The 115343-nt window shown below is 68.5% G+C and carries 98 protein-coding genes, 3 tRNA genes and 1 pseudogene (2 of these 102 only partly in view); 64 read left to right on the forward strand and 38 right to left on the reverse strand.

What is annotated here, in order from left to right; genetic code table 11:
* Both gatA and RHCRD62_RS22715 read left to right on the forward strand, forming a co-directional pair.
* Positions 1-401, forward strand: the 3' end of a protein-coding gene (gene gatA, locus RHCRD62_RS22710; protein WP_050067037.1) for an Asp-tRNA(Asn)/Glu-tRNA(Gln) amidotransferase subunit GatA. It extends 1075 nt beyond the left edge of the window; 401 of the gene's 1476 nt are visible here — the last part of the coding sequence; its start codon lies off the left edge, out of view; it ends in the stop codon at positions 399-401.
* Between the two features lie 136 nt (positions 402-537).
* Positions 538-1986 carry a flavin-containing monooxygenase gene (locus RHCRD62_RS22715; protein WP_367379656.1) on the forward strand — a complete coding sequence of 483 codons (1449 nt, stop codon included), beginning with the start codon at positions 538-540 and terminating at the stop codon, positions 1984-1986.
* Here RHCRD62_RS22715 and RHCRD62_RS22720 read toward each other — a convergent pair.
* From RHCRD62_RS22720 to RHCRD62_RS26520, 5 genes are all read right to left on the reverse strand, one after another.
* The gene (locus tag RHCRD62_RS22720) at positions 1961-2275 is read right to left on the reverse strand and encodes a hypothetical protein (RefSeq protein WP_050067039.1); all 315 of its coding nucleotides are present in this window, start codon (positions 2273-2275) and stop codon (positions 1961-1963) included. The two genes, RHCRD62_RS22715 and RHCRD62_RS22720, sit on opposite strands and share 26 nt — an antisense overlap.
* 9 nt (positions 2276-2284) lie before the next feature.
* On the reverse strand, positions 2285-2824 hold the full coding sequence (locus tag RHCRD62_RS22725) for a mycothiol transferase (RefSeq protein ID WP_050067040.1): 540 nt from the start codon (positions 2822-2824) through the stop codon (positions 2285-2287).
* Entirely contained in the window at positions 2821-4980 is a 2160-nt protein-coding gene (locus RHCRD62_RS22730) for a molybdopterin-dependent oxidoreductase (RefSeq protein WP_050067041.1), read from the reverse strand. Before RHCRD62_RS22730 ends, RHCRD62_RS22725 begins: the two co-directional genes overlap by 4 nt.
* 97 nt (positions 4981-5077) lie before the next feature.
* Complete coding sequence (locus RHCRD62_RS22735) at positions 5078-6214, reverse strand: NAD(P)/FAD-dependent oxidoreductase (protein WP_050067042.1); 1137 nt, start codon at positions 6212-6214, stop codon at positions 5078-5080.
* Between the two features lie 164 nt (positions 6215-6378).
* Positions 6379-6531 carry a hypothetical protein gene (locus RHCRD62_RS26520; protein WP_253277463.1) on the reverse strand — a complete coding sequence of 51 codons (153 nt, stop codon included), beginning with the start codon at positions 6529-6531 and terminating at the stop codon, positions 6379-6381.
* Here RHCRD62_RS26520 and RHCRD62_RS26525 point away from each other — a divergent pair.
* The 4 genes and pseudogenes from RHCRD62_RS26525 to RHCRD62_RS22750 all read left to right on the forward strand — a co-directional run.
* Positions 6485-6781 (forward strand): annotated as a pseudogene (locus tag RHCRD62_RS26525) (succinate dehydrogenase); the annotation flags it as partial. The gene RHCRD62_RS26520 and the pseudogene RHCRD62_RS26525 overlap by 47 nt on opposite strands.
* Before the next feature lie 175 nt (positions 6782-6956).
* On the forward strand, positions 6957-7133 hold the full coding sequence (locus tag RHCRD62_RS26530) for a succinate dehydrogenase/fumarate reductase transmembrane subunit (protein ID WP_253277464.1): 177 nt from the start codon (positions 6957-6959) through the stop codon (positions 7131-7133).
* Complete coding sequence (locus RHCRD62_RS22745; protein ID WP_050067043.1) at positions 7130-9082, forward strand: fumarate reductase/succinate dehydrogenase flavoprotein subunit; 1953 nt, start codon at positions 7130-7132, stop codon at positions 9080-9082. Before RHCRD62_RS26530 ends, RHCRD62_RS22745 begins: the two co-directional genes overlap by 4 nt.
* Positions 9079-9828: a succinate dehydrogenase/fumarate reductase iron-sulfur subunit gene (locus tag RHCRD62_RS22750; protein ID WP_050067044.1), complete on the forward strand. Its 750-nt coding sequence runs from the start codon at positions 9079-9081 to the stop codon at positions 9826-9828. Before RHCRD62_RS22745 ends, RHCRD62_RS22750 begins: the two co-directional genes overlap by 4 nt.
* A gap of 15 nt (positions 9829-9843) precedes the next feature.
* On the opposite strand, the gene RHCRD62_RS22755 is transcribed toward RHCRD62_RS22750, so the two are convergent.
* From RHCRD62_RS22755 to RHCRD62_RS22765, 3 genes are all read right to left on the reverse strand, one after another.
* Positions 9844-11286: an anion permease gene (locus RHCRD62_RS22755; protein WP_050067045.1), complete on the reverse strand. Its 1443-nt coding sequence runs from the start codon at positions 11284-11286 to the stop codon at positions 9844-9846.
* Positions 11287-11372: 86 nt separating this feature from the next.
* Complete coding sequence (locus RHCRD62_RS22760; protein WP_084734442.1) at positions 11373-12758, reverse strand: alpha/beta-hydrolase family protein; 1386 nt, start codon at positions 12756-12758, stop codon at positions 11373-11375.
* The gene (locus RHCRD62_RS22765) at positions 12755-13405 is read right to left on the reverse strand and encodes a hypothetical protein (RefSeq protein ID WP_050067046.1); all 651 of its coding nucleotides are present in this window, start codon (positions 13403-13405) and stop codon (positions 12755-12757) included. Before RHCRD62_RS22765 ends, RHCRD62_RS22760 begins: the two co-directional genes overlap by 4 nt.
* A 190-nt stretch (positions 13406-13595) precedes the next feature.
* On the opposite strand from RHCRD62_RS22765, the gene RHCRD62_RS22770 reads away from it, so the two are divergent.
* The 5 genes from RHCRD62_RS22770 (at position 13596) to RHCRD62_RS22790 (ending at position 19590) form a co-directional block, all read left to right on the forward strand.
* Positions 13596-14834, forward strand: coding sequence for a sensor histidine kinase (locus RHCRD62_RS22770; RefSeq protein ID WP_050067047.1), 1239 nt, complete (start codon positions 13596-13598; stop codon positions 14832-14834).
* Positions 14835-14843: 9 nt separating this feature from the next.
* Positions 14844-15506 carry a response regulator gene (locus RHCRD62_RS22775; protein ID WP_050067048.1) on the forward strand — a complete coding sequence of 221 codons (663 nt, stop codon included), beginning with the start codon at positions 14844-14846 and terminating at the stop codon, positions 15504-15506.
* Between the two features lie 91 nt (positions 15507-15597).
* On the forward strand, positions 15598-16629 hold the full coding sequence (locus tag RHCRD62_RS22780; RefSeq protein WP_050067232.1) for a 6-phosphofructokinase: 1032 nt from the start codon (positions 15598-15600) through the stop codon (positions 16627-16629).
* 124 nt (positions 16630-16753) lie between these two features.
* Positions 16754-18265 carry an Asp-tRNA(Asn)/Glu-tRNA(Gln) amidotransferase subunit GatB gene (gene gatB, locus RHCRD62_RS22785; protein WP_050067049.1) on the forward strand — a complete coding sequence of 504 codons (1512 nt, stop codon included), beginning with the start codon at positions 16754-16756 and terminating at the stop codon, positions 18263-18265.
* A 107-nt stretch (positions 18266-18372) separates the two neighbouring features.
* Positions 18373-19590 (forward strand): cation:proton antiporter, encoded by a 1218-nt coding sequence (locus tag RHCRD62_RS22790; RefSeq protein WP_050067050.1) that lies wholly within the window; start codon positions 18373-18375, stop codon positions 19588-19590.
* A gap of 4 nt (positions 19591-19594) precedes the next feature.
* Here RHCRD62_RS22790 and RHCRD62_RS22795 read toward each other — a convergent pair whose 3' ends face one another.
* Entirely contained in the window at positions 19595-20731 is a 1137-nt protein-coding gene (locus tag RHCRD62_RS22795; protein ID WP_050067051.1) for a PQQ-dependent sugar dehydrogenase, read from the reverse strand.
* 76 nt (positions 20732-20807) lie between these two features.
* Between RHCRD62_RS22795 and RHCRD62_RS22800 the strand changes: the two genes are divergently transcribed.
* Both RHCRD62_RS22800 and RHCRD62_RS22805 read left to right on the forward strand, forming a co-directional pair.
* Positions 20808-21608 carry a DoxX family protein gene (locus tag RHCRD62_RS22800; protein WP_050067233.1) on the forward strand — a complete coding sequence of 267 codons (801 nt, stop codon included), beginning with the start codon at positions 20808-20810 and terminating at the stop codon, positions 21606-21608.
* A 76-nt stretch (positions 21609-21684) separates the two neighbouring features.
* A complete protein-coding gene (locus RHCRD62_RS22805; protein ID WP_084734452.1) occupies positions 21685-22413 on the forward strand; it encodes a GntR family transcriptional regulator in 729 nt (242 codons plus the stop codon).
* A 49-nt stretch (positions 22414-22462) separates the two neighbouring features.
* On the opposite strand, the gene RHCRD62_RS22810 is transcribed toward RHCRD62_RS22805, so the two are convergent.
* Positions 22463-23998: an amino acid permease gene (locus RHCRD62_RS22810; protein WP_050067053.1), complete on the reverse strand. Its 1536-nt coding sequence runs from the start codon at positions 23996-23998 to the stop codon at positions 22463-22465.
* Positions 23999-24341: 343 nt separating this feature from the next.
* On the opposite strand from RHCRD62_RS22810, the gene RHCRD62_RS22815 reads away from it, so the two are divergent.
* Complete coding sequence (locus tag RHCRD62_RS22815; RefSeq protein WP_253277446.1) at positions 24342-25385, forward strand: Glu/Leu/Phe/Val dehydrogenase dimerization domain-containing protein; 1044 nt, start codon at positions 24342-24344, stop codon at positions 25383-25385.
* A gap of 51 nt (positions 25386-25436) precedes the next feature.
* Here the strand turns inward: RHCRD62_RS22815 and ilvD are convergent, their stop codons facing one another.
* Positions 25437-27278, reverse strand: coding sequence for a dihydroxy-acid dehydratase (gene ilvD / locus RHCRD62_RS22820; protein ID WP_050067055.1), 1842 nt, complete (start codon positions 27276-27278; stop codon positions 25437-25439).
* 183 nt (positions 27279-27461) lie between these two features.
* Positions 27462-27965, reverse strand: coding sequence for a PH domain-containing protein (locus tag RHCRD62_RS22825; protein ID WP_050067056.1), 504 nt, complete (start codon positions 27963-27965; stop codon positions 27462-27464).
* Positions 27966-28249: 284 nt separating this feature from the next.
* On the opposite strand from RHCRD62_RS22825, the gene RHCRD62_RS22830 reads away from it, so the two are divergent.
* The 6 genes from RHCRD62_RS22830 to RHCRD62_RS22855 all read left to right on the forward strand — a co-directional run bounded on the left by RHCRD62_RS22830 (position 28250) and on the right by RHCRD62_RS22855 (position 36486).
* Entirely contained in the window at positions 28250-30196 is a 1947-nt protein-coding gene (locus RHCRD62_RS22830; RefSeq protein ID WP_050067057.1) for an acetolactate synthase large subunit, read from the forward strand.
* Positions 30193-30696 (forward strand): acetolactate synthase small subunit, encoded by a 504-nt coding sequence (ilvN, locus tag RHCRD62_RS22835; protein ID WP_050067058.1) that lies wholly within the window; start codon positions 30193-30195, stop codon positions 30694-30696. Before RHCRD62_RS22830 ends, ilvN begins: the two co-directional genes overlap by 4 nt.
* Before the next feature lie 64 nt (positions 30697-30760).
* The gene (gene ilvC / locus RHCRD62_RS22840) at positions 30761-31762 is read left to right on the forward strand and encodes a ketol-acid reductoisomerase (RefSeq protein ID WP_171018717.1); all 1002 of its coding nucleotides are present in this window, start codon (positions 30761-30763) and stop codon (positions 31760-31762) included.
* A 149-nt stretch (positions 31763-31911) separates the two neighbouring features.
* Entirely contained in the window at positions 31912-33600 is a 1689-nt protein-coding gene (locus RHCRD62_RS22845; protein ID WP_253277447.1) for a SulP family inorganic anion transporter, read from the forward strand.
* Positions 33601-33758: 158 nt separating this feature from the next.
* Positions 33759-35351: a phosphoglycerate dehydrogenase gene (gene serA / locus RHCRD62_RS22850; protein ID WP_050067060.1), complete on the forward strand. Its 1593-nt coding sequence runs from the start codon at positions 33759-33761 to the stop codon at positions 35349-35351.
* A gap of 121 nt (positions 35352-35472) precedes the next feature.
* Positions 35473-36486, forward strand: a complete 1014-nt coding sequence (locus tag RHCRD62_RS22855) for a 3-isopropylmalate dehydrogenase (RefSeq protein ID WP_050067235.1) — start codon at positions 35473-35475, stop codon at positions 36484-36486.
* A gap of 69 nt (positions 36487-36555) precedes the next feature.
* On the opposite strand, the gene RHCRD62_RS22860 is transcribed toward RHCRD62_RS22855, so the two are convergent.
* From RHCRD62_RS22860 to RHCRD62_RS22870, 3 genes are all read right to left on the reverse strand, one after another.
* Positions 36556-37818 (reverse strand): hypothetical protein, encoded by a 1263-nt coding sequence (locus RHCRD62_RS22860; RefSeq protein ID WP_050067061.1) that lies wholly within the window; start codon positions 37816-37818, stop codon positions 36556-36558.
* Between the two features lie 53 nt (positions 37819-37871).
* The gene (locus RHCRD62_RS22865; RefSeq protein ID WP_084734444.1) at positions 37872-39233 is read right to left on the reverse strand and encodes a lipase family protein; all 1362 of its coding nucleotides are present in this window, start codon (positions 39231-39233) and stop codon (positions 37872-37874) included.
* A gap of 107 nt (positions 39234-39340) precedes the next feature.
* On the reverse strand, positions 39341-40558 hold the full coding sequence (locus tag RHCRD62_RS22870; RefSeq protein WP_050067063.1) for an MFS transporter: 1218 nt from the start codon (positions 40556-40558) through the stop codon (positions 39341-39343).
* A 75-nt stretch (positions 40559-40633) separates the two neighbouring features.
* Here RHCRD62_RS22870 and RHCRD62_RS22875 point away from each other — a divergent pair, with 75 nt between their 5' ends.
* From RHCRD62_RS22875 to RHCRD62_RS22895, 5 genes are all read left to right on the forward strand, one after another.
* Entirely contained in the window at positions 40634-41407 is a 774-nt protein-coding gene (locus tag RHCRD62_RS22875; RefSeq protein WP_050067236.1) for a fumarylacetoacetate hydrolase family protein, read from the forward strand.
* A 74-nt stretch (positions 41408-41481) separates the two neighbouring features.
* Positions 41482-42957 (forward strand): glutamate--tRNA ligase, encoded by a 1476-nt coding sequence (gltX, locus tag RHCRD62_RS22880; RefSeq protein ID WP_050067064.1) that lies wholly within the window; start codon positions 41482-41484, stop codon positions 42955-42957.
* 141 nt (positions 42958-43098) lie between these two features.
* Positions 43099-43170 (forward strand) — tRNA-Gln (locus RHCRD62_RS22885).
* Positions 43171-43224: 54 nt separating this feature from the next.
* A tRNA-Glu gene (locus tag RHCRD62_RS22890) sits at positions 43225-43300 on the forward strand.
* Between the two features lie 68 nt (positions 43301-43368).
* Positions 43369-43441, forward strand: a tRNA-Glu gene (locus RHCRD62_RS22895).
* A gap of 65 nt (positions 43442-43506) precedes the next feature.
* Here RHCRD62_RS22895 and RHCRD62_RS26115 read toward each other — a convergent pair.
* The 3 genes from RHCRD62_RS26115 to RHCRD62_RS22905 form a co-directional block, all read right to left on the reverse strand.
* Complete coding sequence (locus tag RHCRD62_RS26115) at positions 43507-43674, reverse strand: DUF5302 domain-containing protein (RefSeq protein WP_253277448.1); 168 nt, start codon at positions 43672-43674, stop codon at positions 43507-43509.
* A 109-nt stretch (positions 43675-43783) separates the two neighbouring features.
* On the reverse strand, positions 43784-44281 hold the full coding sequence (locus RHCRD62_RS22900; protein ID WP_050067065.1) for a pyridoxamine 5'-phosphate oxidase family protein: 498 nt from the start codon (positions 44279-44281) through the stop codon (positions 43784-43786).
* A gap of 89 nt (positions 44282-44370) precedes the next feature.
* The gene (locus RHCRD62_RS22905) at positions 44371-45090 is read right to left on the reverse strand and encodes an IclR family transcriptional regulator (protein ID WP_050067066.1); all 720 of its coding nucleotides are present in this window, start codon (positions 45088-45090) and stop codon (positions 44371-44373) included.
* A gap of 171 nt (positions 45091-45261) precedes the next feature.
* On the opposite strand from RHCRD62_RS22905, the gene leuC reads away from it, so the two are divergent.
* The 3 genes from leuC to RHCRD62_RS22920 all read left to right on the forward strand — a co-directional run bounded on the left by leuC (position 45262) and on the right by RHCRD62_RS22920 (position 48214).
* On the forward strand, positions 45262-46695 hold the full coding sequence (leuC, locus tag RHCRD62_RS22910) for a 3-isopropylmalate dehydratase large subunit (protein WP_050067067.1): 1434 nt from the start codon (positions 45262-45264) through the stop codon (positions 46693-46695).
* Between the two features lie 27 nt (positions 46696-46722).
* The gene (gene leuD, locus RHCRD62_RS22915; protein ID WP_050067068.1) at positions 46723-47337 is read left to right on the forward strand and encodes a 3-isopropylmalate dehydratase small subunit; all 615 of its coding nucleotides are present in this window, start codon (positions 46723-46725) and stop codon (positions 47335-47337) included.
* A gap of 154 nt (positions 47338-47491) precedes the next feature.
* The gene (locus tag RHCRD62_RS22920) at positions 47492-48214 is read left to right on the forward strand and encodes an HU family DNA-binding protein (protein ID WP_050067069.1); all 723 of its coding nucleotides are present in this window, start codon (positions 47492-47494) and stop codon (positions 48212-48214) included.
* A gap of 91 nt (positions 48215-48305) precedes the next feature.
* Here RHCRD62_RS22920 and RHCRD62_RS22925 read toward each other — a convergent pair whose 3' ends face one another.
* The 3 genes from RHCRD62_RS22925 to cofC form a co-directional block, all read right to left on the reverse strand.
* Positions 48306-49250, reverse strand: a complete 945-nt coding sequence (locus RHCRD62_RS22925; protein ID WP_050067070.1) for an NUDIX hydrolase — start codon at positions 49248-49250, stop codon at positions 48306-48308.
* A 24-nt stretch (positions 49251-49274) separates the two neighbouring features.
* The gene (locus RHCRD62_RS22930) at positions 49275-51386 is read right to left on the reverse strand and encodes an RNA degradosome polyphosphate kinase (protein ID WP_253277460.1); all 2112 of its coding nucleotides are present in this window, start codon (positions 51384-51386) and stop codon (positions 49275-49277) included.
* A gap of 162 nt (positions 51387-51548) precedes the next feature.
* Positions 51549-52211, reverse strand: coding sequence for a 2-phospho-L-lactate guanylyltransferase (gene cofC / locus RHCRD62_RS22935; RefSeq protein WP_050067071.1), 663 nt, complete (start codon positions 52209-52211; stop codon positions 51549-51551).
* Between the two features lie 114 nt (positions 52212-52325).
* On the opposite strand from cofC, the gene RHCRD62_RS22940 reads away from it, so the two are divergent.
* Positions 52326-53324 (forward strand): NAD(P)H-dependent glycerol-3-phosphate dehydrogenase, encoded by a 999-nt coding sequence (locus RHCRD62_RS22940; protein ID WP_050067072.1) that lies wholly within the window; start codon positions 52326-52328, stop codon positions 53322-53324.
* Between the two features lie 52 nt (positions 53325-53376).
* Entirely contained in the window at positions 53377-54483 is a 1107-nt protein-coding gene (locus RHCRD62_RS22945; protein WP_050067073.1) for a D-alanine--D-alanine ligase family protein, read from the forward strand.
* Between the two features lie 42 nt (positions 54484-54525).
* On the opposite strand, the gene RHCRD62_RS22950 is transcribed toward RHCRD62_RS22945, so the two are convergent.
* The gene (locus RHCRD62_RS22950) at positions 54526-55137 is read right to left on the reverse strand and encodes a DUF3515 domain-containing protein (protein ID WP_050067238.1); all 612 of its coding nucleotides are present in this window, start codon (positions 55135-55137) and stop codon (positions 54526-54528) included.
* 50 nt (positions 55138-55187) lie between these two features.
* Positions 55188-55421 carry an Lrp/AsnC ligand binding domain-containing protein gene (locus RHCRD62_RS22955; RefSeq protein ID WP_050067074.1) on the reverse strand — a complete coding sequence of 78 codons (234 nt, stop codon included), beginning with the start codon at positions 55419-55421 and terminating at the stop codon, positions 55188-55190.
* A 203-nt stretch (positions 55422-55624) separates the two neighbouring features.
* Between RHCRD62_RS22955 and RHCRD62_RS22960 the strand changes: the two genes are divergently transcribed.
* A complete protein-coding gene (locus RHCRD62_RS22960; RefSeq protein ID WP_050067075.1) occupies positions 55625-56548 on the forward strand; it encodes a thiamine-phosphate kinase in 924 nt (307 codons plus the stop codon).
* A gap of 66 nt (positions 56549-56614) precedes the next feature.
* Entirely contained in the window at positions 56615-57310 is a 696-nt protein-coding gene (locus RHCRD62_RS22965) for a uracil-DNA glycosylase (protein ID WP_050067076.1), read from the forward strand.
* Between the two features lie 80 nt (positions 57311-57390).
* Here RHCRD62_RS22965 and RHCRD62_RS22970 read toward each other — a convergent pair whose 3' ends face one another.
* Both RHCRD62_RS22970 and rpmB read right to left on the reverse strand, forming a co-directional pair.
* Entirely contained in the window at positions 57391-58188 is a 798-nt protein-coding gene (locus tag RHCRD62_RS22970; RefSeq protein ID WP_050067077.1) for an enoyl-CoA hydratase/isomerase family protein, read from the reverse strand.
* Between the two features lie 82 nt (positions 58189-58270).
* On the reverse strand, positions 58271-58462 hold the full coding sequence (gene rpmB, locus RHCRD62_RS25630; RefSeq protein ID WP_007536895.1) for a 50S ribosomal protein L28: 192 nt from the start codon (positions 58460-58462) through the stop codon (positions 58271-58273).
* Positions 58463-58676: 214 nt separating this feature from the next.
* Here rpmB and RHCRD62_RS22975 point away from each other — a divergent pair, with 214 nt between their 5' ends.
* The 5 genes from RHCRD62_RS22975 (at position 58677) to coaD (ending at position 67432) form a co-directional block, all read left to right on the forward strand.
* A complete protein-coding gene (locus RHCRD62_RS22975) occupies positions 58677-60329 on the forward strand; it encodes a DAK2 domain-containing protein (protein WP_050067078.1) in 1653 nt (550 codons plus the stop codon).
* Positions 60330-60405: 76 nt separating this feature from the next.
* The gene (gene recG, locus RHCRD62_RS22980) at positions 60406-62736 is read left to right on the forward strand and encodes an ATP-dependent DNA helicase RecG (protein WP_050067079.1); all 2331 of its coding nucleotides are present in this window, start codon (positions 60406-60408) and stop codon (positions 62734-62736) included.
* Positions 62737-62887: 151 nt separating this feature from the next.
* Positions 62888-66301, forward strand: a complete 3414-nt coding sequence (locus RHCRD62_RS22985; protein ID WP_050067080.1) for a pyruvate carboxylase — start codon at positions 62888-62890, stop codon at positions 66299-66301.
* Positions 66302-66380: 79 nt separating this feature from the next.
* Positions 66381-66944: a 16S rRNA (guanine(966)-N(2))-methyltransferase RsmD gene (gene rsmD, locus RHCRD62_RS22990; RefSeq protein ID WP_050067081.1), complete on the forward strand. Its 564-nt coding sequence runs from the start codon at positions 66381-66383 to the stop codon at positions 66942-66944.
* Positions 66941-67432, forward strand: a complete 492-nt coding sequence (coaD, locus tag RHCRD62_RS22995; RefSeq protein ID WP_050067082.1) for a pantetheine-phosphate adenylyltransferase — start codon at positions 66941-66943, stop codon at positions 67430-67432. The genes rsmD and coaD overlap by 4 nt, the downstream gene beginning before the upstream one ends.
* A 7-nt stretch (positions 67433-67439) precedes the next feature.
* On the opposite strand, the gene RHCRD62_RS23000 is transcribed toward coaD, so the two are convergent.
* Complete coding sequence (locus RHCRD62_RS23000) at positions 67440-68408, reverse strand: glycoside hydrolase family 43 protein (protein WP_172671124.1); 969 nt, start codon at positions 68406-68408, stop codon at positions 67440-67442.
* Positions 68409-68583: 175 nt separating this feature from the next.
* On the opposite strand from RHCRD62_RS23000, the gene RHCRD62_RS23005 reads away from it, so the two are divergent.
* Positions 68584-69348, forward strand: coding sequence for a DivIVA domain-containing protein (locus tag RHCRD62_RS23005; RefSeq protein WP_050067083.1), 765 nt, complete (start codon positions 68584-68586; stop codon positions 69346-69348).
* A gap of 36 nt (positions 69349-69384) precedes the next feature.
* Here the strand turns inward: RHCRD62_RS23005 and RHCRD62_RS23010 are convergent, their stop codons facing one another.
* Positions 69385-72165, reverse strand: a complete 2781-nt coding sequence (locus RHCRD62_RS23010) for a cation-translocating P-type ATPase (protein ID WP_050067084.1) — start codon at positions 72163-72165, stop codon at positions 69385-69387.
* 60 nt (positions 72166-72225) lie between these two features.
* A complete protein-coding gene (ppk2, locus tag RHCRD62_RS23015) occupies positions 72226-73029 on the reverse strand; it encodes a polyphosphate kinase 2 (RefSeq protein ID WP_050067240.1) in 804 nt (267 codons plus the stop codon).
* Positions 73030-73313: 284 nt separating this feature from the next.
* Here ppk2 and RHCRD62_RS23020 point away from each other — a divergent pair, with 284 nt between their 5' ends.
* From RHCRD62_RS23020 to mutM, 4 genes are read left to right on the forward strand one after another with little or no spacing between them, the layout of a single operon-like run.
* Entirely contained in the window at positions 73314-73910 is a 597-nt protein-coding gene (locus RHCRD62_RS23020; protein ID WP_050067085.1) for a YceD family protein, read from the forward strand.
* Between the two features lie 2 nt (positions 73911-73912).
* Complete coding sequence (gene rpmF, locus RHCRD62_RS23025) at positions 73913-74095, forward strand: 50S ribosomal protein L32 (RefSeq protein WP_043809451.1); 183 nt, start codon at positions 73913-73915, stop codon at positions 74093-74095.
* A 5-nt stretch (positions 74096-74100) separates the two neighbouring features.
* Positions 74101-74889: a ribonuclease III gene (rnc, locus tag RHCRD62_RS23030; protein ID WP_050067086.1), complete on the forward strand. Its 789-nt coding sequence runs from the start codon at positions 74101-74103 to the stop codon at positions 74887-74889.
* A 6-nt stretch (positions 74890-74895) separates the two neighbouring features.
* Complete coding sequence (gene mutM, locus RHCRD62_RS23035; RefSeq protein WP_050067087.1) at positions 74896-75759, forward strand: bifunctional DNA-formamidopyrimidine glycosylase/DNA-(apurinic or apyrimidinic site) lyase; 864 nt, start codon at positions 74896-74898, stop codon at positions 75757-75759.
* On the opposite strand, the gene RHCRD62_RS23040 is transcribed toward mutM, so the two are convergent.
* Positions 75698-77170 (reverse strand): MocR-like pyridoxine biosynthesis transcription factor PdxR, encoded by a 1473-nt coding sequence (locus RHCRD62_RS23040; protein ID WP_050067088.1) that lies wholly within the window; start codon positions 77168-77170, stop codon positions 75698-75700. The genes mutM and RHCRD62_RS23040 overlap by 62 nt on opposite strands.
* A gap of 79 nt (positions 77171-77249) precedes the next feature.
* On the opposite strand from RHCRD62_RS23040, the gene RHCRD62_RS23045 reads away from it, so the two are divergent.
* The 13 genes from RHCRD62_RS23045 to RHCRD62_RS23105 all read left to right on the forward strand — a co-directional run bounded on the left by RHCRD62_RS23045 (position 77250) and on the right by RHCRD62_RS23105 (position 90330).
* Positions 77250-77939 (forward strand): pyridoxamine 5'-phosphate oxidase family protein, encoded by a 690-nt coding sequence (locus tag RHCRD62_RS23045; protein WP_050067241.1) that lies wholly within the window; start codon positions 77250-77252, stop codon positions 77937-77939.
* A gap of 197 nt (positions 77940-78136) precedes the next feature.
* The gene (gene kdpF, locus RHCRD62_RS23050) at positions 78137-78235 is read left to right on the forward strand and encodes a K(+)-transporting ATPase subunit F (RefSeq protein ID WP_050067089.1); all 99 of its coding nucleotides are present in this window, start codon (positions 78137-78139) and stop codon (positions 78233-78235) included.
* A gap of 3 nt (positions 78236-78238) precedes the next feature.
* Complete coding sequence (gene kdpA / locus RHCRD62_RS23055; RefSeq protein WP_050067090.1) at positions 78239-79939, forward strand: potassium-transporting ATPase subunit KdpA; 1701 nt, start codon at positions 78239-78241, stop codon at positions 79937-79939.
* Positions 79936-82047 (forward strand): potassium-transporting ATPase subunit KdpB, encoded by a 2112-nt coding sequence (gene kdpB / locus RHCRD62_RS23060; RefSeq protein WP_050067091.1) that lies wholly within the window; start codon positions 79936-79938, stop codon positions 82045-82047. The genes kdpA and kdpB overlap by 4 nt, the downstream gene beginning before the upstream one ends.
* 7 nt (positions 82048-82054) lie before the next feature.
* Positions 82055-82699, forward strand: coding sequence for a potassium-transporting ATPase subunit C (locus RHCRD62_RS23065; RefSeq protein WP_050067092.1), 645 nt, complete (start codon positions 82055-82057; stop codon positions 82697-82699).
* A gap of 7 nt (positions 82700-82706) precedes the next feature.
* Positions 82707-85253, forward strand: a complete 2547-nt coding sequence (locus tag RHCRD62_RS23070) for a sensor histidine kinase (protein ID WP_253277449.1) — start codon at positions 82707-82709, stop codon at positions 85251-85253.
* Positions 85250-85930 (forward strand): response regulator, encoded by a 681-nt coding sequence (locus RHCRD62_RS23075; protein WP_050067094.1) that lies wholly within the window; start codon positions 85250-85252, stop codon positions 85928-85930. Before RHCRD62_RS23070 ends, RHCRD62_RS23075 begins: the two co-directional genes overlap by 4 nt.
* A 48-nt stretch (positions 85931-85978) precedes the next feature.
* On the forward strand, positions 85979-86422 hold the full coding sequence (locus RHCRD62_RS23080; RefSeq protein WP_050067095.1) for an OsmC family protein: 444 nt from the start codon (positions 85979-85981) through the stop codon (positions 86420-86422).
* A gap of 13 nt (positions 86423-86435) precedes the next feature.
* Complete coding sequence (locus RHCRD62_RS23085) at positions 86436-87677, forward strand: SMP-30/gluconolactonase/LRE family protein (protein WP_253277450.1); 1242 nt, start codon at positions 86436-86438, stop codon at positions 87675-87677.
* Positions 87678-87687: 10 nt separating this feature from the next.
* Positions 87688-87966, forward strand: a complete 279-nt coding sequence (locus RHCRD62_RS23090; protein ID WP_050067097.1) for an acylphosphatase — start codon at positions 87688-87690, stop codon at positions 87964-87966.
* A gap of 199 nt (positions 87967-88165) precedes the next feature.
* On the forward strand, positions 88166-88666 hold the full coding sequence (locus tag RHCRD62_RS23095) for a hypothetical protein (RefSeq protein WP_172671129.1): 501 nt from the start codon (positions 88166-88168) through the stop codon (positions 88664-88666).
* A gap of 1 nt (position 88667) precedes the next feature.
* Positions 88668-89834 carry a glutathionylspermidine synthase family protein gene (locus RHCRD62_RS23100; protein WP_050067098.1) on the forward strand — a complete coding sequence of 389 codons (1167 nt, stop codon included), beginning with the start codon at positions 88668-88670 and terminating at the stop codon, positions 89832-89834.
* A 40-nt stretch (positions 89835-89874) separates the two neighbouring features.
* Positions 89875-90330: a DUF350 domain-containing protein gene (locus RHCRD62_RS23105; RefSeq protein ID WP_050067099.1), complete on the forward strand. Its 456-nt coding sequence runs from the start codon at positions 89875-89877 to the stop codon at positions 90328-90330.
* 10 nt (positions 90331-90340) lie between these two features.
* Here the strand turns inward: RHCRD62_RS23105 and RHCRD62_RS23110 are convergent, their stop codons facing one another.
* The gene (locus RHCRD62_RS23110) at positions 90341-91924 is read right to left on the reverse strand and encodes an APC family permease (protein ID WP_050067100.1); all 1584 of its coding nucleotides are present in this window, start codon (positions 91922-91924) and stop codon (positions 90341-90343) included.
* Between the two features lie 131 nt (positions 91925-92055).
* Between RHCRD62_RS23110 and RHCRD62_RS23115 the strand changes: the two genes are divergently transcribed.
* Both RHCRD62_RS23115 and smc read left to right on the forward strand, forming a co-directional pair.
* Positions 92056-92835, forward strand: coding sequence for a VOC family protein (locus RHCRD62_RS23115; RefSeq protein WP_050067101.1), 780 nt, complete (start codon positions 92056-92058; stop codon positions 92833-92835).
* A gap of 53 nt (positions 92836-92888) precedes the next feature.
* Positions 92889-96503: a chromosome segregation protein SMC gene (gene smc, locus RHCRD62_RS23120; RefSeq protein ID WP_050067102.1), complete on the forward strand. Its 3615-nt coding sequence runs from the start codon at positions 92889-92891 to the stop codon at positions 96501-96503.
* A gap of 96 nt (positions 96504-96599) precedes the next feature.
* Here smc and RHCRD62_RS23125 read toward each other — a convergent pair whose 3' ends face one another.
* The 6 genes from RHCRD62_RS23125 to RHCRD62_RS23150 are packed head-to-tail and all read right to left on the reverse strand — an operon-like array spanning position 96600 to position 104471.
* A complete protein-coding gene (locus RHCRD62_RS23125; RefSeq protein WP_050067103.1) occupies positions 96600-97376 on the reverse strand; it encodes an SDR family NAD(P)-dependent oxidoreductase in 777 nt (258 codons plus the stop codon).
* Positions 97377-97427: 51 nt separating this feature from the next.
* Entirely contained in the window at positions 97428-99176 is a 1749-nt protein-coding gene (locus RHCRD62_RS23130) for an N-acyl-D-amino-acid deacylase family protein (RefSeq protein WP_050067104.1), read from the reverse strand.
* 47 nt (positions 99177-99223) lie between these two features.
* On the reverse strand, positions 99224-100885 hold the full coding sequence (locus RHCRD62_RS23135) for a steroid-24-oyl-CoA synthetase (protein ID WP_050067105.1): 1662 nt from the start codon (positions 100883-100885) through the stop codon (positions 99224-99226).
* Between the two features lie 27 nt (positions 100886-100912).
* Positions 100913-101953 (reverse strand): NAD(P)-dependent alcohol dehydrogenase, encoded by a 1041-nt coding sequence (locus tag RHCRD62_RS23140; protein ID WP_050067243.1) that lies wholly within the window; start codon positions 101951-101953, stop codon positions 100913-100915.
* Positions 101953-103092: a serine hydrolase domain-containing protein gene (locus tag RHCRD62_RS23145; RefSeq protein WP_050067106.1), complete on the reverse strand. Its 1140-nt coding sequence runs from the start codon at positions 103090-103092 to the stop codon at positions 101953-101955. The genes RHCRD62_RS23140 and RHCRD62_RS23145 overlap by 1 nt, the downstream gene beginning before the upstream one ends.
* Before the next feature lie 11 nt (positions 103093-103103).
* The gene (locus RHCRD62_RS23150; RefSeq protein WP_050067107.1) at positions 103104-104471 is read right to left on the reverse strand and encodes a flavin-containing monooxygenase; all 1368 of its coding nucleotides are present in this window, start codon (positions 104469-104471) and stop codon (positions 103104-103106) included.
* 187 nt (positions 104472-104658) lie between these two features.
* On the opposite strand from RHCRD62_RS23150, the gene RHCRD62_RS23155 reads away from it, so the two are divergent.
* The 7 genes from RHCRD62_RS23155 to RHCRD62_RS23185 all read left to right on the forward strand — a co-directional run bounded on the left by RHCRD62_RS23155 (position 104659) and on the right by RHCRD62_RS23185 (position 114073).
* Positions 104659-105294: a TetR/AcrR family transcriptional regulator gene (locus tag RHCRD62_RS23155; protein ID WP_050067108.1), complete on the forward strand. Its 636-nt coding sequence runs from the start codon at positions 104659-104661 to the stop codon at positions 105292-105294.
* Positions 105295-105346: 52 nt separating this feature from the next.
* Complete coding sequence (gene ftsY / locus RHCRD62_RS23160) at positions 105347-106801, forward strand: signal recognition particle-docking protein FtsY (protein WP_050067109.1); 1455 nt, start codon at positions 105347-105349, stop codon at positions 106799-106801.
* Positions 106802-107009: 208 nt separating this feature from the next.
* Positions 107010-108383, forward strand: coding sequence for an ammonium transporter (locus tag RHCRD62_RS23165; protein WP_050067110.1), 1374 nt, complete (start codon positions 107010-107012; stop codon positions 108381-108383).
* Between the two features lie 5 nt (positions 108384-108388).
* Positions 108389-108727: a P-II family nitrogen regulator gene (locus RHCRD62_RS23170; RefSeq protein ID WP_050067111.1), complete on the forward strand. Its 339-nt coding sequence runs from the start codon at positions 108389-108391 to the stop codon at positions 108725-108727.
* Positions 108717-111251, forward strand: coding sequence for a [protein-PII] uridylyltransferase (locus tag RHCRD62_RS23175; RefSeq protein ID WP_050067112.1), 2535 nt, complete (start codon positions 108717-108719; stop codon positions 111249-111251). The genes RHCRD62_RS23170 and RHCRD62_RS23175 overlap by 11 nt, the downstream gene beginning before the upstream one ends.
* 137 nt (positions 111252-111388) lie before the next feature.
* Positions 111389-112975 (forward strand): signal recognition particle protein, encoded by a 1587-nt coding sequence (ffh, locus tag RHCRD62_RS23180; RefSeq protein ID WP_050067113.1) that lies wholly within the window; start codon positions 111389-111391, stop codon positions 112973-112975.
* 3 nt (positions 112976-112978) lie between these two features.
* Positions 112979-114073 carry an amidohydrolase family protein gene (locus RHCRD62_RS23185; protein ID WP_050067114.1) on the forward strand — a complete coding sequence of 365 codons (1095 nt, stop codon included), beginning with the start codon at positions 112979-112981 and terminating at the stop codon, positions 114071-114073.
* 16 nt (positions 114074-114089) lie between these two features.
* On the opposite strand, the gene RHCRD62_RS23190 is transcribed toward RHCRD62_RS23185, so the two are convergent.
* Both RHCRD62_RS23190 and RHCRD62_RS23195 read right to left on the reverse strand, forming a co-directional pair.
* Positions 114090-114845 (reverse strand): DUF5995 family protein, encoded by a 756-nt coding sequence (locus RHCRD62_RS23190; protein WP_050067115.1) that lies wholly within the window; start codon positions 114843-114845, stop codon positions 114090-114092.
* 67 nt (positions 114846-114912) lie between these two features.
* Positions 114913-115343, reverse strand: the 3' portion of a protein-coding gene (locus RHCRD62_RS23195) for an NADase-type glycan-binding domain-containing protein (RefSeq protein ID WP_050067116.1). Its footprint extends 346 nt past the window's final position; 431 of the gene's 777 nt are visible here — the last part of the coding sequence; the start codon falls outside the window, past its right edge — the gene reads right to left on this strand; it ends in the stop codon at positions 114913-114915.

The following is a 115343-nucleotide window of genomic DNA, read 5'->3' on the forward strand; positions in this document are numbered from 1 at the left end:
TCGGCAAGGAAGTCAAGCGCCGCATCATGATCGGCACCTACGCGCTGTCGTCCGGCTACTACGACGCCTACTACGGTTCGGCGCTCAAGGTCCGCACGCTCATCGCCCGCGACTTCGACGCCGCATACGAGAAGGTCGACGTCCTGATCTCGCCGACCAGCCCGTTCACACCGTGGAAGCTGGGGGAGAAGGTCGACGACCCGCTGGCGATGTACCTGTCCGACCTGTGCACCCTGCCCACCAACCTGGCCGGCCACTGCGCGATGTCGGTGCCGTCCGGGCTGTCCGCGGACGACGGACTGCCCGTGGGCCTGCAGATCATGGCGCCCGCACTCGCGGACGAGCGGCTGTACCGCGTCGCCGCGGCCTACGAGGTGGCACGCGGGCCGATCACCCGCTGACGTGACGCCGTTCAGCCCGGGAACCGCAGATGCGGGTTCCGGGCTGTTCGCGTTTTCGGACCGGAGCGCCGCACGCGGGGGCTAGGCTCCCGACACGAGGACGGCGTGAGGGGGCACGGGTATGGGTCAGCCGTCGGTGACGATCGTAGGCGCGGGATTCGGGGGGATCGCCCAGGCGATCGCGTTGCGGCGAGCCGGATTCCGGAATGTCACGATCCTCGAGCGCGGTGACGACGTCGGTGGCGTGTGGCGGGCGAACACCTATCCCGGGGCCGCCTGCGACGTCCCCTCGCCGCTGTACTCGCTGTCCACCGACCCCAACCCGGACTGGCCACGGCGCTACTCGGAGCAACCCGACATCCTGGCCTACCTTCGCCGCGTGGCGGACACCCGGGGACTCCGTGAGTCGATCCGGTTCGGTGTCGACGTCGCCACCGCCGAATTCGACGACGGCGCCAACCGGTGGGTTCTGACCACGAAGGCGGGCGAGGTGATCGAGACCGACGTCCTGGTCACTGCGGTCGGTCAATTGTCGCAGCCGGCGGTGCCGGACATCGAGGGGCGGCACACCTTCCGCGGACCCGCATTCCACTCGGCCGAGTGGGATCACGACGTCGATCTCGCGGGTAAGCGCGTCGCGGTGATAGGAACCGGCGCGAGCGCGATCCAGTTCGTACCTGCAATCGCGCCGGTGGTCGAGCAGTTGACCGTCTTCCAGCGGTCGGCGGCATGGGTGGTGTCCAAGCCGGACAGCGTGTTCGGGCCGCGTCGGCGTGCATTGTTCCGGGCGGTACCTGCGACGCTCGGCGCCGAGCGGTTGGGCACCTGGGGCTACTTCGAACTCATCACGTTCACGCTGAGAATGCGGAAGATGGGTGCTCTCACCCGTTTTCTCGCGAGACGTCACCTCAGGAAACAGGTCGCCGATCCGGGTCTGCGTGACGCGTTGACCCCGGACTACGAGCCGTGGTGTAAACGGTTGCTGTTCTCGGACGACTACTACCCGGCACTCGCTCGGGACAACACGTCACTGGTCACCGCGTCGATCGATCGCATCGAGCCGGACGGCGTCCGGACGGCGGACGGCACGTTGCACCCGGCCGATGTCGTTGTTTACGGAACAGGTTTCGCGGCAACCGATTTCCTCGCACCGATGGAGGTGCGGGGCCGCGCCGGGCGTTCGCTCGCCGAGGCGTGGGTGAAGGGTGCGCGGGCCTACCTCGGCATCAGCACCGTCGGATTCCCCAACCTCTTCATGATGTACGGGCCGAACACGAACCTCGGGTCGGGGTCCATCGTGTACATGCTCGAATCCCAGGCCCGCCACATCACCGGGCTGGTGTCCTGGCTGGCGGAGAACCCCGGGCACGCGGTCGAGGTCGATCCCGCGGTGGAGGACCGGTTCAACGCCCGAATCCAGAAGGAACTCGACCGTTCCGTGTGGAGCAGGTGTTCGAGCTGGTACCGCAACTCGTCGGGGATTGTCACCACGAACTGGCCGGGGAACGTCAGCACGTACCGCCGCCGCACGCGCGGCGTCGACCGCGCCGACTATCGGCTCAGTGCTCCCAGCGGTCCACGGTGAACGAGGAGGCGGCGAGCTCGGTGAGGGCGCTGTCCACCTGCTCGCGGGTCAGCACATACCGCGCCGGGTAGTCGATCGCCTGTTCCCCGACGGTCAGATCGATTGTCTCGTCCTCGTTCTCGTGGTCGGTGACGGCGTTGACGACGCGGTCCGGGCGGGTCGCGGTGACCACGAACCGGTCGGGTCCACCCCCGACCAGCACCTCCCACTCGCCGATCGTGATTGCGACGACGGTGTTCGTGACGCCGTCGAGGCCGGTGACCGCGCGCGCGACATCGTCGGGTTCCATCCGGCGATGCTAACCAGCTTCAGGCCCGGTCTCGAACAGTCCCCGCACGTACGAGGCCTGGCCGAGATGCTGCAGGCAGTCGCCGATCACGCTGACGAGGCGGACGGACACCGTCACTGGTGGGTCCCACCGACGGTCGACGACGCGGTCGAGTTCGCCGACGGTGAGCTCGTCGATGTATTCGAGCGTCGCCAGGTGGACGTCTCCGTGATAGGCGGCGAGCAACTGCACGTCCGCGTGAACGGCTGCGACGTCTGCGCTGCTGTGCCCGTATCCGATGTCGGCGGCAGGAAACGGGAGCGCGAACCGTTCCCGCCAGCCTCGCGAGGTCCACGCCTGCTCCATGTCCGCGGCATCGCTCACGTGGTCGTCCTGCACTCGCGTCAGATGCCAGACCAGCCAGGCGATCGAGTTCGCCTGCGGGCCGGGACGGTACTCGGACATCTGCGGTGTCAGTCCGTCCGTGACCGCGACGACCAGTTCCCGGATCCTTTCGAAGTGATCCCGGAGGATGTCGCGGGCAGCCCCCGGATCCACGGGCGTGCTCATGGTGCAGTCACTGCGGTGACGTTCACCATCGTGGCATTCACTGCGGCATTGCCGGTGAAGGTGTCCGTCACCTTCGGGTCGTGCAGCAGGTTGACGTTCGCGCCGGGGTGGGCGGCCGCGGTGGACCAACCGACGCCCTTCTCGTCGTGGCCCCAGCCGTGCGGGATGGCGACGGTGCCGACGCGGATCTCGTCACTGACCTCGACGGGTACCTCGATGTGGCCGACCCGGGAGGTCACCGTCACCGGCTGCCCGTCCACCAGCGTGCGGGCCGCGGCGTCGTCGGGGTGCATCAACACGGTGCACCGATCACGGCCCTTGACCATCGTCGGAACGTTGTGCAACCACGAATTGTTCGACCGCAGGTGCCTGCGTCCGATCAGTCGGAGGTCGAATTCCGTTCCCTCCGAGACGGTCTCGTCTGCGCCGAGCAGGCGGTGGGCCTCGGTCACGAACTCGTCGGGTGCCAGGTGGAGACGTCGATCGCTCGTTGCGATGAGCGAACGCAGCCGCGGCTGGAGCGGACCGAGGTCGACACCGCCGGGGGTACGACGGATCTTGTTCAACGTCAGCCCTTTCCGTCCCCGGCGCAGCACGCCGTGCGGTCCCGTCAGGACGCCGAGGGCGCCCAGTCGCAGCGGGCTGATCCGATCGATCACGCTGCGGAGCGGGCGGGTGAGCAGTGAGCGGAACGGGACGGGGACGACCTCGAGTGCGAGGCGGGCGAGGATCTGCCAGTCCTCGAGCGAATCGGGCTGCGGCTCGATCACCCGGTCGTTGAAGCGCGCGTTGTTCCGGACCGAGAAGACCGGGAAGAGGAAGTCGAACTCCTCTCGCTCGAGGTGCGAGATCGGCGGCAGTACGACGTCCGCGTGCCGGGACGTTTCGGTGAGGTACATGTCGACCGCGACGAAGAAGTCGAGGCTCTCGAGGGCCTCGTCGAGGCGTCCACCCTGGGGGGTCGACAGCACCGGATTGCCCGCGTAGGTCACGAGCGCGCGGACCGGACCGGGCGAGCCTGGTCCGTCACCGAGGATCTCGTCGGCGAGGCCGACGACCGGCAGTTCCGTGCGGAACGACTTGTGCTCGCCGCGGCGGTTCGTCCAGCGTCCGTAACCCGAGCCGAGCAGGCGAACGAGTCGCGCCGCGTCGATCGGCGGCGTCGCGTACATCTGCCCGCCGGGTCGGTCGAGGTTGCCGGTGACCGCGTTGAGCGTGTTGACCAGCCAGTGTGTGAGGGTGCCGGTCACCTGGTGACATACCCCGATGCGGGCGTACGCGACCGCCGACCGGGCGGCTGTGTGGTCGCGCGCGAGGCGCCGGATCGTGTCGGGATCGACGCCTGCCCGCGGGGCCATGTCCTCCGGGGTGCACGGCGTCACCAGGTCGACGAGTTCCTGCCAGCCGGAGACCGGGACGGTCGCCTGCGGGGGAGTGCGGTCGTCGGTCACGATCGTGTGCAGCATCCCGAGCAGCAGGAACGGGTCGCCGCCCGGCCTGATCGCGACGTGTTCGTCGGCGATACGTGCCGTTTCGGTGCGCCGCGGATCGACGACCACGACGGTGCCGCCGCGGCGCCGGATCGCGCGAATGCGGCCACGGGCGTCGGGCATCGTCGTCACCGACCCGTTGGACACCGCCGGGTTCGCACCGAGGATCAGGAGCCGGTCGGTGCGGTCGACGTCCGCGATCGGCATGAGCACGTTCGAGCCGTACATCTTCCACGCCGCGAACTCCTGCGGGAACTGGTCGATCGAGGAGGCGGAGTAGAACTGCTTGGTGAGCAGCGCGACGCGCAGCGCGATGCCGTAGATCACCGACGAACTGTGGGCGGCCGGGTTACCGAGGTACATCGCGACCGCGTCGCGGCCGTGCCTGCGCTGGATCGCCCGGAGACGCTCGCCGATCAACGCGAACGCCTCGTCCCAGCCGATCTCCTCGAATCCGTCCCCGACCCGGCGTAGCGGACGGCGCAGCCGGTCCGGGTCGCTGTGCAGGTCGGCGAGTGCGGTGGCCTTCGGACAGATGTAGCCGTGCGAGAGCACGTCGTCGGGATTGCCCTCTATCCGGGTGACCTTGTCGTTGTCGACGGACACGAGGATCCCGCAGTGCGCCTCGCAGAGCGTGCACTGACGAGCGACGGTACGTGTGGACATGAGCGGGCCTCCTCCACGGTTGTGTCCGGAAGGTAGCACCGGCGAGCCACGCCGGTGGCGAATCCGGCGGGCCGGTCGAGAGGCGCGGCGATGCACCTCAGGATCCGAACCAGCGCCGCGTGCGGTCGGCTGCGAACTCGGACTTCTCCCTGGCGAATTCGAGGGACGGGCCGAGGAACGGGGCCACCGGGGTCGGGCCGGACAGGAAATCTGCCTCCACCTTCCCGACGAGTCCGCCGCCGAACTCGATGTGGCACGTGCCCTGTCCTCGGTACCGGTCCCGCTGCGGCTGCTCGTGCAGTCGGGCGATGATGCCCGCCGCGACGGTCCGCGCGGCGTTCTCGGCGAACGTGCCGGCCCGCGGGACCGGCGCGTCCGCGCAGTCGCCCACCGCATACACCCCCGGGAATGGGGTCGCGAGGGTGGCCGCATCGACGTGGATCCAGCCGTCCGCACCCCCTTCGGTCAGCCCGGAGGCCTGCACGACATCCGGCACCCGGTGGTGGGGGACACCGATGAACAGGTCGTAGGCGAGATCACCGTCGTGCGTCGACGCCGTGTGTCCGGCCGGGTCCAGAGTGTGCACACCGGTTCCGGGCGTGTACTCGATGTCGCGGTCGGCGAGCGCGCCGAGGATCGCGGTGTTGGTTTCGGCGGACACAGGGACGGGAGAGGGCATCGGGGTGAGTAGACGCATCCGGGTCGCCGCGCGCAGATCGCGCCGGACCAGCTCCTCGTGGAGCAGCAGTGCGCCTTCGTACGGCGCCGGTGGGCATTTGAACGGGACGCTGAGGATCGAGAGCAGGATGGTGCCGCCGGTGAAGGCGTCGAGCCGCTCGCGCAGCCGGTGGACTCCCGCGAGCGAGTAGAACTCGTGGCCGTCCTCGACGAATCCGGGTGTCGCGTCGCAGTCGTACTCGGCGCCGAGAGCGACAACGAGAGTGTCCGGGGTGTACTCGGCGGCGTCGGTCGTCACGCGGCGGGTTGCCGGGGCGATCGAGGTGACCGATTCGCGCCGAAACTCCACTGCGGGCAGGTCGAGGGAGTCGTACGGAATCCGGACGTCGTCGACCGAGCGGCCGCGGAACAGCACGTCGATCTTCGAGAACCCGAACACGAATCCCTCGGCACGGTCGACGAGGGTCACCCGGACCTCGTCCGGAACCGACTCGGACAGGCATGCGGCCAGCTCCAGGCCACCGAACCCGGCTCCGAGGATGAGCACGGAGTGCATCACCCGAGTATCCCCCCGATGGCCGACGATGCCCAGGGCCCGCCGGACCGGCGCCCGGGCGCGCCGCCCTGCACGGGGTCGGGCCCGGCGTTAGTCTGGCCGCACCCGACCGGCAATCCCAGTGGCCGCCGTGTGGCGTCGCGGCCACCGACGTGCGTGGAAGGTCAGCCGATGAGTGCAGTCTCCGACACCGCCGTTCCCGCGCCGTCTCCGCCGCGCCCCGCGACCACGATTCGCCCGTCACCCTCCAACGTCACCTGCAAGGTGGTCATGGCGCTGACCGGGTTGCTCTTCGCCCTGTTCGTGCTCGCGCACATGATCGGCAACCTGAAGGTGTTCACCGGAGCCGAGCACTTCAACGACTACGCGCACTGGCTGCGCACGGTCCTCGAACCGCTGCTGCCGTACGAGGGTCTGCTGTGGATCCTGCGGGTGGTGCTGCTGATCGCAGTCGTCGGGCACGTGTGGTGCGCGGTGCTGTTGACGGCCAGGGCACGCCGCGCCCGTGGCCCGTTCCGTCGAAAAGGGCTGGGGTGGAGATCGTTCACCGCCCGGACCATGCCCGTCACCGGGATTGTGCTGCTCGCGTTCATCGTGTTCCACATCCTCGACCTGACCACGGGAACCCCCCCCGATCGGCAGCGCGGAGTACGAAGCGTCCACCAGGACGGCGAGTTTCGCGTACGAGAACCTCGTCGCCAGCTTCGAGAGACCGGCTGCGGCCGCGGTCTACATCGTCGCGATGCTCGCGCTCGGAGCGCACCTGGCGCACGGGTTGTGGAGCGTGGTCAACGATCTCGGTGCCACAGGGCAACGTGTGCGTCAGGTCTGCCTCGTCCTGTCGGGCGCCATCGCGCTGGTGATCATGGTGGCCAACATCGCGATTCCGGTCGCGGTCCAGATCGGGGTCGTGTCATGACGGAACCGGGACTCGATTCGCTGCGCGCCCTCGGTGACGCCGTGGACGGCCGAGTACCCGAAGGGGATCCGGCTACCGCATGGGCGCGACGCAAGCTCGACTACAAGCTGGTCAGCCCCCTCAACCGGCGCAAGTTCACGATCATCGTCGTTGGGACGGGGTTAGCGGGCGCCGCGTGCGCAGCCGCGCTCGGCGAACTCGGCTTCCATGTCGAGTCGTTCACCTTCCACGACGCGCCCCGTCGAGCACACAGTGTCGCCGCGCAGGGCGGGATCAACGCCGCCAGGGCCCGGAAGGTCGACAACGACAGCCTCGGTCGCTTCGTGAAGGACACCGTCAAGGGCGGCGACTTCCGTGGCCGCGAGGCGGACTGCTTCCGGCTCGCGGAGGAGTCGGTGCGGGTGATCGATCACATGAACGCGATCGGCGCCCCGTTCGCGAGAGAGTACGGCGGTACCCTCGCCACCCGCTCCTTCGGCGGGGTCCAGGTCTCCCGCACCTACTACACCCGGGGCCAGACCGGGCAGCAGTTGCAACTCGCCTCGACGCAGGCGCTGCAACGGCAGATCGCCGCGGGCACGGTCACTCTGCACACCCGGCACGAGATGCTCGACCTGATCGTCGACGACGGACGCGCGCAGGGCATCATCGCCCGCGACCTCGTCACCGGCCGGATCACGGCAACGACCGGGCACGCTGTCGTCCTCGCGACCGGGGGATACGGGACGGTGTTCCACAAGTCGACGCTGGCGCGGAACTCGAACGCGACGGCGTCGTGGCGGGCACATCGGCGGGGCGCGCTGATGGCGTCGCCGTCGTTCGTCCAGTTCCATCCGACCGCGCTTCCCGTGAACTCACAGTGGCAGTCGAAGACGACTCTGATGAGCGAGTCGCTGCGCAACGACGGCCGGATCTGGGTGCCCGCGAAGGCCGGTGACGACCGCGACCCCAACACGATTCCGGACGCCGAACGCGACTACTACCTCGAACGCAAGTATCCCGCGTTCGGGAACCTGTCCCCGCGCGACGTCTCGTCGCGGGCCGCCCGTGAACAGATCGAGGCGGGCCACGGAGTCGGGCCGCTCCGCAACAGTGTCTACCTGGACTTCCGAGACGCACTCGCGCGACTGGGACGCCCGACGATCGAAGAGCGGTACGGCAACCTCTTCTCGATGTACCGGGACGCGACCGGCGAGGACCCGTATGTCGTACCCATGCGGATCGCCCCGGGCGCTCACTTCACGATGGGGGGTCTGTGGAGCGACTTCGACCAGATGACGTCGATTCCCGGTCTGTTCGTCGGGGGAGAAGCGGGTTGGGGCTACCACGGCGCGAATCGACTGGGTGCGAACTCACTGCTGTCGGCCTGCGTCGACGGATGGTTCACGCTGCCGTACTCGATTCCGAACTATCTCGCGCCACTGCTCGGCACGGACGTGCTGCCCCTGGACGCACCAGCGGTCCGTGCGACCGCGCAGCAGGTGCGGGACCGTGTCGACGGTCTGCTCGCGGTCGATGGAACGCACGGGCCGGAGTGGTTTCACCGTGAACTCGGGGAGGTCATGTACGCCGGCTGCGGCGTCACGCGGACATCGGAGTCGTTGGCCACCGCGATCCGCAGGATCCGGGAACTCCGCGAGCAGTTCCACGGCGATCTGCGAGTGACTGGCGGCGGCGCCGAATTCAACCAGGAACTGGAGCACGCGGGACGCGTCGCCGACTTCCTCGAACTCGGGGAACTGATGTGCGTGGACGCACTGGACCGGGACGAGTCGTGCGGAGCGCACTTCCGGGCCGAGCATCAGACGGAGGGCGGCGAGGCTCTCCGCAACGACTCCGACTGGTGCTTCGTGTCCGCCTGGGAGACACCCGAATCGGGTCCCCACATACGGCATCACGAGCCGTTGGACTTCCGCGCCGTGCCCCTGCAGACGAGGAGTTACGTATGAGGATCACCGTGGAGGTGTGGCGTCAGTCGGGACCGGACGAGCGCGGGCGCTTCGAGGTGCACGAGGTGGACGACGCGGCGCCCGAGATGTCGCTGCTCGAACTGCTCGACCACCTCAACGAGCACCTCACCGAATCCGGTTCGGCACCGATCGCTTTCGACTCCGACTGCCGCGAGGGGATTTGCGGGGCCTGCGGGATCACGGTCGACGACCGTCCACACGGGCCACGCGCAAACACCCCGACGTGCAGGCAGCACCTGAGGTCCTTCCGCGACGGCGCCCGGATCCGATTGGAACCATTGCGGTCCGGTGCCTTTCCCGTGGTGCGTGATCTCGTGGTGGATCGCTCGGCTCTCGACCGGGTCCTCGAAGCCGGAGCGTACGTCTCGGTGAACGCCGGTACGGCGCCGGATGCCGACGCCCTTCCGGTCTCCCACCAGTCCGCGGAGGAGGCCCTCGACTACGCGGCGTGCATCGGGTGCGGAGCGTGCGTCGCTGCGTGCCCGAACGGAGCGGCGCACCTTTTCGCCGGATCGAAGTTGACCCACCTGTCGTTGCTCGCGCAGGGCGCCGTGGAGCGGGGACGCCGCGGTCGGGCCATGACGGATGCGCTCGAAGCGGATTTCGGGCCGTGCTCCACGTACGGCGAATGCGCGTCGGTCTGCCCCGCCGAGATTCCGCTCACCGCGATCGCCGCAGTGAACAAGGAGTCGATGCGGTTCTCGTTGCGGCGTAAGCAGAACTGAGACTGAGAGACCGGATCACCACACGCCGATCAGCTTCATCCAGAGCCCGCCGACAACGGTCCAGATCAGGATGAGCACGATGCTCATCACGAAACCGATGCGGAACCATTCCGACGTCCTGATGTAGCCGGAACCGTAGATCACGCCGGCGGGCCCCGACGAGTAGTGCGCGAGACCGCCGAAAAGACTGCCGATGAAGCCGAACACCAACGCAGAGAACAGTGGTGGTGCACCGGTGGCGACCGCGGCCCCGAGGAACACCGCGTACATCGCGACGATCTGCGCCGTGTTCGAGGCGAAGAGATAGTGCGCGTAGAAGTAGACCAGGGTCAGGATCGCGAACGCCCACACCCACGGCAGTCCGTCGACGCTGCCCGCCACCTCGTCGCCGATCCAGGCGATGACACCGAGCTTCTCGAGCTGTGCCGCCATGCCGACCAGGACTGCGAAGAACACCAGGGTCTGCCAGGCGCCGGTGTCGTGGACCAGGTTGTTCCAGGTGAGCACCTTGGTGACCAGCAGGATCGCGATTCCGAGGAATGCGGTGGTCGTGGCGCTGACGTTCAACTGGTCGCCGAGACACCAGAGGACGAGCAGGAGCGCGAACGTGGCACCCATGATCCACTCCGAGCGGCTGATCGGGCCGGCCGCACGGAGCTCGTCGCGCGCCTGCTGTGGCGCCTGGGGTGTCTTCATCATCGTCGGCGGATAGACCTTCGACATCACCCACGGGATCGCGGCGAGACTCACCAGACCGGGAACGACGGCCGCGGCGGCCCACTGCGCCCACGAGATCTCGATTCCGAGCTTGCCCGCGGCCTCCACCGCGAGCGGGTTGCCCGCCATCGCGGTGACGAACATCGCGGAGGTCACGACGTTGACCTGCAGGGCGGTCAGCAGCAGGTAGGCACCGAGTCGCTTGCGGGACTCGTCCGGTTCGGGTCTCGAGTCCTCGAGTTCGCTGAGCGACTTGATGATCGGGTAGACGACACCACCGGCGCGGGCGGTGTTCGAGGGGGTCGCGGGCGAGAGAATCAGATCGGTGATGGCCATGCCGTACGCCAGGCCGAGGCTTGACCGTCCAAGCCGGGTGACGAACAGCAGCGCGATCCGCTTGCCGAGCCCGGTGACCAGGAAACCTTCGGCGATGAAGAACGACGCGACGATCAACCAGACCGTGGTGCTGCTGAAACCGGACAACGCCTCGGTCGGTGTCTCCGCCTGGGTGATCATCGCGATCGCCAGACCTACGATCGCCACCGCGCCGGTCGGCAGCGGCAGCAGGATCAGCGCGACGATGGTGCCGACGAAGATGCCGAGCATGTGCATGCCGTTCGGCTCGACACCGTCCGGGACGGGCAGGAAGTAGATGATCAAGCCGATGACGATCGGTAGGACCGCCCGGTACGACCGCTGCACCAACGACGGTTGCGCTTTGGTGGTGGTCCTGTCCGTCATCGCGATCCTCGCTTCGACGTGTCGAGTGCACGGCTGCATCGATTGTCGCCCGTACCGCCGCGGAATTCAGCGTGAGTGCGGCGAGGTCAGCAGTCCGGGAGGGCGGTGCCCTGGTCGGTGCCGTACCGATGCCCGTGACCGGGTGCGGAATCGAGGGACGTCAGCAGATCGACGCTCGTCTGCACGAAGCTCACCAGGGGCAGCCAGGGCGGAGTCGGAGCGTCCGGACGGGTGCCGTCCAGGCGAGGCGGTACCACCAGCAGGCGCGGCGACCAGTGCACCACCGGATCGGATGCGTTGGCCAGCACCGTGACTCCCGGAGCGGGAGCCCGCCCGGACGGAGGTCCGGCTAGCAGTACGCCGCACGGAGCGATCGGGCCCGCTGCTGCGGCCGCCGCGGCGCCGATCGCACCGAGGCTCTGCCCGTACACGTACAGATTCGGACGCGATCCGACGGGAAGCTCCGACAGGCGCTGCGACACAGCGGAATACAGCGCGCGGACCGAGCTCTCGACGCTCCCGCGGTCGAGAACGAAAGCGGCCCAACTCGGAGCAGACGAATACTGCAGCGCGACCTCGGCCACGTCACCGCCGAACCGCCTCTCGAATCCCGCCAGCGCGTTCGCGTCGATCCATCCGGATCCCGTGGGTACCGCGATCACCAGGTTGGATCGGGCGAACCCGCCCGCGCGCTCCAGTTCGCGCACCGCGAGCCCAACCCGCGACTCGAGATCCGGCGCGCTGTCGAGTCCGACGTAGGTGCGCACCGTCGACTCCGACGCGGGGGCGGTGACGAAGCGCCTGCCCTGGCCGCCGAGCGTTGACCACGGTGTCAGCGAGTCGGTGCTTCCCGAGAGCGACGGGGACTGTGGGAGCGGCAGTGTCAGTCCCGCTGCGGCGTTCGCCGTGTGCACGGCCCCGGCGACGCGGGCGGTCGGGCCGACCCAGAACGCGGTCACCAGCGCGGCAGCGAGGATGCCGGCCGTGACGCGCCGTGCCCTGCTACTCGGGCGCACCCTGCGTAGTGCTGCTCGGAGCAGCCTACGCAGGGCTGAGGCGATCCCCACCAGCACGACCGCGACCGCGGCGGCGCCGACCACGACGGCCGTCCAGTGCGCCGCGCCCGTCGCCGGTACGCCCATGGCTGCGCGAATCCCGTTCTGCCAGTGCTGCGCCAGTAGCAACGCTGCCGCGATCGCCACGGCACCCGACCACGCGACGACGGCCCGGATCCGCGGCCCGAGTTCGACGGTTCGGGTGAGCTTCCCGGTTGCCCTGTGCCACAGCGTGGCCGCCGCCCAGCCGCCCGCGACGAGGACGCCGGTCAGGACGGCTTGGACCACCGCGCTGCGGGGGAGCAGTGACGGCGCGAGCGACGCCATCGCCGCGGCCCCGACACAGACGGTGGTCGCGACTCGTGGTGCCGTCGCGATCCCGGCAAGCGTCCGTGGACGGGTGAGCACCGCGGTCATGCCGGCACCACCTGCGTGACGACTTCCTCGCTGCGATCACGACCGGAGTTGCGGCCACGCTGCGCCACGACAGCAGCGGCGAGGAGAAGGATGCCGGCCCCTGCTGCCGCGTACGCGGCAACCGGTTCGGGGCGCGGCGCAGCGTACTGCTGACGCCACGAATTGGTGTCGACGGCTGCAGCGGCAGTCGACGCGACCACGCCGCACGAGGCCCGGGTGACATCGTCCGGACGAGTGGCACAGGCCGCGTGAAGTCGTTCGTCGAGCTGAAGGTCCAGGGCTCGGCGCGCCCACGGACCCAGCCGCTCCCCGGATCGGTCCGCATAGCGGAGCAGGTCGTAGCCGAGGTCGTGACCCTGGCAGGCCGTGTCGAATTCCCGTGGCAGCGGGACGGGGGAGGAGCAGTCCCCGTTCGGCTTGACCAGCATTCCGTCCCGCAGAACGGGTCTGTAGCCCGTCACCTCCGCGAAGTCGGTCGGAAGGGTGGCAGCCGCGGCCGCGGGGCCGCCGGACGTCAAGGCTGAGATGGTCGTCGCGGCCGGACCCGTTTCGGCGGGTCCCGCCGCCTGTGCAGGCTGCGCAGCGAGACCGGTGGCGAGGGTGATCGCGCACCCCGCCGTGAGCACTGTCCACGTTGGTTTCCCCATGTCTCATGACGCTAGAAATCGCAGGTACCAGCGAACATCACCCCGCAGTGCCGTTCCGGGTGCGCGCCGGGGAGGGAGGGCAGCTGCGTTCTCACACTGCAGAGGCAGGCTGATCTCACCCTGAGGTATGAGGACAATCGGTGTCGCGCTTCCTACTGTTCTTCGTGTGGGCAGAACGAGAACAGGCAGCATGGGAAGAGCGATCGGCGACGGCACGACGGGTGTCGCGGCGGCGGTCCGGCCCCGAGTCGCCCGCCTGAGCGGAAGTCAGTGGGCGGACATCGTCGTCGTGTTCGTGACCGCGGTGCTGTTCACCATCGCGTGGCCGACACTGCAAGTGACACATCACGTTCCTGCCGGAGTCCAACCGGTGATCGCAGGCATCGCCGCGTTGCCACTGATCCTGATTCGCGCGAATCCCGCTCTGGGGTGGGCGATCTCCGCAGCAGGCGCCCTCGTGATCCCGATCGTGTACGAGCGCACCGACGACTACGACTTTCCGTGGCAGGTCGTGCACGTGATGGTGCTGATGGCCATGCTGCTCGCGGTCAGCATGCGGTCACCGCTGCCCGTCGTCGCCGTCGCCTGGGTGTCGACCGCGTTGCTGTTCCTCGCGAACGCGCCGGGGCAGGACGGCCGCGGGTGGGCGTTCGGGCTGACCGCGCTGGTCGCGTTCGGGCTGCTCATCCGCTGGCTGGTGCTCTCGCGGCGGCAACTCGCGCAGCAGGAGGAGGTGGCGGAGGTCGAGCGGGCACGCCGCGCGATCCTCGAGGAACGGGCCCGGATCGCCCGCGACCTGCACGATGTCGTCGCACACCACATGTCGCTCGTGGTGGTTCAGGCGCAGAGTGCGCCCTACCGGCTCGGCGGCCTCAGCGACGAGGCGAAGGCGGAGTTCGACTCCATCGGGGCCACAGCGCGGGAGGCGCTCAACGAGATCCGCGGGATGCTCGGCGTGCTGCGCAGCGACGGGCACCTCCCGGAGCACGCGCCGATGCCCGGCCTCGGCCGGATCGACGAGTTGGTCGAGGGCAGCAGGCGGGCAGGGATGACCGTGACCGTCGAACGCGGCCCCCTCGCCGCGCTGCCGGAGACCGCGGAGCTCGCGCTGTACCGGATCGCACAGGAGTCGCTGTCGAACGCCGCGCGCCACGCTCCCGGCGCTGCCGTTCACCTGCGTCTGTCCGGCGATGCCGCGGTGACCGAGCTCCGGGTTGCCAACGATGCGGGCGGTTCCGTTGCCGTCGCTGCGGGGGCCACGCCGGATGTGGTCAGCGGACACGGGATCATCGGGATGCGGGACCGCGCGCTCTCCGTCGGTGGCACGCTCACCGCCGGGCCGCGTCCGGGCGGCGGATTCGAGGTGTGCGCCCGGATACCGTCCGTGCCCGGCGCCATGGTGGCGGAGCCTGTCGTCGGCTCGGCCTAGGCTGGCCGGGTGGCGATCACGGTCTTCATTGCGGACGATCAGGCGATGGTGCGGCAGGGCTTCGGTGCCCTGCTGTCTGCCCAGACCGACATCAGCGTTGTCGGGGACGCCCCGAACGGAAGGATCGCGGTCGACGAGGTGCTGCGGCTGCGTCCCGACGTCGTGCTGATGGACGTCCGGATGCCGGAACTGAACGGACTCGACGCCGCCGACCGAATCCTGTCCGCGTCCCTCGACCCGCCGGTGCGGGTACTGATGCTGACGACCTTCGACATCGACGACTACGTCTACGAGGCACTCCGGGTCGGAGCGAGCGGGTTCCTGCTCAAGGACGCGCCCGCGGAGGAACTCGTCCGAGCGGTCCGGGTCGTCGCCGCCGGGGAGGCGTTGCTCGCGCCGTCGGTCACGAGGCGGCTGATCGCCGACGTGACGAGCCGCCGCGCCGCGCGTCGGGTCGAGCCCGCGCAACTCGCGGCACTCACTCCGCGCGAACGCGAGGTGCTGGAACTCATCGCGCGGGGGCTGTCCAACACGGAGATCGCGGAATCCCTCTTCGTCGCCGAGCAAACCGTGAAGACCCACGTCGGCAAGGTGCTGTCCAAACTGCACCTGCGTGACCGCGCGCAGGCAGTCGTCCTCGCCTACGAGACCGGGGTCGTGACGCCCGGCTGAGCCGCAGTGCCGCGTCCTGAGATGCCGGGGTCCCGATCCGGGTGCACTATGGTGACCGACCCAACCAGAGCCGGTCCGGACAGGGGTGTCGATGACGCGAGTCGGGATTCTCACCAGCGGCGGCGACTGCCCGGGACTGAACGCCGTCATCCGAGGCGCAGTCCTGAAGGGCACCACCGTCCACGACCAGGAGTTCGTCGGATTCCGTGACGGCTGGCGCGGTCTGGTGGAGGGCGACATCATGGAGCTCGACCGCCCCACCGTCCGTGGCCTCTCCCACGAGGGCGGAACTATCCTGGGCACCAGCAGATTCGGGCCGTACCAGGGTCCGAACGGCGGAGCGGAGAACATCGCCCGCACGATGCAGCGGCTCGGTGTCGACGCCGTGATCGCCATCGGCGGGGAGGGGACGGCCGCGGCGTCGCAGCGGCTGTACGACGAGGGCATCCACATCGTCGGCGTCCCCAAGACCATCGACAACGACCTCGACCAGACCGACTACACCTTCGGGTTCGACACCGCCGTCGAGATCGCGACGGAGGCGATCGACCGGCTCCGCACCACCGGCAACTCCCACAAGCGGTGCATGGTGCTCGAGGTGATGGGCCGAGGCGCCGGGTGGATCGCGCTGCACTCCGGCACCGCGGGCGGTGCCCACGCGATTCTCATTCCCGAGCATCCCGAGAGCATCGAACAGATTTGCACGTGGGTGAACAGCGTCCGGGATCGCGGCAGGTCTCCGATGGTCGTCGTCGCCGAGGGATTCACCCTGCCGAACATGTCGGAGGCCCACTCGACGAAGGGGCTCGACGGGTTCGCCCGACCGCGTCTCGGCGGTATCGGGGAGGTCCTCGCGCCGATGATCGAGGAGCGGACGGGCATCGAAACCCGCGCGACGGTGCTTGGACACATCCAGCGCGGCGGCGTCCCCACCGCCTTCGACCGGGTCCTCGCGACCCGCCTGGGGATGGCGGTCACCGACCTCGTCGCCGCGCAGGAATGGGGAGAGATGGTCGCGCTGCACGGCACCGACATCGTCTCCGTGCACTTCGACGAGGCACTCGCCGACCACAAGACCGTCCCGCTCGAACGCTACGAGGAGATGCGGGTCATCTTCGGCTGAGCCGAACAGGAGTTACCGCGGCTGAGCCGAACAGGAGTTACCGCGGCTGAGCCGAACAGGAGTTACCGCGGCTGAGCGTGATGCGAGTCGTGCCTCACGGACGGGGGCGAATAAACTCGGCTGCATGACCGCCGCCATGTCAGATGACCTGCTCGCCTACGACGACGTGCTCGAGAAGTTCGAGCCCGTGATGGGCATGGAGGTGCACGTCGAGCTGCACACCGCGACCAAGATGTTCTGCGGCTGCCCGACGACGTTCGGTGCCGAGCCGAACACCCAGGTCTGCCCGGTGTGCCTGGGCCTGCCCGGCTCGATGCCGGTCGTCAACGCGGCCGCCGTGGAGTCGGCGATCCGTATCGGCCTCGCGCTGAACTGCTCGATCACCCCGTGGGGCCGGTTCGCGCGGAAGAACTACTTCTACCCGGACCAGCCGAAGAACTACCAGATCTCCCAGTACGACGAGCCGATCGCCACCGACGGCTACCTCGACGTCGTTCTCGACGACGGCACCACCTGGCGGGTCGAGATCGAGCGCGCCCACATGGAAGAGGACACCGGCAAGTCCCTGCACGTCGGCGGCGCGACCGGACGTATCCACGGAGCCAGCCACTCGCTGCTCGACTACAACCGGGCCGGGGTGCCGCTCGTCGAGATCGTGACGAAGACGATCGAGGGCGCGGGTGAACGCGCCCCCGAGGTCGCGCGTGCCTATGTGACCGCACTCCGTGACCTGCTCAAGGCGCTGGACGTGTCCGACGTCCGCATGGATCAGGGCTCGATGCGCTGTGACGCGAACATCTCGCTGATGCCGATCGGTGCGAAAGAGTTCGGCACCCGCACCGAAACCAAGAACGTCAACTCCCTCAAGTCCGTCGAGGTGGCAGTCCGCTACGAGATGCGACGCCAGGCGGCCGTCCTCGTCGCGGGTGGCGAAGTCATCCAGGAGACCAGGCACTTCCAGGAGGCCGACGGCACCACCTCCGCCGGCAGGCGCAAGGAGACGGCCGAGGACTACCGCTACTTCCCCGAACCGGATCTCGAGCCGGTCGCTCCCGACGCCGAGTGGGTGGAGCAGCTGCGCGGCACCCTCCCCGAACTGCCGTGGCTGCGTCGCGCGCGCATCCAGGCCGAGTGGGGCGTGTCCGACGAGGTGATGCGCGACCTCGTCAACGCGGGCGCACTCGACCTCGTCATCGCGACCACCGAGGCTGGCGCACCGGCCGACGCGGCCCGGTCCTGGTGGGTGTCGTACCTCGCGCAGCAGGCCAACACCCGTGGTGTCGAGCTCGCCGATCTGCCGATCACGCCGGCGCAGGTCGCTCAGGTCGTCGCGCTGATCGACAGCGGCAAGCTCAACAACAAGGTGGCACGTCAGGTCGTCGACCACGTTCTCGCGGGTGAGGGTGATCCGCAGCAGGTCGTCGCCGCGCATCCCGAACTGGTCGTGGTCCGCGACGACACGCTGATCAAGGCCGCGGTCGACGAGGCGCTGGCCGCCAATCCCGATGTGGCGGAGAAGATCCGCAGCGGCAAGGTCGCGGCCGCGGGCGCGATCGTCGGTGCCGTGATGAAGGCCACCAAGGGCCAGGCCGATCCGGCTCGCGTCAAGGAACTCGTCATCGAAGCCTGCGCGTAGTCTCCGCGTCCCCGCCGAGCGCGCGGTGACCGGTGTGGCCGCACGGCCGACACCCCGGAATCTGCGCACTCGGCGGGCATCGGCTGCCCGGCCGCGATAATCGGGGCATGCCTTCGGTCGGAGCCTCCCTCTTCTGGATAGCCCTGTGCGCGGTCGTCGCGCCGATCGTCGCGGGGCTGGTTCCGCGCAAGCTGGTCCCCGAGGTCGTACTGCTGCTCATCGGAGGCATGCTGATCGGCCCGCACATGCTCGGCCTCGCCGTCGACGGCCCCGAGATCGGGCTGCTCAGCGAACTGGGCCTCGGGATGCTCTTCCTGCTCGCGGGCTACGAGATCGACACCGACGAACTCACCGGGCGTGGTGGGCGTCGTGCGTTGGTGACGTGGTGCACCTGCCTGGCACTGGCTTTCCTGCTGATCGGGTTGCTCGGCCTGACCGGGGCGATCAGTGGGGAGGTCGCTGTCGCGATCGCACTGACGTCGACCGCGTTGGGCACCCTGCTCCCGATCCTCAAGGACAGCGGGGTCGTGAACACCCGGATCGGCCGGACGGTGCTCAACCACGGTGCGTTCGGCGAACTCGGCCCCGTCATCGCGATGGCGGTGCTACTCGGATCGCGCGGAACCGTCGGGTCGCTGATCGTGCTCGTGGTGTTCGCCGCCGCAGCGGTCGTCGTCGGGCTCATCCCGGACCGGGTGCGCCGGGCGGAGTCGCGGCTGGCGTCGATCATCCGGCTCGGCTCGGAGACCACAGCGCAGACGACGGTGCGGCTCACCATCCTGCTACTGGTCTCGCTGGGCGCGTTGGCGGCCATCTTCGAGGTCGACGGCATCCTCGCAGCCTTCGCGGCCGGGTTCATCCTCCGGCGTGCCGTTCCCGCAGGCGACGAGAAGCTCGAGGCCAAGCTCGAGGGCCTGGCATTCGGCCTGCTGATCCCGATCTTCTTCGTCACCTCGGGGATGGCGATCGACGTGTCGGCCGTCGTTGCGAAACCCGGTGTGCTGGTGGCATTCCTCCTGATGATCCTGATCGTGCGCGGACTCCCGGTCTTCGTCGCCGAGCGTTTCGACCGCGGACCGGACGGGACGGACGAGCCGCCGACACTGCGTCAACGCGGGCAGGTGGCGTTGTACTCCGCGACCGGTCTCCCGCTGATCGTCGCCGTCACCGGGGTGGCCGTCGCGGCAGGAGAGATGTCGCCCGCGAACGCGTCGATCCTGGTGGCGGCGGGCGCGATCACCGTCCTCGTCCTGCCGCTGGCCGCGTCCCTGCTCGGGGGGCGAGCGCCCGCCCAGGAGACGCCCGCCCCCGCCGACCAGCTCTGACGCGTCAGTCGAATCCTCCGCCGCCCTGCGGCGCCGGGATCCGGACGACGCGGTCGTCGGTGGGGCCGGGTCGGTCACCGGACTTGTTCACCGTGGACACCCAGACCTGTCCTCCCGCACCCAGATCGGCTCCGCCGAGCATGCCGTAGGTGTCCTGCGCGATGAGTCCGGGTGCGGCCTGCGCGGCGCCGGTGCGCGGGTCGATCGGCAGGACGGCGAGCGCCCGGCCTCCGGTGAGCGACACCGCGACACCACCGTCCACGGCCGTGCAGCCCGCGACGCCCGGCCGATCCGGCCACGTCCACACGGGTGTGCCCGTGGCCCCGACCGACGAGACGCGCTGCAGCCGGTCCTCGAGGACCGTGCGGTCGGTGACCCACACGCCGCCGCCCACCGGGTCGAGGCAGACGTCGCCGGCGGTGCCGATCCCGGACAGCACCACCTGAGGCGGCGGCTGCGACGGCGACGGTGTGAGGGCGGTGACCCGCAGGACCTTCCCGGCCAGGGATCCTGGATCTGCTGCCGCTGCGGGGTTTCCCGCGTCGCCCGTGACGACGGTCAGTTCGCTCGGCGTGGTGAAGATCAGGGCACCCGCGTTCCCGCTCGACCCCCGCGGGATACCCGTCAGGACGTCCTTCGGGGTGTCGCCGGGTGCGATGCGAATCACCCTGTTGTCGGAGGCGGTGGTGACGTACGCGTAGAGCAGGTTGTCCTCGGTGTAGGTGGGGGACAGTGCGACGCCGAGCAGGCCGCCGTCACCCGACCCGTCCACGTCGACGCGCGCGATCTCCTGGACCGGCATCCCCGGCGCGACCTGGAGTATCCGTCCGGTGCGTCGCTCGGTGACGAGTGCGGCCTGCCCCCCGGGCAGGACCGTCAGTCCGCCGGTGACGTCGAGGCACGTTGCGACGACGGCGGGGTCGGGATCGACGCACGGCACGACCTCCGGCGGAGCGCCGGTCGCGTCGGGTGTCGTCGTCGGTGCGTCCGGTTGGCGTGGCTCGACCTCGCCCGCCGAGAAGGTGGGGACGGGGGTGAAGGGGGTGGACGCGCTGTCGTCGAACCGGGCGCAGCCCGGCAGCACGGTCAGGGCGAGTGTGGACAGCACCGCGGTGCGGTACGCCGCACGATTGATCGCCATGTCCGAACCGTACGACAACCGACTCACCGCGCGCCGAACCGGTGGTCGGTGGCCTACCCGACCTACGCTGGGTTGCGTGACCGACAACCCGCGACAGAACCCGGCAGCCGAGGGCTTCGCCCGCTCGGTGCCCAGCACCGGCACCGCGCAGTCGGGCCGGATTCCCACCACCGACGACGATCTCGACTTCCTGCCGACCGAGCAGATCCCGACCTACAGCGCATCCGATTCGGCGACGTCCGTTCCGCATCCGACGGAGGAGTTGCGGACGGCCGATTCGTTCGACCGAGACCTCGCGGCCACGTTGGCCGCGTCGACCGCGCCTCCTGCCGTGGTCGCGCCCACCGCGCCGCCCAAGACACCGCGCGGCACCCTCGACCTCGGGTTGCTCGTCCTGCGAGTGGCGGTCGGTGCCGTTGCGCTGGCGCACGGACTGCAGAAGCTGCTGGGGATCTGGGGTGGCCCGGGACTCGACGGCTTCGAGTCTTTCCTCGTCGATGCGGGTTTCCAACAGGCCGCCATCCTGGCGTACGCGGGCGCGATCGGCGAGGTCGCGGCGGGTGTCCTGCTGATTGTCGGATTGTTCACACCGTTCGCCGCAGCGGGTCTTCTCGCGGTCCTGATCAACGCCTGGTGTGTGCAGCAGGCAGCCGACCCCGGTCTGCAATGGTTTGCACCGGACGGCCCCGAGTTGGAGCTGTTGCTCGCGGCGGTGCTCGTCGCGATCGCGCTGACGGGCCCGGGACGTATCTCGGTGGAGGGCAGGCGCCGGTGGGCCACGAGGCCGCACATCGGCTCGTTCGTCGTGCTGCTGTTGGGTGTCGCGGGGGGCGTGTGCCTGTGGATCTTCCTCAACGGAGCGAATCCGCTCGCGTGACGTGAGGGCCGCGTTGACGCGGAGTCGCCGACCTCGACATAATGGCCGTACAAATCGGTGCGACGTGGAGGCGGGCTTGGACGTTCGAGAACCCGCCTATCAGGCGCTCGCGAATCGGCTCCGCGGCGAGATCGCGGACGGCCTCTATCGGGACGGCGTGCGGTTGCCGACGGAAGCGGAACTGGCCGTCACACACGGCGTCAGCCGTCAGACCGTGCGCCGCGCGTTCCACGACCTGGTCTCCGAGGGCATCGTGCACCGCGTGCCGGGACGCGGCACCTTCGCCAGCGAGACCACCGGACGCTATCTACGGCAGCTGGGTTCCATCGAAGACCTGATGAACCTGTCGACCGACACGACGATGGAGATCGTGTCGCCGATGCGACGCCAGGTCGACATCGAGGCGGCGAGCCGACTCCGGCTGGACACCGATCTGCTCTATGCGGTGTCGTTCCGGCGCCTGCACGACGGGGTTCCGTTCGTGTACACGACGGTGTACTTGCCGGAGGTCGTCGGCAAGGCGGTCGTCGCCGCCCCGGAACTCGCGGCTGGCGCGTCGAGCACGTACACGATGATCGGACTGATCGAGCCGCATCTGGCGATGCCCATCGTGCAGGCGGACCAGTCGATCACGGTGTCCTCGGCGCCCGATGCCGCCGCATCCGCCGTCGGCTGCGAGCCGGGGCATCCGATGCTGCGGGTGGATCGCCTCTACTCCAACGAGATCGACGAGCCGACGGAGCTCGCGATCAGCTACTTCCTACCCGAGCACTACACCTATCGGGTGACCCTGAGACGACGGTGACCGTGGCCGCACCACATGGGGGTGCGGCCACGGCCGGTTAGGTCGCCCGTCAGACGGGCAGGTTCGCCGGTATCGACCCCGGCTCCGGTGCGGCCTCCACGGGTGCGGCGAGCCGTCGACCGAGCACCGACCTGCGATACCCGTAGGCGAAGTACACCGCGACGCCGAGGGCCATCCACACCACGAACCGGATCCAGGTCTCCACCGACAGATTCAGCATCAACCATCCGCAGGCGAGGACCGCGAGGATCGGAACCAGCGGAACCATCGGCACCCTGAACCCGCGGGGCAGGTCCGGACGCGTGCGGCGCAGGATGACGACTCCGATGCAGACGAGGACGAACGCGAAGAGCGTGCCGATGTTGACCATCTCCTCGAGTGTGCCCATCGGGAAGAGTGCCGCGAGCACCGCGACGACGCCGCCGACGAGGAGCGTGATCCGGACCGGGGTGCCGCGGCGCCCGGTCTTGGCGAGGCCGCGGGGCATCAGGCCGTCGCGGGACATCGCGAACAACACCCGGGTCTGGCCGAGCATCATGACCATCACGACGGTGGTCAGCCCGGCGAGGCCACCGAAGCTGATCGCCATTTTCGCCCAGGTGATCCCGTGCGCCTCGAAGGCCGTGGCGAGGGTGGCGCTGCCGTCTCCGACGAGCGGGCTGCCGGTCCTCAGGTCGGTGTACTTCACCATGCCGGTGAGGACAACGGTGACCGCGACGTACAGGACGGTCACGATTGCGAGGGAGCCGAGAATGCCTCGGGGCAGGGACTTCTGCGGATTCTTCGTCTCTTCGGCGGTGGTCGCGACCACGTCGAATCCGATGAAGGCGAAGAACACGAGAGATGCCGCGGCCAGCAGTCCATACCATCCGTACGTGCTGCCGCCTGCGCCCGTGAAGAACGACAGCAGTGACTGGTGCATTCCTGCGGCGGTGTCACCTGCCTGTTCCACCGGAGGCACGAACGGGGAGTAGTTGTCGGTGTCGATGTAGAAGAACCCGACCACGATGACGAGCAGAACCACCAGAATCTTGATGGCCGTGACGATCGCCGACACCCGGGAGGACACCTTGGTTCCGACGGCGAGGACGACGGTCAGCACGCCCACGATCACGAGTGCGCCCCAGTCCAGGTTCAGTGGTCCGATGTGCGCGACGGTGGACCCGGCGCCGAACACGTTGCCCAGGTAGAGGGACCACCCCTTCGCGACCACCGCTGACGCGAGGGCGAACTCGAGAATCAGGTCCCACCCGATGATCCAGGCGACGAACTCGCCGAACGTCGCGTACGAGAAGGTGTAGGCGCTGCCCGCGACGGGCACCGTGGAGGCGAACTCGGCGTAGCACAGGGCTGCCAGCGCACAGGCGCAGGCAGCCAGCACGAATGCCAGTGAAATGGACGGTCCGGCAACGTTTCCCGCGGTCCGTGCGGTGAGGGTGAAGATGCCGGCACCGATCACCACCGCGACACCGAACACCGTCAGATCGCGGGTGGTGAGCTCTCTTCGGAGCCGGGTGTCGGGTTCGTCGGTGTCCGAGATGGATTGCTCGACGGATTTGGTACGCCAGATTCCGGATCCGGGCATGGATGCGCTCCTCGATGTGCTCCGTGACCTCGTGGGCCGCGCAGGCTGGGCGGTTGCGATGTGATGTGGGTCTCACCGCGTCACGAGGGAAGCATCGCGCCGGGCGGCAGCGCAACAGTGCGTTCGGCAGGTGCGCGTGGTGCTCACGCAATGGTGTGTCAGGTGCCGCCGGCTGCTCATCATGCTCAGGAAAACTGCTCGGTACGTGTCTCTGTGGCTACGTCTGTTGACAATCATGTGACGTGGATTACAGTTCGCGGTGCGGAAATCCCCGCGCCCCAATCGCTCCACGACCGCGCCCCACAAGGGTGGCGTCGCCGTGATGCGCAGTGAAGGAGTATCAGTGAGCGCCCTCGACACATTCGGCGAACAGAACTTCGAACAGCTTTCGGTTCGGCGCCTCGACGGCGGATTCGCCAGCATCGTCGCCGTCCACGACACCACTCTCGGGCCGGCTCTCGGCGGTGTCCGCATTCGCAAGTGCGCCACCGACGACCTCGCGGCAGCGGACGCGTTGCGACTCGCTCGTGCCATGACCTTCAAGGCCGCGCTCGCGGGGCTGCCGCTGGGTGGTGGCAAGTCGGTGATCAATGCCGATCCCCGCGACGACAAGACCGTGGAGATGCTCGAGGCGCACGGTCGGCACGTCGCGGCGTTCGACGGCCGCTACATTCCCGGCGCGGACATGGGCACCGGCCCCGCCGACCTCGAAGTGATCGGTAGGCATGCGCCCCGCGTCTCCAGTGACGGCCGGGACCCGTCGCCCTACACGGCCCGCGGGGTGGTCATGTCGATGGAGACGGTGGCGAACCGGTTGGGCAGCAACGGCATCGGTCACCGAGGTCTCGACGGACTTCGGGTTGCGGTGCAGGGTATCGGCAACGTGGGCCGGGGCATCGTCGAACTGCTCACCGCCCGCGGCGCGCAGGTGCTCGTCGCCGATCCGGATCCGGAGCGGGTCGCGTCGGCGGTCGCGGACCACGGTGCGACGGCAACGGCGCTCGACACCGTGCTCCTCTCGGACGTCGACGTCGTGTGCCCGGCCGGTCCCGGACTCGTGGTCACCGAGGAGGTCGCGGGTCGACTGCGTGCGAGCGCGGTGGTCGGCGCCGCGAACAACATGTTCGCCGGGCCGGGCGTCGGCGCGACTCTCGCAGCCCGCGGTGTCGCGTACGTCCCCGACTTCGTGTCCAACGCCGGAGGATTGATCTCGTGCGCCGCTGAGATCAACGATGAGGCCGACTTCGTGGACCGGGTCGACCGGATCGGTGTCGTCGTCGACGAGATCCTGCACCACGCGGCGGTGACCCGGTCCGATCCGGAGTCGGCCGCGATGGCTCTGGCGCATCGTCGGATCGACGCAGCGCGCCAGGATGTGTCGGGGTAGACGCGGTGGTGCCCGTGCGGACGGCGCTTCGTCCGCACGGGCACCAGCAGGTCACGGCACCTGGCGGACGGCACCCTTGTCGGCGGACGTCGCGAGTGCGGCGTAGGCACGCAGCGCGGTCGTGACGGTGCGCTGACGGTCGACGGGCTGCCACGGCCGCTCGGACGCCTCCATCTTGGCGCGGCGCTCGGCCAGGACGTCGTCGTCGACGAGGACCTCGAGCGTGCGGGTCGCGACGTCGATGCGAATCTGGTCGCCGTCTTCGACGAGGCCGATCACGCCACCGGACGCGGCCTCGGGGGAGATGTGGCCGATCGACAGACCCGACGTTCCGCCGGAGAAGCGGCCGTCGGTGATGAGCGCGCACTCCTTGCCGAGACCGGCGCCCTTGAGGAACGCGGTGGGGTGCAGCATCTCCTGCATGCCCGGTCCGCCCTTCGGTCCCTCGTAGCGCACGACGATGACGTCGCCCGGCTTGATCTGCTTCTGCAGGATCACCGAGACGGCGGCCTCCTGCGACTCGACGACGACGGCCGGGCCCTGGAACGAGAAGAGTTCCTCGTCGATGCCGGCGGTCTTGAGGATCGCGCCGTCGACGGCGATGTTGCCGCGCAGCACGCACAGGCCGCCCTCGACGGTGTACGCGTGCTCGATGTCGCGGATGCATCCGCCCTCGGCGTCGGTGTCGAGTGCGGACCATCGGTTGTTCGTCGAGAACGGCTCCGTGGTGCGGACCCCACCGGGTGCGGCATGGAAGAGTTCGAGTGCTTCGTCGGACGCCTTGCCGGAGCGGATGTCCCACGTGTCGAGCCACTCGTCGAACGACTTCGTGTGAACGGTGGAGACCTCGGTCTCGAGCAAGTTGGCGCGGCGCAGCTCACCGAGCAGCGCGGGAATGCCGCCGGCCCGGTGCACGTCCTCCATGTGGTAGTCCGAGTTCGGAGAGACCTTCGACAGGCACGGCACCCGGCGGCTGATCTCGTCGATCGTGGTCAGGTCGAAGTCGACCTCGCCCTCCTGCGCCGCGGCAAGCGTGTGCAGGACGGTGTTGGTGGACCCACCCATCGCGACGTCGAGTGCCATCGCGTTGCGGAACGCCTTGGGGGTGGCGATGTTCCGCGGTAGGACCGACTCGTCCTCGTCGCGGTAGTAGCGCAGCGCGGCCTCGACGACGGTGGTGCCGGCACGGCTGAACAGTGCGCGGCGGGCCTCGTGGGTGGCCAGCGTGGAGCCGTTGCCGGGCAGTGCGAGTCCGAGTGCCTCGGTGAGGCAGTTCATCGAGTTCGCGGTGAACATGCCCGAGCAGGAACCGCACGTGGGGCACGCGCTGCGCTCGACCTCGTCCAGGCCCTCCTCGGACACGGAGTCGTTGGCGGACGCGGAGATCGCGGTGATGAGGTCGGTCGGGGCCTGTGCGACGCCACCGACGACGACGGCCTTGCCCGCCTCCATCGGACCACCCGAGACGAACACGGTCGGGATGTTCAGGCGCATCGCGGCATTGAGCATTCCGGGGGTGATCTTGTCGCAGTTGGAGATGCAGACCAGTGCGTCGGCGGTGTGCGCGTTGACCATGTATTCGACGGAGTCGGCGATGATCTCGCGGCTCGGCAGTGAGTAGAGCATGCCGCCGTGGCCCATCGCGATGCCGTCGTCCACGGCGATGGTGTGGAACTCGCGGGGAACGCCGCCCGCTGCGCGAACGGCCTCGGCGACGATGTCACCGACGTCCTTGAGATGGACGTGGCCGGGCACGAACTGGGTGTACGAGTTCGCAATCGCGACAATCGGCTTGCCGAAGTCGGAGTCCGTCATGCCGGTGGCTCGCCACAGGGAGCGGGCTCCGGCGGCATTGCGTCCGACGGTGGTGGTGCGTGACCTCAGCGGGGGCATGGGCGTCCTTCACTCCTCGGGGCGCGTCCGCCGGTGGGCTGACAGGCGGGCGCACTGTGCATCGGGTGGACCCGGCGCGCGGGGGCTGATTCGGGCGGTCAGGCCGGGGCGGTGCCCCGCTCGTCGGCAGTGCCGACGGACTGCCCGACCGGCGTCGGGGATTGCCTCAACGGTACTCGCGTGTTATTCGCCGCCCTGATCCGAGTCGGTCGGACGTTCCGCTGTGGCGTCCTGCTCGGCTCGTTCCTGCTCGCGACGCTCTCGCTCGATCCTCTCGGCGACCGCGTAGGGGTCGGTGACACGCCCGCCGCTCGCCGCCGCAATCAGCGGGAGCTTCTCGAAGGTGACGACGGGCAGGGACTTCTCGCCGCCGGCGACCAGCTCCGCGCGCGCCCAGCCGGCCCGCTTGGGGAAGCGGAAGCCCTTGACCTCGTCCCACGTGATCACTTCGCTGGTGAACATCCGGCGCACGTGCAGCCCCTGGGTGTCGACGACCGTGCGGACGCGCAGCATCCAGTACGCGACCCCGATCGGGACGATCCACAGCACCGACACCCACGGCGGGCTGGCGAAGATCACGAAGCTCAGGCCGAAGGCCAGGAGCAGGACGCCGAGTAGGCCGAGGCTCGAGATCTGGATGGTTTGCCGAGTCGCCTCGGCGGTGTGGGAGGATGACTGTGGTGGCACGGGCTGCGATGGGGACGACACCTCACCATCCTCGCATTGCAGCCGGCGCTCTCACATTCTGGGACAGTGACTCACCAAAGTTGACTGTTCACCCTTGACGCGCCTACCTTCTAACGCGTGAAGCAGAATGAGTTCCTCGTAATCGGCCGGCGCGTCGTCGCCTGAGTCGATTTCGAAGTCAACTCGCAAAGCACGACGCGCCACCCTCGCACAGCAGACATTGCTGGCGGGGGTTTTTTGTTGCCCGGACACAGCTCGACTCGTCAACACCAGAGGAATCACCAGTGAGCGCACCAACCGCACGGCCGCAGCCCACGCCGCGCAAGGCCGGGGCCCAGCCCGGTCCCACGGCCGCCACCCCCCAGTCCGGAGCGCGACGCCAGGTCGCCCCCGAGCGGGTCACCGGCGCCCAGTCCGTGGTCCGCGCCCTCGAGGAGCTCGAGGTTGACACGGTCTTCGGCATTCCGGGCGGCGCGGTTCTCCCCGTCTACGACCCGCTCTTCGACTCGACGAAGGTGCGTCACGTCCTCGTCCGTCACGAGCAGGGTGCAGGTCACGCCGCCACCGGGTACGCCCAGGCGACCGGCAAGGTCGGCGTCTGCATGGCAACGTCCGGACCTGGCGCCACGAACCTGGTGACCCCCCTCGCGGACGCCCAGATGGACTCGGTTCCCGTCGTCGCGATCACCGGCCAGGTCGGCCGCGGACTGATCGGCACCGATGCCTTCCAGGAAGCCGACATCTCCGGCATCACCATGCCGATCACCAAGCACAACTTCCTCATCACCGACGGCATCGACATCCCGCGGATCATGGCGGAAGCGTTCTACCTGGCGTCCTCAGGTCGCCCGGGCGCTGTCCTCGTCGACATCCCGAAGGACGTCCTGCAGGCGCAGACCACGTTCTCGTGGCCGCCGGAGATGCGACTGCCCGGCTACCGGCCGGTGTCCAAGCCGCACGGCAAGCAGGTCCGCGAGGCGGCCCGGCTGATCGCCGAGTCCACGTCACCCGTGTTCTACGTCGGTGGCGGCGTCATCAAGGCCGAGGCGTCGGCCGAGCTGCTCGAGCTCGCCGAGCTGACCGGAATCCCGGTGGTCACCACGCTGATGGCCCGCGGCGCGTTCCCCGACAGCCACCAGCTGCACTGCGGCATGCCCGGTATGCACGGCGCCGTCGCGGCCGTCGCGGCGCTGCAGAAGTCCGACCTGCTCATCACGCTCGGTGCGCGCTTCGACGACCGGGTCACCGGTCAGCTCGACTCGTTCGCGCCCGACGCCAAGGTGATCCACGCCGACATCGACCCCGCCGAGATCGGCAAGAACCGGTACGCAGACGTGCCGATCGTCGGTGACTGCCGTGAGGTGATCGTCGAGCTGATCGAGGCGATCCGCGCCGACAAGGCCACCGGCACCACGATGGACCTGACCGCGTGGTGGGAGTACCTGAACGGACTGCGCACCACGTACCCGTTGGCGTACAGCAAGCCGTCCGATGGCGCGCTCTCGCCCGAGTTCGTCATCGAGGCGGTCGGCCGGCTCGCCGGACCCGACGCCGTGTACTGCGCCGGCGTCGGCCAGCACCAGATGTGGGCCGCGCAGTTCGTGAAGTACGAGAAGCCGCGCACGTGGCTCAACTCGGGTGGCCTCGGCACCATGGGCTACGCGGTTCCCGCCGCGATGGGCGCAAAGATGGGCGCGCCGGAGAAGGAAGTCTGGGCCATCGACGGTGACGGCTGCTTCCAGATGACCAACCAGGAGCTCGCGACCTGCGCGGTCGAGGGCGTTCCGATCAAGGTCGCGCTCATCAACAACGGCAACCTCGGCATGGTGCGGCAGTGGCAGACGCTCTTCTACGAGGAGCGGTACTCCAACACCAACCTCGGCACCCACGGAACTGTCCGCATCCCGGACTTCGTGAAGCTCGGTGAGGCGCTCGGCTGCCACGCCATCCGCGTGGAGCGGGAAGAGGACGTGGAGGCCGCGATCCGCGAGGCGCAGTCCATCAACGACCGTCCCGTCGTCATCGACTTCATCGTGGGCGCCGACGCCCAGGTGTGGCCGATGGTCGCCGCAGGCACCAGCAACGACGAGATCCAGGCGGCGCGGGGCTTCCGGCCGCTGTTCGACGACGACGAGGCTGCGTCGGAGCCTGCCGTCATCCACGAGGCGATGGAACGCGAGCAGAACGCCGCCGGCGACGGGGCTGCACAGAATTCGGAGGACACCAAGTGAGCACGAGCCACACCCTCAGCGTTCTCGTCGAGGACAAGCCGGGCGTGCTGGCGCGTGTCGCCGCACTGTTCTCCCGGCGCGGATTCAACATCGAGTCCCTCGCGGTCGGAGGAACCGAGCTTCCCGAGATCTCGCGCATGACGATCGTCGTCACAGTCGACGAGTTCCCGCTCGAGCAGGTGACCAAGCAGCTCAACAAGCTCGTGAACGTCATCAAGATCGTCGAGCAGGAGGGTGAGGCGTCGGTGGCGCGCGAACTCGTGCTCATCAAGGTGCGCGCCGACGCCAGCGTGCGCACCCAGGTCATCGAGACGGTGAATCTGTTCCGCGCCAAGGTGATCGACGTCTCGCCCGAGTCGCTCACGGTCGAGGCGACCGGTACCCGGTCCAAGCTCGATGCACTGCTGCGCATGCTCGACCCGTACGGTATCCGGGAGATCGTGCAGTCCGGCGTCGTGGCGGTCGGACGTGGGCCGAAGTCGATCACGGCCACCCGCTAGCTAAGTTCTACTCATCACGCACGGCTTTTATTCAAGAGGAGAGGTAATACCAGTGGCAGTCGAGATGTTCTACGACGACGATGCCGATCTGTCGATCATCCAGGGCCGCAAGGTTGCTGTGATCGGTTACGGCAGCCAGGGCCACGCGCACTCGCTGAGCCTGCGCGATTCCGGTGTCGATGTCCGCATCGGCCTGAAGGAGGGCTCGAAGTCGCGGGCCAAGGCAGAGGAGCAGGGCCTGACGGTCGGCACCCCCGCCGAGGTCGCCGAGTGGGCCGACGTCATCATGGTGCTCGCCCCCGACACCGCGCAGGCGTCCATCTACACCAACGACATCGAGCCGAACCTCGTGGAGGGCAACGCGCTCTTCTTCGGCCACGGTCTCAACATCCACTTCGGTCTGATCAAGCCTCCGGCGAACGTCACCGTCGGCATGGTCGCCCCGAAGGGCCCCGGCCACCTGGTGCGTCGCCAGTTCGTCGACGGCAAGGGCGTTCCGGCTCTGATCGCCGTTCACCAGGACCCGAAGGGCGAGGGCCAGGCCCTGGCGCTGTCCTACGCGAAGGGCATCGGCGGTACCCGCGCCGGCGTCATCAAGACGGACTTCAAGGAAGAGACCGAGACCGACCTGTTCGGTGAGCAGGCCGTGCTCTGCGGTGGCACCGAGGAGCTCGTCAAGACCGGCTTCGACGTCCTCGTCGAGGCGGGCTACGCGCCCGAGATGGCCTACTTCGAGTGCCTCCACGAGCTCAAGCTGATCGTCGACCTCATGTACGAGGGCGGCATCGCACGCATGAACTACTCGGTCTCCGACACCGCCGAGTTCGGTGGCTACCTCTCCGGCCCGCGCGTCATCGACGCAGGCACGAAGGACCGGATGAAGGACATCCTCAAGGACATCCAGGACGGCACGTTCGTCAAGCGTCTCGTCGCGAACGTCGAGAACGGCAACACCGAGCTCGAGGGCCTGCGCAAGGAGAACGCCGAGCACGGCATCGAGGTCACCGGCAAGAAGCTGCGCGACCTGATGAGCTGGGTCGATCGCCCCATCACCGAAACTGCGTAAGCAGCTCCGCTGCCCGTGAGTGATCGTCACCCCTGAGTTGGGTGAAAGTCACTCACGGGCGCGCAGCGCATGTCGATACCCGATGTTCTCCCGGACGGTGCACACTGTCCGGAAGAACGTCGGGTTTCGTGCTTTCAGGCAGGTGATCGGTGACACGTGAGTCGTTGACGAAGTCGTGGCTTCCGGGGGTCGAGGTCGCCCGGACCTACCAGCGGTCCTGGCTGCGGACCGACATCACGGCGGGCATCGCGCTCACCGCGTTGCTGATCCCCGCCGGAATGGGATACGCGCAGGCGGCCGGCCTCCCGCCGGAGACGGGTCTGTACGCGACCATCGTCCCGCTCCTCGTGTACGCCCTCGCCGGGCCGTCGAAGATCCTCGTGCTCGGCCCCGACTCGTCGCTCGCGCCGATCATCGGTGCCGCGGTACTCCCGCTCGCGGCAGGTGACCCCGAGCGTGCGGTCGCACTCGCTGGCCTTCTGGCGATCCTGATGGGCGCCATCCTGGTCCTCGGCGGCATCCTTCGGCTCGGCTTCGTCACGGACCTGCTGTCCAAGCCGATTCGGCTGGGCTACCTGAACGGCATCGCACTCGTCGTGGTCGTCAGCCAGATCCCGAAACTGCTGGGCTTCTCGGTGGACGGGGTGAACCTGATCGACGAGATGCGGGCAACGGTGTCCGCAATCGTGGGAGGGGAGATCGACCCCAGTGCCGCGGCGATCGGCATTGGCGGCATCGCGGTGATCGTGGCGTTCAAGCTCTTCCACAGCCGGATTCCCGGTGTGCTGGTCGCCGTGTTCGGCGCTATAGCCGTCGCCTATTTCCTCGGCCTCGACGACGACATCCCGATGGTCGGCGCCCTTCCGCAGGGTCTTCCCGCGCCCGCGCTCGGAGGATTGCAGTGGTCGGACGTCGCCGAGTTGATCGGTCCTGCGGCGGGTATCGCGCTGGTGGCGTTCGCCGACACCGGCGTGCTGTCACGGACGTTCGCCGCCCGACGCGGAGAATCCGTCGACGGCAGCCAGGAGATGCGCGCGATCGGTACCGCCAACGTCGCCAGCGGCCTCCTCGGCGGGTTCCCGATGTCGGCTAGTTCGTCCCGGACACCGGTGGCGGAGCAGAACGGGGCGAAGACCCAGCTGACCGGTGTGGTGGGTGCCCTGCTGATCGTGGTGTTCATCCTGGTCGCACCCGGCCTCACCGGATACCTTCCGGAGGCGGCCCTCGCCGCTGTCGTGATCGTCGCGGCGACCTCGCTGGTCGACATCCGCAGCATCGTGGACATGTGGTCGATGAGCCGGGTCGAGACGGTGTTGGCGATCGCGGCGTTCCTCGGGGTCGCAATGGTCGGCGTCCTGGAAGGGATCGTCGTCGCCATTGCACTTTCGTTCGTCGCCGTCGTGGTCCACGCGTGGCGTCCGTACCGCACCGAACTGGTGGAGGTGCCCGGGATCGACGGGTACCACGACATCAAACGCAATCCGACCGGACATCGGATTCCCGGGCTCGTGATCGTCCGGTTCGACGCGCAGCTGTTCTTCGCGAACGGCGCCATCTTCGACGACTATGCGCGCCGTGTCGTCGCGCGCTCTCCCGACCCCGTGCGGTGGGTGATCATCGCGGCGGAGCCGATGACGGGGGTGGACACGACGGCGATGGACGAGCTCGTCGAACTCGATCAGTACCTGTCCGGCAACGGGATCGAGCTGGTCTTCGCGGAGATGAAGGATCCGGTCAAGGACAAGTTGCAGAGGCTCGGGCTGGGGGAGAGGTTCGGATCCGACCACTTCTATCCGACCCTCGAGACCGCGGTCGAGGCGTTCGAGAATCGGCGTTGACCCCTTCCGGTGGCGTCCACCATGTGGTATTACCCACCCGCGGGGTGATCCCGCGGGGGTGGGACCACTAAGCTGTCCGCGTCACGAAATTCGTGGGCGCGTCCCGCGACCACCGTTCGTGGACGATCCGCCCAGACACCTAGCAGGGGAGTTCGCTCGTGAGCCAGAATGGCCGTCCCGTCGTACTGATCGCCGACAAGCTCGCACAATCGACCGTCGATGCTCTCGGTGACGGTGTCGAGGTGCGCTGGGTGGACGGTCCGGACCGTCCCGCGCTGCTGGCCGCCGTGCCCGAAGCCGACGCCCTGCTCGTGCGGTCCGCCACCACCGTCGACGCCGAGGTCCTCGCCGCCGCGTCGAAGCTGAAGATCGTCGGTCGCGCAGGCGTCGGCCTGGACAACGTCGACATCCCCGCCGCAACCGAGCGCGGCGTCATGGTCGTCAACGCACCGACCTCGAACATCCACTCGGCCGCCGAGCACGCCGTGTCGCTGCTGCTCTCGACCGCGCGCCAGATCCCGGCCGCCGACCGCACGCTGCGTGAGAAGACGTGGAAGCGCTCGAGCTTCAACGGCACCGAGATCCTCGGCAAGACCGTCGGCGTCGTCGGCCTCGGCCGGATCGGCCAGCTGTTCGCGCAGCGCCTCGCGGCGTTCGAGACGAACCTCATCGCGTACGACCCCTACCTGCCCGCCGCCCGCGCCGCGCAGCTCGGCATCGAGCTCGTCGACATCGACGAGCTCGTCGAGCGCGCCGACTTCATCTCGGTGCACCTGCCGAAGACGAAGGAGACCGCAGGCCTGATCAACGCCGAGCGCCTGGCGAAGGCCAAGGACGGCGTCATCATCGTCAACGCCGCTCGCGGTGGTCTCATCGACGAGGATGCGCTCTACGACGCGCTCGTCGGTGGCAAGGTCCGTGCCGCAGGCCTCGACGTGTTCAACACCGAGCCCTGCACCGACTCGAAGCTGTTCGACCTCGACAACGTCGTCGTCACCCCGCACCTCGGCGCATCCACCTCGGAGGCTCAGGACCGCGCGGGCACCGACGTCGCGAAGAGCGTGCTGCTCGCGCTGGCAGGCGAGTTCGTTCCGGACGCCGTCAACGTCTCCGGTGGCCCGGTCGGCGAAGAGGTCGCGCCGTGGCTCGAGCTCGTCCGCAAGCTCGGTCTGCTCGCGGGCACCCTGTCGCCCGAGGCCGTCCAGAACGTCCAGGTCGTCGTCACCGGTGAGCTGTCCGCCGAGAACGTCGAGATCCTCGGCCTCGCCGCACTGCGCGGCCTGTTCTCCGCGAGCAGCGACGAGGCCGTCACCTTCGTCAACGCACCGCAGCTCGCCGAGCAGCGCGGCGTCAGCGTCGAGGTCGAGAAGCACAGCGAGGCGCAGTCGCACCGCAGCGCCGTCGAGGTGCGCGCCGTCGCTGCCGACGGCACCGTCACCGCGGTCGCCGGCGCCCTGACCGGACTGCAGCAGATCGAGAAGATCGTCAACGTCAACAGCCGCAGCTTCGACCTGCGCGCCGAGGGCCACAACATCGTCGTGCACTACGCGGACCGCCCGGGCGTGCTCGGCACGCTCGGCACCGTCCTCGGCAACGCCGGCATCGACATCCAGGCCGCGGCGCTGAGCCAGGACGCCGAGGGCGAGGGCGCCACCGTTATCCTGCGCGTCGACCGCGTTGTCGGCGACGCCGAGGTCGCGCAGATCGTCGAGCAGCTCGACGCCCGCGTCGCGCAGGTCGACCTGTCCTGATCGGTCATCGAAGATCGGCTGTGGCCGCGTCCGTTCGCGAATCGTCGAAACGGACGCGGCCACAGCCGGATTCACCGGTCCTCACGGGTGGCCGGTTCAACGAGGAAGAGAGTGTGTGTTCATGAAGCTTGCGGTCATCCCCGGTGACGGCATCGGTGTCGAGGTCACCGCGGAAGCGTTGAAGGTGCTGCGGAAGCTCGTTCCGGACCTCGAGACCACCGAGTACGACCTCGGTGCCAAGCGCTACAACGAGACCGGTGAGCTGCTGCCGGAGGCAGAGCTTGCGGAGATCCGCGGGCACGACGCGATCCTGCTCGGTGCGATCGGCGATCCCCGACTGGTTGGTCCCGGCATCCTCGAGCGGGGTCTGCTGCTGAACATGCGCTTCCTGCTCGACCACCACGTGAACCTGCGTCCCGCACGCACCTACCCGGGTTCGAGCTCGCCGCTCGCAGCCAACCCGGACATGGACTTCGTCGTCGTCCGTGAGGGGACCGAGGGGCCGTACACCGGCAACGGTGGCTCCATCCGGGTCGGGACCCCCCACGAGGTCGCGACCGAGGTCTCGGTCAACACCTGGTTCGGTGCCGAGCGTGTCGTGCGGTACGCCTTCGAGCTCGCACAGAGCCGCCGCAAGCATCTGACGCTGATCCACAAGACGAACGTGCTCTCCAACGCGGGCCGGATCTGGACCCGCGCGGTCGAGACGGTCGGCGCCGAGTACCCCGACGTCGAGACGGCCTACTGCCACATCGACGCCGCGACCATCTACATGGTCACCGATCCGGGCCGGTTCGACGTGATCGTCACCGACAACCTGTTCGGCGACATCATCACCGACCTTGCGGGCGCGGTGACCGGAGGCATCGGTCTCGCAGCGTCCGGCAACATCGACGCTTCGGGCACCAACCCGTCGATGTTCGAGCCGGTGCACGGTTCGGCGCCCGACATCGCGGGCAAGGGGATCGCCGACCCGACGGCCGCGATCCTGTCCGCCGCTCTGCTGCTGCGTCACCTCGGCCGCGAGGACGACGCCGCGCGCGTCGAGCGGGCAGTCGAGGCCGACCTGGCCGTACGCGGCGACGGGCCGATCGTCACCACCGAGGTCGGCGACCGGATCGCTGCCGCGGTCTGACCGGTATCTCGCAGAACCCGACAGGGCCCGAGCGGATGGATTCCGCTCGGGTCCTGTGTCATTCGTAGGTCAGTTGACCGTGACGGTCGTTGCCGTGGCCACGTCGCCGAGAAGCTGGGGGATGCGCGCGGTGGCGCGCTGTGACTCGAACTGGCGCTCGTAGGGAACCTCGAGCGCGGTTTTCAGCGTCGGCCAGTCGTTTTCGGCCATGTCCCGGTAGCGCGGTAGCAGCTCACCCTCGACGTAGGTCCACCGGTCCTCGAAGATCGACCAGTCCCAGGCGGGAAGTGGAGTGGTGAGCGTGGCGGCGCGCCCGTCGGGCAGGGTGCCGGTCACGGTGATCGGATCGTGTTCCCGCAGGGCGGGCACCCCGGCGATGGACGGGGAACCGACCATCGTCATGACATACGTCAGTGCGCCGCCGAGTCCGTCACGGTAGGCGCGGGTGTCGTCCCACAGCTGCCCGACGACCGTGAACTGCTCGCGGCGCAGTAGTGCCGCATTGCCTGTGGCGACGCGGTCCGGGTCGCCCGACGCGACGTCGTGCCAGGCGGCGAGGATGTCGTCCGGGATCAGGCCCGCGTCGTGGAACTCCTCGATGGCGGGCAGGCCCTCGCGGCTGTACGCGTAGTGCATCGGCATCAGGTCGTCGAAGATCGCCTTCTGCATGATGACGACGCGCCGGATGAACCAGTCGAGGTCTGCGGTGGTGAGGTCGCCCGCACGTTCCGCAAGAGTGCGCAGCCCCTCCGGGAGTTGCGCGATTCCCCCCTCCCCGAAGGCGGATTCGACGGTTCCGAGCACCGACTGCGCAGTCTGTTGCAGGCCGGGCAGTCCGTACACGGTGTTCGCGAGCTCCATGTCCGCGATGCCGCCACCGAAGTCGCCGCCGACCATGCCGCCCATTCCCGCCCACTGCAGTTCCCGGCGGTCCAGTTGGAAGTTCTCGTAGTACCGGTACGACCGGATCATGTTGTCGCGGTTGGCGCTGAACCCGGCGCTCGGATCCCACGCCGCGAGATCGATGCCCGCCTCGGTGGTTGCCTGCACGAGGCGGTACTGGAACAGCAGTGCCGCGTAGTCGGTGGCGGGTCGGCGGGAGCTGCGCGCACTGTCGACGAGGGCTTCGAGCGCCGCGAGATCCGTTGGCAGGGACGCGTTGACGCCGCCGGGTGCCTGATCGGCCAGTCGATTGGTCAGCGGAAGGTTGAGCACTGCGTCGAGAGCGGCCGCGTGCGCGACCGGAACGGCAACGACTGTTGCGGATAGAAGTGCCGCGGGAAGGACAGCGGCGGCGAGACGGGCTGCGAACCACTTGGGAGACAGGGTCATCGTGCTCTTTTCGGGTTGGTGCGGCGACCGGGATTCCGGTGGCCGGCGAGGTTTCAGTTCCCGCCCAGTTCGGTCAGCAGCCAGTCGACGGTGTGCATCCCGTACAGCTCGGTCAGCCAGCGGTAGGGCTGGGTGACCATGACGACGTCCGCGCAGTCGAGCGGCTGGTAGGTGATGTCGGTTCCCATCGCGCGGTATCGCTCGACGAGCGCGACCGTGTCCGCCACGGGGACGACCATGAGGAACGAGTCGTTCGCCCGACAGTTGCTCACGAGCACCTTGGAGGTGGGCGCGCCACCGCGACCGAGGTCGTTGTCCGCGAACACGGCTTGGAACTCGGGGATGTCCGCCGGCCTGACGCCCGAGGTGAACAGCGCCTGCAACGGCAGGAACGGCGTTGTGAAGTAGGCGACCTGGCAGCTCCCGCGGAAATGGTCGGCGAGGGCGCGTCCGGCCGGGGTGAGCTTCTCGTCGATACGCATCTCCGGGTATTGCGCCTCGAGGCCGAGGAGGGTGGCGAAGGCGAAGCCGGCTCCGAGCCCGTCCGCGGAGTTGTCGACGAAGCTGCGCTGGTCGGGAACCATCGCCTCGAGAACCGTCGCGCGCAGGTCGATCTCGGGTGCGTAGTCCGGTTGGTACTCGGCGGCGAATCCGGCCCCGACGCCGCCGCCCGCGATCCCGAAGGCGCCGACCGGGCTGTCACGTCGCACGCCCGGCGCCCCGACGTCGAAGGCGGCGCGGACGCCGTTGAGCACCGCCATTCCCGCGTACCGTCCCGCGAAGATTCCGTGCGGTGCGGGATCGGCATCGTTGCCGACATCGGTGATCACCGTTGCCGCGCCTGCGCTCCACATCTGGGTGAGCGGTCCGATGGCGGACCACCCCGACGGCTCGATCGGCACCCCTCCGGTCCACTGGCTGGACGGGTGACATCCGGCGCCCACCGAGTCGTTCGCCTCCTGGTAGGCGATCACGGGCCGCGTTGCGTCGCCTCGGTCGTCCTCGGGAACCATCATGACGGCGGTGCCGATGTCGAGACCGCCGTGGACGTTCTCCGTGACGTACATGAGCTTCCATGCGTCGATCCGCCCCGGCACGACACCGGCGAACTGGAGCTCGAAGGGTTCGGCTCGCAGCAGGGTTCCGGGCTTCTCGTCTCCGCGCAGCGGAGGTTCGTCGAAGAACTGGTCGGTGCCGGTCAGCCCGTCCCAGATTTCCTGTGGGGTCGCGAACCTCCCGTCCCTGAAGGCGCCCTCTGCGAACTCGGTGAGTACCTCGTCGGGTGCCGGAACGTCGATCGGCACCGCCGTGTCGGGGATTGGGGCGGCAACGGCGGCGCCGATCGGGGTACAGGCGACGAGCGTGCACGCGACGACGGCGAGGCGCCGCACATGCCAGCGGCCGGAGGTCGGCACCGGGGTGACTCCGTTCGGGGAGAGCGTGGTTCGCGAATCCGCGTCGTCCCGTCGGGCCGCTCGGGTACCGCGTCGAGGACGCGCAAGTTAACCACAACTCGCATCGGTCACAGGCTCGTTTCGGTACCCGACTTCCCTCGGAGTCGCTGCGGCACCAGGGGAACCGCGAAGGCAGGCGCGACCGCAGCAATCGCGAACGCCCCGGCGAATCCGACGGTGGTGATCACGGCGCCGAAGGCGGGTCCGACTGCCGCTGCCGCCACGAACTGGCAGGTGTTCTGGACGCCGAGCGCGCGCCCACCCCAGTAGGGTCCGGCGATCTCCGCAACAGAGGTGAACGCGAGGCCGTTGGGGGAGACGGTGGTCACCGACGCGATCACCAGCATTACCACCGCCAGCGGCGAACCGGTCGCCGCGACGACACCGAGGGCGAGCATCGAGCCCACGACGGCGACGGCAACGATGCGCAGCGGCTGCAGACGGCTGCCGACGCGATCGGACCAGATCCCGACGGCAACGCGACTCGCCGCGCCGAGGAACTGTGCGGCGGTGATGACCAGTCCGGCTGCGGCTTCGGCCCAGCCGACGTCGGTGACGAGCCACACCAGCGCGTACGTCCACACCACGTATTGCGGAACGACGAGCAGTACCGACGCGGCGTGGATGCGCGGCAGGACCGACGACTGCTGGTACGGGTTGGCGAGCAGTCCCTGCGCTTCGGCCTCGATCCGGTCGGGACGGGGCGGATCGGCGATCCCGGCGGCGCACGCGACGGCCGCGATCGCGCAGATCGCTGCGGGAAAGGCGAGCGCCCACCCGATTCCGTGGTCGCGGGCCAACAGTGGCATGGTCATGGCGGCGATCGCGACACCGAGTGGCAGCGACATCTGCCTGATCCCCATCGCGAGACCGCGCTGGTGCGGGGGAAACCAGCCGACGACGACGCGGCCGCTCGCGGCGTTGGCGGACGCGGCGCAGGCGCCGCCGATCGCGAGGAACACCGCCAGCGCGACAGTGGACGACGTCGCCGCTGCGGCGACGACGGCAACCGAGGCGAGGGCGAGGCCGGATGTCAGGACGATGCGCTCCCCGTACCGGTCTGCGATTGCGCCCCAGGCGACCAGAGCGAACACGACGCCGAACACCGGCGCGGAGGCCAGTGTTCCGGCCTGCGTGAGGCTCATGCCGTGCTGCTCGTGCAGCGTCGGGATGAGGAACGCGGTGCCGTTGACCAGGACGGCTTGGGCGGCCTGGGCGAACACGCCGAGCGCGAGGATCGTCCAGCGCCGGGTGGTGCTGACGGTGAACGACACGGTGCTGGTCATGCTGCAACGGTAGGCCCGACGTCCCAGCTAGTGAAAACAAGTTCCCAATATATGGGCGAGCGTTACGATCTCGACATGCGTCTAGGTCGAATCGCAAGCCCGGATGGGGTCGCCTTCGTGTCGATCGAGGGGGAGGGGGATGCGCGCACCGCGCGGGAGATCGCGGAGCACCCCTTCGGCAACCCGACATTCACCGGCAGGAGCTGGCCGCTCGCGGACGTGCGACTGCTCGCGCCGATCCTGGCGAGCAAGGTGATCTGCGTCGGCAAGAACTACGCCGCGCACGCGGCCGAGATGGGCGGAGAGGCCCCCGCCGAGCCGGTCATCTTCCTCAAGCCGAACACCTCGATCGTCGGGCCGGGCGCTCCGATCGTGCTTCCCTCCACTTCGAACGAGGTTCACTTCGAGGGCGAACTCGCCGTGGTCATCGGCAGGCCCTGCAAGGACGTGCCCGCGTCGAAGGCGCTCGACGTCGTGCTCGGCTACACCGTCGCCAACGACGTCTCCGCCCGTGACCATCAGCGTCAGGACGGGCAGTGGACCCGGGCCAAGGGGCACGACACCTTCTGCCCTCTCGGCCCCTGGATCGAGACCTCGCTCGACGCGTCCGACGTCGAGATCACCACCGAGGTCGGCGGTGAGGTCAAGCAGCGGAGTCGCACTTCCCTTCTGCTGCACGACATTCCGAAGATCATCGAATGGGTGTCCGCGGTGATGACCCTCCTGCCCGGAGACGTGATCCTCACGGGTACGCCGGAGGGTGTCGGTCCGATCGTCGCCGGCGACACCGTCAACGTCACGGTCGAGGGCATCGGAACCCTGAGCAACCCGGTCGTCGCGAAAGGCTGATTCGAACGCGGTCGCACGGCATGGGAGGACTAATCTGGGGTTGACCCCCTGACGACCCTCGACCCAAGTGAGCCATGACCACCAGCGAAGTGCGCGTTCGTTTCTGCCCGTCTCCGACCGGAACCCCGCACGTCGGGCTCGTCCGCACCGCCCTGTTCAACTGGGCGTACGCGCGGCACCACGGCGGCAAGTTCGTCTTCCGCATCGAGGACACCGATGCCGCCCGCGACTCGGAAGAGTCGTACCAGGCGATCCTCGACGCCTTGCGGTGGCTCGGCCTGACCTGGGACGAGGGTCCCGAGGTCGGCGGGCCGTATGAGCCCTACCGGCAGTCCCAGCGGCGTGACCTCCACCTGGACGTCGTCGCGAAACTGCTCGAGGCGGGCGAGGCCTACGAGTCGTTCTCGACGCCCGAGGAGGTCGAGGAGCGGCACAAGGCGGCCGGCCGCGACCCCAAGCTGGGGTACGACAACTTCGACCGCGACCTGACGCCGGAGCAGCGGCAGTCGTACCTCGACGAGGGCCGCAAGCCCGTCGTGCGGCTGCGTATGCCCGACCACGACCTGACCTGGGTCGATCTGGTGCGCGGGGAGACGACGTTCAAGGCGGGCACCGTCCCGGACTTCGCGTTGACCCGCGGCAACGGCATTCCGCTGTACACCCTCGTCAATCCGGTCGACGACGCGTTGATGAAGATCACACACGTGCTGCGTGGCGAGGACCTGCTGTCGTCGACGCCGCGTCAGCTCGCGCTGTACGAGGCGCTGCAGCGGGTTGGTGTGGCCGATTTCACCCCACAGTTCGGCCACCTGCCGTTCGTGATGGGCCAGGGCAACAAGAAGCTGTCCAAGCGTGACCCCGAGTCGAACCTGTTCATCCACCGCGACCGCGGGTTCATTCCCGAGGGATTGCTCAACTACCTGGCACTTCTGGGGTGGAGCATCGCCGACGACCACGACGTGTTCTCGCTCGACGAGATGGTCGCCGCGTTCGACATCGCCAAGGTGAACTCGAACCCGGCCCGGTTCGACCAGAAGAAGGCCGACGCGATCAACGCAGAGCACATCCGGCTGCTGACTCCGGAGGACTTCGCAGGCCGCCTACGGGAGTTCCTGACCACACACGGCCACCCGGTCGACGCCCTCGACGCGGATGCCTTCGCGGTGGCGGCGGACCTGGTGCAGACCCGGATCGTGGTGCTCTCGGATGCATGGGACCTGCTCAAGTTCCTGTTCGTCTCCGACGACGAGTTCGCGATCGACCCGGCGGCCGCGGCCAAGAATCTCGGTGCCGACGCGGCGCCGGTGCTTGACGCTGCCGTCGCGGCGCTCGACGGGCTGGTCGCCTGGGCGACCGCCGACCTGGAGGACGCACTCAAGGCGGCACTGATCGACGGCCTCGAGCTGAAGCCGCGCAAGGCATTCGCTCCGGTGCGGGTCGCGGTGACCGGATCGCACATCAGCCCTCCGCTGTACGAGTCGATGGAACTGCTCGGCCGTGACAAGACGATGGCCCGGCTGCGCGCCGGGCGGGCGGCCATCGCGGACTGAGCGCACCGGTCGGCTGGTCAGGAGCGCGTGTACGGCCTCCTGACCAGCCGATTTGGAGGTTCGCGGGTGGGCTTTGCTATTGTTCTCCTCGGTTCGAACGACGGCCTCCGCTTCACCGCGAGGGACGTCGAGACAAGCCATTGGGGTATGGTGTAATTGGCAACACAGCTGATTCTGGTTCAGCCATTCTAGGTTCGAGTCCTGGTACCCCAGCGGAAATCCGGTGAAGATCAGCCGGATCGCCATGCAGTACACGGCACGTTCCCTGGCCCCGTCGTCTAGCGGCCTAGGACGCCGCCCTCTCAAGGCGGTAGCGCGGGTTCGAATCCCGTCGGGGCTACCACGGAGAGCGTGCCGATTCTGTGATCGGGAAGATCGACTTTCGGGTCGACGAACGTCCGATCACGTCCTGGCCCCGTCGTCTAGCGGCCTAGGACGCCGCCCTCTCAAGGCGGTAGCGCGGGTTCGAATCCCGTCGGGGCTACAACGAGAAAGACCCTCCGGTGCGTACCGGAGGGTCTTCTGCGTTGCGGAAGCCGTGGATGTCGGTCAGCCGCTCTTGCGCCGGAATTCGCGCTTGTGATCGGACGGACCGTGTGACTGGTGGATCTTGGAGTCCCCGGCGGGCGCGTTGCCGTGTCTCGAATGCTGATGGCTCTTGCGTTCGAGTGCTTCCCGGAACTGTTCCTTGATGTGTTCGCTCTCGGATTCGGTCACGATGCGTTCCTCCTCGATTGGTCGAGTCCGGTTCGGTGGTCGCATCGTGACCGTACCCTCGTCCGCGCCGTGCGTCGCGGGTATTTCCGGTGTGTCAGGTGTCGCCGAGCTACAGGTACTGGGCGGTGCTGCCGCTGACGGGCATCTCCGGAAGCCCCAGCTTCCGGTGGTCCCACGACCGCACCCGGTCGGCCTTCACCCGGACCGCGACCCGCTTGTTCGCCATCATCGCGATCGCCGGGTCGGCCTCCTTCGTGTAGGGCCCCGTGTAGCGCTCCCACACGCTGACGCAGACGGCCCAGAGGGCGTCGTGGTCGTCGATGATCTCGGCAGTGCCCTCGAACGACACTCCGCGGAGTGTGTCGTAGGTGTTGCCGTCCTCGATCATGACCGTGATGCGGTTGTCGCGTCGCAGGTTGAGAACCTTCTGGGACTTGGCCTTCGTCTCGAACCAGAGTTCTCCGTCGACGATCGCGTACCACATGGCGATCAGGTGCGGAGTGCCGCTCGGCCCGATCGTCGCCATGGTGGCGACACGGCTCTGATGCATGAACTCGGAGATCTCGGTGTCCGTCATCGTGATCTGCGAGCGTTGTTTGGTGCCCACTGCGGCGCCCTGCCTTTCGGGTGTACTGGAACGTGTTCCTCCCAGCACTGTGCCACGCGCGAGGGCGCCCCGGGCGGGTCGCGGAAGATTCAGAGCCGCTTGTGCAACGCTTCCGCGGCATGGAGCAGGTCCGACGCCCATCGGGCACCGGGCCGGCGGCCCATTCGGTCGATCGGTCCGGACACCGAGATCGCCGCGACGACGGCGCCGGTGCGGTCGCGGACCGGCGCGGCCACGCTCGCGACACCCTGCTCACGTTCGGCGGCGCTCTGCGCCCAGCCGCGCTTGCGGACCTCGACGAGCACCCGCTCGCTGAACAGCGCGTCGGGCAGGACCGAACGCTGGACCTGATTGTCGGCCCACGCCAGGAGGACCTTGGCGCCGGAGCCTGCGGTCATGGGTAGTCGCGCGCCGACGAGGACGGTGTCGCGCAGTCCGGTCGGGGGCTCCATCGACGCGATGCACACTCGCTGCAGACCTTCACGGCGATACAGCTGCACACTCTCGCCGGTGATCTCGCGAAGGCGGGGCAGCACCATCGCCGCGGCTTCGAGGAGATTGTCGTTGGCTGTGGGTGCCAGGTCCGCGAGTCCGGGTCCGGTGCGCCACAGGCCGTCGGCATCGCGGCTGAGGAGGCGATGGACCTCGAGGCCGACGGCGAGGCGGTGTGCGGTGGCTCGCGGCAGTCCGGTTCTGGCGCAGAGCTCTCCAAGGCTGCAGGGCGCATCGGCGACGGCGTGCAGCACCGACATGGCCTTGTCGAGTACCCCGATCCCGCTGGTGACCGCCTGAGCGCTATGCTTTCTCATAGATCGGATACTAACGTCTCGCATTGTGGGATGGAAATTCGAGGTGTGGACACGATGCGGGGGATGATGGACATCGGATCTCGCCGGACCAGCCCGTAGTCCGCGAGGTACGTGCCGCTCGCGCGGCAGCAAACCTGTGCCGCTCCCGGGTGAGCGACGAATCACGAAGAGGTGGAGAACATGGCCAGCAGAGGGCGCACACTGGCGGAGAAGGTGTGGGATCAGCACGTCGTCGTGCGAGGCGAAGGTGAAGGGGCCGCACGTGAGCCCGACCTGATCTACATCGACCTGCACCTGGTGCACGAGGTGACCAGTCCGCAGGCGTTCGATGGACTTCGCCTGGCGGGTCGGCAGCTCCGTCGCCCCGACCTGACGATCGCGACCGAGGACCACAACGTTCCGACGGTCGACATCGACAAGCCGATCGCGGATCCCGTGTCCCGGTTGCAGGTGGACACCTTGCGGCGCAACTGCGAAGAGTTCGGGGTCCGGCTGCATCCGATGGGTGACCTCGAACAGGGCATCGTGCACGTCGTCGGTCCGCAGCTCGGCCTGACCCAGCCCGGCATGACGGTGGTGTGCGGCGACAGTCACACCTCGACGCACGGCGCGTTCGGTTCCATCGCAATGGGAATCGGAACCAGCGAGGTCGAGCACGTGATGGCCACGCAGACCCTGTCGCTGCGCCCGTTCAAGACGATGGCGATCAATGTCGACGGCGAATTGCCCGACGGTGTCACGAGCAAGGACCTGATTCTCGCGGTCATCGCCAAGATCGGAACGGGCGGCGGCCAGGGTTACGTCCTCGAATATCGCGGCGAGGCAATCCGCAAGCTGTCGATGGAAGCTCGAATGACGATCTGCAACATGTCGATCGAGGCAGGTGCCCGCGCAGGCATGATCGCCCCCGACGAGACGACCTACGAGTTCCTCAAGGGTCGCCCGCACGCGCCCACGGGTTCCGACTGGGACGCCGCCGTTGCTGCGTGGAACGAGCTGAAGACCGACGACGACGCGGTTTTCGACGCCGAGGTGCACCTCGACGGTACTGCTCTGACCCCGTTCGTCACGTGGGGTACGAACCCCGGACAGGGTGCTCCGCTCGGAGCGTCGGTTCCGGTTCCCGCCGAGATCGCCGACGAGGGGGAGCGCGCCGCGGCCGAGAAGGCGCTCGCCTACATGGGGTTGGAGGGCGGAACCCCGCTTCGCGAGATTCCGATCGACACCGTGTTCGTCGGGTCGTGCACGAACGGACGGATCGAGGATCTGCGCGCGGTCGCCGGAGTCCTCAACGGCCGCAAGGTTGCCGACGGCGTTCGGATGCTGGTCGTCCCCGGTTCGATGCGCGTGCGTGCGCAGGCCGAGGACGAGGGCCTCGGCGAGATCTTCACGGCTGCAGGGGCGGAATGGCGCCAGGCCGGGTGCTCGATGTGCCTGGGTATGAACCCGGATCAGCTGGCGCCCGGTGAGCGGTCGGCGTCCACCTCGAACCGCAACTTCGAGGGACGGCAGGGCAAGGGTGGTCGTACCCACCTGGTTTCGCCGCTCGTGGCGGCCGCGACCGCGGTGCGCGGAACGCTCTCGGCGCCGTCCGACCTCGACTAGACATTCGGAATCAGGAGGAGAATCTCGATGGAAGCCTTCACGACTCACAAGGGCATCGGCGTCCCGCTGCGACGTTCCAATGTCGATACCGACCAGATCATCCCCGCGGTCTACCTCAAGCGGGTGACCCGAAGCGGTTTCGAGGACGGACTGTTCGCCGGGTGGCGTACCGATCCCGGTTTCATTCTGAACACGGAGCCGTACGACAAGGCCACAGTTCTGGTCGCGGGTCCCGACTTCGGCACCGGATCGTCGCGTGAGCACGCGGTGTGGGCGCTGTCCGACTACGGATTCCGTGTCGTGATCTCGTCTCGCTTCGCCGACATCTTCCGAGGGAACGCCGGAAAGGCCGGTCTGCTCGCGGCTCAGGTCGAGCAATCGGACGTCGAATTGCTGTGGAAGGCGCTCGAGGAGCAGCCCGGTCTGGAAATTGTCGTGGATCTCACGTCGCGGACCGTGAGTGCCGGAACTCTGGTGGTGCCCTTTGCCATTGACGACTACACGCGGTGGCGTCTGCTGGAGGGTCTCGACGACATCGGACTCACATTGCGCCAGGTAGAGGCGATTTCCGAGTTCGAAAAGTCAAGGCCGTCTTGGAAACCTGCTACGTTGCCTGCACGCGCAGCGGGGGAGAACGCGTAGGAGCGCTAAGCACATCGGAAGCCGGAAACGGGTTGCCACGCCGTGAGAAAGCCATGAGAATTGGCGTGGCACATAGACTCTTGCCCGTTTCCGGTTTACCGTGTTTGCTAGTCGGTCCGTCAATTGGGCCATTGGTTTGTGGAGGAATCATCCAATGAACAAAGCAGAGCTCATTGATCAGCTGACCGAGAGGTTGGATTCGGATCGGCGCAGCGCGACCGACGCGGTCGAGCACATCGTCGACATCATCGTCCGCGCGGTCCACGCCGGAGAGAACGTCACCATCACCGGATTCGGTGTCTTCGAGCAGCGTCGGCGTGCGGCCCGTGTCGCTCGCAACCCGCGCACCGGTGAGACCGTGAAGGTCAAGCCGACGTCAGTGCCCGCCTTCCGGCCCGGCGCCCAGTTCAAGGCTGTCATCGCAGGCAAGCAGAAGCTGCCCTCGTCCGGCCCGGCCGTGAAGCGTGGTTCGGCCGCTGCTGCGCCGGCGAAGCGCGCCGCAGCCAAGAAGACTGCAGCGAAGAAGGCTGCGCCCGCGAAGAAGACGGTCGCGAAGGCCGCTCCCGCGAAGAAGGCGACCACGGCTCGGAAGGTCGCCGCGACCAAGGCGACCGCGGCGAAGAAGACCACCGCGGCCAAGAAGACCACCGCCACCAAGGCGGCACCGGCCAAGAAGGCCACCGCCACCAAGGCGACCGCCGCGAAGAAGACCACCGCGGCCAAGAAGACCACCGCCACCAAGGCGGCACCGGCCAAGAAGGCCACCGCCACCAAGGCGACCGCCGCGAAGAAGGCGGCCCCCGCCAAGAAGGCTCCGGCCAAGAAGGCGCCCGCCAAGAAGGCTCCGGCCAAGAAGACCACCGCACGCAAGCGGTAGTCACCGAAATCTGGAAGAGGGTGTCGACGGGAAACCGTCGACACCCTCTTTTCGTTCGGGAGTTGGTGGCGGGACGCGTAGCCTGGGCGCCTCAGGACTCGGGCAGTGGGCTACTGATGTGGCTGGCGTCGACGAGCAGGCCACCCGAGAGGGAGAGCACCCACGTACTGCCCTTGCGGTTACGGGCCGCGGGAAGCGTGATGCCATCCCGATCGGCCCACCACTGCAGCAGGTCCGGGATGACGCGACCCTGGCTGCAGATCACCTGCACGCCGCCGCGCGCCGCGATCTTCCGTACGAGCGCCTGTGTGCTCGCCGGGTCCTCTCGGTACCCTTCCTCGCTCAGCGCCGGTTCCTGCGTGATCTCGGCGCCGATGTCCCGGGCCAGCGGCTCGACCGTCTGCACGCATCGCGTCCGGTCCGCCGAGTGGATCTCGGTGGCGCCGAACGCCTGGAGGAGCGCCGACAGGCCCTCCGCCTGTGCTCGACCGACCTTGTCGAGGGGGCGGGTGGTGTCGTCGCCCTTGTAGGTGCTGCGCCGGCCTGCCTTGCCGTGCCGGACGACGAGGACGGTCGAGGTGTCGGCGGGTGCCTGCAGGAACTTTCGCGTCACCTTCTCGTCGACCTGGTACGACAGGGAGCTGATGACCTCGTCGGGTGACATCCACCGCAACTCGTCGACTTCGTCGTTGGGAACGAAGTCGCCATGTTGCGCCTCGGCAGCCCAGTAGTCGACGCGTTTGCGCCGCCGATGGCCCGGTACCAGGTATGAGACGCGAGCGACGTGCCGTCCCAACTGGACCCGCATGCCCGTCTCCTCCTCGACCTCCCGTCGGGCCGCGACGACCGGAATCTCACCGGGATCGAGCTTGCCCTTGGGGAAGGACCAGTCGTCGTACTTGGGCCGGTGGATGAGAGCGATCTCGATGTCGTACGGGTCCGTCGGGGATTTACGCCACAGCACCGCGCCCGCCGCAAAGATGTTGGCTTTCACAGCTGACGACTTGTGCCTGGAGCTGTCCGATGTCGAGCCCACGGGTTCCCCTTCGATCGCCGGTTCCTACGCCCCGCTGGTCCGGCGGCTGCGGATCATTTCCTCCTGGTGTTCGCGCACCCGCTCGCCCCGCGCAGGCGAGGCCGCCCAGTGTCCGTCTTCCTGGAGCACCCAGCACCGTGTCGTCGGATCGAGCGCGGACTCGAACATCCCGTCCAGTTTCCGCGTCAGTCGCGGATCCTTGACCTGAGCCATCACCTCGACGCGACGGTCGAGATTGCGATGCATCATGTCGGCGCTACCGATCCAGAACTCGTTGGCGCCCTCGAAGTGCATGATGCGCGAATGCTCGAGGAAGCGACCCAGGATCGACCGGACCTCGATGTTCTCGCTCAGCCCCAGAACGCCCGGCCGGAGGGCGCAGATGCCGCGGACCACGACCTGGACGGGCACGCCCGCCTGCGACGCCCGGTACAGCGCGTCGATGACCTGCTCGTCGACGAGGGCGTTGGCCTTGAGTCGGATTCGCGCGGATCGGCCAGCGGCCTTGTGATCGATCTCGCCGTGGATCCGATCCACGATTCCTTGCCGGACCCCGTGCGGTGCAACGAGCAGGTTGCGGTACTCGGTCTTGCGTGAGTACCCGGTCAGTGTGTTGAACAGGTCGGTAAGGTCGGCGCCGATCTCGGGTGCGGCGGTGAGCAGCCCCACGTCCTCGTACAACCGTGCGGTCTTCGGGTTGTAGTTGCCCGTTCCGATATGGCAGTAACGGCGGATCGTCGAGCCTTCCCGGCGGACGACAAGACATGTCTTGCAGTGGGTCTTGAGGCCGACCAGTCCGTAGACCACGTGCACGCCCGCTTGTTCCAGCTTGCGCGCCCACTTGATGTTGGCCTGCTCGTCGAAGCGGGCCTTGATCTCCACGAGCGCGACCACCTGCTTGCCGGCCTCCGCGGCGTCGATCAGCGCGTTCACGATCGGGGAATCGCCGGACGTGCGATACAGGGTCTGCTTGATCGCGAGTACCTGAGGGTCTGCCGCGGCCTGCTCGATGAACCGCTGGACGCTGGTCGAGAAGGAGTCGTACGGATGCTGCACGAGGATGTCGCCTTCGCGCAGGGTCGAGAAGACGCTCTTCGGTGTCTCTCGTTCACCGAAGGCCGGGTGGGTGGCGGGGACGAACGGCGCGTCCTTGAGATTGGGGCGATCGACGCCGTAGACCTGCATCAGGCACGACAGGTCGAGAAGTCCGGGAACCTGGATGACGTCGCCCGGATTGACATCGAGTTCGCGCAGCAGCAGCTCGAGCATGTGCTCGGTCATGTCGTCGGCGACCTCGAGGCGAACGGGAGATCCGAAGCGCCGCCGGGCAAGTTCGCGCTCGAGGGCCTGCAGGAGATCCTCGTCACGATCCTCCTCGACCTCGAAGTCGGCGTTGCGTGTGATGCGGAAGGCATGATGCTCCACGATTTCCATGCCGGGGAACAGCACGTGCAGGTGCGCCGCGATCAGTGTCTCCATCGGAAGGAACGCCGGAATCCCGGACGGCGACCCGGTGCGGTTGACCCGAACGAACCGATCCACGTTGTCCGGCACCTTCACTCGAGCGAAGTGCTCGCCGCCGGTCGAGGAGTCCTTCACCGTCACCGCGAGGTTCAGGCTCAGGCCGCTGATGTACGGGAACGGATGCGCGGGGTCGACCGCGAGCGGGGTCAGGACCGGAAACACCTGATCGTTGAAGTACGCCGAGAGCTTGGCGGCTTCCTCGACGTCGAGATCGGCCCACCGGATGATCGAGATGCCCTCTGCAGCCAGTAGGGGGAGGAGATCACCGAATGTGCGGGCGTGGACTTTCGCGATCTCCTGGGAGCGTTCGGTGATCAGTGCCAACTGCTCTCGCGGAGTCAGTCCGTCCGCTGAGCGCACGGACAGTCCCGTCTCGTCGCGGCGCTTGAGACCGGCCACCCGAACCATGTAGAACTCGTCGAGATTCGAGGCGAAGATCGCGAGGAACTTCGCGCGTTCGAGCAACGGCAGCGACGGATCCTCGGCGAGCGCGAGTACACGCGAGTTGAAGTCGAGCCAGCTCAGTTCACGGTTGAGGTACCGGTCGTCAGGGAGCGGGGCAACCGATCCGTCCACGGACGGGGGCGTCGCGGCGGGGAGTGGGGTCGGGATGACCGGCAGGTGTCCGGAGGCCGGGACCGCCACGTTGTTCGACTCCTCGTTCGCTGTCGCCTGCACCGTCTTACGCCTCGCGCCCTCGCCGTTGTTCACGGGTCGATCATCCCCCAGATCGCGATCGCGCGACAATCCGACGACGGCATGTTGAATGAACTCTCAACGACAGGGAGACGAACCGTGTCGGCTCATCGACCGCAGCACACCGGTCGTCGCCGGACCGGGTCCGAGTGCGACCGCGGCGGCGAGGTCGTCGGGGGTGTCCACGTCCAGGCGAAGGCCCGGCCAGATCCCCTCCAAAGCCGTAGCACCGGAATCGATGTGACGCCTGGCCGAGTCCTCGCCGAAGAGCGGGACGAGTTCGTCCGCCGCGACGATCAGTGCGGCCGTTCCCGTCCCGTGGTGATCGACGACGACCGCCCGCCGCATGCGCCGCGACGCCGCCAGTGCATCGGTCAGTTCGGGCCCCGTCAGGCACGGTAGGTCACCCTGCAGTGCGACCACTCTGCCCGACCGAACGGTCCGTGACGCGGCCGCGAGAACCTGGTTGAGGTCGTCGTCGCCGCGGTCGGGGAACACCGCCGCACCGAGGTCGGCTGCGGCCGACGCGACCAGAGGATCGGGGGTGATCACGGTGACGCCGTCGACCGCCTCGGACGAGAGTGCCGCGGCCACGGTGTCGCGGACCATCGCCAAGGTCAGTGTCGCCCGCTCGTCGGCACTCAGGTACGGGCCCAGGCGACTCTTCGCGTGGCGCAGATCCTTCACCGCGATCAACACGTGGGCACGCGCAGCCTGCTGGGGTGCGGGGGCGGCGCTCATGTGGCCATCCTGCCAGCATCGGGATCGGCGACGTCGGCGTGGTTCGTACGGGACCGAACGGCGCGGCCGGTACTAGTGTCGTCCTCACACAGCAGTCGGGAGGTCGGAGGGCGCATGGTGAAGGCGGCGGTACTGGGTGCGGGATCATGGGGCACGGCTTTCGCGAAGGTGCTCGCGGACGCCGGGACCGATGTCACGATGTGGGCGCGTCGGACCGAGGTCGCTGCGGCGATCACCGAGACGCACGCCAATCCGTTCTACCTCGACGGCATCGAACTTCCCGCAGCGCTGACCGCGACCAGCGACCACGCTGCTGCGCTCTCGGGTGCCGACCTGGTCGTCCTCGCCGTCCCGTCGCAGTCACTTCGGGAGAACCTCGCCGTCTGGGCGCCGCTGATCGAGCCGGACTCGACGCTGCTGTCCCTGGCGAAAGGCATCGAATCGGTCACCCTCCAACGGATGAGTCAGGTGATCGGCGAGGTCGTCGGCGCACCCGACGACCGGATCGCAGTTCTGTCGGGCCCCAACCTGGCACGTGAGATCGCGAGTGGGCAACCCTCCGCGACAGTCATCGCCTGCACCGATCACGAGCGAGCCAAGGACGTTCAGAAGGCCTGTGCAACAGGATATTTCCGTCCCTACACCAACACCGACGTCATCGGATGCGAGATCGGCGGCGCCTGCAAGAACGTGATCGCACTCGCCTGCGGCATGGCCTCCGGAGTCGGCTTCGGTGAGAACACCAACGCGTCGATCATCACCCGGGGACTCGCCGAGATGATCAGGCTCGGTGTCGCGCTCGGCGCCAACCCCGCGACACTGGCGGGGCTCGCGGGCGTCGGCGACCTTGTCGCGACCTGCTCGTCGCCGCTGTCCAGGAACCGGACGTTCGGCGCCCACCTCGGACAGGGTGGGACGCTCGCCAGCGCCCAGGCCGCGACCAACGGTCAGGTCGCCGAGGGTGTGAAATCGTGCACATCGGTGCGAGCGCTGGCGCAGCAGCACGGGGTCGAGATGCCGCTGACCGAGGCGGTACATCGCGTCTGCCACGAGGGATTGTCGGTGCGCGAGGCCGTCGGGCTGCTGCTGGGGCGACGCATCAAACCCGAATGAGGCGTGACCTGCCGGAATGACGCACGGGGCCCGTCGACGCTAGGGTTTCCGGGTGAACAATCCTCGTACCCGGGTCGCGGTGGTCTTCGGTGGTCGCAGCAGCGAGCACTCGGTGTCCTGTGTGTCCGCCGGAAGTGTGCTCCGCAATCTCGACCCCGAGGTCTACGAGGTGGTGCCCATCGGCATCACGCACGACGGGTCCTGGGTGCTCGGTGAATCCGATCCCGCCGCCCTCGTCATGGACGGGCGTTCGCTCCCGACGGTGGACGCGTCGGGATCGGCGCTGACACTCACCGTCGATCCCACCCGCGGCGGCGCAGTCGTCGCGCTCGACTCCGAGCAGGCCGGGCAGGTGCTGGCCTCGGTCGACGTCGTGTTCCCGATCCTGCACGGTGCGTACGGCGAGGACGGCACCATTCAGGGAATGCTCGAGCTCGCCGGGCTGCCGTACGTCGGACCCGGTGTCCTCGCGAGTGCCGCGGGCATGGACAAGGAATTCACGAAGAAGCTTCTCGCCGCCGAGGGCCTGCCGATCGGACACCAGGTCGTCCTGCGACCGGGCGTCGCGACGGTGTCCGAGCAGGACCGTGAGGTGCTCGGGCTGCCCGTGTTCGTCAAGCCCGCACGCGGTGGTTCCTCGATCGGCATCACCCGCGTCACGACCTGGGACGGACTTGACGCCGCGATCGCGCACGCCCGGGCGCACGACCCGAAGGTCATCGTCGAAGCGGCCATCGTCGGCCGCGAGGTGGAGTGCGGCGTACTCGAGTTCCCCGACGGGTCGGTCCGCGCCAGCGTGGTCGCGGAGATCCGGATGCCCGAGCTGACCGACGACGACGGCGCCTTCTACGACTTCGACACCAAGTACCTCGACGACATCTGCGAGTTCGACGTCCCGGCCAAGCTCGACGACTCCGTCGCCGACGAGATCCGTGCGATCGCCGTCAAGGCCTTCGCCGCACTCGACTGCCAGGGCCTGGCACGGGTCGACTTCTTCGTCACCGACAACGGTCCGGTCATCAACGAGATCAACACGATGCCCGGGTTCACGTCCATCTCGATGTTCCCCCGGATGTGGGACGCCGCAGGCGTCGACTACCGCACGCTGGTCGCGACGCTCGTCGACACCGCGCTCGCGCGCGGAACCGGCCTGCGCTGACGCTCCTCGCCGCGGCCGGGAAGCCGGCCGCGGCGAGCGCTGTCAGGAGCCGGGCGTCGGAGTGACGGCGGGAAGCGGGGCCGGGTCGATCGGCTTCGCCTCGAGCGCACCGGCGAGCGCGTCCGATGCGTCCTGCAACGGCGTCGGGCCCAGGCCGTGCGGCACGGTCAGCGCCACGTAGACGCCACGATCGACGGCGAACCAGGTGCTGGCGTCGAAGCCCTCGTCGCCGGGAACCTCGAACCACTGCACCCCGTTCACGACCTGCAGCGCACTGGCGGCGTCGAACTCCGCCGGCCGGTCGAGGCCACACCGCAACACGATCTCCTGCGCATCGACGGACTGCCACGCCGCGGCGCCGTCGGGTGCGGGATCGACGAGTTCGGCGCGCTCGAAATCGCCGAGGCGGTCCGGGACCGCGTCGATCAGTGCGGTGCACTCGGCCGACGTCGCGGCGGGCGCCGGGACTGTCCCGAGTGCGACGGGATCGAGGGTGGGGTTGCGATTCGCGAGGACCGCTGCGACGACGATGCCGACGACCAACGCGACGGGCAGTGCGACCGCCACGGCGATCAGGGCGGGACTGCGGCGGGTGTCGGGGTCGGATGCCGGACTGTCGGCGGTAGGAGTGGTGTCGGGTTCGGAGTTGTTCACGATGCTGTTCTGTGCCGTTCGTTCACTGGGGTCGGGGTGGTCGGCGGGGGTCACGCTCGCGCGGGAACCTCGCAGGTCAGGGTTCTGGTGATGCCCGCAACCTGCTGGATTCCGGTCAGGGCCGGGGACGACCCGGGGTCGCCGTTCCCGTCGATCCGCACGACCACGTCATAGGGGCCGACGACGTCCTCCGCGGTGATCACTCCCGGCAACTGCCGGATCCGCTCGGCAATCGTCGTGGCCTTGCCCACCTCGGTCTGGATCAGGATGTATGCCTGCGCCACCGCCAGGTCCCTTCCCGGCCCAGCGCGTCGCGGTCTCGGTAGAGTCGCGATGGCCCTGGTCCGTATCTCGGCCGGGTCTTGTCCCGGTCGATTCCCAGGGTACCGCGACAGATTTCTACGAAAGGTCCGTCATCGACACACCCGATTCCGCCCGCGACCCCCGCCAGGCCGACGCCACCGTCGCGGACATCGGCGAGTTCGCCGTGATCGACCGCGCTGTGTCCGGACGGTCCCAGCCGGACACGACCCTCCTCGGTCCGGGCGATGACGCGGCCGTCGTTCGGGCAGCGGACGGCAGGGTGGTGGTGTCGTCGGACATGCTGGTGCAGGGCAGGCACTTTCGGCTGGACTGGTCGACACCGGAGCAGGTCGGACGAAAGGCGGTGGCGCAGAACGGCGCCGACATCGTCTCGATGGGTGCCCGGCCCACAGCGTTTCTCGTCTCCTTCGGTTGCCCGCCCGATACGCCGGTCGCGGTGGCGGACGCGCTGACGGACGGGATCTGGTCCGAGGCGTCGCGTCTCGGTGCGGGTGTCGTCGGGGGAGACACCGTGCAGTCCGACCAGATCGTGTTGTCGATCACCGTTCTGGGCGACCTCGGCGGACGCGACGCGGTGTTGCGGTCGACGGCGCGCGTCGGTGACCAGGTGGCGGTGGCGGGTCGGCTCGGATGGTCGGCCGCAGGACTGGCTGTCCTGGTGGCGGGAGTCGACGGGCATGCCGAAGTCGTTGCTGCACATCAGGTCCCGGATCCGCCCTACTCGTGCGGCCCGTCCGCGGCAGAGTCGGGTGCCACCGCGATGACGGACGTCTCGGACGGCCTGCTCGCCGACCTCGGTCACATCTGTGCCGCGTCGGGTGTGCAGATCGACCTCGATTCCGCTGCGCTCGAACCGGATCCGCCGCTGCACGCGGCGGCAGCGGACCTCGGAACCGACCCGGTCGTATGGGTCCTGACCGGGGGAGAGGACCACGCTCTCGCGGCCACGTTCCCGCCGGACATCGAGCTTCCGGACGGTTGGCGTCGCATCGGCGTAGTCGCCGGCGGTGCGGGTGTCCACGTCGGTGGCCGGGAATGGACCGGTCCGGTCGGCTGGGAGAGTTTCGGCCCGCCCGAGTCCCGCTAGGGTGAGCCCCATGTCGACTACATTCCCCGTCGCTGCGCTCGTCCAGCCCCACACCAGGATCGCGTGATGGCGCCGCGTCCACTCGCCGAACTCGTCGACCCCGGATGGGCGACGGCGCTCGAACCGGTTGCCGGACGGATCTCCGAGCTCGGAGAGTTCCTCCGCGACGAGGTCGCGGCCGGTCGTGGTTATCTCCCGGCAGGCGAGAACGTCCTGCGCGCCTTCGCGCAGCCCTTCGACGACGTACGGGTCCTCGTCGTCGGGCAGGACCCCTATCCCACGCCGGGCCACGCCGTCGGACTGAGCTTCTCCGTCGCCCCCGACGTCCGGCCCGTCCCGCGGAGCCTGGTGAACATCTACACCGAGCTGGGCACCGACCTCGGTCTGCCGACTCCGTCGAACGGAGACCTCACTCCGTGGGCGCAGCAGGGGGTGCTGCTGCTGAACAGGGTGCTGACCGTGCAACCCGGCCAGGCCGCGTCACATCGACGCAAGGGCTGGGAAGACGTCACCGAGCAGGCGATCCACGCCCTCGTCGCCCGAACCGACCCGAGTGGGGTGAGGCGTCCGCTCGTAGCCATCCTGTGGGGTCGTGATGCGGCGACACTGAAGCCGATGCTCGGCGACACCCCGTATGTGGAATCCGCGCACCCGTCGCCGCTGTCCGCCTCTCGCGGCTTCTTTGGGTCCAGGCCCTTCAGCCGCGTCAACACTCTCCTCGAGGAGATGGGCGAGAAGCCCGTGGACTGGCGCCTGCCCTGACCGCGCTCCCGCTGGTGTGAACTGGAACGGCCAGGCTCTGAGAGGGCCTGACCGTTCCGTTCACACCGTCACGGCGGGCGTCAGCGGGTGGCGGCGAAGTCGGGGCGACGCTTCTCGACGAAGGCATCGACGCCTTCGCGGCCGGTGGGACCTGCCGCTGCTGCCGAGATGGACGCGGCTTCGGCATCGAGCTGATCCGACAACGTCGACTCCCCGGACCTGGCGAGCAACGCCTTGATGCCCGCGTACGAACTGGTCGGGCCTGCCGCGAATCCTGCAGCGACCTTCAGTGCCTCGTCCTTGACCTCGTCGTCGGCGACGAGCCGGCTGAGGATGCCGAGGCGAACGGCCTCGTCCGCATCGATGATCGTGTCGGAGAGGATCAGTTCGGCCGCTTTCCGGGCACCCACGATGCGCGGCAACGTGAACGACATCCCTCCGTCGGGCGTGAGGCCGACACCGGGGTACGCCGCGCGCAGCTTCGTCGATTCGCCGCCGATCGCGATGTCGGCCGCGCACGCCAGGCTCATGCCGGCACCGGCCGCCCAACCCTGTACTGCGGCGACGACCGGAACGGTGGTGGCCGCGAGGAGTCGAACGAAGTCGTGCAGCCGGTTGGCGATGTCGAGGAGGAAGGCAGCGCGATCGGGTGCCCCGGCGAAGTCCCGGACATTGCCGCCTGCGCAGAAGTTCGCGCCGTCGCCGACGAGCAGTACCGCGCCTGCCGCGATCTCCCCGGCAGCGAGTGCGCGCAGCGCAGCCGTTCCCTCGTCCACGCAGTCGAAGTCGAGAGCGGTGCCGTTTGCTGCGGTGGCGATGGCGATCCGGAGGACGTCGCCGTCGAGGCCGACATGGCTGAAGCCGTCGAGTGTAGTCACTTCAGCACAATAACGAAGCACCGCAAACGACCGATGCCCGGCACCATGAGGTGCCGGGCATCGGTCGTGATGATATGGAAGATCAGGCGCGGACGACCTTGCCTGCTTTGAGGCAGGAGGTGCACACGTTGAGCTTCTGGCGCGTACCGGATCCGACCTGGGCCCGGACAGTCTGAATGTTCGGGTTCCAGCGACGGTTGGTACGCCGGTGCGAGTGCGAGACCGACTTACCGAAGCCGGGTCCCTTGGCGCATACGTCGCAGACGGCAGCCATAGTCGCGAACTCCTTGATGTGATGCGGATGGATTCAGTTGCGAACACGGAACACTGACGTGACCCGTGCCGGGCAACCCTGCCAGATTAGCCGGAACAGTGCCGAATGACCAAACCGGTGGTGCGTGACACTTCGCGGTGAGCGGGCTGACAAAGCCTGCGGCTAATCTTGCGGCACCGACAATACCGAAGAAGGGCGGAGGGACGGAACCGAGGTGCTCGAAGCGCTGCAGAGGGTGGACGGTGAGGCGTTACGCCGCTGGGCGGGTATCTGCGTCGACGGTCTGACCAGCCGCTGCGAGGACATCAATCGGCTCAACGTGTTTCCCGTACCCGATTCGGACACCGGTACCAACCTCCTGTTCACCATGCGTGCCGCGGCAGACTCGGCGGCGTCGGCCGACGGGTCCGTCGCCGACGTGGCCGCCGCGCTCGCACGCGGTGCGGTCGCGGGAGCGCGGGGCAACTCGGGTGTGATCCTGTCGCAGGTTCTCCGGGGTATCGCCGACGTCGCGCGCATCGGACACCTGGACGCCAGGACGGTGTGTACGGCGCTCGACCAGGCGACGGTCCTGGCGACCGACGCGATCAGCATCCCGGTCGAAGGGACGATCGTGACGGTTCTCCGCGAGGCGGCGGTGGCGGCGAGCGCATGCCCGCACGACACCGATCTCGCGGGAGTCGTGTCGGCGGCCGCGTCGGGAGCCGCAGCAGCGCTTGCCCACACGCCCACCCAACTCGCGGAACTCGGCCGCGCAGGAGTCGTCGACGCCGGCGGTTTGGGTCTGGTCGTGATCCTCGACGCCCTGGTGGGTGTCGTCACGGGGGTGACACCCGATCGCTCCGGCCTCACGCTCGTCGCGCAGGTAGACATCGACGCGGGACCCGAACACGACACCCACGATCACGGCCACGGCCACGGAACGACTCACGACTCCACGCAGCACACCCTCGACTACGAGGTCATGTACCTCGTGGCGGACACGGACGCGGCCCGCGTCGCGGAACTGCGCACACGACTCGGCGAAGTGGGTGACTCGGTGATCGTCGTCGGGGACGGCGACGGATCCTGGTCGGTCCACGTGCACTGCCACGACGCCGGTGCCGCCGTCGAAGTGGGGCTCGCCGCCGGGCGGGTCCACGACATCAGGATCGACTGCTTCGCGCTCGACCTGGTCCGGGGTGACACCGGTTCGGCGGTGTCCGTGCCGGGCCGCCGCTGCATCCTCGCCGTCGTGGCGGGTGACGGCGCGGCCGAGCTCTTCGCTTCCGAGGGAGCGGAGGTGATCCGTTGCGACGAGCAGGTCACACCCGAGAAATTGCTCGAAGCGATCCGGCAGCTGAGCTGCACCGAGGTGCTCGTGATGCCGAACGGGGCGTTGCCCGCGCAGGAACTGCTGACGGTCGGCGCGCTCGCTCGCGACGACCGCCGCTCCGTGTTGTTGCTGCCCACGTCGTCGATGGTGCAGGGCCTGGCCGCGCTGGCCGTGCACGACACCCGCCGCCCCGCCGTGGACGACGGGTTCGCGATGTCGGAGGCAGCGGCGTCGACGCGGTGGGGGTCGGTTCGAGTCGCGCGGGAGCGGTCGCTGACGTTGATGGGCACCTGCGAGGCGGGGGACGGGCTCGGACTGATCGGGCACGAGGTCGTGGTCATCGCCGGTGATGCGGTCGAGGCGGGCCGCCGGCTGCTCGACCAGGTGCTCGGCGTCGGTGGCGAACTGGTGACGCTGCTGATCGGGGCGCAGGCGCCGGACGGGCTCGGCGACGCGCTCGCCGACCACGTCTCGAACAACCACCCGGGAGTCGAGGTGCTGGTCTACCCCGGCGGGCAGGACACCGACCTCGTCCAGGTGGGTGTGGAGTGACCCACGCCGGGTAGCTGCCCGAGAACACGTCGGTGCCGAGGAGTAGGACTGTGCCTGTGAGCGGAGAGACGAACCCATGGCAGCGCTGAGCGATCGCCTCGACCACCTGCTCGGTGCGAAGGCTGCGGAGCCGTTGGCTGCCGACTTCGACATCCACACGGTCGAGGACCTCCTTCGGCACTACCCGAACCGGTACGCGACGCAGGGTGCCGAACTGGGCGAGAAGAAGCCGCCCGAGGGCGAGCACATCACGATGGTCGCGACCGTCGTGAAGGCCGACGTCGTCTCGTTCAAGAGCCGGAGCGGCAAGATGCTCCGCACCGTGCTGTCTTCGGACACGCAGCGCGTCGAGGCCACCTTCTTCAATCCGCACAAGGTCGCGCATGCGATCAAGCCGGGCGTTCGGGCGATGTTCTCGGGTACCGCCAAGTACTTCCGCGAGCAACTGCAGCTGACCCACCCCAGCTACCTGATCCTGCCGACCGGGGACGGTGAACCGACCATCGGTGGACGGGTCCGCGGGTCCGGGGAACTCGCAGGTATGGCCCGCAGCACGCAGGATGAGAATTCCGGGATCGACATGGAGATCTTCGACCGGGAACTGATCCCGATCTATCCCTCCACCAGGGACGTGGAGACCTGGACGATCGCGCGCTGTGTGCGGCAGGTGCTCGACCAGCTCGACGTCGTCCCCGACCCACTGCCTGAGGCGACCCGTCGGGATCTGGACCTGATCGGCCTGGACGAGGCGCTGCGCCTCGTCCATCAGCCGGAGACCAAGCATGACGTCGAGCGCGCGCGGGAGCGGCTGCGCTTCGACGAGGCGGCGGCGTTGCAGCTGGTGCTCGCGCAGCGCAGGCATGCCGTCGACGAGCGGGTAGCACCCTCGTGCCCGCCCCGCGCCGGCGGTCTCGCGGCCGCGTTCGACGCTGAATTGCCGTTCACCCTCACCGACGGTCAGGTCGCGGTGGCCGAGGAGATCTCGGCCGACCTCACACGTCCCCACCCGATGAACCGGCTGCTGCAGGGCGAGGTGGGTTCGGGAAAGACCATCGTTGCGCTGCGGGCGATGCTGCAGGTGATCGATGCGGGCCATCAGTGCGCGCTCCTCGCTCCGACCGAGGTGCTCGCAGCGCAGCACGCCCGCTCGATGCGGCGGATGCTGGGCGACCTCGCGACGGCCGGGGAACTCGGAGCGGCCGACCACGCGACCAGGGTCACACTGCTGACAGGGTCCATGTCGACCGCGGCGAAGCGTGCCGCGCTCAACGAGGCGCTGGTCGGCGACGCGGGCATCGTCATCGGTACGCATGCCCTGATCCAGGACAACGTCGAGTTCTTCGACCTCGGGATGGTCGTCGTCGACGAGCAGCATCGCTTCGGCGTGAAGCAGCGTGACGCGTTGCGAGGCCGGGCGCGCGACGGCTCCAGTCCCCACGTCCTGGTGATGACCGCGACCCCGATCCCGCGAACGATCGCGATGACGGTGCTCGGCGACCTGGAGACCTCGACGCTGCGCGAGTTGCCGCGGGGCCGGTCGCCGATCGTCAGCAACGTGGTCTCCGCGTCCGACAAGCCGGCGTGGGTGGACCGGGCGTGGGCCCGAATCTGTGAAGAGGTCGCCGAGGGCAGGCAGGCGTACGTCGTCTGCTCGCGGATCGGAGACGGTGACGACGAAGGGGACGGCGAGTTCGCGGACCTCGATCTGGACGAATTCTTCGCCACGGGAAGAGCGCCGGAGCCCGCGCCGCGGCCCAGCCCTGGCAAGGCGAAGAAGAAGCAGGGAGACGCACCGCAGACGGCGGCCGCCGTCGCCGTGTACGAGCAGTTGCAGGCAGGCCCGCTGGCATCGGTCAGGGTGGGCCTGCTGCACGGCCGGCTGCCGTCCGACGAGAAGGACGCCGTGATGGCGGCCTTCAACGCAGGCGACATCGACGTCCTGGTCTGCACGACGGTCGTCGAGGTCGGTGTCGACGTGCCCAACGCGACGGTGATGGTGATCCTCGACGCCGACCGCTTCGGTGTCAGCCAGCTGCACCAGTTGCGGGGCCGTGTCGGTCGCGGTGCCCATCAGGGTCTGTGCATCCTCATCACGGGAACGCGGCCCGAGTCGCCCGCGTACCGGCGACTGAGCGCAGTGGCTTCGACGAACGACGGTTTCGAGCTCGCGCAGCTCGATCTGGCGCAGCGGCGGGAGGGCGACGTTCTCGGCGTCGCGCAGTCGGGCGCCAGGACCACGCTGCGACTGCTGTCGTTGCTCGACCACGAGGAGGTCATCGAGACGGCCCGCGCGTTCGCGCATCGTGTCGTCGCGGAGGATCCGGAGCTGACGCGGCATCCGGGGCTGGCGTCGATGGTGACCGCCGGACTGGACGCGAAGGGCGTCGAATACCTCGACATGTCGTAGGCCCGGAAAACCTCACCGTGCCCGGCGTCGTTTTGTGCGGTCAGGGACGGTAGCGTGACTGCATCGTTACAGGTGTCCGAACGTGCGGGAGATTCCCGGATGTTGGAACGCGGTACCTCCCGCGTCCTGAAAGCAAGGGTAGTTTTCAGCGATGTTCTCAAAAGTTCTGGTTGCCAATCGCGGCGAAATCGCGATTCGGGCATTCCGTGCCTCCTACGAGCTGGGCGCGGGAACAGTGGCTGTCTTTCCGTACGAGGACCGCAATTCGGTCCACCGGTTGAAGGCCGACGAGAGTTATCAGATCGGTGAGCAGGGCCACCCGGTGCGGGCGTACCTGTCGATCACCGAGATCGTGTCGGCCGCCAAGAAGGCGGGTGCCGACGCGATCTATCCCGGCTACGGCTTCCTCTCGGAGAATCCCGACCTCGCGGCCGCCTGCGTCGCCGAGGGCATCACCTTCGTCGGACCGTCGGCGGAGATCCTGGAACTGACCGGCAACAAGGCCCGCGCGATCGCCGCGGCGAAGGCCGCAGGCCTGCCGGTCCTGGAGTCGTCGGCGCCGTCCGCCGACGTCGACGAACTGCTCGCCGCGTCGGAATCGATGGAGTTCCCGATCTTCGTCAAGGCCGTCGCGGGCGGTGGCGGTCGCGGTATGCGACGCGTCGCCGAGCGCTCCCAGCTGCGGGAGTCGATCGAGGCCGCCGCGCGCGAGGCGGAGTCCGCGTTCGGTGATCCGACGGTGTTCCTGGAGCAGGCGGTCGTCGATCCCCGTCACATCGAGGTGCAGATCCTCGCCGACGGCCAGGGCAACGTCATCCACCTGTTCGAGCGTGACTGCTCGGTCCAGCGACGGCACCAGAAGGTCATCGAACTGGCGCCGGCGCCGAACCTGCCGGAGGAATTGCGGCAGAAGATCTGCGCGGACGCCGTCGCGTTCGCCAAGCAGATCGGGTACTCGTGCGCGGGCACGGTCGAGTTCCTCCTCGACACCCGTGGCAACCACGTCTTCATCGAGATGAACCCGCGCATCCAGGTCGAGCACACCGTCACCGAGGAGATCACCGACGTCGACCTGGTGCAGGCGCAGTTGCGCATCGCATCCGGTGAGACGCTCGAAGACCTTGGCCTGAGCCAGGATTCGATCACCATCCGCGGCGCGGCGCTGCAGCTGCGGATCACGACGGAGGATCCCGCGAACGGGTTCCGCCCCGACACCGGCCGCATCACCGGCTACCGCACGCCGGGTGGTGCGGGTGTCCGTCTCGACGGCGGCACCATGGTGGGCGCGGAGGTCGGCGCCTACTTCGACTCCATGCTCGTGAAGCTGACCTGCCGCGGACGCGACCTGCCCGCGGCGGTCGCCCGTGCCCGTCGTGCCGTCACCGAGTTCCGCATCCGCGGTGTCGCGACGAACATCCCGTTCCTGCAGGCGGTTCTCGACGACCCTGACTTCCGCGCAGGCAAGGTCACCACCTCGTTCATCGAGGAGCGTCCGGAACTGCTGACCTCCCGCGCCTCCGCGGACCGAGGCACCAGGATTCTGCGTTACCTCGCGGACGTCACGGTGAACAAGCCGCACGGTGACCGCCCGTCGACGGTGTACCCGCACGACAAGCTCCCCGCGATCGACCTCAAGTCGCCGCCGCCTGCCGGATCGAAGCAGCGGCTGCTCGAGCTCGGACCGGAGGGTTTCGCGGCCGCACTGCGCAACCAGGACGCACTCGCCGTCACCGACACCACCTTCCGCGACGCGCACCAGTCGCTCCTCGCGACCCGGCTGCGTACCCGAGACCTGCTCACCGTTGCCGGTCACGTGGCCCGGATGACGCCCGAGCTGTTGTCGGTGGAGGCGTGGGGCGGTGCGACCTACGACGTGGCGCTGCGGTTCCTGCACGAGGACCCGTGGGAGCGCCTCGCGGCGATGCGCGAAGCGATGCCGAACATCTGCCTGCAGATGTTGCTGCGTGGCCGCAACACCGTCGGATACACCCCGTACCCGGAGACGGTGACCCGGGCGTTCGTCCGTGAAGCCACCGCGACCGGCGTCGACATCTTCCGGATCTTCGACGCGCTCAACAACGTCGACCAGATGCGTCCCGCGATCGACGCGGTCCGCGAGACCGGCACCGCGGTCGCCGAGGTCGCCTTGTCGTACACCGGCGACCTGTCGAACCCGAACGAGAACCTCTACACCCTCGACTACTACCTCAAGCTGGCCGAGCAGATCGTCGACGCAGGCGCTCACGTTCTCGCCATCAAGGACATGGCGGGTCTGCTGCGCGCACCCGCCGCGGCCACGCTGGTGACGGCGCTGCGGAAGAACTTCGACCTCCCGGTGCACGTGCACACCCACGACACGCCCGGTGGTCAGCTCGCGACCTACCTGGCTGCCTGGCAGGCCGGTGCGGACGCCGTCGACGGCGCCAGCGCGGCGATGGCGGGCACCACCAGCCAGCCCGCGCTGTCGGCGATCGTCGCCGCCGCCGCGCACTCTCCGCGCGACACCGGTCTCGATCTGCAGGCCGTGTGCGACCTCGAGCCGTACTGGGAGGCGCTGCGAAAGGTGTACGCGCCGTTCGAGTCCGGGCTGCCCGCACCGACCGGCCGCGTCTACACCCACGAAATCCCCGGTGGTCAGCTGTCGAACCTGCGTCAGCAGGCGATCGCACTCGGCCTCGGCGACCGGTTCGAGGAGGTCGAGGCGAAGTACGCGGCCGCCGACCGGATGCTCGGCCGGCTCGTCAAGGTGACCCCGTCGTCGAAGGTCGTCGGTGATCTCGCCCTGCATCTCGTCGGAGCGGGCGTTTCGAGCGACGAGTTCGCGGGCAACCCTGCCGGTTTCGACATTCCCGACTCGGTCGTCGGATTCCTGCGGGGCGAACTCGGCACCCCGGCCGGTGGGTGGCCGGAGCCGTTCCGTACCAAGGCCCTCGAGGGTCGCGGCGCAGCGAAGCCGGAGACTCCGCTCACCCCGGCCGACGAAGCCGGACTCGTCGGAGCACCCGAGGATCGGCGCGCCACGTTGAACCGGCTGCTGTTCCCGGGCCCGGCAAAGGAGTTCATCGAACACCGCGACAAGTACGGCGACGTGTCGCGGCTGTCGGCGAACCAGTTCTTCTACGGGCTGCGCCGCGGTGAGGAGCATCGGGTCGAGCTCGCTCCGGGTGTCGAACTGCTGATCGGCCTCGAAGCGATCTCGGACGCCGACGAACGCGGCATGCGCACGGTCATGTGCATCCTCAACGGCCAGTTGCGGCCGGTGTCCGTGCGGGACAGGTCCATCGCCAGTGAGGTCCCCGCCGCGGAGAAGGCCGACCGCGGCAACCCGGGCCACATCGCTGCGCCGTTCGCCGGCGTGGTCACGCTCGTCGTCGCCGACGGTCAGAAGGTTGCGGCCGGCGACACCGTCGCGACCATCGAGGCGATGAAGATGGAGGCCGCGATCACCGCGACCCGCGGTGGCACGGTCTCACGGCTTGCGATCGGACCCGTTCAGCAGGTCGAGGGCGGGGACCTGCTCGCGGTCATCTCCGTCGTTGCAGCGGAGGAGGACGGCCCGCAGTGACACCGTTCGCCGCGGCGGGCCGCGCAGTGACACCGTTCGCCGCGGCGGGCCGCGCAGTGACACCGTCCAGGGCGCCGAGGTGACCCGGATCGTGGCCGGCGCCGCAGGCGGGCGCCGGCTGCGGGTGCCTCCCCGGGGCACCCGTCCGACATCCGAGCGGGTTCGCGAGGCACTCTTCAACGCCCTGGCCGCGCGGATGGACCTCGACGGTGCCCGCGTACTCGATCTCTATGCGGGTTCGGGAGCGCTTGGGCTCGAAGCGCTTTCGCGCGGCGCGGGTTACGTACTCATGGTCGAGTCGAATGCGCGCGCGGCCGCGATCGTGCGGGAGAACATCACAGTGGTCGGGCTGGCGGGCGCGGTCGTGACGACCGCGCCCGCGGCCGCCGTCGTCGCGGGTACCGCCGACGGTGAGTACGACATCGTGATGCTCGACCCGCCGTACGCGCTCGAGGGTGACGAACTCACCTCGGTCCTGACCGATCTCGCCGCGAAGGGCTGGGTCGGGGAAGGATCACTCGTCGTGGTCGAGCGGGCCACCCGGTCGCCGGAAACGGTGTGGCCGGACGGATTCGAGGTCGAACGGTCACGCCGGTACGGCGACACCCGCGTCGAGATCGCCTGTTACGGTCTGCAGTCATGAGCAGTGCGGTCTGCCCCGGATCCTTCGACCCCGTCACCAATGGTCACCTCGACGTGATCGCTCGCGTGGCGGTGCAGTTCGACGAAGTCGTCGTCACCGTGGTCGTCAACCCGAACAAGCAGGGGATGTTCACGATCGACGAGCGTCTCTCCATGCTCCGCGAGGCGGTGGCCGACCTGCCGAACGTGCGCGTCGACTCGTGGCAGGGCCTGCTCGTCGACTACGCGACCGCGAACGGCGCGAGCGCGATCGTCAAGGGACTGCGCGGCGCGAACGACTTCGACTACGAACTCCAGATGGCGCAGATGAACCACAAACTCACCGGCGTCGACACCCTGTTCGTGGCCACCAACCCGCGCTACAGCTACCTGTCCAGCTCGCTCGTCAAGGAGGTCGCCAAGTACGGCGGCGACGTCGCGGACATGCTGCCTGCGCACGTGCACGAGGCCCTGCTGGCCCGGATCACCGAGCTCAAGTCCGCCGGCTAGACGGTCGTCACGCCGGCTCGCTGATCACGCCGACGTGACGCACCTTCCCGGACAGGCCCGGCAGTTCCTGCACGGGCGACCACGTGCGCAGGCCGTCCGTACTGTCCGAGTAGAGGTACTTTCCCTCGGTGTATGCGTCGAGATAGATCCGCCAGGCACCGTCCGGTAGCTGGACCACGGCGGGTCCCTCCACGAAGGAACCCCAGTCGCCGGGCGGGACGAAGGAATAGGGGCCCGTCACCGACGGCGCCACCGCATGCTCGACGACCTTCTTCGTCTCGTTCTTCGTGAACGCGTGATAGGTCGATCCGACCTTGACCACGGTGGTGTCGATGTGGTCGGCGCCGATCCCGGAGAGGGGGACCGGCGGGCTCCACAACCGGAGCGACGGGTCCAGCGCCGTCATCAGGTACGGCACGAAGCCGCCGCCCGTCGACATCGACAGGATGACGTTGACGCGGTCGCCGTCGACGAACCATTCCGGTGCCCAGGCCTTCGTGGTGAACGGCGACAGCGACGGTCCGTCACTGAACCCGGCCGATCCCGAGGAACCGGGCGGACTCGCCGAACCCGTGCCGTCCCCGGTGCCCGGCAGGAAGGCGCAGCAGAACGGGACCGGCCAGGACCCCAGATAGGTCCAGTTGATCCGGTCGCTGCTGCGGGCGAAGCCGATGTTCGCCCCGTCCACCGTCGTGTAGGTGACGTAGTAGTACCCGTCGGTGTGCCGGAAGATGCTCGGGTCACGCACCAGTCCCGACGGGGGCCGATACGCCGACAGTCGGAGTGGTTGGAATTCCGTACCGTCTGCCGACTCGTACACGTCCATGTCGCGGTCGCTGGTGTTGCTGAACGCCACCATCGTGTAGCGCCGGTCCGGTGGTGCGGCGCCACTGCTGCCCGGTGCCGCGACCAGCAGGCTCGCAGCCGTGAGCAACACCATCGACATGACGGACAGGCCCTTGCGTGTGGCTGGCATCACACCTGCAGTATCGGTGACGACGGACGCATCGGGCGTGACATCGGCCACGGGTGTGGCGGATCGTTACCCCGGACCTCGACACATCTGCGCGCCGGTGGGCGTGGCGTCACGCCCCACTCGCAGGCTGCGGCACTATTGACAGGTAAGTGGATGTCGATGATTGGGGTGTGGCGTGTATCGCGTATTCGAGGCACTCGACGAGCTTGTCGCGATCGTGGAAGAGGCCCGCGGCGTGCCGATGACCGCGGGCTGCGTCGTCCCCCGCGGTGACGTGCTCGAACTGCTCGACGACGTACGGGACGCCATCCCCGGCGAGTTGGACGACGCCCAGGACGTGCTCGACCACCGCGACAAACTGGTCGGTGACGCCCGCACCCACGCGGAGAAGATGGTCTCCGGCGCGACCGCCGAAGCCGACGAGACCCTGTCGAGTGCCAGGCACGATGCCGACCGGATCCTCGCCGACGCGAAGGACAAGGCCGACCGCATGGTCGCGGAGGCGCAGGCGCACGCCGAACAACTCGTCGCCGACGCGCAGGACGAGGCCGAGCGGACCGTCGAGGACGGGCGTCGGGAGTACCAGGACGTGACGGGTCGAGCTGCCGCGGAAGCGGATCGGATGGTCGAAGCCGGACGCGCGGCGCAGGAACGGTCGATCGCAGAGGGGCAGGCCGAACAGGATCGCCTGGTGTCGCAGGCGGAGGTCGTGCAGGCCGCACACGCCGAGTCGGCACGGGTGATCGACGCGGCACACGCCGAGTCGGATCGACTGCGCGGCGACTGCGACCTCTACGTCGACAACAAGCTCGCCGAGTTCGAGGAGTTCCTCACCGGCACGATCCGGTCGGTGGGACGCGGACGGCAGCAGTTGCGCACCGGGTCCGGCGTGCCCACCTACGACGAACCGGACGAGCGCCGGACAGAACGCCGTCGCTGACGACGATGCCTCCGCTCCGGGCCCCCGTCCGGTGGTTCAGGCTCCGCGGGCGCGGGTGGGTGTGACCGCCTCCGCCGCCGACAGTGCGCCGGGCGCCGACGCGCGGCGGCGTCGGCGGATCGCCTTCTCCGCCTCGACGACGACAGGAACGATCAGCGCCCACCCCAGGCATACGAGCCACTGACGACCGGTCAGTGACGTCGTCATCAGCAGGTCCTGGAGGAATCCCAGTTCGACCGCGAGGACCGTCACCACGACCGGCACCGTCAGGATCTTCAGCGCACCCAGCACGGGGGCGGTGATCCCGGAATCCGGATCGCGCCGCATGACCAGGCCGGCCATGATCGACGCGAGTGACATCACGACGAACGCCATCGTCATCGGCACGTTCGCCTCGGTGGTACTCAACTGGCCGGGGGCGAGCAGCAGCACGGCCAGTGTCACGGCGAACTGCAGTACTCCGTACGCCATCCACTGCGTGAACGCCGCCCGGTTCGCGATCGGCAGCTTGGGATCCCGGGGTGGTTTGGCCATCAGGTTCGGTGCGGGTGGGTCGAGCATCACCACGATCACCGGGAACAGCGTGATGAAGAAGTGCTGGAAGAGCACCATCAGGGGGGTCAGCGCGACTCCGTCGTTGATGTCGAAGATGCTCGCTGCGAGAAAGAGCAGGACCAGCGAGAACAGTTTCGACATCTGGTACCGGATGTACGAGACGACCTTGTCGTAGATGCCGCGCCCCAACCGGATGGCGGTGATCAGCGTCCCGAAGTTGTCGTCGGTGAGGATCATCTTGCCCGCCTGCTTGGTGACCTCACTTCCGGAGCCCATCGCGACGCCGATGTCGGCCTTCTTGAGGGCGGCGGCGTCGTTGACGGCGTCACCCGTCATCGCGACGACCGCGCCGCCGCGCTGCATGAGGTCCGCCAGTCGCAGTTTGTCCTGCGGTGTGACGCGTCCGAACACGTGAAGGTCCGGAAGCCGTTGCACCAGTTCCTCGTCGCTCATTGCCTGCAGTTCGGTTCCGCCGATGGCTCCGGGACCGAGGCCGAGTTCGGCGCCGATCGCCGAGGCGGTGATCGCGTGGTCGCCGGTGATCATGCGGACGTCGATCCCGGCTTCGTGGGCGGTGCGCACCGCCTCGACTGCCTCCGGTCGGAGCGGGTCGATGATGCCGACCATGCCGATGAAGGTGAGGTCGTTCACGAACGACATCGGATCGGCGGCGACCGCCGCCTCCTGCCCGTCAACGTCGCGGGCGGCGAACGCGAGCACCCGCAGGCCCTTCTCCGACATCGATCGGTTCGCCGCGTCGATCTCGGCGCGGACGGTGTCGAGGGGTACGGACCGCCTGCCGGGCAGGAAGGCATGGGTGCACCGATCGAGGACCACGTCCGGGCCGCCCTTGACGACACCGACGAATCGGGTGTCGCCCTCGGCCTCCAGGTGGTGGTAGGTCGCCATGAACTTGTACGCCGAGTCGAACGGGACCTCCGCGACGCGGGGGTACTTCCTGCGGGTCAGCGGCGCGTCGACGCCCATCTTCGCGGCCAGCACGACCAGTGCGGCCTCGGTCGGATCACCGACCACCGCGCCCGCATCGGACACTGTCGCATCGCTGTCCAGGCACAGTCCGTACGCCAGCATGGTGAAGTCGGGGACCGGCTCGCCCGCGGCTTGGGTGATCGCGCCCTTCTTGTCGTAGCCCTCGCCGTCGACGGCGTACCAACGGGTGTGGAAGTACAGGGACCGCACCGTCATCTGGTTCATCGTGAGGGTGCCGGTCTTGTCGGAGTTGATGGCGCTCGTCGCTCCGAGGGTTTCCACGTCGGTGAGGTTCTTGACGACAGCCTTCGCGTCGGCGAGCTGACGTGCCCCGTACGCGAGCATCGCCTGTACGAAGGTCGGCAGGCCAGTCGGGATGGCGGAGATGCCCATCGAGATGCCGAGGAGCAGAACGGTCGAGACGGACTGGCCGCGGACGACACCGATGACGACGATGATCGCCACCGCCACCCAGGCGACCACGCCGAGAACCTTGGTGAGCGAGTCCAGTTCGCGCTGCAGTGGTGACTTGCTCGGTGCGACGGCGGACAGCATCGACGCGATCCGGCCCATCTCCGTGTGCATACCGGTCTCGGTGACCACGATGGTCGCGGTGCCGCGGGTGACCGAGGTGTTCTGGAACACCATGTTGCTGCGGTCGCCGAGCGGCACGTCGGCGTCGGGCAGGGTCGCGGGATCCTTGGCGATCGGCGCACTCTCGCCGGTGAGCGCCGCCTCTTGGGTCTCGAGGGTTGCGGACCGGAGCAGTCTGCCGTCCGCGGGAACGATGTCGCCCGCTTCGAGTTCGACGACGTCCCCCGGGACGAGGGACGTCGCATCGAGTTGGATCAGCGTGCCGTCGCGGATCACGCGCGCCTGTGGTGTCTGCATCCGCGCGAGCGCGTCGACGCTGGCGCGAGCCTTGAGTTCCTGCTGGGTGCCGAGCACGACGTTGAGCAGGACGAGCGCGGCGACGACGATCGCGGTCGGCACCTCGCCGATCGCGACGCTGACGGCGGCCACGGCCACCAGCATCAGATTCATCGGGTCGCGCAGCTGTCGAAGTGCGGTCGACCACATCGACGGCGAGGGTTCGGCGGCGATCTCGTTGACGCCGTAGCGACGAGTGCGGTCCGTCGCGTCGGCTGCGGTCAGTCCCGCGTCCGCGTCCGACGTCAGGGCCGACACCACGGCGTCGGCGTCCTGTGCGTGCCACGGCGGGGGAGCCTCGGCGTCGGCGGATGCCGACGGAGTGTGGTCGGTGATGGACATGATCTGGTGCTCCTCGGACGGGATCAGCGAGGCGGATCGGGTCGCCCCGCGGCGGGCAGATCAGAACGGGGTGGGAATCCACCGCAGTGGTTGCCGAGGAGGTTCGTAGTCGCCGGCGGGTTGACGCTTCGGCAACGTGACCTTGCGATGTTTCAGCGGTTCGTACGGCACCTGGTCGAGGAGGTGACTGATGATGTTCAGCCGTCCGCGCTTCTTGTCGTCGGTGTCGACGAGGTACCACGGCGCCCATCCGGTGTCGGTCATCCGGAACATGTCGTCACGGGCGCGGGAGTAGTCGTACCACCGGCTGTACGACTCGAGGTCGAGGTCGGAAAGCTTCCACACCTTGCGGGGATCGTCGATCCGGCTCTGCAACCGCAGCGTTTGCTGTTCCTCGCTGACCTCGAGCCAATACTTGAGCAGAATCACGCCCGATTCGACGATGGCGCGTTCGACCGCGGGTGTCGCCTCGAGGAACCGCAGCGACTGGTCCTCGGTGCAGAAACCCATCACTCGCTCGACGCCGGCGCGGTTGTACCAACTGCGATCGAAGATGACGACCTCTCCCGCTGCAGGCAGGTGCGGGATGTACCGCTGGATGTACATCTGCGACTTCTCGCGCTCGGTCGGTGCGGGAAGGGCGACGACCCGGAAGACCCGCGGGCTCACGCGTTCGGTGATCGCCTTGATGACTCCGCCCTTGCCTGCCGTGTCCCGGCCCTCGAACAGGATGCAGACCTTGGCCCCCGAGGTCTTGACCCATTCCTGCATCGCCACGAGCTCGGCATCGAGCGGCTCGAGGAGGTGGCGGTACTCCTTGTACGTGAGCTTCTCGGGTGGCGGCGCCGAGCCAGGGCCGACCAGTTCGACTTCGTGCTTCTCGTCGCCATGCTTATCGCCGTTGTGCTTCTTGCCACCGCGCTTGCTCACGGGACCATCCCCTCGACGTCGACTGCGGTCATCTTCCTCCGAGATTCGCTGCTGCGCTGACCGAGCGTCTGCGCGACCCGGTTTCCGATGCGATGGGCCATCGCGTACCCTGGTGTGGTTGCCCAATCCGGGGCGGCCGGTTTTGTCGTTCCGTATAGAAAGAGTGTCGAGTGTCCTCCCACAGCTCCGCTACGCCCCGTCTGCACGAGGGCGGCTTCGTGCTGGACACCCGCAAGCTCGGCCGCAGGCCCGGATCGATGATCACGGTCACTCGGACGGTGCCGACGCCGACGCGTATCGGCCTCGACCTGATCGCCGTTCCCGTCGGCGCCGACGTCGAGCTGGATCTCCGCCTCGAATCCGTTTCGGAGGGCGTGCTGGTCACCGGTACCGTTCACGCCGACACGACAGGGGAGTGCTCGCGCTGCCTCGAACCGTTCGACGGCACCCTCGATCTCTACCTCACCGAACTGTTCGCATACCCGAACAGCGTCACCGAGGAGACCACCGAGGAGGACGAGATCTACCGGATCGTCGACGACTTGATCGACCTGGAGCCGGTCATCGTCGACGCCGCCGGACTTGAACTTCCGCTGCAGCCGCTGTGCAGCGAAGACTGCCAGGGACTGTGCCCCGAATGTGGCATTCGCCTGGCGATTGCAGAATCTGGGCATGGGCATGAGATACTTGATCCTCGCTGGGCTGCCCTCGCGGGGAAGTTGGCCGATGCCGAAGGTGTCGCTGACGTCAACAGTGTCGAAGCCGATGCCGAGCCCAGCACGAATCTTGTGAACACCGAAGCCGAGGAGAAGTAGAAGTGGCTGTCCCCAAGCGCAGAATGTCGCGATCCAACACCCGGTCGCGTCGCAGCCAGTGGAAGACCACTGCGCCCACCCTCGTGACCTGCCCGAACCGCGGCTGCGGCGAGAAGACCCTGCCGCACATCGCGTGCCCGTCCTGCGGCACCTACAAGGGTCGTCAGGTCACTGCTGCGGTCTAGTCGCAGTGACGAGCAGTACGAGCCCAACGGCTCCCGCCGGCGGCGAGGAGGGCAAGCATGCTTCCCTCCTCGCCGCTCTTGGCGTTGATCTGGACGAATCGCTCCTGACCTTGGCTCTGACCCACCGCTCGTATGCGTACGAGAACGGTGGTCTGCCGACGAACGAGCGACTGGAGTTCCTCGGTGACTCGGTCCTCGGACTTTCCGTCACCGAACGGCTTTACACCGCGCATCCCGACAAGTCGGAAGGCGAGTTGGCGAAGATCCGCGCGAGTGTCGTGAACATGCACGCTCTGGCGGAGGTCGCTCGCGGTCTCGGCGAGGGTGGGCTGGGTGTACACCTCCTCCTCGGCAAGGGTGAGGAGATGACCGGCGGCAGGAACAAGCCGAGCATCCTCGCCGACGGCATGGAATCCCTCCTCGGCGCGGTGCACCTTCAGCACGGCATCGACACCGCTCGGTCCGTCGTGCTCGCGCTGTTCGCCGACCTGCTCGAACGGGGCCCCCGACTCGGTGCCGGTCTGGACTGGAAGACGAGCCTGCAGGAACTGACCGCGGAGCGCGGCGCCGGTGTGCCCGCGTACGAGATCAGTTCCACCGGCCCCGATCACGACAAGGAATTCACCGCGACGGTTCTCGTCGCGGGTGTCCCGTTCGGTGTCGGCGTCGGCCGGACGAAGAAGGAAGCCGAGCAGAAGGCCGCCAGCACCGCGTGGCAGGCACTGACGGACGGGCAGTCCGACTCGGATTCCGGTTCGACCGCCGTCGCGTCGACGGACGGGTCCGGCGAGTAGTCTACTGTGCCCGAACTTCCCGAGGTCGAGGTCGTGCGTCGCGGGTTGACCACGCATGTGGTCGGTTCCCGGGTGGACGCGGTCGAAGTGCTGCACCCACGTGCAGTCCGTCGGCACCTCGCAGGCGGATCCGACCTGATCTCGCGACTGACCGGGCTGTCCGTCACCGCCGCGCAGCGGCGCGGAAAGTATCTGTGGCTCGAGGTCGATCCCGGTGACCTCGCGGTCGTCGTGCACCTGGGCATGAGCGGTCAGATGCTCGTGCAGTCGCCTGACGTCGCGCGGGAGAAGCACCTGCGTATCCGAGCCGAACTCGACAGTGGCAACGAATTGCGGTTCGTCGATCAGCGCACCTTCGGTGGGTGGGCACTGGCGCCACTCGTCGACGTCGACGGGACGGTCGTCCCGGAACCGGTCGCGCACATCGCCCGCGACCCACTCGACCCGCTCTTCGACCCCGATGCTGCGGTCGCGGCGATCCGCCGCAAGCAGTCCGAGATCAAACGGGTGCTCCTTGACCAGACCGTGCTCTCCGGGGTCGGCAACATCTACGCCGACGAAGCCCTGTGGCGCAGCCGCATCCACGGCAATCGCCCCGCCGACCGGCTGACGCGGCCCCAGGTCCGGTTGCTGCTCGAATCCGTGACCGAAGTGATGGCCGAAGCGCTCGCGCAGGGTGGCACCTCGTTCGACGCCCTCTATGTCAACGTCAACGGCGAATCCGGCTACTTCGACCGCTCACTGTCCGCGTACGGCCGCGAGGACGAGCCCTGCTCGCGCTGCGGTGCCCCGATCCGGCGCGAGAAGTTCATGAACCGCTCGTCGTACAGTTGCCCGCGCTGCCAGCCGCGGCCTCGATCGATCCGCTGACGACGTCCGCGATCACCTGCGCCGCCTCGTCGGCGCGGGATTCCGGGAGTCGGGCGTAGCCGCACAGGAGTCCGCGTGGACCCGAGTCGGTCGCGCGGTAGGCGGCGAGGGGACGCACGGTGAAGCCGCGCTCGCGGATCGCATCCGCAACGGCGGCGTCGTCGCATTGGTCGGGAAGTGGCAGTGCCACATGCAGTCCGGCTTCGACACCGAGTGGTGTCACGTCGGGTAGTCGCGCGGCCAGCGCGTCGATGAATGCCTCGCGCCGTGCCGAGTAGGTGCGTGACGCGCGTGCGAGATGGCGGGTGAGGGAGCCCGATTCGACGAACCGTGCGAACGCGTCCGCCGTGATGGCGCAGACGGATTCGCCGGTCGCTGTGAGTGCGTCGTGTGCGCGGGGGAGCAGAGGCGCCGGCGGAATCAGCCACGCCAACCGCAGCGACGGGGTGATGACCTTCGATGCGGTCCCGAGATAGGCGACGCGGTCGCGTCCGCCGTCGATCGCGCGCAGCGCTGGCAGTGATGCGACGCCGTACCGGAATTCGCCGTCGTAGTCGTCTTCGATGATCCACCGCCCCGTCGATGCCGCCGACGCCACCAGATCGGCGCGGCGGGCCACCGACATCCGCGAGCCCAGCGGGAACTGGTGTGCCGGAGTGCAGTACACCGCGACGTCGTCGAGGTGCAGCGCCGCCGGATCGAGGCCGTCCACGCCCACGGCAACCGGTCGGATCCGGGCACCCGACTGCAGTAGTGCGAGGCGTGCCTTCGTGTACCCGGGGTCCTCGAATGCGACCTGCCTGCCGTCGAGGTCGGCAGCCGCGGCCATGACGCGAAGCCCCGCGGCCACTCCCGGCACCACGAGGATCTCCTCGGGTTCCGCCGCGACTCCCCGGGTCCGTCGCAGGTGTTCGGCGAGCGCCTGGCGGAGCCTGCGGTGCGTGTGCGGTCCCGGAACGAATCCCGGAATCGGCGCCGATGCCGCCGCCCGCCACGCGGAACGCCAGTCCCGCGCTGCAACGAGCCCGGTGTCCGGGTAGCCGGGCGACAGGTCGAAATCCGACTCGGCGTGGCCGGGATCGGTCGTTGGTGTCGTCGCGGCGGGTGCGGTGACGTGCGGAGTGACCCCGGCGCGGGCCGCGGCAACGGCGCCGGGCGCGACACGGGTGCCGGATCCCGTTCGGGTGTCGACGAATCCGGCCGCGGACAGCTCGTCGTACGCGTCGACCACGGCGGCGCGGGAGACGCCGAGGTCGGCGGCGAGTGCGCGGCTCGGCGGCAGCAGGTCGCCCGGACCGAGCGCTCCCGAGCGCAGGGCCGCGACGATCGCACCGGCGATGCGACGACGAAGCGGCTCGGCGGTCTCGTCGAGGGTCAGGTGGAGTGTCGAAACGGAAGCGGTGCGTGCCACGCCCGCCACGATACCGGTCTGAAACTTTTGTCAGAAGTGGACCTTTCTACCAGTCCGAAATGACGGCAGGGTGGACGACATGAGCAACCGACCCGAGCTGTCCCGCATCCACCGACTCCCCGAACGGTCCCGCGCCGACCGCGCCGACCTCGACGCGGTGCTGGACGCGTCCGCGATCGGCACCCTGGCGACCGTTGTCGACGGAGAGCCGTGGGCGGTCCCCATGCTGTACGCCCGCATCGGCGATCGGATCCTGCTCCACGGGTCGACCGGAGCAGGGGCACTGAGGCACATCGCGGCGGGCGCACCGGCGACGCTGTGCGTGAGTATTCTCGACGGAATCGTCCTGGCCGACAACCTGTTCAACTCCTCCGCCAACTACCGGTCCGCGGTCGTTCGAGGTCACCTGACGACGATCGACCGCGCCGAGGCCGACGCCGCGCTCACCGAACTGTCCGACGCCCTGATCCCCGGCCGCAGCGCTGAGGTCCGGCCGTCGACTCCGAAGGAACTCGCCGCGACACTGACGATCGCGCTGCCGATCGTCGAGGGGCAGTGGACGGTCAAGGTGCGGGACGCGCCCCCGAGCGAGGGCGACGCGAACCCGCGCGTCTGGGCGGGCGTGGTGCCGATCCGGGAGGTCGCGGGCGCACCGGAACGGGCGCCCTGGGTCGACGCGGACGTGCCGCAACCCCCGTCCGTCACGCGGCTGCGCAGCGACCGTCAAGATCGCGTCAACGGCCCAGTTCACGCCGTCAGCGAGTCGTAAAGGGCGCCCATTTCGCCGAATTTCGGGAGCACTCTGCACTGTGGCCCGGAAGAGGGCCGGTCCCGCCGAGAGTCGGCGGGACCCGTGCGGTGTGAAAAGGAATGCGTGATGGCTGATCTGGCCTACGTGACGGCGATCATCGGGACGTTCGCCTGCTGTGCGGCGGTCCTGCGGGCGCTGCAGACGAAGGCGGTCCGATGACGGCGAGCGGCGTCCTGAGCGTGGTGTTGATCGCGCTCGCGGCTGCCCTGGTGATCTACCTGCTCGTTGCGCTCGTCGACCCCGAAAGGTTCTAGTCAATGAATCCCGCGCTCGCAGCGGGACTACAGGTGGCACTCGTCGTTGCGGTGCTTGCGATCCTGTACGTCCCCGTCGGCGACTACATGGCCAAGGTGTATTCCACCGACACCGATCTCCGGTCCCGGGACCTGCGGGTCGAGACGGTCCTGTACCGCCTCTGCCGCATCAATTCCCGCACCGAGCAGACCTGGTACGGCTACGCAGGCTCGCTCCTCGGCTTCTCTGCCGCCAGTGTGCTGTTCCTCTACTTCCTCCAGCGTGTCCAAGGTGTCCTTCCCCTGAACGGCGGGCTGTCCGGGGTGAGCCCGGCGGTCGCGTTCAACACAGCGGTGTCCTTCGTCACGAACACCAACTGGCAGTCGTATGCGCCCGAGACGACGATGAGCAACCTCACCCAACCGCTCGGGCTCGCGGTGCAGAACTTCGTGTCTGCCGCAGTCGGCATGGCCGTCGCGGTCGCGCTGATCCGCGGCTTCGTCCGGGTCTCCCGTGGCGGTGAGATCGGCAACTTCTGGGTGGACCTGACCCGCGGCGCGTTGCGCATCCTGCTGCCGCTCTCCTTCGTCATCGCTCTGGTCCTCATGAGTCAGGGCGTGATCCAGTCGTTCCGGACCGGTTTCGACTCCACCGGACTCGACGGCAATGTCGTCACCAACGCGCTCGCGCCGGTCGCCTCCCAGGAAGCGATCAAGGAACTCGGGACCAACGGTGGCGGGATCCTCGCCGCCAACTCTGCGCACCCGTTCGAGAACCCCACCCCGATCACCAACATCGTCGAGATCCTCGCGATCCTGCTGATCCCGGTGTGCCTGACCCGGACGTTCGGAACGATGGTCGGGCAGCACAGGCAGGGACTGACCCTGCTCGCCGTGATGAGCGTGCTGTTCAGCGGACAACTCGCGGTGGTGCTGGCCGCCGAGTCAGGGACGCGCGGCGTGGCCGCCACCGCTGCGGGCGCCATGATGGAAGGCAAGGAGACTCGGTTCGGCATCCCGGGTAGCGCCCTGTTCGCGGTCGCCACCACCGGAACCTCCACCGGCGCCGTCAACTCCGCCCACGACAGCATGTCGCCGCTCGGCGGCGGCGCAGTGCTACTGAACATGCTGCTCGGCGAGATCGCGCCCGGCGGTGTCGGTACCGGCCTCTACGGCATCCTCGTTCTCGCGATCATCGCGGTGTTCGTAGGCGGCCTCCTCGTCGGCCGCACACCGGAGTACCTCGGCAAGAAGCTCGGGCGACGTGAGATCACGATGGCGGCGCTGTCGGTGCTGGTGATGCCCGCGCTGGTGCTGATCGGCACGTCCATCACCGTGATCCTGTCGACTACCACCGGTTTCCAGGGCAACAGCGGCGATCCCGGCACCCCCGGATCGATCCACGGTTTCACCGAGGTGCTGTACGCCTACGCGTCGGCGTCGAACAACAACGGCAGCGCCTTCGGCGGCCTCACCGTCACCAGCGACTGGTTCCAGACCTCGCTCGGCGTCTGCATGCTGCTCGGCCGGTTCCTGCCGATCATCTTCGTGCTCGCACTGGCCGGCTCTCTGGCATCACAGCGCAAGACGGCGCCCACCGCGGGCACCCTCCCCACCGCGGGGCCGATGTTCGCCGGGTTGCTCACCGGCACCGTCGTTCTCGTCGCGGCACTGACATTCTTCCCGGCCCTCGCACTGGGCCCGATCGCAGAGGCAATGCAATGAGTGTGGACACCCGAGAGCGCGTGGCGGCGGATACCACTTCCAGCGCGGGACACGGCCCGACACCGGTCAAGGCCGGCATCTTCAACCCGCGCCAGATGTGGACTTCGCTTCCTGGCGCATTCCGAAAGCTCGATCCTCGCCACCTCGCCCGCAACCCGGTGATGTTCGTGGTGTTCGTCGGGTCGGTGGTCACCACAGTGCTCGCACTGGTCGACCCCTCGGTGTTCGCGTGGGTTGTCGCAGCTTGGCTGTGGTTCACGGTGTTGTTCGCGAACCTGGCCGAGGCGGTCGCGGAGGGACGCGGCAAGGCCCAGGCGGCGAGCCTGCGGAAGGTCAAGCAGGACACCACCGCCCACCGGATCACCTCAAGTGGTGCGGTCGAATCCGTGCCCGGCACCGAACTGAAGGTCGGTGACCGGGTGGTGGTGAAGGCGGGCGAGGTCATCCCCGGGGACGGCGACGTCGTCGAGGGCATCGCGACCGTCGACGAGTCGGCAATCACCGGCGAGTCCGCGCCGGTGGTACGCGAGTCCGGGGGCGATCGCTGCGCGGTCACCGGTGGCACCGTGGTGCTGTCCGACCGGATCGTCGTCCAGATCTCCACGGCACCCGGACATTCCTTCGTGGACCGGATGATTGCGCTCGTCGAAGGCGCGTCGAGACAGAAGACGCCCAACGAGATCGCGCTCAACATCCTCCTCGCCTCGCTGACCGTGGTGTTCCTGCTCGCAGTGGTCGCGATCGGACCGATGGGCCTCTATGCGGGAAGCGAGCAGGATCCGATCAAGTTGATCGCCCTGCTGGTATGCCTGATTCCCACCACCATCGGCGCCCTGCTGTCGGCGATCGGCATCGCGGGCATGGACCGGCTCGTCCAGCGGAACGTCCTCGCCATGTCCGGTCGTGCGGTGGAGGCCGCCGGTGACATCGGCACGCTGCTGATGGACAAGACCGGCACGATCACCTACGGCAACCGTCGGGCCACCGCACTGCATCCGGCGCCGGGTGTCGGTGCGGCGGAACTCGCTGCCGCCGCACGACTCTCGAGCCTCGCCGACGGAACCCCGGAGGGACGCAGCATCGTCGACCTGTGTGTCGCGGAGTTCGGGCTGGCTGCCGATCCGTCGGAGGGCGAGAAGGCCGCGGAGTTCGTCCCGTTCACCGCACAGACTCGGATGAGCGGTCTGGACCTGGGCGAGCAAGGTGGTTCGAGCAGGCAGATCCGCAAGGGAGCCAGTGATGCGGTACTCGGCTGGGTGCGAGCCCAGGGCGGCGCGGCTGCACCGGCGGTGACCGACACGGTGAACGAGATCGCGCAGTCCGGTGGAACCCCGCTGGTCGTGGCGGTAGCCGAGGGTGCATCCGTCCGGGTGCTCGGTGTCATCCAACTCGCCGATGTGGTCAAGCCCGGTATCGCCGAACGTTTCGCGGAGCTGCGTGCGATGGGTATCCGGACCGTGATGATCACGGGCGACAATCCGCTGACCGCGAAGGCGATCGCGGAGGAGGCCGGCGTCGACGACTTCATGGCCGAGGCCACCCCCGAGGACAAGCTCGCGCTGATCCGCAAGGAACAGGCGGGCGGCCGGCTGGTCGCCATGACCGGCGACGGTACGAACGACGCGCCCGCGCTCGCACAGGCCGATGTGGGCGTGGCGATGAACACTGGGACCTCGGCGGCGAAGGAAGCCGGGAACATGGTGGACCTGGACTCCGATCCCACCAAGCTGATCGAGGTCGTCGAGATCGGCAAGCAGTTGCTGATCACCCGTGGCGCGTTGACGACGTTCTCGCTGGCGAACGACCTCGCGAAGTACTTTGCGATCCTGCCCGCGCTGTTCAGCGGCATCTACCCGCAGTTGGACGCACTGAACATCATGCGGCTGGCCACGCCGCAGTCGGCGATCGTGTCGGCGGTGGTGTTCAACGCCCTGGTGATTGTCGCTCTGATCCCGCTGGCGCTCAAAGGTGTTCGGTATCGACCTTCCACAGCGTCCCAGCTGTTGGGTCGGAACCTGATGATCTACGGTCTCGGCGGCGTCGTGACCCCATTCGTCGGGATCTGGCTGATCGATCTCGTCGTACGTCTCATTCCCGGAATTGGGTGACTTGGACATGCGTTTCACAATTGGAATGTTGCGGCAGGTGTGGGCGGGCTTCCTGGTGCTCCTGGCGCTGACCGCGGTGGTGGGTGTGCTCTATCCGGCTGTCGTCTGGGGTGTCGGCCGGCTCGGGTCCGACTCCGCCGAGGGCTCGCCCGTCCGCGATACGCAGGGATGTGTGGTCGGCAGCGCCTGGATCGGAGTCGACCCCCAGGTTCCCGAAGGCGAGCCCGATCCGTACTTCCACGCCAGGGTCACGGGTTCGGTGGCGGACGAGGATCCGTTCGCGCCGGGAGATCCCGCCACCGCACTGCCCACCAACCAGGGCCCGAGCAGCGAGATCCTCGCCACCTTCGTCGAGGCACGGCGCGCCGCGATCGCGGAACGGGAAGGTGTGCGACCCGACCAGGTGCCCGTGGACGCGCTGACCGGGTCCGGTTCCGGCGTCGATCCGCACATCAGCCCCGCGTACGCGGACCTGCAGGTGCGACGGGTGGCGGAGGTCAACGGGCTGAGTGAGACACGGGTCCGGGAGCTCGTCGCCGACCACACGGATGGCCGCCAGCTGGGATTCCTCGGCGAGGAACGCGTCAACGTGCTGGAGCTGAACGTGGCGCTCGGGCTGACGGCACCGGAGTGCAGCACCGTTGGTGGATGATGACGGTGTGAGTGGCGACGACACAACCGGTGCCCGCGGCGAGCTGCGCATCTATCTCGGTGCCGCGCCGGGCGTCGGCAAGACGTACGCGATGCTCGGTGAGGCGCACCGGCGCCGTGAGCGCGGCACGGATGTGGTCGCGGCCGTGGTGGAGACCCACGGCCGCGCCCGTACCGCCGAGCAGGTCGGCGATCTCGAGGTGATCGCCCCGAAGGTGATCGAGTATCGCGGTACCCGGATGCCGGAGCTGGACGTCGACGCGGTTCTGCGTCGGCGTCCGGCCCTCGTCCTGGTCGACGAACTCGCCCACACCAACACGCCGGGCAGCCGCAACGCGAAGCGCTGGCAGGACGTCGCGGAGGTGCTGGACGCGGGCATCGATGTCCTGACCACGCTCAACGTCCAGCATCTCGAATCGTTGGGCGACGTGGTGCAGCGGATAACCGGGGTGGTGCAGCAGGAGACCGTGCCCGACGAGGTGGTGCGCGGCGCCACCCAGGTCGAACTGGTGGACATCACCCCGGAGGCGCTGCGGCGCAGGCTCTCCCACGGCAACGTGTATTCCGCGGACAAGGTGGACGCGGCACTGAGCAACTACTTTCGGCGTGGAAATCTCACCGCGCTGCGGGAACTCGCTCTGCTCTGGGTCGCCGACCAGGTGGACGCCGCGCTGGCGAAGTACCGCGCGGAGAACGCCATCACCGACACCTGGGAGGCCCGCGAGCGGGTCGTCGTCGCCGTCACCGGTGGGCCGGAGTCCGCGACGTTGATCCGCCGAGCGAGCCGGATCGCGTCGAAGGCGAGCGCGGAACTGATGGTGGTGCACGTCGTTCGTGGCGACGGGCTGGCCGGGGTGTCGGCGTCGGAGATGGGCAAGGTTCGCACTCTCGCGGCAGCCATCGGCGCCACCCTGCACAGCGTCGTAGGCGACGACGTCCCCGCCACCCTGCTCGACTTCGCTCGTTCCGCGAACGCCACGCAGTTGGTGCTCGGCACTTCACGGCGTTCGCGGTGGGCGCGGATCTTCGACGAGGGCATCGGTGCCACGGTGGTGCAGCGCTCCGGAGGCATCGACGTGCACATGGTCACCCACGAGGCGACCGCCGTGTCCCGGCGATGGCTGCCGTCCGGCTCGCGGCCCCGCCGTGCGCTGTCGTGGGTGGCGGCGCTGGTCGTGCCGTCGCTCGCCGCGTTGCTGATGGGTGCGGTCAACGCACGGTACGACGTCGGCGGGGAGAACGCGCTGTTCTTCATCGTCGTGCTGCTGGTCGCGCTGCTCGGCGGTGTCGCGCCCGCGGCGCTGTCGGCGCTGATCTCCGGACTGCTGCTCAACTACTACTTCACGCCACCGCTGCGCAGTTTCACGATCGCCCAACCCGACAACTTCATCACCACGGTGGTTCTGCTGGTGATCGCGGTCGCGGTCGCGGTGCTCGTGGACGAAGCGGCGAAACGAACGCGGGAGGCGCGGCGCGCGTCCCAGGAGGCGGAACTGCTCGCGCTGTTCGCGGGGTCGGTGTTGCGTGGTGCCGACCTGCCGGCGTTGCTGGACAAGGTTCGGGAGACCTACGGTCAGCGGGCGGTCAGCGTCCTGCACAGGGACGGGGGAGTCGTCGATGCGGTCGGGGACGATCCGCCCCGTGACCGCGACGACGCCGACACGGTGTGCGACGCGGGTGACGGCGAATACACTCTCGCGCTGCGCGGACCCGACGTTGCGGCACGGGATCGTCGGGTGCTGACTGCCGTCGCCAACCAGGCGGTCGGCCTCATCCGGCAGGAACAACTCGCCGCCGAGGCGGGCGAGGCCCGGGCTCTCGCCGAAGCGGACCGGCTACGCCGTGCGCTGCTGTCCGCGGTCAGTCACGACCTGCGCACGCCGCTGGCCGCGGTCAAGGCGGCGGTGTCGAGTCTGCGCAGCGACGACATCGAGTTCTCACCGGAGGACACCGCGGAACTGCTTGCCACCGTGGACGAGTCGACCGACCAGCTGACGAGCCTGGTCGGGAACCTCCTCGACTCGTCGCGTCTGGCGGCCGGGGTGGTGCGGCCCGAGCTGCGCCCGGTGTACCTGGACGAGGTGGTGCATCGCGCGCTCCTCGGCGTCGGGGTCGGCACCGCCACGGGATCGGCGCGGACGGTACGGGAACGGGTGCGCGTCGACGTCGGCGAGTGCGTCGTCCGTGCGGACAGCGGCCTGCTCGAGCGGGTCGTCGCGAACCTCGTCGACAACGCTCTGCGGTACGCACCCGACGGCGTCGTACGGGTCGCGGCCGGTGCCGCGGGTGACCGGGTCCTGCTCACCGTCGCCGACACCGGACCCGGGATCGCCCGCGGCGCCCAGGAGCAGATCTTCGATTCCTTCCAGCGGCTCGGTGACCGCGACACCACCACCGGTGTCGGACTTGGTCTGTCGGTGGCGCGCGGCTTCGTGGAGGCGATGGGTGGGACCGTCACCGCGACGGATACGCCCGGTGGTGGCCTGACAATGGTGGTGGACCTCGCGGGCGCAGGCCCCGGGGGCGAGGACGAGAGCGACGAGGTGGGTGCGTGACACGGGTGCTGGTGGTTGACGACGAACCGCAGATCCTGCGCGCGCTGCGGATCAATCTCAGTGTGCGCGGCTACGAGGTCGTCACCGCCGCGGACGGGGCGTCCGCGCTGCGGGCGGCGGCCGAACGGCCACCCGAGGTGATCGTCCTCGACCTCGGACTGCCCGACATGGACGGCATCGAAGTCCTTGCCGGGCTCCGGGGTTGGTGCGCGGCGCCGGTTATCGTGCTGTCTGCCAGGACCGACTCCGCCGACAAGGTCGCCGCGCTCGACGCCGGCGCGGACGACTACGTCACCAAGCCGTTCGGCATGGACGAGTTCCTGGCCCGGCTCCGGGCCGCGGTGCGTCGCGGCGAGTCCGTCGCCGCCACGGCGGACCCGGTGGTCGTCACCGACTCGTTCACCGTCGACCTCTCCGCCAAGACGGTGACCAGGGGCGAGGCCGAGGTGCACTTGACACCGACCGAGTGGGGGATGCTCGAGATGCTCGTCCGCAACAAGGGCAAGCTCGTCGGGCAGAAGGAACTGCTGCGCGAGGTGTGGGGGCCCGCGTACTCCACCGAAACGCACTACCTGCGGGTGTATCTCGCGCAGCTGCGTCGCAAGCTCGAGGACGATCCGTCGCATCCACGTCACCTGATCACCGAGGCGGGGATGGGGTACCGGTTCCAGGTGTGAGGACGGGTCGGGGAGGCCGCGGTGGGAGTGGGTGGCAGGATGGACCGCATGGCTGATCAGACCCCCGACACCACCCCGGCCGCGACAGAGCTGTGGGTCGAGCGCACCGGCACCCGTCGCTACACCGGCCGCAGTTCGCGCGGCGCCGAGGTGCTGATCGGATCGGAGTCGGTCGAGGGTGTGTTCACGCCCGGTGAGCTGCTGAAGATCGCGCTCGCCGCGTGCAGTGGCATGAGTTCCGACGTGCCGCTCTCGCGGCGCCTCGGCGACAACTACGACGCCACGGTCCGCGTCTCGGGAGCCGCCGATCGTGAGAGCGAGGTCTACCCTCTCCTCGAGGAAGTCCTCGAGGTGGATCTGAGCGAACTGGATGCCGACGCGCAGCAACGACTGATCACCGTCGTCGAGAAGTCCATCGACAAGGTGTGCACGGTCGGACGTACCCTCAAAAACGGCACTGTCATTCGACTTTCGATCGAGACCGATTCGTGATCTGATAGGCGCCATGACTCTGTCCCGCGTTGCGATCGCCGGCGCGGTGGTGCTCGGCGTGATCGCCGGTGCGCCACTCGCGGCTGCACAGCCTGTTTCGGTCACGCCCCTGAACAGCCCGCCGAAGACACCGGTTCAGCCGACGCCGCTGCCAACCGTTACGGAGCAGCCCACGGCTACCCCCTCCGCCGACCTGCCCGGGCTCGTGCAGCCCGCACCGGTCGCCGATCCCGTGCCGGCAACCGGCACTACGTCGACGGCTGCCGCGACGACCACCCCGGCGTCGACCACGACTGCCGCACCGGCGCCCGCCTCGACTGCCCCTTCTGCTGCCACACCGGCATCGACTTCCACTGCTGCACCGGCTTCGACCACGACTGCTGCGCCTGCATCGACCGCCGCAGCTGCACCCGCGGCTCCGCAGGCCTGCGCGCCCTGGACCGTCAGCACCGTTGCGAGCGGTTTCGGCGTCCTGGAGAACCTCGCGTTCGACGGCGACGGCACGCTGTTGCTCTCGGAGACCGTCCCCTTCGGGGACGGCGCGATCCGCACGCTGACCCCGGCGGGTGAGAAGGGCACGCTCGTGTCCGATGTCGCGTCGCCCGGCGGCATCATCGTCGACGGCGACCGGGTGCTGTTCACCACCGGCAACAACGTGATGGCGGGCCTGTGGGGGAGCACCAACGGCACCGTCGAGTCGGTCGACCGTGACGGGGAGAACCGGACGACGATCACCGAGGGCCTCACCATGCCCAACGGTCTCGCGAAGCTCGACAACGGTGACCTCCTGGTCACGCACGCGTTCGGCGACGAGCCCGGACTGAGCCGCATCCCGGCGCTGCATCCGTCGGCACCGACGAAGGTGCGCACCGACATCGGTTCCGCCAACGGACTCTTCAGCACGGCCACCCAGGTCTACGTCGGCAACACCGTGGAGCGGTCCACCGAGGTGCACGTCCTCGACCCCGCCGACCTGACCGCTGAAGGCACCACCCTCACCCTGCCCGGAAGCGGCGCCACGAACGCGGGCGACGACTTGGTCGTCGACTCCGACGGACGCGTGTACATGGCACTGAACGGAGCGGGCAAGGTCGTCCGCGTCGACCCGGCCACCGGCGACAGCTGCGAGCTCGCAACCGATCTTCCCCTCACGTCGTCGGTTCGATTCGGTTCCGGCACCGGCTGGGACGCGACGTCGCTGTACACGACGAGCTTCGACGGCAGCGTGCACCGGCTGACGCCGCCGACGAACTGAGGTTCCGCGCGTGACCGATCGGGTCCGTCTCACCGCCTGGGTGCACGGCAGCGTGCAGGGGGTGGGTTTTCGCTGGTGGACTCGTTCGCGCGCACTGGAACTCGGTCTCGTCGGACATGCCACCAACCGGCCCGACGGACGCGTGCTCGTGATCGCCGAAGGCCCGCGCCCCGACTGTGAACGGCTGCTCGACCTCCTGAGGTCCGGTACGACGCCGGGCGTCGTCGACCTAGTGGTCGAGAGCTGGTCGGGCGCGGTGGGCGGGCTGGTCGGGTTCGTCGAGCGTTGACACTCTCTTTCGCGAACCTCCACTCGGGGCGAGTGGGGGTGGATGGTGCCGCGCGGCACGCGGTGACCTAGGGTCTGGTCCGATGTCGACACAGGAGGGGGTGGGTTCGATGGGGCCCGAGGAACAGCACCCAGGTGCCGAAGGTGGGAACGACGCGGGCGGCGACGACTCCGGTTCGGGTGCACAGCAGCCCGGTCGGATCCGCCGCCAGGAGCCCGGCGTGACCACGCCGCGCCCGCCCACTGTCGGCGAGGCCCGCGCCCGTGACAAGGCCCGCAAGGCCCGCGCGGAGCAGGCCCTCCTCGAGGCCGAACAGGCAGCCAAGGAAGAGGCGAAGCGCAAGACGCGGCGCAGGGCGATGATCGGAACCGTCGCCGTCGTCGGCGTGGTCGGGCTCGTCGCACTCGGCTACACCGTGCTGTCCTCGGACGAGGTGCGTGCGACCTGCATCGACCCGGAAACCGAGGTCGTGGTCGACGACTCGTACTGCTCCAGTGGATCTCCCAGCGGCGGCGGCATGTTCATCTACGCCGGCTCGTCGTACCGCTACTACTACGGCGGCAACGCCGGTGCGGTCGGCACCAAGGTCTCGGGCGGCACCATCGTCACCCCCAAGGGCGCCACCATCACCACGAAGTCGGGCACCACGATTCAGCGCGGCGGCTTCGGCAGCAAGTTCTCCGGAAGCACGGGTTCCTGACATGCGGAGAATTCGACAGCAGCCCCGGCCGGGTTGGCAGCAGACGGTGGCGAGCCAGGGCATGGTCTTCGGGACCCCGGCGCGCATGGCGGACGGCAGCGACCGGCCCTACTGGGACGAGTCCGTTCACTACGAGTTCGACATGGACGAGATCCTCGCGCTCGAAGCCGATGTCGAGTTGCTGCACTCGATGTGCCTGAACGCGGTGGAGCACGTCGTCCTCACCGAGCGCTACCGCGACTTCGGGTTGCCGGAGTGGACGTGGGAGCCGATCGCGCGGTCGTGGCAGCGGGGCGATCCGCACGTCTACGGCCGTTTCGACCTGCGTTACGACGCGCGGCGGCCCGCGAAGCTGCTCGAGTACAACGCCGACACACCCACCACCCTGCTCGAGGCGTCGATCCTGCAGTGGCACTGGTTGACCGACACCCATCCCGGTGACGACCAGTGGAACTCGCTGCACGAGAAGCTCGTCGAACGCTGGGCGCACATCCGCTCGCAGCTGCCCGGCAGCGAGCTGCACCTGTCGTGGTCGAGCGCCGACCTCAGCGGCGAGGACAACGTCACCGTCGCCTACATGCAGGAATGCGCTGCCGAGGCGGGATTCGACACTGTTGCCCTGGCGATCGAGGAGATCGGATTCGACGCCGATCTGCACCGGTTCGTGGATCTCGAGGAAGCTCCCATCTCGTCGCTGTTCAAGCTGTACCCGTGGGAGTGGATCCTCGACGACGACTTCGGTAGGCGCGCACTGGAACTGCTCCCCGAGACGCTCTGGATCGAACCGCTGTGGAAGGCGATCCTGAGCAACAAGGCGATTCTCGCGGTGCTGTGGGAGATGTATCCCGGCCACCCGAACCTGCTCCCCGCGTACATCGACGACCCGCACGAGCTGACCGAGTACGTGCGCAAACCGAAGCTCGGACGCGAGGGGGCGAACGTCTCGATCGTCGGCGCGGGCATGGACACCGCGACCGGTGGCATCTACGGCGAGGAGGGGTTCGTGTACCAACTCCTCGACCCGCTCCCCGAATTCGACGGCATGCGACCCGCGCTCGGTGCGTGGATCGTCGGTGACGAGGCGGCGGGCCTCGGTATCCGGGAAACCGCAGGGCTGGTCACCGACAACGGCGCCGCCTTCGTTCCGCACCGTATTCCCCAGTCCTGACGGCCAGTCCCCATCGTTTCGAACGAACGGAGCAACACCCATGACGACTGAGGTCGTAGCCCTCGCCAGCGACTACTGGTCCACCCTCGGTCGGGGAGTGTCCGCGATCGTGCTGTACGCGATCCTCGGCCTCGCGCTGATGGTCCTCGGTTTCTTCGCGATCGACTGGACCACTCCCGGCAAGCTGCGGGCACTTGTGCGGGCCGGGAAGCCGAACGCCGCGGTCGTCACGGCGTCCGGCATGGTCAGCATGGCCCTGATTGTGGTGCTGGCGATCTACGCGTCGTCCGGCCGCCTCGTCGAAGGCCTGATCTACAGCGCCGTCTACGGTCTCGTCGGCATTGCCGCGCAGGTGATCTCGGTGCGTCTGATCGAACTGGTCACCGCCATCGACATCGGCGAAGTCCTGTCCCGCGACAAGTTCACCCCCGACGTTCTCGTCGTCGCCGCCGCGCACCTCGCACTCGGACTGGTCGTCGCGGTAGCGATCCTGTAATCCGGGATCGCTACCGCGACCCCACGACCTCCTGGATCGTGTCGGCGTCGGGGAGTCCGCGCGGGACGGTGTCGCCGTCGAAGAACGCGGGCTCCCGGCGCTGCCACCACCACATCAGCGGAAGGCCGGCGAGCATCGATCCGACGCCGAGCAGGAACACGCCGCCCACCTGCCAGTGCGGTGCGAACGGCAGCGTCCAGTACGTCTCGCCGTAGTCCGCGGCGAACGACGTCACCGCGGTCCACCCGGCCGCGAACAGCAGCATCACGCCGCCGACCGCGGGCAGGATCACGCGCAGCCACAACGCCCGCGCACCCTGACGCACCGAGTCACGGAACAGCCAGGCGCACGCGACACCGGTCATGCCGTAGTAGAACCCGACGGCGATTCCGATCGCGGCGACCGAGTCGTAGATCAGGTCGCCCGCGGCGATGAAGTTGAACGCGATGTACAGCGCCGCCGACACCCCGCCCATCGCGAGCGTCGACACCGTCGGGGTGAGGTATCGGGGGTGCACCGTCGCGAACGACGCGGGCAGCGCCTTGAACACGCCCATCGACAGGGTCGTGCGGGCGGTCGGCAGGATGGTGGTCTGCGTCGACGCGACCGCCGACGTGAGGATCATCAGCAGCAGGACGTGCACGAGCAGCACGCCGATCGGGCCCTCTCCGAACACGGCAGTGCCGAGCGCGGCGAAGAAGTCGTCGAAGTGTTCCGGATTCGCCAGGCCGGAGCCCTCCTCGCTGACACCGGCGAACGACTGCGCCGCCACGGTCACCAGGACGTACAGCGACACGAGGACGATGGTCGAGATCACCGCGGACTTGCCCGGGGTACGGCGCGAATCCACGGTTTCCTCGTTGACGGAGACCACGGAGTCCCAGCCCCAGTAGATGAAGACCATCAGCAGGATCGCGTTGACGAAGGTCGAGAACGAACCGATCTCGAACGGGTTGAACCAACTCCACTCCGGCGTCAACGCCGCGTCACCCGCCCGGCCCAACCACACCCGCACCAACGCGACCACCGCGAACACCACCAGTGCCACGAATTCGACGGTGAGCAGAACCGACTGGATCCGCGCGGACAGTTCGATACCGCGGAAGCAGAGCCACGTCATCATCACCATGAACGCGACGCCGAGCGTCAGGACGGCGATGTGCGTCGGATCGTGGCCGATTCCGTCGGCACCGAACAGCAGGAACGTGTACTGGCCTGCGACCTGCGCCATGCTCGCCATCACCAGGACGTCCGCGACCACGATCGCCCAGCCGCTCATCCAGCCCCACGCAGGTCCGAACGCTCGGGCCGCCCAGACGAAGGTCGTTCCGCAGTCCGGGTCGACCCGATTGAGTTGCTGATAGCCGAAGGCGGCGAACAGGATCGGGATGAATGCCAGCAGTGCGATCACCGGTGCCTGCAGGCCGACCGCTGCCACCACCAGGCCGAGGGTCGCGGCGATGCTGTACGCCGGGCCCGCCGACGCGACACCGATCACGACACTCGAGGTCAGGGTCAGCGCTCCCGACCTCAGTCCTTTCTCGGGGACGCCGGTCGCCGTACGTTCTGCGGTCGTCGCCGCCTCATCGATCACCGGCGGGATGATAGTCGGTCGCGACTGGCGGTCTCGCCACGGTTGGAGGAGGCTGAGACCGTCCACCGGCTGCCGTCACGGCCCGGAGCAGCCATGTCGCAATCCTTCGAGTCGCGATCGAGGAGCAGGCTATGACCACCGTCACCGCGAACCAACCGCTCGGCACCCCCACCTGGATAGACCTGGGCATCCCCGACCTGGAGCTGGCGATGTCGTTCTACGGATCGGTGTTCGGTTGGGAGTTCGACGTCGGACCCGAAGAGTTCGGCCGCTACACGATGTGTCTGCTCCGTGGAAAGAAGGTGGCGGCGCTGATGCCCGTCGATGCGGAGACGTCGACGGCGTACTGGTGGAACGTCTATCTCGCCACCGACGACGTCGACGACACCACCGCCAAGTGCCGCGCACTCGGCGCCGAACCGCTCGCCGAGCCGATGCAGATCGCCGACCAGGGGTCGATGTCGATCCTGCGCGACCCGTCCGGTGCCCAGTTCGGGCTGTGGCAGGGCGCCGCCCACGTCGGCTGCGAACTGGTCAACGAACCCGGTGCCCTGCTGCGCAACGACCTCGTCACGACCGATCCCGTCGCCGCCCGCAGCTTCTACTCGACCGTCTTCGGGTTCACCCTCGACGGCAACGACGAGTTGCCGGGTGTCGACTTCACCTTCCTGCGCAGGCCGGACGGCCACGAGGTGGGGGGCATCATCGGTGACCCGCAGGTCGCCGCGTCCTCGTGGGGAACGCTGTTCCAGGTCGAGGACGCCGACCGCGCCGTCGCCGCGGCTCGCGGAGCCGGCGGCACCGCGGAGGACGCCACGAACATGAAGTACGGGCGGACCGCGGAGATCACCGACCCGTTCGGCGCGACGTTCACGGTCGGCGCGCCGCTGCCGGGGGTTCAGGAGGCGTAGCGCGCGACCGCAATCGCGGGATCCGTCGGTGCGGTGCCGTAATCTAAGCCGCTGTGCACCTCAAGAGTCTGACGCTGAAGGGATTCAAGTCCTTTGCCTCCGCGACGACTCTGCGGTTCGAACCCGGCATCACCTGCGTCGTCGGGCCCAACGGGTCCGGGAAGTCGAACATCCTCGACGCGCTGACCTGGGTGATGGGTGAGCAGGGCGCGAAGGCGCTGCGCGGCGGCAAGATGGAGGACGTCATCTTCGCCGGCACCGCGGGCCGCGCCGCGCTGGGGCGTGCCGAGGTCACCCTGACGATCGACAACACCGACGGCGCCCTGCCGATCGAGTACTCCGAGGTGTCGATCACGCGTCGCATGTTCCGCGACGGTGCGGGCGAGTACGAGATCAACGGGACGTCGTGCCGGCTGATGGACGTGCAGGAGCTGCTGTCCGATTCGGGCATCGGCCGCGAGATGCACGTCATCGTGGGGCAGGGCAGGCTGTCCGCCATTCTCGAGTCCCGGCCGGAGGACCGCCGGGCGTTCATCGAGGAGGCCGCGGGCGTTCTCAAGCACCGCAAACGCAAGGAAAAGGCCGTCCGCAAGCTCGATTCGATGCAGGCGAACCTGGCGCGGCTGACGGACCTGACGACGGAACTGCGCCGCCAGCTGAAGCCGTTGGGCCGGCAGGCCGAGGTGGCGCGCCGCGCCGCGACCGTGCAGGCCGACCTGCGTGACGCCCGGCTGCGGCTCGCCGCCGACGATCTGGTGACGAAGCGGACCGAGCTCGCGACCCAGACCGAGAACGAAGCCGTCATCCGGGCCCAACAGGAACACGTGCAGGCCGAACTCGAGGCGGCCTCCGCGGAACTGGGCGCCCACGAGCAGGCCCTCGCCCGGCTGACACCGGGAGCCGAAGCGGCGGGGCAGACGTGGTTCCGGCTCTCCGCACTGGCCGAGCGGGTCGGTGCGACGGTGCGGATCGCCACCGAACGTGCGCGGCACCTCGACAGCGATCCGGTCGGTCAGCGGGGACAGGACCCCGACCAGCTCGAGGCCCAGGCCGACCGCGTCGCCGCCGAGGAACTGGAACTGCAGGAGGCCGTGGAGATCGCGCGCGCGACCCTCGACGCCGCCAAGGAAACGCTCACCGACTACGAGGAGGCCGCGTCCGCGGCGGAGCGCGCCCACCTCGCCGCGGTCCGGGCCGTCGCCGACCGCCGCGAGGGGCTCGCGCGCCTGTCCGGGCAGGTCGACACGCTGCGCACCCGCGCAGACTCCGTGGACGCCGAGGTGGCTCGGCTGACCCTCGCAATCGACGACGCCCGCGCGCGGGGCGATGCCGCACAGGCCGAGTTCGAGTCGGTGCAGGAGCGGATCGACGAACTCGACGCGGGCGAACTGGGTCTCGACTCCCACCACGAACGGTCCGTCGTCGCACTCGACGCCGCCAAGGCCCGGGTCACCGAACTGCAGGACGCGGAGCGGGCAGCAGGTCAGGAGGTCGCGTCGCTGCGGGCCCGCATCGACGCTCTCGCCATCGGACTGCAGCAGAAGGACGGTGCGGCGTGGTTGCTCGAGCACCGCTCCGAGGATGGACTCGCAGGGTCCCTCGCCGCCCGGCTGAGTGTCACCGCGGGATACGAGGCGGCCATCGCCGCCGCGCTCGGACCGGCGGCCGAGGCCGTCGCGGCCGAGTCCCTCGCCGACGCCCGGGCCGCGGTCTCCGCGTTGGGGCAGGCCGACGCCGGACGGGCCGCGGTCGTCGTGTCGGGTGCACCGGTTGCGGAACCGCCGAGCGGGTACACCCTGCCGTCGGGTGCACGTCCTGCGCTCGACGTCATCACCTTCCCCGACTCCATGCGGGGCGCACTGGTCGCGCTGCTCGGCACGATCGCCGTCGTCGACGATCTCGATGTTGCGGCGGAAATCGTTGCGGCGCAACCGCAGTGGCGTGCCGTGACGCGAACCGGCGACCTCGCGGGCAACGGCTGGGTGATCGGCGGGTCCGACCGCAAACCGTCGACACTCGAGGTGCAATCCGCGATCGAGCAGTCCACGGTCGCGCTCGCCGACGCGGAACGACGGTCCGAAGACCTCACTGCAGCGCTGTCCGGGGCACTCGCCGAACGCGAGGACCGTGCGGAGACGGCCGAGCACGCCCTCGCCGCCCTGCACGAATCGGACGCGGCGATGTCCGCGATCTACGAGCAGCTCGGCCGTCTCGGGCAGGTCGCGCGGGCGGCGCACGCCGAATCCGACCGGCTCGCCGCGCAACGCACCGCCGCGGAAACCGGTCGTGAGGAGTCGATCACCGCGCTGCGTGAACTCGAGGAGCGCCTTTCCCTCGCGCAGAACGAGCAATCCGGTGTCGCGACCGACTCCGGAACCGACAGCGCCGAACGCGAAGCCGCCGCGGCGGCCCTCGCCGAAGCGCGCGCCGTCGAGGTGGAGTCGCGGCTGACCCTGCGCACCGCGGAGGAACGTGCCGACTCGGTGCGTGGCAAGGCCGACTCGCTGCGCCGCGCCGCTCACGCCGAGCGGGAGGCCCGCGCCCGCGCCGAACGCGCACTCGCCGCCCGCAAGAACGCCGCCGCGGTCGCCGCCGCCGTCGCGGAATCGGGTGCGAAGGTCGCCGCGCACCTCGACACCGTCGTCGCCGCGGCACTCGCGCATCGCGACGAACTGACCCGGCACCGCACCGAACGCACCCAGCAGGTCGAGACGGTCAAGGAACGGGTCCGCCAGTACACCGGGCAGCTCGCGTCGCTGACCGATGCCGTGCACCGCGACGAGGTCGCCCGCGCCCAGGCCGCGACCCGCATCGAGCAGCTCGAGGCCGTGATCTTGGAGCAGCACGGCATGGCCCTCGACGACTTGATCGCCGAGTACGGGCCGGATGTCCCGTTGCCGCCGTCCGAACTCGAGCTCGCCGAGTACGAGCAGGCACGCGAGCGCGGCGACACCGTCGTCGCGCCCACCGCCATGCTCTACGACCGGGCCACCCAGGAGCGCCGCGCCAAGCGGGCGGAGAAGGATCTCGCGACACTGGGCAAGGTCAATCCCCTTGCACTCGAGGAGTTCGCGGCGCTGGAGGAGCGATACAACTTCCTCTCCACCCAGCTCGAGGACGTCAAGAACGCTCGGAAGGACCTGCTCGGTGTCGTCGCCGACGTCGACGCTCGCATTCTGCAGGTGTTCACGGAGGCGTGGCTGGACGTCGAACGCGAGTTCGTCGGGGTGTTCTCGAAGCTGTTCCCCGGCGGCGAGGGTCGGCTCGTGCTCACGGACCCGTCCGACATGCTCACCACCGGCATCGAGGTGGAGGCGCGCCCGCCGGGCAAGAAGGTCAAGCGGCTGTCGCTGCTGTCGGGCGGCGAGAAGTCGCTGACCGCCGTCGCGATGCTGGTCGCGATCTTCCGGGCCAGGCCATCGCCGTTCTACGTCATGGACGAGGTCGAAGCGGCGCTCGACGACACCAACCTGCGCCGGCTCATCGGACTGTTCGAGCAGCTGCGCGAGAAGTCGCAGCTGATCGTCATCACGCACCAGAAGCCGACGATGGAGATCGCCGATGCACTGTACGGCGTGAGCATGCGCGGTGACGGCATCACGCAGGTGATCTCGCAGCGGCTGCGCGGCCACACCCTCGCGCCCGAGCCCGCCCCTGCTCAGCCCTGACCGCGGCGGCGAACCTCCCTGCGCTCCACCGAATGTGGCGTTCAGTCACGTGAATGACTGAACGCCACATTCGGTCGAGAAAGTGGGCTGACCGGGTTATCCGAGCTTGCGCAGGTCGGGGTAGTTGGTCAGCTCCCAGCCTCCGTCGACGACCAGGCTCGCGCCGGTGATGTAGCTGGCGTCGTCGCTCGCGAGGTAGAGGCACGGCCCGGCGATCTCTTCGGGTGTTGCCGGCCGCGCCGCCGGGATGCGCTCGAGGAACATCTCCTTCGCCGGTTCGTAGGCCATGACCGGGGCGACGAGCGGGGTGTCGACGAGGCCGGGCAGGACCGCGTTGACGCGGATGCCGTCGGGTGCCAACTCGACCGCGGCGGTCTTGCTGAACATCACCACGCCCGCCTTGCCCGTGGAATAGGGGCTGCCCGCGGGCATCGGGACGACGGCGTTGAGGGACGACACGTTCACGATGGCGCCGCCGCGGCCGGACGCGCGGATGTGCCGGGCCTCGTGCTTGGTGCACAGGAACACGCCCTTCTGCACCAGATCGACCGTGAAGTCCCAGTCGGCCTCGTCGAGGTCGACGATCGCCCCGACCCGTGACGCACCCGCGACGTTGAACGCCAGGTCGATTCGACCGAACCGTTCCGCCGCGGCGGCGACGGCCGCCTCGACCTCCGCCTCCACGGTCACATCGGCCGGGGTGGGCAGGAAGGCGTCGCCGTACTCGCCCGCCATGCGGTCGAGGGCGTCCTTCGCGACGTCGAGTCCCGCAACGGTCGCGCCCTCGGCGAGCAGTCGAGCGGTGATCGCCTCACCGATGCCCGACGCGGCGCCGGTGACCACTGCGGTCTTACCCGCAAACCGATCGCTCATGTGTGAATCTCCGTTCCCGGTTGGGTTGTCGTTGTGGTGCAGAGGTGTTCGCTACGTGGTGCTGGAGCGGAGGAACTCACCGGTCCGACGCCTCCCGAGGACGGGCGCGGCCTCGCCGTCACCGAACACGTACTCGCCGCCCACGAACACCGCCGTCACCGTCGCGTCGTTGCGGTTGACCATGCGGGACAGGTTGTCGAATTCGGCGATCGGGTTCTCCGAGTACGTCTCGAGCGATTCGTCGAGTCGGTCGGGGTCGATCACGACCAGGTCGGCGCGGTCACCCTCGCGCAGGTGCCCGGCGTCGAGGCCGTACCAGTCGGCGAGTTCCCCGGTGAGGCGGTGCACCGCGTGTTCCACGGTGACGAACGGCTGACCGGCGCGTTGCGCATCGCGGACACGGCGCAGGAATCGCAGTCCGTAGTTGTAGAACGCCATGTTCCGCAGGTGGGCGCCCGCGTCGGAGAAGCCGAGCTGCACACCGGGATCCGCGGCGAGCGTGTTCAACACCTCGGGCCGGTGGTTCGAGATCGTGGTCCGCCAGCGCACCTTGGAGCCGTACTCGACGACGAGGTCGAGGAACGCGTCGACGGGATGGACGCCGCCGCGGTCGACCCCGACCTGACCGAACGTCTTGCCGATCACCGACTCGTCGGGGCACTCTACGATCTCGGCGTCGAAGAAGTCGCGATGCCACACGCGCGGCCCGTACTTCTTGTCGTAGTCCTTGCGGAACCGCCTGCGATACCCCTCGTCGGCGAGCAGTGCGCGCTGCTCGTCGATCTGATTGGACAGGTGCAGTGCCGCCGCACCGGACCCGAACTCCTCGAACACGGGCAGGTCGATGCCGTCCGAGTACACCTCGAACGGCACCGGCAGGTGCTGCCATCGGAAGTCGCCGCCGAGCCGGTTGATCACCTTCGCCATCACCGGGAAGATGTGCACCACCGCGGGAATGGCCTTGACGTCGGCCGCGGAGAGCAGGCTGACCTTCAGGCGAGGCCGCCCGATCCCGAGGCTGCTCAGCGCCATCGAGAACATGCTCTGTGGGCGCGCCACGTCCGGTCCGCCCTGCAGTGCCCGGCCGCGGCGCCGCAGGATCGCGTTGAGCCTGCGGCGTTCCTTGCGGCCCGCGTAGGTCGACGGGAGCGTGCGCGAGCGGCAGACCTCGCCGTCGAGTTTGTCGAACAGCAACTGCTGCGACGACATTCCGACGAAGCCGGCGTCGAGTGCCTCGGTGAGCTGGGCCTCCATCGTCGCGAGCTCGGACTCGGTCGGACGGACCTCCTTGCGGGTCGCCCTGTCCAGACCCATGAGCGCCGACCGGATGTCGGAGTGCCCGATGAACGCCGCGACGTTCGGGCCGAGTGGCCGGTCTTCGAGCGCCGTGACGTACTCGCGCGCCGACGTCCAGGTCTTGGCGCTCTCGAGCGCGTCGACGACGTGCCTGCGGGGGATGGCCTCGACCCGGCCGAACAGGTCGCCCGCGTCGGACGGACCGACGTGCACCGTGGAGAGTGAACACGATCCGACGAACACCGTCGTCACACCGTGTCGCACCGACTCGGTCAGCTCCGGGCGGAGCAGAACCTCGACGTCGTAGTGGGTGTGGATGTCGAGGAAGCCCGGCATCACCCACTTTCCGGCCGCGTCGACCACCCGGGGGCAGTCGGTGGCGTCGAGTGGCGCAGCCGAGACCGACACCACCCGGCCGCCTCGGATGCCGAGGTTACGTACCTCGGGTCGAGCTCCGGTTCCGTCGAACCAGAGTCCGTTCTCGACGATCGCGTCGTACGTCATTGGAAGATCACTTCCCTTTCAGCGCAGTGTGTTCGGGCTCGAGGCGGTCAAACGACGATCAGGGTACGGATCGCCTTCCCAGTGGCGTTGCGGGGTAGCGGTTCGTCGGTGAGCCGCCACCGGGTCGGGACCTTGAAGTAGGCGAGGCGGTCCGCGGTGAACGCCTGCAGATCGGCCTCGGTCACGGAGTGTCCCGGCCGGGTCACGACCAGTGCCGTGACCTCCTGTCCGAGGTCGGGGTGCTCGGCGCCGACGACGGCGCACTCGGCCACCGCCGGATGCTCGTCGAGACACTGCTCGATCTCGACCGGGTAGACGTTCTCCCCGCCGCGCAGGATCAGGTCGGAGCGGCGGCCGGTCAGGCGAACCATGCCGTTCTCGATCACCCCGAAATCGCCCGTCCGCAGCCACCGGTCGGCGGTGATGGCGGCGGCCGTGGCGGCCTCGTCGTTCCAGTAGCCGAGCATCACGTACGGGCTGCGGACGCAGATCTCGCCCTCGATGCCGTCGGCCACCGGATGTCCGAGCGGGTCACGGATTTCCGCCGTGACTCCGATGATCGGCTTGCCGAGCGTCCCGGGGTGCGCCTGCAGATCGAGCGGACTCGCGACCGACACCGCGGTGCTGCACTCGGTGAGCCCGTAGCTGTCCACCAGCGCATTCGCCGCGAAGGGGAGCTTGTCCCGGAGGCGCTGCTGGAATGCGGGCGACGACGGCGCGGAGGCGAGGGCGAACGAGGTCAGCGACGACAGGTCGTAGCGCGAGAGGTCCTCGTGCTCGAGCAATCGGTTCGCCATCGTGGGCACCGCACCCCAGTTGGTCACGCGTTCGCGTTCGATCAGCCCCAGCGCCCGATCGGCATCGAACGAGCCCTGGTAGATCACCACCGCGCCGCCGGTCGCCAGCCGCGGGACCACGAGGTTGTGCAGGCTGGCGATGTGGAACAGCGGCGAGGTCAGCAGGTACCGCAGGTTGCTCGGCGCCGTCGAGTTCGGGTCGCCACCGGTGAACGCCGCGAGCAGCGCGTCGCTGTAGCGGTGGTAGTCGATGACCGCGAGCAGGTTGCGGTGCGAGTGCACGGCGCCCTTCGGTCGGCCACTGGTGCCGCTCGTGTAGAGGATCACCGCGGGATCGTCCTCGGCCACAGACACATCCGGGCGTTCGGCGCCGGCGTGCTCCGCGATGAGACGGGGGAGGTCGTCCTCCATCGTCAGCACCGGGATGTCGACGTCGAGGCCGTCCAGCAGCGCGGCGCGCTTGGCGTCGACGATCAGGACCGCGGGCCGGGTGTGCGTGAGTCCGTACTCGATCTCGCGCGGCACCCACCAGGCGTTGAAGCCGACGGCGATCGCGCCGAGGGCCTGCGCGGCCCAGAACGAGACCACCCACTCGGGGGTGTTGGCGGCCAGGATGCCGATCCGGTCGCCCGGCTCGACGCCGTACTTCTCGCGCAGTGCCGTCGCGAGGGCGTAGGCGGCCGCGCCGTGTTCGGCGTAGCTCAGCCGACGGTCCTCGGTGACCAGGTAGTCGCGGTCACCGTAGGCGAGGGAGGCCGCGAGGACGTCGCCGAGCGAGCGGTCCCGGGTCTTCATCACCGGGATCTCGGCGCCGAGCACCGTCTCGGGCACGAGCTCGAATCGCTTGCCGGGCCCGGTGAGTCCGGCCGTCACGGTCGCGATGTAGGCCTGGAGGTCAAAGGAATCTGTCACGGTCGTTCCTCTCGATCGTGGTGGTGGTCAGGGGACGAGGACCGCGCGACCGCGGATCTGCCCGGACTCGAGACGGTCCAGAGCGGTCCGGGCGTCGGCGAGGTCGAACCGTTCCACTTCGACGGTGAGCCGCCCCGAATTCGCCAGTGCGATCGAGTCGACGAGGTCGCTCCTGGTGCCGCCGTACGACTTCCGGACGGACGCGCCCCACGGCCAGCCCGGGCCGCCGGCCGGTTCGGCCGTCACACCGGGGACTCCGCCGCCGAGGCCGATCATTCGGTAGGCGCCGTTCGGTGCCACGGACGCCACCGACATCTGCGCGGTCGCGTCGATCCCGACGAAGTCGAACACCGCGTCGGCTCCGCGTCCGTCGGTGAGGTCGAGGATCTGCTTGGCTGTGTCGGAACCGGATTCGATCGTGATCTCGGCGCCGCATCGCTTCGCGAGGTCCAGCTGCGTCTCGCCGACGTCGACCGCGACGATCCGGGTGGCACTGAGCGCGCCGAGGATCTGCACGGCGACGTGTCCGAGCCCGCCGACACCGATCACAACGGCGGTCGAGCCGGGATGCAGATGCTCCCTGGCTCCCCGGATCGCGTGATAGCTGGTGAGGGCGGCATCGGCCATCGGTGCCGCCTGGAGGAAGTCCAGGTCGCCGATGGGAACGAACGAGCGTGCCGGGACCCGGACGTACTCGGCCATACCGCCGTCCGGGCCGAGCCCGGGGCACGGCGGCATCGCCGTCCGGCCCGCGGCCAGGCAGACGTTCTCGTTGCCCGCGATGCACTCCCGGCAGACACCGCACGACCAGCACAGGTACACGATCCCGCGCTCGCCGACCACGCGCCCGTCGACCTCGGAGCCCATGGCCTCGACGGTGCCGGCGATCTCGTGGCCGAGGGTGAGCGGTTCCTCGCGCATCTTGTACGGGAAGTGCAGCAGGTGCAGATCCGAATGGCAGATCCCGGCCGCGCCGACCCGGATCAGCAGGTCGGACGGGCCGATTTCCGGCACCGGGACCTCGCGGACCTCGAGGACGCCGGGGTCGGTCAGTTGCAGTGCCCGCATCACGCCACCGCCCCGAAGGCCGCGCCGAGGTAGGCGTCCGCGCGGTCGGATCCGATCAACCCCGGTGCCATCCTGTTCATCGCGTACGCGAAGGTGATGCCGCGGTCGAGGTCGTTGACGACGAACGATCCGCCCACGCCAGCCCACCAGCAGACCCGGCCGTCGGGGACGGCGGGCGCCGTTTGCGCGTGCGGCAGCCCGTACCCGATGCCGAACCGCAGGGGGGTCAGGATCCCGAGGTCGATACCGTCGGCCTGCTGCCGGAAGATGGCGTCGACGGTGTCCGGTGACAGCCAGGTCTTGCCGTCGAGCACGCCGCCACCGGAGACGATCGACTGCAGCCGCGCAATGGAACGTGCGTTGCCGTGACCGTTGACCGCCCCGATCTCGGCCTGCCGCCACTCCGGGTCGGAGGTGCGTTCGTAGTCGAGCAGGGGACAGGTCAGCGTCTTGACCAGGATGCTGTCCTGGTCGAGGGTTGCCATGTCGAACTCGACGGCGGGCGGCGGGACCAGCGGTGCGATGCGGGCGAAATACTCCGGGCCGGTACCGATGTGGAAGTCGGCTCCGAGGGGGCCCGCCAACTCGTCGGCGAAGAACCGGCCGAGCGTCCGGCCGTCGATGCGCCGGATCACCTCACCGACCAGGTGGCCGTAGTTGAGTGCGTGGTAGCCCGACGCGGTGCCCGGCTCCCACCAGGGCGCCTGCGATGCCAGCCGCGCGACGGCGGAGTCGTGGTCGTAGATGTCGGCGAGTTCCATGGGACGCTCCCAGCCGGAGACACCCGACGTGTGCGAGAGCAGGTGCCGGATCTCGATGTCCGCCTTGCCGTTCGCTGCGAACTCCGGCCAGTAGTGGGCCACCTTCTCGTCCAGGTCCAGCAGCCCGCGGTCCACCAGGAGTAGCGCGCTGAGCGCGGTCATCGTCTTGGTGATGGAGAAGACGTTGACGATGGTGTCCTCGGTCCACGGTGTGGTCCGGTCCTGGTCGGTGTGCCCGCCCCAGATGTCGACGACGGGTTCGCCGTCGACGGTCACGCAGATGGATGCGCCGAGTTCCTCACCGGACTCGAGCTGCTTCTCCAGCGCATCGCGAACCGGTTCGAAGCCGTCCGCGCAGAATCCCTCTGTCGTTGCCATGTGTCGGTTCCTCACACCTTCTGCAGCGCACGGGCCGGGACGGGCAGTGTGTATCCCGCGGCCTGGGCCCGCTTGCCGCCGTCGACGATTTCCTTCTTCAGATTCCGCACGTACGGATCGAACTCGCACTGGATGGTGTGGCGCGGGGAGTCGTAGTAGGGGCCGAGGTAGTACTTCTCGTCGGCGGCGAGGACGGATTGCATCTCGGTCGGTGAGGGCGGCAGGTACTTGCCCGCCAGGTAGGCGGCGACGAGCTTGCTCTGCTGCTCGGCGAAGTTCACCAGTGTCGGCATCGGCTGCGCGAGGCCCATGAAGAAGAGGTTGTCGATGCCCGGCTTCATCATGCGCTTGAACAGCGGGAAGCGGTTCTTGGCGTCGGGCAGGAGGTTCGGATCAGTGAAGAAAGGGAAGCTGATGTGGTAGCCGGTGGCGCAGACGATGACGTCGACGTCCTCGGTGCTTCCGTCGGCGAAGCGCACCTGCTTGCCTTCCAGCGCGGTGATTGCGGGCTTGAACGCGATGTCACCGGAACCGGCCTTGCCGAGGAACTCGCCGCTCGCGGACGGGTGCGCCTCGAAGGGCTGATGGTCGGGCTTGGGCAGGCCGTAACCCTCCATGGGGCCGAGGTTCTTGTTGAGGAAGCGTCGCTTGAGAGCGAGGCCGATCGGGCGGGGAATCCACGCGGGCATCGTCATCTTGTCGCCCGCCACGCCCTTCAGGTACTTGGGCAGCACCCAGACGCCGCGGCGCGCCGAGACCGTCAGCTTCTTGGCGAGAAACCGCTGCGAGAGTTCGGACGCGATGTCGAGGCCGGAGTTGCCCATTCCCACCACCACGACGTTCTTGCCGCGCATGTCGATCGGGTCGAACGGGTCGTTGTACTCGTGGCTGTGGATCAGGGTGCCGTCGAACTGTCCGGGGTAGTCCGGGGTGTTCGGGTCCCAGTGGTGCCCATTGCACACGATCAGAGCGTCGTAGGCGCGCGTCTCGCCCGTTGACAGGGTGATCGTCCACAGTCCGTCCGGGCCGCGTTCGGCATGGTCCACGGAGGTGTTGAAGGTGATCTTGTCCCGCAGGCCGAAATGCGCGACGTAGTCCTTGAAGTACTGGAACAGCAGCGAGTGGTGCGGGAAGTCGGGCCACTCGGCGGGAACCGGGAAGTCCTCGAACGCCAGCCGCCACTTCGAGGTGTCGATGTGCAGGCTCTGGTAGCAGGCCGACATGCCGTTCGGGTTCTTGTAGTACCAGTTGCCGCCGACCTCGTCGGATGCCTCGAAGCAGTCGAACGGGACGCCGTGGTCCTGCAACCGTTTGGCGGTGGTGATCCCGGATGGGCCTGCGCCGATGATGCAGACCTTCGGCGGTGTCGTGGTGTCCATGGTGTTCGTCCTTCTGCGCGTGGTGGTGGCCGTGCTCCGGTCGGCGGCGATGGGCGGGCCGAATGAGCAGCCGCAAATGTGACCTAGGCCATACCTTAGCGTTCGCTGACGCACTGTCAAGTGAAAATCGGGACGTCTTGTGAAAGTCGTTGCGCTCAGTGAATGGGCAGAAGGTAGCCTTGGGCGCATGGTGGACACGGCAGACAAGCCCCGGCAGCGACGGGGCACACTGCGGGACGAGCAGAAGCGGGCCACGCGGGCGCGCCTCGTCGAGTCCGCGCGCACCCTGTTCAGCGACCGGGGATACGCCGCCGTCACCGTCGACGACATCGCCACCGACGTCGGCTGCAGCAGGGCGACGTTCTATCTGCACTTTCCGTCGAAGGTGGACGTGCTGAAGGCGCTCAGCAACGAGGACATGGCGCTGAGCACGCTGGCGGTGTATCAGGACCTGGATCGGGTTCTCGAGACCGGCTCACGCGCCGAGTTCACCGACTGGGTCACCCGGGCCATCGACTGGTTCCAGCAGCACCGCGAGATGCTTTCGGCCTGGGACCAGGCGACCGTCCTCGAGCCGGACATGCAGGCCATCGCCCGCGAGGGCATGCTCGCGCTCCCCAACGTGATGACGAACTACCTCGAACGCTGGCCAGAAGGCCGCCGCGACGAGGCCCGTCTGCGCATCGAACTGCTGAGCACCCAGCTCGAACGGTTCTTCACCCGCTGGGCGATGCAGGGCACCATCGACGCGTCCGCCGAACTGGCGGCCGAAGTGCTCACCGACATCTGGTTTCCGGCGCTCGCCGCCCCGGCCGCGGACTGATCGCCTGCGCACCGTGTCGCACCGCTCGCCCGTCGCCTGAGAGGATGGGCCGGTGACTACCGGAGCTTGGATCGCAATCGCCGCCGTACTGGCCGTCCTCATCGTCGCGCTCGTCGCGGGCACGGTGCTGTACCGGAAGCGGCAGGTCAGCCTGACGCCGAAATCCGAGCAGCCCGAGGCTATCGGCGAGGCGAAGGACCGATCGGGTGGCTACAAGTCGGCGGGCGGATTCAGTTTCAGTCAGGGTGCGACGGACACCGCGCCACCGAAGCCGCGACCGGAACCGGTGACGCCGAAGGTTGTCGAGAAGCCGATCGCAGAGAAGCCGCCGGTCGAGGAGCCGCCGGTCGTCGAAGAGTCGGCCGCGGCGGTTCCCGAGGTCACGGCGCCGCCGGTAGTCGAACCCGAGGTTGCGGAGCCCGAGGTCGTAGCGCCCGAGGTCGTGGCGCCCGAGGTCGTCGAACCGGAGAAGCCCGAGCCGGTCGTCGCCGAGCCGGAGAAGCCCGAGCCGGTCGTCGCCGAGCCGGAACCGGAAGCAGCTCCCGAGCCCGAGCCGGTTGTCGAAGCTCCTGCCATCGAGGAGATCGCCCCCACCGCGGGCCGCCTGGACCGGCTCCGCGGCCGGCTGTCGCGCTCGCAGAACGCGGTCGGCAAGTCGCTGCTCGGTCTGCTCGGCGGCGGTGACCTCGACGACGACTCCTGGGAGGAGATCGAGGACACGCTGATCATCGCGGACCTGGGAAGTGCGGTCACCGAGGAAGTGGTCGGCAAGATGCGCGCCGAGGTGGCGGCGGGCGGCGTCAAGACGGAGGCGCAGGCGCGGGAGATGCTGCGCCGCGTGCTGATCGAGGCGTTGCACCCGGAGATGGATCGGTCGATCCGGGCGTTGCCGCACGGCTCGACGCCGGGCGTCCTGCTCGTCGTCGGCGTCAACGGCACCGGCAAGACCACCAGCACGGGCAAGCTCGCGCGCGTGCTCGTCGCGGACGGTCGCCGCGTGCTGCTCGGGGCCGCGGACACGTTCCGCGCGGCGGCGGCGGACCAGTTGCAGACATGGGCGGAGCGCGTCGGGGCCGAGGTCGTGCGGGGCGCCGAGGGCGCCGATCCGGCGGCGATCGCGTTCGATTCGGTGTCCAAGGGCATCGAGACCGGCGTCGACGTCGTCATCGTCGACACGGCAGGACGTCTGCACACCAAGACGGGTCTGATGGACGAGTTGGGCAAGGTGAAGCGGGTCGTCGAGAAGCGGGCCAAGGTCGACGAGGTTCTGCTGGTGCTCGACTCCACGATCGGCCAGAACGGACTCGTGCAGGCGCGGGTGTTCGCGGAGGTCGTCGACATCACCGGAGTGGTGCTCACGAAGCTCGACGGCACCGCGAAGGGCGGCATCGTCTTCCAGGTGCAGCACGAGCTCGGTGTGCCCGTGAAACTGGTGGGTCTCGGTGAGGGTGCCGACGACTTGGCGCCCTTCGAGCCGGACGCTTTCGTCGACGCGCTGCTCGGCTGATCGGGCCTTCGGCAGGAGTGGTGCCCGTGGACATCACGGGCACCGCACCACACCGGTTCCATTTCCGAAACCTGAAAGCAACAGAGTTCCAGGATTCGTTCACTCGGGCGAAACACCCGAGTGTCACAAGTGAAACACCGGATTAGCACTCTTCTTCTCGAGTCGTAAAGCCGCGAGCACGCGGGGCGACCGAAGGAGGAGGAGCAAGGTGGATTTCCCGACTATCGGAGCGCCCGACGCCGGCGACACCGCGTGGATGCTGACCAGCGCCGCGCTCGTGTTGCTGATGACGCCGGGTCTCGCGTTCTTCTACGGCGGCATGGTTCGCGCGAAGAACGTCCTGAACATGATCATGATGAGCATCGGTGCAATGGGTGTCGTCGGGGTCATCTGGGCCCTGTACGGCTATTCGATGGCCTTCGGCGAAGACAAGGGCGGGGTGATCGGTGACCCGTTCCAGTTCTTCGGCCTCAAGGGCCTGATCGGCGGCTCCTACCTCGCGGACGCCGACACCGGCGCCGCAGCGGCGATCCCGCTCGTCGGGACCATTCCGGCCACCGTGTTCGTTGCGTTCCAGGCGATGTTCGCGATCATCACCGTCGCGCTGATCTCCGGCGCCGTCGCCGACCGCCTGCGCTTCGGGCCGTGGCTCCTGTTTGCAGGACTCTGGGCGACGATCGTGTACTTCCCTGTCGCGCACTGGGTGTTCTCCTTCGACGGTGTGACCGCCGAGAACGGCGGCTGGATCGCCAACCAGCTCAAGGCGATCGACTTCGCCGGCGGCACCGCCGTTCACATCAACGCCGGTATCGCCGGCCTGGTTCTCGCGCTGGTCCTCGGCAAGCGCCGCGGATGGCCGACGACGCCCTTCCGCCCCCACAACCTGCCGTTCGTCATGCTCGGCGCTGCGCTGCTGTGGTTCGGTTGGTTCGGCTTCAACGCCGGTTCGGCAGTGGGCTCCAACGGAATCGCGGGCGTCACCTTCATCACGACCCTCGTCGCCACCGCCGCCGCCATGCTGGCCTGGCTCCTCGTCGAGCGCATCCGTGACGGCCACGCCACGACGCTCGGTGGTGCTTCGGGCATCGTCGCAGGCCTCGTCGCGATCACCCCGTCCTGCTCCTCGGTGAACATCCTCGGAGCGCTCGCCATCGGTGTCGCAGCCGGTGTGCTGTGCGCCCTCGCAGTCGGACTGAAGTACCGCTTCGGATTCGACGATTCGCTCGACGTCGTCGGTGTTCACCTCGTCGGCGGCATCGTCGGCACCCTGATGGTCGGACTCGTCGCCACCTCGGAGGCCCCCGCGGCCGTCGACGGCCTGTTCTACGGCGGCGGAGTCGACCAGCTGTGGCGCCAGGCGGTCGGAGCCGGTGCGGTCCTGCTGTACTCGCTGGTCGCGACCACGATCATCGCGCTGATCGTGAAATACACGATCGGACTTCGGGCCAGCAATGAGGCTGAGGCCCGTGGCCTGGACGATACTGAGCACGCTGAGAACGCATACGACTTCGTCGCACTCGGTGGAGTCTCGGCAGGTTCGGCAAACTCGGCACCGGTCCGCTCGTCCGTCAGGGAGGCATGAAAGTAATGAAGCTCATCACCGCAATCGTCAAGCCGTTCACTCTCGAGGACGTCAAGACCGGGCTCGAGCAGGCAGGCGTGCTGGGCATGACCGTCAGCGAAGTCCAGGGCTACGGCAGGCAGAAGGGCCACACCGAGGTGTACCGGGGGGCCGAGTACTCCGTCGACTTCGTGCCGAAGGTTCGAGTCGAGGTCGTCGTCGACGACAGCGTGGTCGACAAGGTCGTCGAGGTGATCGTCGAGGCCGCCCGCACCGGCAAGATCGGTGACGGCAAGGTTTGGGTCAGCCCGGTGGAGTCCGTCGTCCGGGTCCGCACCGGCGAACGGGGCGGGGATGCGCTCTGACCCGACAGGGTCCGGATCCGGTGGCCCCGATCCCGTCGCAACGTCGGCGGGGTCGGGGCCGCCCTCGTCTCCGGGCCTGAACGCGCACGGCCAGATGGTGGCGGCCGACGACCTCGTCCGGGCTCGGAAACAGTTGCTGGAAGGTCGTTCCCGCTCGCGGCGACTCGACACGTCCGCCCTGCGGCAGGCGCTGGTGGACCTCCACGAGTTCTGGCTGACGACGAAGGGCACGGAACTCGGGATCACGTCCGACAGCGGATTCGCGATCGTCGCGGTCGGTGGCCTCGGACGCCGGGAACTGCTGCCGTACTCGGATCTCGACCTGGTGCTGCTCCACGACGACATGGACTCCGCGGTGGTGTCGCAGGTTGCGGACCGGCTCTGGTATCCCCTCTGGGACGCTCACATCAAGCTCGACCACAGTGTGCGGACGGTACCGCAGGCGCTGCAGGTGGCGGCGTCGGACCTGACGGCGGCTATGGGCCTGCTGGAGGCCCGTCACATCGCGGGTGACGTCGAGCTGACGAACCTGCTGATCGGTGGCGTTCGTCGGCAGTGGCGGTCCGGAATCCGCTTGCGGTTCGACGAACTGGTGGAGATGACGCAGGCGCGCTGGTCGCGTAGTGGCGAGATCGCACACCGTGCGGAGCCGGACGTGAAGAACGGACGTGGGGGCCTGCGTGACGTGCAACTGCTCGACGCTTTGGCGATCGCGCAGCTGACCGACGCCGCGACGAGCCTCGGTCCGGACACTCCGGGTGGCGGGCTGGCGTCCGCGCATTCCCGACTCCTCGACGTGCGCACCGAATTGCATCGGGTCGCGGGACGGGCACGGGATCAGGTGCGGGCACAGGACGCCGACGAGATCGGTGCGGCACTGCGGATCGGGGACCGGTTCGATCTGGCCCGGGTGCTGAGCGATTCGGCGCGCACCATCGGCTACTCGGTGGACGTCGGATTGCGGACGGCGGCCAACGGTCTGCCGCGTCGAGGGTTGTCGCGACTGCGGCGGGTGCCCGTCCGGCGTCCGCTGGACGAGGGTGTCGTGCAGCACGCGGGCGAGGTTGTCCTCGCGAGGGATGCGAAGCCGAGCAAGGATCCCGGGCTGATCGTCCGGGTGGCCGCTGCCGCGGCGCAGACGGGGATGCCGATCGGGGCGTCGACGCTCGGTAGGTTGTCCGACAGTGCACCCGAACTGAGGGAGCCGTGGCCGCGAGAGGCGCTGGGTGATCTGCTGGTTCTGCTCGGATCGGGACCGCGGATGGCGGCGGTCGTCGAGGCACTCGACCGCACCGGGCTCTGGGGTCGTCTGCTGCCCGAGTGGGGTGCGGTGCGAGACCTGCCGCCGCGGGACGCGGTGCACACCTGGACGGTCGATCGGCATCTCGTCGAGACGGCGGTCCAGGCGAGCGCGTTCACCACGCGGGTGACGCGTCCGGATCTGCTGGTGCTCGGTGCGTTGCTGCACGACATCGGCAAGGGACGCGGCGGTGACCACAGCGTCGTGGGTGCCGAACTCGCAACCCAGATCGGAAACCGCCTCGGGCTGTGGCCGTCGGATGTGGCGATGCTCAGCGCGATGGTGCGGTACCACCTGCTCCTGCCGGACACCGCAACGCGCCGGGACCTCGACGATCCGGCGACCGTGCAGATGGTCGCGGATGCGCTCGGGCACGACGCGATGTTGTTGGAACTGCTGTACGCGCTCGCCGAGGCCGATTCGCTGGCAACGGGACCAGGGGTGTGGGGTGACTGGAAGGCGTCGCTCATCGGGGAGTTGGTCCGGCGCTGCCGCCTGGTGATGGCGGGGGAGCCCCTGCCCGAACCGGATCCGATCGATCCCGAACATGCGACCCTCGCCGAGGGCGGCGGCGTCCACGTGATGCTGGCGCCAGCGGAGGGGCCGCACACCTACACGGTGACGGTGATCGCGCCGGACGTGCCGGGACTGCTGTCCGACGCGGCCGGGGTGCTGGCACTGCATTCGCTGCGGGTGCTTGCGGCGTCGGTGGGCAACCACGAGGGTTCCGCGGTCAACTCGTTCACCGTCTCGCCGCGTTTCGGTGCGCCGCCGCAGGCGGGGTTGCTGCGCCAGGAACTGATCAGGGCGACAGCGGGCGAGCTGGATCTCGTGGCGATGCTCGCGGACAAGGAACGGATCGCAACGGAGGAGCAGGCGCTCGAACTCGGCGTGACAGCGGTTCCCGTGCAGTACGCGCAGGCACCGCCGCGACTCATCTGGTTCGAGACGGCCGTCGACGGTCAGGTCATCGTCGAATTGCGCACCGAGGACCGAGTGGGTCTGCTGTGCCGGTTGGCGGCCGAACTCGAACGACACGGTGCCGATGTGCAGTGGGCGAAGGTCGCGACCCTCGGCAACTCGGTGGTGGATTCGTTCTGCCTGAATCTCGGTGCCGGCGACTCGCGGGTGACCCGTGAGGACCTGGAGTCGGCGATCCTGTCCGTGGTGCCTGCGCCTCCGCCGCCCAAGAAGGACGGGGAGGAGGGGAACGCAGCCGGTTAGCGGCTACGCTGGGATGCAGTGTCCGTAAGACTGCCACGCTCAGTCTTCGCGTGGTCCAGACGCCGCGCTCAGGCTTTCGCGTGGTTCCGACCGCCACGTGAGGTGTAGCGCGGTCCCGACAGCCAGGAGCCCGATCGGTGTTCGAATCCCTTTCCGACAGGTTGACAGGTGCCCTCAAGGACCTGCGAGGCAAGGGCCGGTTGTCCGGCGCCGACATCGACGCCACCTGCCGCGAGATCCGGCTGGCTCTGCTCGAAGCCGATGTGGCTCTGCCCGTCGTCCGCTCCTTCATCGCGAAGATCAAGGAGCGGGCGAAGGGGGCGGAGGTTTCGGGTGCGCTGAACCCGGCGCAGCAGGTCGTCAAGATCGTCAACGAGGAACTCGTCGGCATCCTCGGTGGGGAGACCCGGCGGCTGCAGTTCGCGAAGACGCCGCCGACCGTCATCATGCTGGCGGGTCTGCAGGGCTCGGGTAAGACCACCCTGGCGGGCAAGCTCGCGAAGTGGCTGACCGCTCAGGGCCACACCCCGCTTCTGGTCGCCTGCGACCTGCAGCGTCCGGGTGCGGTGAGCCAGCTCCAGATCGTCGGTGAGCGGGCGGGCGCCGCCGTGTTCGCCCCGCATCCCGGCACGTCGATCGGCGGCGGGGACAACGCACTCGGCGTGTCCGCCGCCGACCCGGTCGACGTCGCGCGGCGCGGTGTCGAGGAGGCGCGCGCCAAGCACCACGACGTCGTGATCGTCGACACCGCCGGTCGTCTCGGTATCGACGAGGAGCTCATGGCGCAGGCCGCGGGCATCCGCGACGCCGTTCAGCCCGACGAGGTGCTGTTCGTCCTCGACGCGATGACCGGTCAGGACGCCGTCCACACCGCCGAGTCGTTCCAGTCGGGTGTCGGGTTCACCGGTGTGGTCCTGACCAAACTGGACGGCGACGCCCGCGGCGGTGCCGCACTCAGCGTGCGGGAGATCACCGGCAAGCCGATCATGTTCGCGTCCACGGGTGAGAAGCTCGAGGACTTCGACGTCTTCCATCCGGACCGGATGTCGAGCCGGATCCTCGGCATGGGCGACGTGCTCACCCTCATCGAGCAGGCCGAGCAGGTCTTCGACGCGGAGCAGGCCGAGGCCGCCGCGATGAAGATCGGCTCCGGGGAACTGACGCTCGAGGACTTCCTCGAGCAGATGATGGCCGTGCGCAAGATGGGCCCGATCGGCAATCTGCTCGGGATGCTGCCCGGCGCAGGCCAGATGAAGGACGCGCTCGCTCAGGTCGACGACAAGCAACTCGACCGGATTCAGGCGATCATCCGCGGCATGACGCCTGCGGAGCGTGCCAACCCGAAGATCATCAACGCGTCGCGTCGTCTGCGCATCGCGAACGGCTCGGGTGTAAAGGTCTCCGACGTCAACCAGCTCGTCGACCGGTTCTTCGAGGCCCGCAAGATGATGACGGCGATGGCCGGTCGGATGGGTATGCCCGGCGCGCGGGGTTCCCAGCGGTCGCAACGCGGCAAGAAGGGCAAGAAGGGGAAGAAGGGCGGCAAGGGCCCGACGCAGCCGAAGATCAGGGGCGGATTCCCCGGGATGCCGGGCGGGATGCCCGGCGGATTCCCGGGCCTGCCCGCGGGCATGGACCTGTCGAAGATGCCGAAGGGCCTCGACGAGTTGCCGCCCGGCCTCGAGGGCTTCGACCTGTCCCAGCTCAAGCTCCCGAAGAAGTAGACCGTGGCGTTTCGGCTGGCCGGGCGGGGGCTGCCCGACGAGCAGGCCGTCGAGTTGTGGGTTGGTGACGACGGACTGATCTCGTCGGAGCCCGTGCCCGGCGCGCAGACGCTGACCGAGACCGCGTGGGTCCTGCCCGGACTGGTCGACGCGCACTGCCACGTCGGGATCCGGTTCGGCGGTGGTCACGAGGATGAGGCCGGGCTGACCGCGCAGGCCGAAACGGAACGCGACTGCGGTGTCCTGCTGCTGCGTGACGCCGGTTCGCCGGTGGACACCCGGCACCTCGACGACCGCGCCGACCTGCCGAAGATCATCCGCGCGGGCAGGCACATCGCGCTGCCCAAGCGGTACATCCGCGGCCTGCCGGTGGACCTGGAGGACGAGTCGCAGCTGCCGGCCGCCGTCCGAGAGCAGGCGCTCGCAGGCGACGGCTGGGTGAAGATCATCGGCGACTGGATCGACCGGGACGCCGGTGACCTCCGGCCGCTGTGGAGTGACGCCGTGCTGAAGGAGGCGATGGCCGCGGCGCACGAGGTCGGTGCCCGGGTCACCGCCCACGTCTTCGGCGAGGACGCGCTGCCGGGTCTGATCGGTTCCGGCATCGACTGCATCGAGCACGGCACCGGACTGACCGACTCGACGATCGAGATGATGGTCGAACACGGCACGGCGCTCGTACCGACGCTGATCAACATCGCGACCTTCCCCGAGATCGCCGATTCCGCGGACCGGTTCCCGGTGTATGCGGCGCACATGCGCGACCTACACGCACGGGTCGGGGACACCATCGGCGCCGCCCACGACGCAGGCATCCCGATCTACGCGGGCACCGATGCCGGCGGATCGATCCGGCACGGACGGCTCGCCTACGAGGTCGCGGCGCTGTCCGCGGCCGGTCTCGGCCCGACGGCGGCCCTCGGCGCCGCCTGCTGGGATGCCCGTCCGTGGCTCGGCCATCCCGGACTCGAAGCCGGTGCGCCCGCGGATCTCGTTGTCTACGAGCAGGATCCGCGCACGGGTCCGGAGGTGCTCGCGACCCCTGACCTGGTGGTGTTGCGGGGGCAGATCGTGACGAGGCGCGGCCGGTTCGCGTAGGGATCGCCGGTTCCCGCTACACGACGGAGTCGAGTGCGGTGATGATCGCGGCGACGTCGGTGCTCTCGGCGGCACGAATGTGACGGACGATGCTCGCGACAGGCTCCGGCTGGTCGGCGACCACCCGGCCGACGAGCTTCGCCTTGCCGTCGATCAGCTCCACGGCCGGAGCCACGAACGTCGACGGTGTCACCGAGAGCAGCGTGGCGATCCGCCACGCGTCGTCGCGGGCGGCCTCGACGCTGAAACGCAGCGCCAGTTCGGGGGCGTCGTCCGCCAGTTCGGTCAGCTCACCGATGCGAGGCGAGAACTGTTCGATCACGGCACGGACCCGTGGAATCAGCGATGCCAGGATCTCGTTCAGGTGATCGAAGTCGGCATGGAACCCGCTCAGTGCGGAACCGCGGAACTTCGTGCCGGTGACGACGCCGAGGTCGAGGTTCACATGGGCGTTGATGCCGAGCAGCAGGTTCTGCAGGATGATCAGCTTCCCGGTGCGGACCCGGTCGAATGCGAACTGCCAGCTGCGGGTTGGCGTGCCACCCGAGGTGTAGGTCTCGTAGGCGGCGAAGTAGCGGTTCGCGAAGGACGCGTCGAAACCCGACATCCGCGGTCCGTCGTCGAAGGACCCGGCGACGATTCCGTTCTTCACCTCCAGCGTGACCTGGCGGTACAGGGCCGCGAAGTACCCGAGCGGATCCCGCCTCGAAGTGGTGTCGGCGATGATTCCGGTCAGGATCGACAGCACGTCGCCGATGGTGGTGGCCTTCACGCTGCCTCCTGGGGTGGGCCCACCGTCCGTGCAGCCTACGCCCGCAGGCGGGGCGCGGCGGGGCAACTCAGCGAACGCAGCCGTCGCCGGCCAGTGCGGTGAACCGGACCTCGCTGATCGAGGTCACGTCGTTGAACGGCGCCGACGTCTGGCCCGCCCGGTTGGTGACGGGCTGGCCGTCGACGGTGTCGAGAACGGTCAGGGTCGCGGTACGGGCGGGGTGGTCGACGGGCATCGTCTGGATTCCGCGGCGCGGTTCGAGTTGCTGTTCGACGGTGGTGCCGTCGTCGAAAGTCCACTTGACCCTGGTGACCTTGCGGTTCTGCGCGAAGCGGTCGGAGCCGTCGGGGTCGGTCTTGTCGTGGCCGGGGTCGATGCCGACGGTCGCGAGGGCGACGGTGCACGGGAAGCTGACGGCGAGGGTCTGGCCGCGGGTCCCGGTGCAGCGCCACGCGGAACTGACGTCGCCGTCGATCGCGTTGGGTGCTTCGTAGGCGT

It is taken from the genome of Rhodococcus sp. RD6.2 (assembly GCF_001040705.1).
Lineage (GTDB): Bacteria > Actinomycetota > Actinomycetes > Mycobacteriales > Mycobacteriaceae > Rhodococcus_G.

Excerpts from the sequence above, each read along its gene's own strand:
- RHCRD62_RS22720 (WP_050067039.1), bottom strand. The coding sequence starts at position 2,275 with ATGGAACCCGACGATGTCGCGCGCGCGGTCACCGGCCTCGACGGCGTC.
- RHCRD62_RS22725 (WP_050067040.1), bottom strand. The coding sequence starts at position 2,824 with ATGAGCACGCCCGTGGATCCGGGGGCTGCCCGCGACATCCTCCGGGAT.
- RHCRD62_RS22730 (WP_050067041.1), bottom strand. The coding sequence starts at position 4,980 with ATGTCCACACGTACCGTCGCTCGTCAGTGCACGCTCTGCGAGGCGCAC.
- RHCRD62_RS22735 (WP_050067042.1), bottom strand. The coding sequence starts at position 6,214 with ATGCACTCCGTGCTCATCCTCGGAGCCGGGTTCGGTGGCCTGGAGCTG.
- RHCRD62_RS26520 (WP_253277463.1), bottom strand. The coding sequence starts at position 6,531 with ATGTGCGCGAGCACGAACAGGGCGAAGAGCAACCCGGTCAGCGCCATG.
- RHCRD62_RS26530 (WP_253277464.1), top strand. The coding sequence starts at position 6,957 with ATGCTCGCGCTCGGAGCGCACCTGGCGCACGGGTTGTGGAGCGTGGTC.
- RHCRD62_RS22745 (WP_050067043.1), top strand. The coding sequence starts at position 7,130 with ATGACGGAACCGGGACTCGATTCGCTGCGCGCCCTCGGTGACGCCGTG.
- RHCRD62_RS22750 (WP_050067044.1), top strand. The coding sequence starts at position 9,079 with ATGAGGATCACCGTGGAGGTGTGGCGTCAGTCGGGACCGGACGAGCGC.
- RHCRD62_RS22755 (WP_050067045.1), bottom strand. The coding sequence starts at position 11,286 with ATGACGGACAGGACCACCACCAAAGCGCAACCGTCGTTGGTGCAGCGG.
- RHCRD62_RS22760 (WP_084734442.1), bottom strand. The coding sequence starts at position 12,758 with ATGACCGCGGTGCTCACCCGTCCACGGACGCTTGCCGGGATCGCGACG.
- RHCRD62_RS22765 (WP_050067046.1), bottom strand. The coding sequence starts at position 13,405 with ATGGGGAAACCAACGTGGACAGTGCTCACGGCGGGGTGCGCGATCACC.
- RHCRD62_RS22770 (WP_050067047.1), top strand. The coding sequence starts at position 13,596 with ATGGGAAGAGCGATCGGCGACGGCACGACGGGTGTCGCGGCGGCGGTC.
- RHCRD62_RS22780 (WP_050067232.1), top strand. The coding sequence starts at position 15,598 with ATGACGCGAGTCGGGATTCTCACCAGCGGCGGCGACTGCCCGGGACTG.
- gatB (WP_050067049.1), top strand. The coding sequence starts at position 16,754 with ATGACCGCCGCCATGTCAGATGACCTGCTCGCCTACGACGACGTGCTC.
- RHCRD62_RS22790 (WP_050067050.1), top strand. The coding sequence starts at position 18,373 with ATGCCTTCGGTCGGAGCCTCCCTCTTCTGGATAGCCCTGTGCGCGGTC.
- RHCRD62_RS22795 (WP_050067051.1), bottom strand. The coding sequence starts at position 20,731 with ATGGCGATCAATCGTGCGGCGTACCGCACCGCGGTGCTGTCCACACTC.
- RHCRD62_RS22810 (WP_050067053.1), bottom strand. The coding sequence starts at position 23,998 with ATGCCCGGATCCGGAATCTGGCGTACCAAATCCGTCGAGCAATCCATC.
- ilvD (WP_050067055.1), bottom strand. The coding sequence starts at position 27,278 with ATGCCCCCGCTGAGGTCACGCACCACCACCGTCGGACGCAATGCCGCC.
- ilvC (WP_171018717.1), top strand. The coding sequence starts at position 30,761 with ATGTTCTACGACGACGATGCCGATCTGTCGATCATCCAGGGCCGCAAG.
- RHCRD62_RS22855 (WP_050067235.1), top strand. The coding sequence starts at position 35,473 with ATGAAGCTTGCGGTCATCCCCGGTGACGGCATCGGTGTCGAGGTCACC.
- RHCRD62_RS22860 (WP_050067061.1), bottom strand. The coding sequence starts at position 37,818 with ATGACCCTGTCTCCCAAGTGGTTCGCAGCCCGTCTCGCCGCCGCTGTC.
- RHCRD62_RS22870 (WP_050067063.1), bottom strand. The coding sequence starts at position 40,558 with ATGACCAGCACCGTGTCGTTCACCGTCAGCACCACCCGGCGCTGGACG.
- RHCRD62_RS22875 (WP_050067236.1), top strand. The coding sequence starts at position 40,634 with ATGCGTCTAGGTCGAATCGCAAGCCCGGATGGGGTCGCCTTCGTGTCG.
- gltX (WP_050067064.1), top strand. The coding sequence starts at position 41,482 with ATGACCACCAGCGAAGTGCGCGTTCGTTTCTGCCCGTCTCCGACCGGA.
- RHCRD62_RS22905 (WP_050067066.1), bottom strand. The coding sequence starts at position 45,090 with ATGAGAAAGCATAGCGCTCAGGCGGTCACCAGCGGGATCGGGGTACTC.
- leuD (WP_050067068.1), top strand. The coding sequence starts at position 46,723 with ATGGAAGCCTTCACGACTCACAAGGGCATCGGCGTCCCGCTGCGACGT.
- RHCRD62_RS22920 (WP_050067069.1), top strand. The coding sequence starts at position 47,492 with ATGAACAAAGCAGAGCTCATTGATCAGCTGACCGAGAGGTTGGATTCG.
- cofC (WP_050067071.1), bottom strand. The coding sequence starts at position 52,211 with ATGAGCGCCGCCCCCGCACCCCAGCAGGCTGCGCGTGCCCACGTGTTG.
- RHCRD62_RS22940 (WP_050067072.1), top strand. The coding sequence starts at position 52,326 with ATGGTGAAGGCGGCGGTACTGGGTGCGGGATCATGGGGCACGGCTTTC.
- RHCRD62_RS22965 (WP_050067076.1), top strand. The coding sequence starts at position 56,615 with ATGGCGCCGCGTCCACTCGCCGAACTCGTCGACCCCGGATGGGCGACG.
- rpmB (WP_007536895.1), bottom strand. The coding sequence starts at position 58,462 with ATGGCTGCCGTCTGCGACGTATGCGCCAAGGGACCCGGCTTCGGTAAG.
- recG (WP_050067079.1), top strand. The coding sequence starts at position 60,406 with ATGGCAGCGCTGAGCGATCGCCTCGACCACCTGCTCGGTGCGAAGGCT.
- RHCRD62_RS22985 (WP_050067080.1), top strand. The coding sequence starts at position 62,888 with ATGTTCTCAAAAGTTCTGGTTGCCAATCGCGGCGAAATCGCGATTCGG.
- coaD (WP_050067082.1), top strand. The coding sequence starts at position 66,941 with ATGAGCAGTGCGGTCTGCCCCGGATCCTTCGACCCCGTCACCAATGGT.
- RHCRD62_RS23000 (WP_172671124.1), bottom strand. The coding sequence starts at position 68,408 with ATGCCAGCCACACGCAAGGGCCTGTCCGTCATGTCGATGGTGTTGCTC.
- RHCRD62_RS23010 (WP_050067084.1), bottom strand. The coding sequence starts at position 72,165 with ATGTCCATCACCGACCACACTCCGTCGGCATCCGCCGACGCCGAGGCT.
- RHCRD62_RS23045 (WP_050067241.1), top strand. The coding sequence starts at position 77,250 with ATGAGCAACCGACCCGAGCTGTCCCGCATCCACCGACTCCCCGAACGG.
- kdpF (WP_050067089.1), top strand. The coding sequence starts at position 78,137 with ATGACGGCGAGCGGCGTCCTGAGCGTGGTGTTGATCGCGCTCGCGGCT.
- kdpA (WP_050067090.1), top strand. The coding sequence starts at position 78,239 with ATGAATCCCGCGCTCGCAGCGGGACTACAGGTGGCACTCGTCGTTGCG.
- kdpB (WP_050067091.1), top strand. The coding sequence starts at position 79,936 with ATGAGTGTGGACACCCGAGAGCGCGTGGCGGCGGATACCACTTCCAGC.
- RHCRD62_RS23065 (WP_050067092.1), top strand. The coding sequence starts at position 82,055 with ATGCGTTTCACAATTGGAATGTTGCGGCAGGTGTGGGCGGGCTTCCTG.
- RHCRD62_RS23080 (WP_050067095.1), top strand. The coding sequence starts at position 85,979 with ATGGCTGATCAGACCCCCGACACCACCCCGGCCGCGACAGAGCTGTGG.
- RHCRD62_RS23085 (WP_253277450.1), top strand. The coding sequence starts at position 86,436 with ATGACTCTGTCCCGCGTTGCGATCGCCGGCGCGGTGGTGCTCGGCGTG.
- RHCRD62_RS23100 (WP_050067098.1), top strand. The coding sequence starts at position 88,668 with ATGCGGAGAATTCGACAGCAGCCCCGGCCGGGTTGGCAGCAGACGGTG.
- RHCRD62_RS23105 (WP_050067099.1), top strand. The coding sequence starts at position 89,875 with ATGACGACTGAGGTCGTAGCCCTCGCCAGCGACTACTGGTCCACCCTC.
- RHCRD62_RS23115 (WP_050067101.1), top strand. The coding sequence starts at position 92,056 with ATGACCACCGTCACCGCGAACCAACCGCTCGGCACCCCCACCTGGATA.
- RHCRD62_RS23125 (WP_050067103.1), bottom strand. The coding sequence starts at position 97,376 with ATGAGCGATCGGTTTGCGGGTAAGACCGCAGTGGTCACCGGCGCCGCG.
- RHCRD62_RS23130 (WP_050067104.1), bottom strand. The coding sequence starts at position 99,176 with ATGACGTACGACGCGATCGTCGAGAACGGACTCTGGTTCGACGGAACC.
- RHCRD62_RS23140 (WP_050067243.1), bottom strand. The coding sequence starts at position 101,953 with ATGCGGGCACTGCAACTGACCGACCCCGGCGTCCTCGAGGTCCGCGAG.
- RHCRD62_RS23145 (WP_050067106.1), bottom strand. The coding sequence starts at position 103,092 with ATGGCAACGACAGAGGGATTCTGCGCGGACGGCTTCGAACCGGTTCGC.
- RHCRD62_RS23150 (WP_050067107.1), bottom strand. The coding sequence starts at position 104,471 with ATGGACACCACGACACCGCCGAAGGTCTGCATCATCGGCGCAGGCCCA.
- RHCRD62_RS23155 (WP_050067108.1), top strand. The coding sequence starts at position 104,659 with ATGGTGGACACGGCAGACAAGCCCCGGCAGCGACGGGGCACACTGCGG.
- RHCRD62_RS23170 (WP_050067111.1), top strand. The coding sequence starts at position 108,389 with ATGAAGCTCATCACCGCAATCGTCAAGCCGTTCACTCTCGAGGACGTC.
- RHCRD62_RS23175 (WP_050067112.1), top strand. The coding sequence starts at position 108,717 with ATGCGCTCTGACCCGACAGGGTCCGGATCCGGTGGCCCCGATCCCGTC.